The organism is Enterocloster bolteae, from assembly GCF_002234575.2.
Classification (GTDB): domain Bacteria; phylum Bacillota; class Clostridia; order Lachnospirales; family Lachnospiraceae; genus Enterocloster; species Enterocloster bolteae.
This window is the reverse complement of record NZ_CP022464.2, coordinates 1,960,832-2,076,174: the sequence shown is the minus strand read 5'-3', so window position 1 is coordinate 2,076,174 and position 115,343 is coordinate 1,960,832. Positions and strand designations below refer to the sequence as shown.

Below are 115,343 nucleotides of genomic sequence, written 5' to 3'. Positions count from 1 at the left end.
GCCAGAAGTGAGGTGCCAAGAGCCATGCCCATCTTGTTGCCAAGTGATATAAACGCATACTGGAACCCATCGTTCCTCAGTCCCGTTTTCCACTCACCATATTCCACACAGTCCGGGATAATGGCATAGATGGCTGTATTAAACCCGGAAAAGAAAAACTGGGTCAGTGCCGATACCCCGTAAAACAGAATCGGGGATTCCTTTGCCGTAAACATGCCCAGCCCCATCATAGACATGCCGGTCAGGAATGCGAAAATGGAGGCCGCCCTTCCCTTGTTGTTGGTCCAGTGGAACAGCATGGGGAAGCAGGCTGCTCCGATAATGGATGGGATTATAATGCACATGGAATACACGGTAAAGAACGCCTTGCTGCCCTCCACATAGGTAAAATAGTATAGTGCATCCGCGTTCCTCCCGTACAGCGTAAACCCGAACAGCATCTGTCCTGCCAGCGCCAGGATATAGGGACGGTTCCTGGATACGGCCCTGAGCTGTTCCTTCAGAGAAATCTTCTTCCGCTCAGGTATGGCCACCACTTCCCTTGTCTTTGCGAAACAGAACATGTGGCACAATGCAAAGATGCCTCCGTAAATCACGGCTATCAGGAGATATCCCCTTTTATCGCTGCCCGCGCCCAGCGTTTCAATCAACGGCACCGTTATGATATTGATGATTCCAATGGCAATCATGGCTGCCACAGACCGGAAGGTATTAATCTGCGCACGCTCCTCTATGTTCTGGGTCATGGCCCCGCATAGGGTCCCGTACGGGATATTGACGCAGGTATATCCCAAAACCAGAATACAGTATGTAATACCCATGTACACAATCTTGGCCGTACTGTTCCAGCCCGGATGGGCCCAGAAGGTCAGTATCAGAACAACGGCTGTCAGGGGCGCCGCCACAAGAAGCCAGGGCCTGTATCTCCCCCATCTGGAATGGGTCCTGTCGGTCAGGCTTCCGATGATGGGGTCATTAACAGCGTCCCAAAAACGTGAAAACAACATCAGCCCCGCCACGGCTCCCATACTGATTCCAAATACATCGGTATAAAAAATCATCAGGAAATTTCCCACAAACATCCAGCTGAAGTTACAGCCCACATCCCCCATTCCATACGCAATCTTGCTAATCAAAGAGACCTTAACGTCTGTGTCTGCTCTCAAATCCGTTTCTGCGGCCGCAGTCTGTCCAGTCCGTTTCATTTTACTTCTTAAAACCATCTCCGTCATATCCCCACTTCTCCCTGTATCTACTCCTGCACGTTGATAATTACTTTCATGGTGCTTTCCCTGTTCTCATCTATGTACTGGTATGCTTTCAGATAGTCCCCAAATGCAAAGTGCCTGGAGATAAGAGGGGACAGAACCACCTTTTTCTCATTCACAAGGCGGATTGCATCCAGGTAATCCTCGTTCCGGTACATCATACTGGTATTCAGGTCCAGTTCATGGTCATTGAGCACAGCCAGATCAATCTGCCCCAGGCCCGCGAACACCGCAACCAGAATAATTGTGCTTCCCTTGCGGGCATATTTAATCGCCTGCCCCATGGTAATGTTGTTGCCCGCACAGTCATAGATGACTTCCGCTTTATCCGGCCCCAAGCTTTCTGTCATGGCCTCCCCGAAATCCTTATTCCTGGTATTCACACAGAAGTCAACTCCGCACTCCTTTGCTTTTTCAAGGCGCAGACCGCTGACATCCGTAATCATCACCTGCTCAGCTCCTAACCCCTTTGCTGCCTGTGCCACCAGTATCCCGATGGGTCCCGCTCCCAGCACTGCAATCTTTGCTCCCTTAACATCCCTGGCCTGCTTCACGGCGTGGACCGCAACAGCCAGAGGCTCTATCATAGCCCCCTCATCATAGCTCATGTCATCGGGAAGCAGGGTTACCTTTGCGGCATCCACGGCAAAATAGTGGGATGCGACACCCGTAGTCTGGAAACCCATCACCTTCAGATCCTCGCACAGATTATATTTGCCATGGCGGCACGGGTAGCATTGGCCGCACACCACCTGGGGCTGGATTGTCACCTTCTGCCCTGGCTTTAACCCGGTCACTGCCCGGCCAGCCTTCACCACCTCACCTGAAACCTCATGTCCCTGGGTTACAGGATAGCTTGTAAACGGGTGTTCCCCATGATACACATGGATATCAGATCCGCAGATTCCTATTTTCATAATCTTTATAAGCACTTCCCTGTCACTGATTTCCGGTACCGGAACCTCATGAAACTCAATTTTACCTGGCTCTGTCATTACCTGCTGCAACATATACCATCTCTCCTTTTTCTTTTTATATAATCTTTTATAAAATGTTTTATTAAAGTAATTACATTATTGCACCGGTCCTTGCTTTTGTCAATATACCAATTGCATTTTCATCAACTTGATTATTTTTTTGTCATCTTTTTATGCAGTTTGCACAAAATTCCTGGAAGCAATGCAAAAAATGCGGCCCCTGTGCTTGAACAGAAGCCGCATCCTATATCCCTTTTATATTATTGTCCTAAAATACTCATCCATGAATGTCATGGCAATCCCTACCGCAGACGCCTCCTTTTCATAGCGGCAGTTTCTCAGATAAAGGGTATCATTATCAAACTTATTATTAACCATTACCTTCCTGCCAAGCTGTGACATATAAGGCTTCAGATAGCCGCCCACATAGCCGCCCAGCACGATGTCGCAGTCAAAACACATCCTTAGATTGGTAATGACAATGGACAGATCCTCCAGATATGTGTCCCAGACCGCCATGGCATCCCGCTCTTTCTTCTCTACCAGCCGGAAAAACTCCGCCAGGCCCCCATCCTCCCCCGCAAAAGAGGACAATACCCCGGCGGAACAATAAGGATCTGCACATCCGCGCTTACCGCAGTAGCACAGCCTTCCTTCCGGATATATAATCATGTGCCCAAACTCCGCGCTGCGGAAATGGTCTCCCCCGTAAATATCATTGTCCAGGTAGATGGAACCGCCCACCGTGTTGCTGAGAGAGAGGTAAACAGCATTCCTGTCCGTACCCTGAAGCTCCGCGACCGCAGCGCTGTTTGCATCATTTTCAAAATGTACCGGATATGGGATCAGTCTGCTTATGACCTCCAGGTTGATATCGCTGACCTGGAGAATATGGGAACGTATCAGCCGGCTGTTTTCCCTATCCACAATACCCGGCAGTGAAATGCCCACTCCCAGTATTTTCTTTTTGTCCACCCGGCTCTCATCCAGGAACTGCTCCAATTCCGCCGCCAGGTCCTCATAATACTCCGCAGTATTCTCAAACCGCCTGCGAAACCGCCTGCTGTGAACCATATCCCCCTTAAGGTCAATGATCACAACACTTATATGATTGGCCGTGATATCAACCCCTGCAGCGTACCTCACATTTTTCACAACAGACAATGCCTTGGCCTTGCGCCCGCCCGTGGATTCATACTCTCCCACCTCCTCCACGATTCCGGCCTCCTGAAGTTCCTTCACATTCTGGAGTACAGTGGGCATACTGAGTCCCAGTTCAATGGCCAGCTCCGGCTTGGATATCTGCTTTCTGTGGAGGATATGGCTGGCAATCCTTGCCTTGTTCTGACGTTTCTTTTCCAATGCCTTTTCATTTATCTTCATAATAGGACATCCCACTTTCATAAACTCTTTTCTAAAAGTAATCATACATCTAAAAGAAGCATATGACAAGAGGGAAACCCGGAATACTTAACTATAAATTGAAACCATAATCCAGGGCGGCACACTGGCCCGTTATCGGGGCCGCCGCTCAGACCGGAGCTGCTTGCCACGCTAACAATGACACCCTTTTTATTTTTCAGCATATCTTTAAGTATTGCGCGTGTACAATACGTAACGCCTTTAATATTTATGCCGACAACGCGGTCTATCTCGCTGTCGATTTCCTTATCAACAGGCCGTAGCCCTTCATCCCTGGCGCCTGCATTATTTACCAGAATATCTACTAGTTTTCCGAACGTTTCCATCGTACTGGATACCAGTATCTCACTGTCATCCGGGTTTGAAACATCCATACTGTTCTCTGCACCTAAAATCCTGGTGCCAACTCCGTTGACGGAATGTGTAACGCCTAACTGGTTGAACAGCGTCAAGGTACGGCGTACTGTAATGACAGAGACTTGCATATATTCTGCTATTTTGGCAGGAGATGTCAAAATGCCATCCTACCCAAACCCCCCAGGCGGACACCCTTAAGCAAATCTATCGCGATTTAATAACACTTCTGGGAAGTATTCTGATAGACATTCCAGCAAAACGGAATCTGCTCTCCCGGCGGCTCCAGGGTGATGCGGTTGGCATAAAACCGGCTGATTGCACATGTAATCTGTTCCTGGCAATATGTCACGCTTCCCCAAAGCCCGTCCCAATCTTTTTGACGGCAGAATCGAATCATATACAGCAAGGGGCCGTCACTGTCCTCAAAATCCATCAGATTGGCCGGCAAGCTTAAAAAGGGCGCCTGGTAAAATAAGAACGCCTGCCAAATCAACCGCAGCAGCAGCTGGTTGTTAAGCGAGCCATATATTAACTGAATATGCTGAACCATGATATACGGCCTAAGTATGTTGGTTTGTGAACGAAGCCTCTCTAACTCGTCCATCTGTTCCGGTCCGGCATTTTTCAGGCCGTGCCATTGGGCCTGGCTGAACATCGGTCCAAAGGATTTGCACATATCCATTACAGCTTCTTTGCGCAGAGTGAAAAACGTCTGGATATTCTTCTCAAATTCCGCCTCCTGAAACTGTACGGCCACAGCCGCCCCCGCCTTTTTGGTCAGAGTGATATATCCCTCTATTTTCAACTGATAATAAGCGGCTTATACTGTATCCAATGAAACGCCGACCCACTGGCTGACCTCCTCTATCTTCGGCAGCGGGTCTTTATAATGGTAGGTGCCGAATTCAATCTGCGCCGCCAGCAAGCCATATATAACCTGGCGTAACTCCATGACTTTGTCCATCCGTTCCTCCTCAATATAATTCTGTGGTTAATAGGGGCGTGTCTCACCCTTATTATTTATAATAGCATGTACGGATTGGCATTGCTATCAATTCTATGAGAAGAAACATAACCAGATTGTACGCAGGTTTCAGAATTTTCAGCACTAAATCAATCCCAGAGTCCGCACTGCAGCGGCACCCTGAAAAATGGTTTCTTCTCTGCCGCAGATGCTGTCTCTGCCCGTTCAAGAGCCTCCATCACTCTGACCGGTGTCATAGGAATTTCGTACATAGCAAGGCCTGTTGCGTCCAGAACCGCATTCCTTATGGCCGGGGCTCCCCCTAGAATCGTCGGCTCTCCTACTCCTTTAGCGCCAAAGGGTCCTGACTCACTACCTGACTCCACAATAATGGATTCAAGGCTCGGTACATCCAAGGCAGTGGGGATCAGATATTCATGCAGGGACGTTTCCTTTACCAAACCATGTCTCAAAAAGCATTCCTCCATAAGGGCCCATCCAATCGCCTGGGCCGCTCCGCCGTCCATCTGCCCCTCAACCGTATCCGGATTAATGGCTTTGCCCACGTCAGTTGCCTGTACTGACCTGCACACCGTAATCATACCGTTTCTGGTGTCCACCTCCACGAGCACACCGTGCGCTCCATATGCAAATGTTGTCCACCGTGTTGTCTGGTTAAGATTCTCAGGGTCTTTTTCCGTCATAGGCGGATACCAGTTTCCAACCTGCGCCAGAGACACCTGGGATACCCGGGCCCTTGCAGCGGCTGACTTAAGAGTTACCTTTTTATCTGGTTCCTTCTCGGAAAATATCTCGCTGTTTTTTATGGTCAACTCATGGGCGTCCGCCTCTAACATATCCGCCGCAACATCCAGTATCCGTTTCTTCAGGGAACGACAGCCGGCTATGATTGCATTTCCCTGGAACACAGTTGCCCTTGAAGCGGATGTGGGACCCGCCTCCGGTCCACACATGGAATCCGATATCCCTACATTCACATATTCTATGGAAACACCCATTGCCTGGGCCGCAATCTGGCTCATAGCCGTAATCAAGCCCTGGCCCATTTCGTTCTGGGCCAGGTTCACATTGAGGGAGCCATCCAGATTCAACTCCAGGTATACATGGCCCGCGTCTTTTGGAAATGAACTTCCGGTTCCATACATATAGCAGGCAATTCCCCTGCCGCGCTTTTTGTATGGGTCTGAACAGTCGAGAGGCTTGTCCCATTCCAATTCCTGCCTCACCTTTTCAATGCATTCACGTATGCCTGCCGCATCACTCTTACTCATCTGCTGGGAAAATATAGTCTCAGACCCTTCTTTTATTAAATTCTTAAGTCTGAATTCAACCGGGTCCATTCCTATGGTGCGGGCCATATCATCCATTGCACACTCCAGAGCATAATACTGCTGAGGTGCTCCCAGACCTCTGAACGCTCCGCCGTATACATGATTTGTATATATGGATCGGTTTCTCACATCCACGGCCGGTATTACATAAGGGCCTCCCGATAACAGTGCAGATCTGTGAGGAATCACATCCACTGATTTATATGCGCCCTTATCAAAAATAGCTTCAGACCACATCCCGGTCATACATCCATGGGTATCCACACCAATTTTATATTTTATATAGCTGCGATGCCGTTTACTGGTATAGCGGAACATTTCTTCCCGCGTCATTTCATAAACCACTGCCCGCCCTGTACAAAGCGCCAGAATTCCGGCTGCCACGCCGCAATCCACAGATGAACACTCTTTCCCTCCAAAGCCGCCGCCAACCAGAGGGCTGACCACCCTTATCCGGCTCACAGGCAGATGAAGGGCTTCGCACAGGCCTTCCCGCATGCCATGCACATTCTGTACCGGACAATAGAAGGTCAGTCCGCCGTTCACAGCATCCGGCTCTGCAAAAGCAATATCCCGTTCCAGCGCAGTGTGTTCTACCATGGGCGTGCGAAAATCCGCGGTTATCTCAATCACTGTTTTTGAAGCAGCTTCTTCCATACCACCCTTTGCCACCCGGACATCATTTGAGACATTGCCGCAATGATGAGAGCCGTACTCCTTTCTCACCTGTTCAGCCCCCGGCAGCATATTCTTTAAAGGGTCTGTCTCAAAGGGCAGAGCGTCATACTCCACCTTTATCAGGTTCACCGCCCTGTAAGCTGCTTCCTCTGTTTCTGCTGCCACAAAAGCTACCGGATCACAATCGCATATAATTTCATCCTTTGCCAGAACCGGCTTATCTTTAAGAATATATCCATACCCGGAACCGTCCTTCAAGTCACCTGCTGTCAGAACCGCCACCACTCCTGGAACCTTCTTTGCTTCACCCGTATCTATGCTTTTTATCCTGGCGCGGGCACAGTCTATTCTGCGCACTTTGGCCACAAGCACATCCGTCCTTCCGGCAAGCAGGTCCGCCGTAAACTTTGCATAGCCGGTCACCTTGCTTATGCTGTCCGGTCTGATATACCGCTGTCCAATACATGATTCATTCAAAGTCACTTGATTTCCTCCCAACTGTGATTTGCAGTCATAAGCCTTCTTTCTGCTGCCAGCTTAACGGCATTTACAATCTTCTGGTAACCCGTGCAGCGGCAAAGATTTCCTGATATAGCCATCCTGATTTCTTCCTCATCCGGATTCTCCTTTTCTTCCAGCAGCCCGTACACAGTCATAATCATGCCCGGTGTACAATAGCCGCACTGTACCGCTCCTGCGTCTATAAATGCCTGCTGAAGCGGATGAAGATGCCATGGCGTCCCCAAGCCCTCTATGGTCATCACGTTTCTGCCTTCCACCATGCAGGTAAGATAGGCGCAGGAACGGACAGCCCTGTTGTCAATCAGCACCGTGCAAGCGCCGCAATCATCTGTACCGCATGCTTTCTTTGTTCCCGTCAGCAGAAAGCGTTTTCGCAAGGTGTCAACCAGGAGTTCCTTTCCGTCAACCTCAATACACACTGCCCTGCCATTTAAATCAAAGTGAACCACAGGCATAACACGAGTCCCCCCTCTCTGTTTCCGCGAATGCCATATCTAAAGCCTCTGCTATGGCATTACAGGTTGTTTCTTCTTTATATCTTTTAAAATAGCTCTCTCTGAGTCCCGCCTCCCGCGGAAAGAATTTCAGGGCAAGCTGTATTGCCTCGTCCCGCCCCAAACCCTTAATCCTTTCTCCGATGCTGGGAGCCAGGACCGCTGTGGCGTTTAAGGCTCCCAATGATATAACCGCGGACAGGCACCGTCCTTTTTTATCCACGGTAACCACCGCGCCTGCTATAACTTTTGCTATATCCTGTGATTTCCTGCGGGAAAACCTTGCATATCCGCTGCCCTTATCCGGGCCCGGACTGGGAAACCGCATCTCCTTAATAATCTCATTACTCTGTATATCTGTTTTGTATGCTCCTAAATATATGTCCTTTTGTCTGACAATACGCTCCCCCCTGACACTTACCAGTACCAGCTCCGTATCAAGAGCCAGCATCATGGATGCACAGTCAGCCGACGGCGCAGCAGTAGCAATGTTGCCGGCAGGCGTAGCAACCATACGTATGACCGGACTCCCCACACTGCCCGCCGCCCTGGCCAGTCCGCCAATCCTGCCGCACACAGGAGAATCCTGCATCTGACGGTAGGTTACGTTTCCTCCGATATGCACATACTGTCCGTCATCCGTGATTGTATTCATACTCTTTATACCGCGTATGTCAATGATTCCGGTAGGAGTGATTTTACCCGCAGAAATGCTCAGTATGATGTCGGAACCGCCGTTCACCAACACCGTTCCCTCCTGTTCCTCCAACAACGCCGCTGCTTCCTCCAGTTCCCTGGGGTGATAATAATTTGTTTCCATACAGCCATTCCTTTCTTAATGAAAATAAGCAAAAACATCCTGCCGTAACAGAATGTTTTTGCCGCATCCCTGGGCAGCTCTAAAGCTTAGTCCTGCCGTCAAGTATATCCGCTACAGAACCGCTGTCCACTACCCATCCAAGAGACGCCTTGATCTGCATTATTGCCAGCTCATGGTAAGCCTTTCCATTCATGCTTGCGCAGCAGTCCTCAATGGCAATGACCCGGTAGTCACGGTTGTATGCCTCAAAGGCGGTACAGAGTACACAGTTGTTTGTATTTGCGCCGGTAAAGAACAAGGTGTTGATACCCATGACCCTTAAATACATCTCAAGGGGCGTGCCCATGAACGCGCTGTATCTCTGTTTATGGACTATGATGTCTTGTTCTTCAGCGCCAAGCTGTGGCATAATTTCCATGGCAGGTGAATTTTCAGTATTTACAGGCCTTCTCACATGACCGCCTATGCTGATCTTATTTTCCATCTGATAACGCCAGAAAGGGCTTGCCAAGGACATTGTCTCCCCTGTCAAAGGATTGATTTTATGGCCTGTCCTCACAAATATCACCGGAAGCCCCCGGGAGCGGAACTCAGGTATTACTTTAACGAGACCTCCAAGCACCCTCTGGCAGTCATCCTCCGGCACCGGAAGATAGTTGAAATCATAATCAAAATGTGCCCGTGTAACATCCACAACAATAAGAGCCGCCTTAAAATCTTCCATATACTATCTCCTTTATTTCTATTATTCAACCAACAGGTTGGGGAGGAACAAGGATAAACCTGGAAACAGGGTAATAATTATAAGCACTAAAATCGTCAGCATGATAAACGGCATGGATGACCTCACTATCTCTACAAAGGACAGCTTCATCACCTTGGCGCTGACAAACAGGTTCAGGCCAAAAGGAGGAGTGCTCATACCGATTGCCAGATTGGTTACCACCACGTTTCCAAGGAATATAGGGTCTATCCCTGCTTTTAAAGCCAACTGGTAAACCATGGGCATGATAATTACAATCGAGGAGCCAGCGCCCATGAACATACCTGCAATCAGAAACATTATATTTATTACCAGCAATATCATCAGCCTTGACGTACTACCCAGCATCGCTTCCATGAGCTGCGGTATCCTTGCCAGCGTCATCACATACCCTAAAAGCTGGCCGGCTGCCAGCAGTATGTAAATCGTACACACTGTCTTAGCGCAGTCTCCGCAGATATCAATGAGTGTTTTAAAATCCACATCTTTATATATGACCATCTCAACGAAAATGGCATACACAGCCGATATGGCCGCTGCCTCTGTGGGCGTACAGATGCCGGTATACATGGTCCCGATGATGATGACCGGAAGACCCAGCGCCCAGATGGCCTCCTTTACCGCAGTAAAAAACTCCTTAAGGCTGATTCTGGGAAGCCTTGGCACCTTGTGCCTGCGGGCATACACATATACGTATACCATAAATATAGCAGCCATAACGATACCGGAGCTTAAGCCTCCCATGAACAGTTTAAGTACGGATGTATTTGTGTTCATGGCATATACAACAAAAGCAATACCGGGGGGAATCAGCATACCAACAGAACTGACGGTACAGATAAGTCCGGCGCTGAATCCCCGTGGATAGCCGTTATCAATCATCTCCTGGTATATCAAGGCCCCTATAATCAATATTCCTGCTGTGGATGCCCCCGATATGGCACCGATGATAATGCAGCACACAATTGCCGTCATGCCTATGCCGCCGTACATATGCCCCACAATACTCCGGCAGAACTTCAGCAACCTGCTTCCAATCTGCCCTTTCCCCATCACACTAGCTGCCAAAATAAAGAATGGCAGACACAGGGTGGAAAACTTGTTTAATCCTGCGGTAAAGGATGAGACCGCCATGATTGGCTGCATATTCAGCACATTTAACAGATAATATGTACTGGGTATCATCATGGCGATAAAGATAGGTATACCCAGGAACAGGCACACCAGAAGAGCTATAATAAATAATCCCGCTGTCATTGGTACCTCCCCCTTTACATGGTTTCGAGCTTGCTCAGGTCCTGGTCTTTTGTGTCGACTCCAGCTTTTATCTTACCTTCCTTAAAGAGAACAAATATGGTCTTAAAATACTCCAATGCCATGAGTCCGCAGCCCATCATAGTTCCCAGATACATCCACCACATCTGAAACCACGGCATGGTCACGCTGGTACGGGCAGTTGCCTTTATGGAAACCACCTCCAGATATGAAAAGTAAGCAAACGCAGCCAGGAATACCGTCGCAATAACGGCAAGTATCATACGATAGTATGAGTGCAGCTTTTGAGGAAGCATGTTATATATGATATCCACACTGACATGCTCATGTTTTTCAACGCTGATAACGCCGCCGATACAAGCCACCCAGACCATGATGTATTGGCAGAGCTCCTCTGTCCAAGGAAAAGAAAATCCGAAAAAATTCTTTAGTACGATTCCCAGAGTAACCAGAAAAGTAACGAACAAGATTGATAATGCGCAGAACGTTAGCTCAAACTTTTTGAATGCTTTGTCAAACGCCTTATACTTTTCATATGTTTTGTTCATATATTCATATCCCTTCCGTACATGTCCTGCCTGTTAATTCAGCTTTTCTATGTCGGCATTAAACGCGTCAAGAATCTTCTGGCCCGCTTCGCCGTTGCTTTCAATATAAAGGTCAAGGCAAGGCTGGCGGCATGCGTCAGACATGGCCTGCAGTTCTTCATCGGTAAGGGTAATGATTTCACACTGAGCCCCGATTGCGTCCAGAGCAGCCTGCTCTATATCTCCCCTCACTTCCTGATAAGCATCATTTCCGGCAATGTTCACAGCATCCATAACCAACTGCTTACACGGATCGTCCAGCCCCTCGAACCAGGTCTTATTGGCAAAAATCAACTGTGAGGCAAGAATATGGTTTGTAATCTCCATATACTTCTGCACCTCGTAAAACTTCATGTTATAGATTCCTGCTCCTATGCCTGCTTCCTGCCCGTCAATTGCACCGGTTTGCAAAGCAGTAAAGGTCTCCTGATAATCAATGGTAAGAGCAGTACCGCCCAGGGATTCGATAAACTTCATAAGCACAGGCGATGCCATTACACGGAATTTTAATCCGTTAAAATCCTCTGGTGCGCGCAGGGGCACATTGCTGGTAAATGCCTTGAACAGGTCTACCCAGTAGCCCAGACCTACCATGTCGTAATCCTGCATGGTGTCAAGGAGGGCGTCCGCTGCGTCTGTCTCAAACACAGCCCTGGCCTTATCTATATCCGGAGGGAAGAAATACGGTACATCCAGAATGGAAAGCAGGGGATTGAACGCACATACATTTGCAGGTGGCTGTATACACATCTGGATACCGCCGTTCTGCACGGACTCAACAAGGGTATTTGAATCCCCCAGCTGTCCGGCCGGGTATACGTCCACCTGAATCTTCCCGCCGGAAGTCTCCTCAATATACGTTTCGATTGCAAGTGCGCCCTCCTGCCTGGCATCGGTAGCCGCACCTGAATGGGCCAGAATAATTGTCATTTCAGGATACTCGTAATCAGAAGCAGCCTTTGCTGACTCTCCTGATGAAGCATTCTCTGCCTGAGAAGCATTCTCTTGAACAGACATATCCTCTGCTGCCGGGGTTTCCTTTGCAGCTGAGGCTTCCTTTGACGCCGGAGCTCCGCAGGCCCATAGGGAAGAAACCATCGCTGCCGCCAATAAGATACTTAATACCTTCTTCATAACGTTTACCTCCTCGTATTTTTATAATGCTACCACCGCTCGGGAATAACTTTCCTGACTTCCAGATTCTCCGGTTTTCCTGTCGTCAAAGCTTCACGCAGCCAATCAATTGCCCATGCGAACAGTTCATGATACATACCTGCGCAGGAATGAAACTCACCTTCCATAATCCACATCTCCTTGGGGCAGTCCAGCATATGAAAGAACCGCTCTGTCAGCTCAGGCGGACACATCTCGTCAAACTCGCCCGTTGACATAAGGAAAGGAACCTTTAAGCGGTCCACCACCTTCTCCAAAGTCATCTCTGCCACAAACTCATCAAACGCGTCATCGTCATAAATATTACACATATACTTAAAGTTATTGCGAAGTCCCGGCTGGCAGGAATTAAACTGCAGGTCCTTCTCCAGATAGCAGCCCAGCAGGCCCACAACTGCCTTAATCCTGGAATCATTTACAGCAACCGTAGGACCATAGTAGGAACCCATACTGCCGCCGAAAATCCCAATCTGGTCCGGATTGACCTCAGGCCGTCCACAGAGCCAGTCCAGAAACAGGGACGCTGCTTCTGGATAATTGGTAAGAGTCACAGGCAGGCCATGAACACGCGTCTCGCCAAATCCCGGACCGTCCATCACCAGCACGCACATGTTTCTGCGCACAAAGAAATTATCGTTCAGGTTGGGATAATCTTCCTTAATCATATCCATCCCCGGAGTAAACAGTACCGTAGGAAGATTTAAAGCCCCTTTTGGCGCATGGAAAATGCCGTAAATATTCTTACCCTCAAAGGGAAGCACTACCCGCTCTATGGTGTAATCGTATCCAGCTATTGCCTTTTCATAGCATCTCACGCAGGAGGTATGAAGCTCCAGCTTCATGGCATCGTCCTTATGATGGTAAAGCTGTGCCTTACCGTAATAAAGGGCTGCACGATGATAAAACGCGCCGGCAGTAACCATGTTTCCCATTGCGGCCGATTCCTCAGCCAGCTTTTCCTGCTGCTCTGCTACGGCTTTCCAGGCTTTGGGCATAGCCCGCAGGCAGGTCATGCGCCTGTTTGCCCTTTGTATATCAGCATGCTTGAAGCCCTTTTCTTCCAGGCCCATGTTGGCATTAGGCATGAAAGCCTCTATGCCCAGCTGACCTACAAACTTGTTGCTAATCCAGCTTTCGTTTTGTCTGTACTTAGACATTTGTTACCCCTCCTTTATGTATTTAATTTTGTAATCTGGTTCCCCATTACCGCTCTCCATCTATATCATCATAGCCCGCCAGCAGCTCTGCGGCTTCTCTCACATAACTCATCACACGGTTATAGCCCCGCATCAGCTGCGTGCGGAGAACGAAATACCTGTACGAGTCTTTATTGCATCCTGCCAGACGTACACCATCGCCAAGTGACGGAATTGGATACATTGCGCCGGAAAGGTCGAAATCAAAATGGTTCTCACCGTGGAAGGTTATCCGCACAATTTTATGTGACAGTTTCTGCAGCAGGGCATTCACACTATCAGCGTCCTCATCCGGTATCTCATTGCCTTCTATCTGCCTGTAAAGATTCCCCATTCTTCTTTCCAGCAGACACAGACGCTCCCTAAGAGGCATAAAATCAAATCTGTCTCCCAGCAGACTGCCCAGGGATTCAACGGTTTCTTTCATCTCCTCAACCGCCTCCCTGAAATCATAAGGCAGGACAGCAGAACTCAGCAGACGCCATACCACAGCAACATAAATTTTCGTATCCCTTATAAGAATATCCCTGTCAATGATGTCCATGGTATCATGCTCTGTATGCCACCACCACCCAAGACCTCCCGCATGCTTTGGCGTGCCGGTACGGAATGAAAGTATATCCCTGGTCTTTTCAATATCCTGCTCAGAAAACGTACCGAATATGGAGGTAAGCCCCACGCCGTAGAACGACTGGTCAGCAAAATGTCCAATCCGTTTGCCAATGAACTCTATCCCGGTCTGTTTTTTGATTACAGATGCGGCAAGACTCCTGGTCTGAGGCATCACAGGCGCTTCGTCAATGACCACCGCATCCTTTCCACCTGTTGAATCTACATACACATAGCCTGCGCAGTGCTTTTCCAATTCCTCAAAATGATTATCCGCGTACCACGCCGAGCTGAAAAACTTCCCTTGGGAATGGCCTGCCCAGAACACAAGCCTGAGCCCCCGTTTCCATGACTTCTGTTCAGCTGCAAGGAGTCTTGCGCATTCAATCATGGTGGCATTGGCGGCGCCGTTGTCCATAGCGCCATAATCCCATGAATCTATATGGCTTCCAAACAACAGGAAATCCTCCGTACCCTCCGCTTTCAGCTGGGCCTCAAGAAGGGGAACCTTTCTCCAGCCCGTGTCCACCACAGACTGTATCCATATTTTTACAGGTCCCTTTTTCATCTGATCCCGAATAAAGGCGCCGTCCTGCCGGACCACGGACACCACCGGAATGCCTGGAAGCAGCCCTTCCGTTTTCTCTGTGGGACCGCCCCAAAGAGAGGATACCGGCGAATTATGTAAATTGTCATCCTGCACATAAATGACAGCCACAGCCCCTCTTTTTTCCATGTCCCTTACCTGGTCAGCATTAGGCAGTCCATCCTTTATGGCGATTAGGCCGTTTATGTCAGGGCTGTCCGAATCCACCGCACCCCCCTCCAGTCCATGTTCCGGCGCAGATCTTGTAAAGCAGTGTGTCAATGCCCTAAATCCCATTGGCACGGGCGAAACCATCTCTACATGGGCTCTCACCGGTACGCTGATGAATGCGTCATGGAAGGTAAGCTTTGTTTCATAGCCAATTTCCTTCATCACCTTCTCACAATACAGAAGGCTGTCCACTTCCTCCTGGGTTCCGGATATACGCACCCATTTTGCTATGTTGGACGTATAATCCATCAGCTTCTTACCGTCAACACGGTCCACCAGACTGTTTTCAATGTGTTCCAGTTCCATCACATAATCCTTCATGCCATACCTCCTCCATTTGTTTCATTTACAAATTAGACTTATATATATTGACTACCGTGGACCCGATAGCAGTTACAGCGTTAAAAACCGCATTTGTATCAAAGGTCATATCAGACATGTGAAGTCCCGGTTTCAACCCGGCTCCTATTCCTAATACTGTAGTCCTGAGTCCTGAAATTGCAAGTGGATAATTATGGAAATCCTCACCTCCGGGTGTAATGATTACAGGCCCCAGGGCATCCTCCCCCAGAGACTCTCTGATGGCTTCCGAGGCAATTTCTATCAGTTCGTCACACCTGCTTGCTGCCGGCACTCCTCCCAGCCACTCTGCCAAGGCCTTTGCCCCCATTGACTCTGCGCTTGTAACAGCAGCCTTTGTAAGGCTTTCCCTTATTTGCTTCATCACCTCGTTTGTCTGCGCCCGGATATCAAACATGATTTCAGCGTAGTTCGGGATAATGTTAAAGGGATTTGAGCCACTGCTGATTTTTGTAGGTTTTATGGAATGAGGTACCGAAGGATTAAATGGCAGCGCATTCACCGTGCCTATGACAGCAGATGCGGTCAGAATTGCATTGACTCCCTGATGAGGCTTTGCTCCGTGAGCTTCATGACCGTATATCTTCACCCTGATATGTCCGGATGCCCCGTGTAAAACTGCCGGCGAAACCTGACCCATGGGCAGTTCCTCCTGGGGCCTCAGATGTGTGCTTACCAGATATTGAGTGCCCTCCAATACCCTCGATTCTATAACTGCCTCTGCTCCCTGCAGTGTTTCCTCTGCGGGCTGAAACAGCACCTTCAGGCTTCCGGCCTTTAACTGCCCTGTTTCCAGCAACGCCTTGGCCGCCCAGAGAACAGCCGTACAGTTAGCATCATGTCCGCATGAATGGATATATATTGTCTTTCCTTCCTTCTCATAGCAGAGCGCATCCATATCTGCTCTTATGCCGACGACCGGTCCGTCTATTCCGGTATCGCGGATACCCAGCACTGCCGTCTTCGCAAAATCCCCCTTTACGTCAAATCCGGCCTGCTTTAACTGGGTTTTTAAGTAATCAGCGGTGCGTACCTCGCGGAGTGCCGGTTCCGGCATAGAGTGAAGCTCATTAAATGTGCTTAGAATATCTGTATGATGTGCATTTACATATTCGCAGATGCTGCTTTTCATCTTGTCCCCTCCCAATTTCTTTTTACTGGTTGTTTATAAAGAAATAACTAAATACCGTCTCCAATCAGACGCTCAATATTTCCCCCTAATATGTCGGAGATTTTCTCTCTGGGTATCTTCATGGATGATACTGTGTGAACAGGTTCCTCGTCACCCATATCGAACGGGTAGTCCGTTCCCATAAGGAGATGTGAGGAAGTCACCTTTGATTCCACAAATTGCAGTGTCTCGGCATCGTGCAGAATCGTGTCATAGTAAAAGCTCCTGCAGCATTCCTCGTAGCTTTTTTGGACTCCTTCAAATTCCTTTCTCACCTTCCTGGCATGTTCAAATCTGGCAATGGCATATGGTGTATATCCTCCGGAATGAGAAAAGCATATCTTTACACCTGGATATTTGCTGGCCACATCCCCTGTCATTAGGGCAAAGGCCGCAATGGTTGTGTCCAACGGATTTCCCATCAGGTTTCTCAGGTGATATCTTTCCAGCCTTGCCGATTTAATTGTATAATGAGGGTGCAGGAGCACAAAAATCTCATATTCAGCCGCCTTCTTCCAAAATGGTTCCAAATACGCGTCGTCTAATTCCATTCCGGCAATATTAGTGGCTATCTCAATACCAGCACACAGTGGGTCATTGATTACACGGTCAATCTCCCTGATTGTGCCTTCCATATCTGCCATAGGCAGCGTGGCCAGATACCTGAACCTGTTCCTGTGTAAAGACGCATCCTCAGACAGCGCTTTGTTGGATTCCCGGGTCCAATCCTTGCATCGGCAGTCCTCATAGTTTAATGCAAACGGAGGAAGCGAAATAAATCTCATATCTATGCCGGCTTTATCCATATCAGCAATCTGTTCATCAAGATAAATAAGTCCTGGGTTAAACGGTCTAAGCTCCCTGTTTTTTATAAACATTGTTTTTCCAAAGGTATCTTCTTTTACATAAAAAAGATCGCTAAACTTTTCGTTGTCAGCTAAGGAAGCCGGGATATAATGAGCATGCACGTCAATAATCATATGTTTTTCCTCCCATCTTTTATAAAAAGTATACTACCCATTAAATACAATGTCAATACTAATTGTATTTAATTGTACATATTTTGTTTTTATTATGTTTTTTAATTAGCTATTTTTTTACATAGACATTCTTTCATCCTGCGTTAAAGCAGCAACAAAAAAAGGGACCACACAGCAGTCTGCGCAGTCCCCCCTTATTCAGGAAACATAAATTCTATTTAATTATCATTTTCATATATTCTTCCATGAAACCATAGTATCTGTTATTATGATGCTTTTCCAATGCCTTAGCTGCTCTGGAATAGCTCCTGGCCTTAATATATTTAAGTATCTTAAGATGGTCCTGCTTCATAACCTCAAGTCTTTTTTCAGTAAATGCAACTAAATGCCTGGGATGGGACAATTCCGCGTTGAGAGAATGCAGGATGTCGCGTATTCGGGAATTTTCACAATAATGTATAATAAAATTATTAAAATATTCATCCTTAGCCTTGATATCCTGGGCAGAATCCGTCACTGTAATAGATTCCGTCACTCTGATGCATTCATCAATGTCTTCATCAGCGGCCTTCATGACGCATGACTCCAATGCCTTGACCTCAAGCACAATCCTGAGTTCATTCATTTCCAGAACATCCTTGACCGTAAGCTGCTCCACAAACGTCCCCAGGTTCTGCAGGCTGTAAACCAGCTTCTCCTCCTCCAGGCGCCGCAACGCAGCACGCACCGGTGTACGACTCATACCAAGGCAGTCTGCTATATCACTTTCGATGATTCGCTTTCCCGCCTGCAGCTTATGCTGGATTATCATGTCATGAAGGTAATTGTATGCCTTGTCCTCAAGACTTTTATCCTTCCTTCCCATAACTACCAACCTCTCCATCATTTATTTTTGCATCATATCATATTCTCCCATCCAATTCAACCCTAACATTAGGTTTTGTTGTCTGCGGCAGACATTCTTTACAACCAGCAGAGCCGCGCCCTGATCTCTGCCTGATATTCTGTTTCTTAATATACCAAAACAGTCTCTAACAAAGTTTCTTCTGCAAGAAGCTGATTGACCATCTTGACACGTTTTTAAAATAGGGTATAAAATGACTATATTTAGAAAAGCAGGCATTCACAAAGATATTTTCCATTACGTGCACGGATAAATGTAATATCTGTATACCCGGGGGAAGGAATAAAACCAAGTCATGACATTACAGCAGATGAAATATTTCGTAGCGGTAGCTGATTCGGTCTCTATCAGTGAGGCAGCCAAGCGGCTGTTTGCCGCCCAATCCAGTGTTTCGGAGGCAGTGCGGGTAGTGGAAGGGCAATGGGATTAAGGCATTTTTAAGGACGTCCAAAGGGGTTATGCTGACCGGTGACGGCAAGGAACTATTCATCGAATTCAAGGGGAGCTTAAACCGTCTGTACCATCTGGATTTAAAGTATGAGGATAAAAAGGAAAGCAACCATGCCTTCTATGTGGCGGCTCAGCACCATATCTGCGGCATGGATTCCTTCATGTCTATTATACAGTCATTGGATGTTCCTGAATATTACATAGGATTCAGGGAGTACAAGACGTCCGGTGTCTTTGAGCAGGTGGAAAAGGACCTTGCGGATTTGGGTGTCATCTTTTTTTGCGGAACAGCTGAAAGGCCAGATGATGCAGGAACTCAGGGGGCATGGGATCCTCTTTAACCCCATTTCCTACCGCACAGCCCATGCCTATCTCCAGAAGGCCCATCCTCTGGCAAAATGCAGCCAGATACGGATCGAGCGGCCGCGTATTCTATTATGCGGGCACATCAGGGGTTTGTAGTTGGAAGCGGGTACGGGCTGCCGGGGCAAATCTGTCAAAGCTGGTAGCGGTAGGACCCACTCTAATTTTACAGGAATTCGGCAATCTGGGAACTATTTTCATTTCGCTTCCCATCGCGCTGCTGCTGGGCCTGAAAAAGGAAGCCATCGGCGCCTGTTATTCCATTAACAGAGATTCAAACCTTGGGCTGACCACGGATATATACGGACCGGATGCCAAGGAGACAGAGGGTACCTTTGCAGTATACATTGTAGGTTCTGTTATCGGTACCGTGTTTATCAGCCTGCTGGCAGGTGTGGTTGCATCCTGGAATATCTTCCACCCGCTTGCCATGGGTATGGCAAGCGGAGTTGGCAGCGGATCTATGCTGAGCTCAGCGGCAGAGACACTGGGGAAATCTATCCCTCATATGCAGAAGATATCATGGTAATGGGGGGCGCCAGCGACATGCTTACAGGAATCACAGGAATCTATATAGGAACCTTTGTCGGACTTCCTGTAACCCGAAAACTGTATGCGCTGCTGGAACCTAAGATTGGCAGAAAACCCCTATCACCGGTCAAGGATATCATCATCCAGGTCACGTCCAAGGTAACCTTCATAGCTCCTGCCACCGCACTCGGTGCATTTGCAGGAATTTCCCTTGGGAAGGACCTTAAAAACTTTGTCAAAATGGGTTGGAAGATGGTGGTAATTACATTGCTTGTTATGGCAGGAACTTTTATATTCTCTGCCTTTGTAGCTGATTAGGTACTGCGGGCCACCGGAGCAATTTAAGCCGCATGAGTATAAAACCGGAATGTGTTATGTTATGATACCAAGGAGGAAATGATTTAGAATGGTAAAATGTGATATATTAATAAATGGATGCCGGATCCTTAAGCCGGATATGACGGTTTCAGAAGAAATGAGTGTTGCCATCCACGATTCATGGATTAAGAAAGTCGGTCCTGCTGGGGAAATAAAAGAGATTTTCTAGGCATCTGAAACGTTAGATGGTAAAGGCATGCTCCTGATGCAGGGCCTTGTGGACGGGCACACCCATGCGTGTCAGCAGCTTCTGCGGGGAAGGGTTTCCGATGAATATCCTATGGTGTGGACCAGGTTCCTGGTTCCATTTGAAAGCAACTTAAGGCCCGATGATTCCTATATCAACGGACAACTGGCCTGTCTGGATATGATTAAGAACGGAACCACCTCATTTGCCGATTCCGGCGGCATCCATATGGAACGCGTGGCCGACGCGGTACTGGAATCAGTCATGCAAGCAACCATCGCCAAATTCACCATAGATATGGGCAATGCAATTACCGGCGCAATGAAGGAAACAGCAGAGGAAGCAATCATGCACACCAGGGACCTGTACAAGGCATATGACGGCAAAGGGGACGGCAGAATCTCTATCTGGTTTGCCATCCGCCAGGTCATGACCTGTTCATGGGTTCTGATCGCCATGGCAAGGGATGCTGCTGCTGCTGAACTTAACACCGGAATTCATGCCCATCTGTGTGAGCACAAGGATGAAGTCAGCTTCTGCCTTCAAAATTACCATCTGCGCCCGGCCCAGTTTCTGAAGTCTATGGGTGTACTTGACCCCAATCTTCTGACCGCCCACAACGTTATGCTTTCCGATGAGGACATTGCCATGATGGCCAGAAGGGATGTAAAAGTAATCCATTGTCCCAGAGCCAATCTGTCCAATCATGGATTTCCAAAAACACCGCAGATGCTTCAGGCAGGCCTAAATGTGAGCCTTGGCTGTGATGGCACAGCCCCGTCCAACCTGGACCTGTTTGATGAAATGAAGGCGCTGCGCTACAGCATGATAGCATACTGGGGGCTCCCATTCTTTAACCCTATGGTCATGTCCCTGTCCCACGCTTCTTAAAATAGCCATCAGGGGAGTGCCAACGCCATTGGCAAAGGCGATATCCTGGGAACTGTGGAAGAAGGCAGGAAAGCAGATGTCATCCTTTTAAACATCGACCAGCCCCATCTGAGCCCTACCCAGAACCTAATCAACACGATAGTGGAGGCCGCCAATGGACATGATGTAACAGATTCCATTATGAATGGTAAGATTGTCATGTAAAATCGGGAAGTACAGACTCTGGACGAGAAGAAGATACGCAGGGAAGCCCAGATACATATGGAAGAGATAATAAAACGCGCTTATTAAGTTTTCCCCGCCGCCCAAACTGCTACGCTAAAACAAGTATTTGTAGATAACCACTCCTTTTCATGCTATACTAATTTACATATAATGATTGACGCGAAATGAGGTGCCCTGCATGAAAGGCAATATGGAACGGTATCAGGTTGTCTACAGTGTTTTAAAAACACACATTCAGTTTGGAATCTATGGGTTTGGTGATGTTCTGCCTTCCATCGAAAACGCCGCCGCTGATTTCTTTGTCTCCGTTGATACGATGCGCGCGGCTTATCAGCAGCTGCAGCGGGATGGCTTGGTCACCATTTCCACAAATATAGGGACTACGGTAGTCAGGAATTACGGAAAAGAAGAAATTGAACAGAATATTCAGATGTTCTATGCGCAGAGGAAAAACATCCTGATTGATTTAAGTAAATCCCTGCGCCCGCTACTGGGCCATGCCCAATGGATTGGTTTTAAAAACATTCCTGCTGAGATTTACGGCAATCTCCGCCAGCTTGAAGACAGCCATTCACTGCCCCAGACAACCACGTTTGAACATGTTGTCCGGGCCTACACTGCGCTAGGGAACAATCTGCTTTTCCGGCTTGTCTGGCAGATTTTCATGTTCTGTGAAAACCCATTCTTTAATATGCGGGATAATCCATGGCGTACCTTTATAATCAAAGATTTTCTCCCGCGTTCTTGGGATTGCTGTATAAAACAGGACTGGGATTGCCTGCGGGAATTGGTTTATGCTTCTCAGGACAGCCTGTCTCTGGCACTGTGCCGGTTTTATGATGAAAAAATCACGATGCCTCCGCCGGAACAGGAAGTCGCATTTCAGTGGAATTCTTATAATAAGGCATCCCAGATCTGCTATTCGCTGGCTATGGATTTGCTTGTTTCAATCAACAATGGCGTGTACCCTGCTGATACCCTTCTTCCTTCTCTCAACAAATTGTCCCAAGAGAAACAGGTCTCAGTGAGCACAGTCCGCAGGGCGCTTTCCCTGCTAAACGGCGTTGGGGCAACAAAATCCGCCAAACGGATTGGCACAAGAGTCCTCCCTTCACATGAGATTGTAAAAAACTGCGACTTTAAAAACCCTGCCGTCCGCAAACGGCTCCTGGATATGGCGCAGAGCCTGCAGTTTCTCACCTTATCCTGCCGGGACGTGGCCGAAGGCACCATACAGGCCTTGACAGAGGACGGCCTGCAAACATGCAGAAAACGTTTGGCTGCTTTAAAGAATAGTCAGCAGTATGAATTAATCGGCTACGCTACACTGGAGCTTCTTAAATGTTTTGCCCCTTATAAGGCTATTCGTACTGTCTACAAAGAGCTGCTTCAGCTGCTCTTTTGGGGATATTCCCTGAAAGACATATGGAAAACGGATGAGGGCAGAATCCACTACTATCTTTCCTGTTTTGAGGAATTTGACCTTTTCCTGGCCGAAAAAGATGCCGCTGGTTTTTCCATGAAATTAGAGGAGCTAATGGCCGGGGAGTTTCATTTTACAATAGAAATTATGATTTCACAGGGAATTCATGAAGCAAAAAAGCTTTTGGTTATTGGTATATGATGTAAACGTCAGAACGAAATGCTTCTGTACCTACAAAACTGCAGACAATACGTCTGCAAGCACATCCATATCAATGGGCTTACCGACATGTGCATTCATACCGGATTCCAGCGCTGCATGCACATCGTCCGAAAATGTGTTGGCGGACATTGCTATAATCCGAATACTCCCTGCCTGCGGATGCGTGGATTTACGGATGCGCCTGGCAGCCTCATATCCATTCATGACCGGCATCTGGATATCCATGAGAATCGCATCAAAATAACCGGGGTCCTTCTCTTCAAACGCCTTTACCCCCTCCGCTCCGTCGGGAGCGCATTCCACAGCCGCTCCGGATACCTCCAGCAGCTGAGAGGCAATCTCACAGTTTAACTCATTGTCTTCCACCAGAAGAAAACGCCTGCCTGTGAAAATATTTCGGGAGTCCCGTGGGCCAGTCCGGCCGCAAAGCTCGTCATCCGCTTCCTTGGAAAGCGGAAGCTCTACCTCCACGGTAAATACAGAACCTTCCCCCAAACGGCTTTCCACATAAATCTGGCCCCCCATCGCCGCTATGATATTTTTAGAGATAACAAGACCCAGTCCGGTTCCCTCCGCCTGATTTTGATGCCGGCTTCTCTCCCTTTCAAAGGGCAGAAAGAGTTTTGGCAGAAATTCAGGGCTGATGCCTATGCCTGTATCAGCTACTGCAATCCGGTAAACGGCATGGCCTGAATGCTTCTGCGGCAGTTCTTTAACCGTTAACGTAATGGTTCCATTTTCAGGTGTAAACTTACCGGCATTGGAAAGCAGGTTTAACAAGACCTGGTTAAACCTCAGGGAATCACCCAGCAGATATTCATGGCGGATATCCTTTGTTTCTGTCACAAAGACCTGGTTTTTTGCCTGGTACTGCGGGTTTACAATCGCAATATTCCTTTGAATCAGCTCCGTAAGGGAAAATGATTCCGAAGTGAGGACCAGCTTGCCGCTTTCGATTTTTGACATATCCAGTACATCGTTAATCAACTCTAACAAATGTTTCGAAGAAATTCCTATCTTATACAGACAGTCCTTTACCTTTTCGCGGTCCTCAATGTGAATCTCCGCCAGCTTTGTCATTCCAACGATTGCATTCATAGGTGTCCGTATATCATGGGACATGTTGGACAGGAACACGCTTTTCGATGCATTGGCATGTTCGGCTGCGGCAACCGCGGCATTTAAATTTTCCCGTATCTGTCTGTCGTGGGTTACATCTGTAACGGCAAATATGTACTTTAGTTCCCCCAGCAGTTTTACAGGCAGGGCAGCAATTTGAATCCACATTTGTCTGGACAGCAGATCGTTATACACCGGAATTGTTTTTACTGTTTTCTCATCAATCCGCTCTTTTAAGACACTGCATAGCGTCTCATAAAAGCTGCCGGAACACCGGCCACAGTCTTCTCCAAGATTCTGCGGTTTGATGCCCAGTATCTTCTCTGCATTTTCAAATGCATACTCTACATGGCCGGTATGCCCGTCCACTATAAAAATAGCGGTATCAATGTTTTGCGCAATCGCCTCATTGATATTTTGAACGTACCGTTCGTAGTCCCTTCTTTTTTTATTGCGCAGCAGAAAAAACGCAGCAATAACAGCAACTGAAAATACGATTGCCGCGGTTATGATAAAAGCCATTTTCATGGTGTGCATGATAATTGCCGTACCGTCTTTTTCCACCATGCTCAGGGGAATAACCGATACATAATACCAGTTATGCTTCTGCATAAGAGGCATAAAGGTAAGAAACTGTTTCTCTCCCTCAAAGTCAAATACCGCCGTACCGCTGGCCTGGGACCGCAGGGCCGCTGAAAATTTCCGGATGGATTCCTCATCATTTTCCCCATCCTTTAAGACATCCTGAATCGTACTATATATCTGGAGATAGCTGAAACGGACCGGGGCCAGCACAATCGAACCGTTATCATCCAATACATAGCTGTAACCGGCATCATTGTATGTAGAACCGTGGTAAGCATTCTGCAGTAATTCCACAGGATATGCTTCATAGAGACCGCCCACCACTTTGCCGTCTCTATAAATCGGTATTTGAAACATTATCTGACGTCTTCCTAATTCTCCCAGAAATACATCCGTAATTCCCTCGTTCCCCTGCAGCGCTTCGGTGAATAGTTCCTTCTTATCCGCGAAGTTCTTATTCATCCCCCCTGTGTCCTGATAGGTTCCATTCGTATCAATAATCCACATGCGGGCCGCCCCGTGCTTTTCTTTATAATCTTCCAGTAATTCCGGGTAGGCAAACAAATCATCAAAGGCCCCAAGATTTGCGGCAAAGGACTGAAGGGACAGCAGCTCTGAATGTATCTTTTCATCCAGAAACTGTGCTTTGCTGACGGTCAGCTCCGTAATACTCTTGGTCGTCGTATTCCGCACCAGTTTTCGAACAGACTGTACGCTCATCAGGCTTACAGCCGTCATGGCTCCAATCGCCAGTAAGAGACAGAGGCAGCTAATATAAATTAAATACTTATACGTTTTTCTTCCTTCTTTTATTTTCAAGGGTGTTTCTCCTGTTTATCATATGCGGAAATCTGTTCCAGCTGGATTTTATTGTATTCCTCTGTGGCCTCCACAGCTGTCCTTCCATTAAACATTTCAAGACATAATTCCCGCACAACATCCCAACTGCCAAACTTCAAGTGCATATCCTCTGCCGGAATCCTGATTCCTGATACATATGTATCATATGCAGGCCGCATCTTCTCATTGCTCAGCGTAAAATCCGAGCTTTTATAAACGGGCAGAATAATCGTTCCATTTTCCATACTCTCTTTATAATACTCGCTGGACAGATATGACACAAACTCCATGGCCTCGTCCAGATTATCACTGTCCGGATTAACGCAGAGGCGGGAAACTACAGTAATCAGCAATGCCGTTCCTCCCGGAACGGGAATTCCCTGTACATGATAATCGGGCGGGGGATTTGCCTCTTCCACCAAAGGGATATATTCCAGGGGCCCAAAATAAAATGCGGTCATACCGGAAGTGAAATCAGAAATATCCTTCTCTCCCGCGCGCAGTGCATCCGCGGCATCCCCATCCACCCCATCCCCATACCAACCGTTCTCCACAGAGGTTTGAAATGCCTCAAATCCCTCCACCATATAATCCCCAATCTGCTCTTCCCCGGAATTCAGCAATTCAAGGTGTTTTTGGATATCCGGGCCGTCATAGAGTTTATATAATCCGTTGGCGATAGTGGGTACAGCCGTAGCATGCCAGCGGCTAAGGCTGATCGGCGTCCCTCCAAGCGCCTTTATCTCAGTACAGCAAACTTTAAATTCTTCCAGATTGTCCGGCGCTTCCAGTCCATACCGCTCTAACACATCCATATTGACAAATAATGCATATGCCGTCATATTCATTGGAATGCAATATACCGTATCCCCGATGACCGCCTCCTCCCTGGCGCTGTCGTTTAACTTCTGAAACGCTTCCAGAGAAGACAAATCCTGGAAATACCCATTATGCGCAAGGGTCTTTACACTGTCCTCATTGACAATAAAAATATCATCGCCCTTTCCGGTTCTTAACCGTTCCTCAAGATACTCATTATAGCCGTCCGCAGTCGCGATGCCCTCAAATACAACATGAACATCATGGCTTTTATTGTATTTGTCAATTAACCTTCTGTATGATACGGCTCCGCTGGATTTTCCTTCCACAGGAGCAAAAAAGGTCAGCGTCTTTCCCTGAGGCAGATCCCTCTGCGCCTTCGGCTCCACAATATTCACCTCATTCCCGGAACCAGGGAAACGGTGACAGCCGCTCAAGCTCCCAATGCAGAGAACCAGTGCGGAAAAGAAGAGATTATAACTGCGTTTTATCATGTACCAGTTCTCCTTATACCAGCAGCTTATCCAAAGTTTTCATGAGAGCGGACATATCAATGGGCTTTGCCACATGCGCATCCATACCTGCCTTCATAGCCTCCTGTATATCCTCCGCAAAAGCATTGGCTGTCATCGCAATGATAGGCATATGGCGGCCTGTTTTTTGTTCCAGATTTCGAATGGCACGTGCTGCCTCATAACCATTCATCTCCGGCATCTGAATATCCATCAGTACAGCGTCATAGGTGCCGTAAGCCGCGCTCTGGAATTCGTTCAGCACCTGGACGCCGTTTGTTTTCACAACAGTTCTTACACCCTGTAACAATAACAGCTCGCTAAGGACTTCCGCATTAATCTCATTATCTTCTGCCACCAGCAGGCAGCGGCCTGTAAGCCTGTCTGCCCCGGACGGTGTTGAAACTCCCGTTTTATCCCCAGATTCCCCCCTATTGTCTTCCGGGGCAATTCTGTACTCCATCTCCACTCTGAAGGTAGTTCCTGCCCGTTCCCGGCTCTCCACAAGAAGTTCGCCGCCCATAAGCTCTATCAGTCCCTTTGTTATGCTGAGTCCAAGACCGCTTCCCTCGACATGTTCCGTATTCCGGTTCCGCGTAAAGGGCTCGAATAGATGGGACAAAAACGACTCGGGCATACCAATTCCTGTATCACGAATCGTGAAGCAGTACCGGACATATCCCGGTCCCTTGATCGTGGGGAGTTCCTCGGTCAGGAATGTTACCGTCCCGCCATCAGGCGTAAATTTAACCGCATTCCCCAGTATGTTAATTAATATCTGGTTGATACGAAGGGCATCCCCGTAAAAGTATGGATGTATAATATTGGAAGTCCTCACATCAAATTGCAGCCCTGCTTCCTGTGCCTGCTGTCCTATGATAGAATACAGCTGTTCCAGCAAGTCTGAAAGAAATACCTTGTCATTGTTTAACGTAATCTTGGACTGCTCGATTTTACTCATATCCAGAATATCATTGATCAGGCTCAACAGGTGTCGGGAAGAGAGAGTGATTTTGCGAAGGCAATTTTCCACCTTCTCCCGCTCGTCCAGATGCGCCCTGGCCAGTGTCGTCATACCCATAATTGCATTCATCGGCGTCCTGATATCATGGCTCATGGAGGAGAGGAAGTCGCTTTTGGCCCGGTTGGCCTCCTCTGCCAGCGCCAGCGCCTGCTCCAATGTTTCCTTGCTCCGGCGCTCCGCAGTCATCGTCTCTGTCACATCCTGACGCACAATACAGATCATCTTATGGTCCCCGTCCCCCCAGAGTATATTAATCTGCTTATACCGGATCTGATTCTCCTCCAGATAGGGAAGGACAAAATCATATCCTCCTGGTCTTTCCTCCAGGCGGGCAAGCATGTTCTGTAATCCAAAGCATCGTTCAACCTCCTCTTCCCCTCCTTTCGGAGCGTATTTTTTCTTAATATCCGCAAGCCAGCTGTCAATGCTGGCCCGCCTGGGTTCCAGGACCTGAAGCACCGCCTGATGCGTATACAGGGTAATGTGCCGGCTTCCCAGGTGAATGATTCCCAGCATCTCAAATGTATAGGCCACCACATTCAGCAACCCCTGCTGTTCCCTTACAGAATCCGTAATATCAGCTCTGGCCAGGCAGACCCGGCCCAGCCGCAGGTCCGTGGCGGAAACAGTCAGCTTCTTCGTCTGGATTTCTCCCGCCTCACCCAATATAGAATAGGATAGAGAATAGGGATCCTCCTGCTTAAGCCGCTCCAGTATATATTCCGGCTCCAGCATTTTCATTATTCGCGGCCTGTCCTTGGGAACCAGCTGTCTTTCCATCATGTATGCCAGGCGTTCTGAGTGGCGCCCTGATTTTGCACAGAGGTCGTCTTTTGTAAATCTTCCGCTCAAAATCGTACAGAAGTCATGAAACAGGTCCACATCCGCGATTAAATCATATCCTGAAGTAGAGAGCTTCTTCAAATTCCGTTCCGCAATGGTCTGCTCTGTTATATCATAAACGGTCAGGATTCCAGTGATATCTCCCGTGTCAGGTTCTTCCACCAGGTTTACCTTAAATTTCACGTAACGGCCTCTCACATCCTTTGGCAGCCTGATAAAACAGTCCAGCTCCAGTTCCCGTTTGCCAGCCTGAAAAGCAGCCCGGGTAGGCTCGTTGAGAAAACGATTCATATAATCCCGCCGCTCTTTTTCATCCAGAATTAAAGTAGATATGCCTGTGAAAAATGCATCCCTCTCCGTTCCAAAGCATTCCAGAAGGCCAGAGTCCGTATAATCGCTGATTTCCGTAATCTGGCTTCTGGTAATATTACAGTGCCCCACAATCAAGGCATTTGGTCCTGGTGTCCGGTAATGCTGCAGAATCAATTCTCTGTATTGACGGCGAATCTGCTCCTGCTCCTTAAACTCCACAGTCAAGTCGCGGTAGCTGGCATAGAGAATCACCTCGCCCTCCCCGCGCCGGAGCATGGAAGTCATATTCTTAATCCAGATATATTCCCCATCTCCCCTTTTTATCCGGTATGTAAATTCCCGTTGTTCCTCGCCGCTGGCCATAAAGTCGGATAATTCCGCATTCAGCTGTTCTACATCGTCCGGATGTACGGCTGCCATGCCGTCCTCACCGTATGATTTCCACACCTGGTCCATTGACATACCGCTCAGCATGGCATAACCGTCTGAAAAATACTCCGGCGTCTTACGCCCATCTTTTTCAATCCGAACTACTGCCACACCTCCCGGCAGCTTTCTGACCAGTGTCTGAAAGTATTGCTCTATGTGTTCTTTCTCTTTTTGGGCTTTCACTTCCTCGGTGACATCCCGCACATATTTCAGATAAGCCGGAATACCATTCCAAAGAGTTTCCCGGAAACGGGTACTGTAAAAACGGCCGTTTTCATGGTAATCCATGCCGTGGGCAGCACCATCCGGCTTATGACTCTTCAGCGTGCAGAATTCACATGGCTGATTTTTTCCATACAGGGCAGCATAGCATTTCTGCCCTATACAATCCGCCCCCTGACAGAGAAACCCGGCGGATTCACTGGTGTAGATCAATTCATAGGATTCCTTGTCAATGACATAAACACGCTCCGCAGTGTCATTGGCAATACTGCGGAACAGAATGGCGTCTTCAGACATTCCGGTGAAAACAGCATAAAACCGCATCGTGTCTGCTTTCGGTCCAATCCTGCGGCCGCTTATGTGAATCCACACCAGATGCCCGTCCTTATGCCGGATCCGGCAGGAAATATCCATGACCCGTCCGCTTTCGACCGCACTGCGCGCTGCCGATAGCACCCTTCCCCGATCTGCCTCATATATTATGTCAATGGTGTTCCCTTTTACCAGCTCATTATACCCGCTTCTGGTATGCCCGGAAAGGGCAAGCAGGCCATCGGAAACAAAGTCCGGCACCGCCTTTTTTCCTTGAATCTCATAGCTGACTATTCCGCCCGGAATGGAATTAACCAAGTGCTCCATTTTCATCCTGGTGTCTTTCAGCTCTGTTTCCAGATGGACACAGTCATTTGGGTAAATACACAAACCACATGGAACACTGCACAGTGTCCGGTCCGGGCCTTCCGAACGGTTCCGGTACCGCTCCGTCTTCGTCTGAGCCCCGGTCACATCCACAATATACTCAATATGGGCCCGTGTTTCCTCCCAGTCAATCATCTTGCTGCTCACCTGGTAAATCCTCCGGGTAACCGGATCCATATAATTGCACACAGTAAACTCTGAAGAATTCGGTTCCTCATACTGGCAGAAGGGGCATGGACGACAGCGCCCGGCCGCTTCATAGCAGGTTATACCCGGACGGTAATCCTCCTTCAAAAAGAGTTTGCGGGCACGCTCATTGGCATAGAGCAGAACACGGCTTTCTGCCGAACAAACGATGATAGATGCCGGAGCGTTGTTCAATACGGATTCCACTAGTTCTGATGAACTTCCATGAAATGGATTTTGAGACATACACTTATCCTCCTCTCCGGTTCAGTCACCGCTTATTTCCCTGCCTAACCCGGCCCCACAGTTTTAATGATAGATGTAAGCATGGTCCTGATTCACATTTTCCGAACCGTCAATCTTAAACCGGCCCACAAGTTCTTTCAACATTTGCGCCTGCCCGCTGAGTTCTTCGCTTGCTGCTGCTGATTCTTCGGAAGTCGCGGAGTTATTCTGCACCACATAGGAAATCTGATCGATTTCCTGTGTGACCTGTACAATAGACCCCGCCTGATGTTGAGCCGCCTCATCAATTTTATCTACCGTATTCAGAACTTCATTTGTGCTTTCCACGACATTATGCAGGGATTCTGCTGTAATATTAGCGATTTTTCTCCCCTTTTCCACAGCCTGAACCGTACCGTCAATGAGATCCGATGTACGTTTGGCCGCATCCGTTGATTTCCCGGCCAGCCTGCGGACCTCACCTGCAACCACGGCAAAGCCTTTTCCGGATTCCCCGGCGTGCGCAGCTTCCACAGCGGCATTGAGCGCCAGTATATTGGTCTGAAATGCAATCTCTTCAATCGTATTATTAATGGCCCTGATCTGTTCCGTCTTGGCGCCGATTTCCCCCATTGCCAGGAGCATTTCTTCCATCTGCCGGTTACTGACCGCCACCTGTTCCCCGGCTTTGGCAGTCAGGCGGCGCGCGGCTTCCATATTGGCAGCTGTCTCTCGCACCTGGAATGATATCTCGTTTATGGCAGCCGCAAGTTCCTCAATAGAACCGGCCTGATCCGCAGCTCCCTCTGAAAAGGTCTGGGCGCTGTCAGACACCTGGGCAGACCCGCTGAATACCTGATCGGCAGACAGGTTAATTTCATTAAGTGTATTTGACAGACTTTCTCTGATATTTATGAGCGCATTTTTTATAGAAACATAATCGCCCGTATATTCCGCCCGCGGGGCAACCATAAAGTCGCCATTACTCATAGCTCCCAGCTGTTGGCCAATATCCTTGATAACCGCTTTCATACTGCCGCTCATCTCCCGGAACATCTCAGCCAACGTCCCCACCTCATCTTTTGAATAATAGTCAATCTCAATATTCAAAGCTCCCGCTGCAAGTTTTTTTGCTGCATCTGTGAGCTGCGAAATCGGCCGGCTGACAGCTCTGGACAGCACGGTGGTAACTCCCATACACAGGACCACCATAACCACCAGCAGAACGATCAGCATCACCGTGGCATTTTCTAACGCTATTCCTGCATCCTCATTAAACTCCAAAGCTTTATCTAATGCAAAATCCACAATTTCCTGAGAAGTTTCTATTCCTGATTTCATAGCCGTTCTGAAATCAATATCTGCGCTGTTCTTGGCTTCCTCTATTTTTCCACCGGCAACAAGCCGGTTAATTTCCTTCCCCGCCGCCTCAATTTCGTCCAGGCTTTGGTACATATCCAGAATCAACTGCTGGTCACCAAGAAATCGTTTCTCCACAAGGGCAAGATTTGCTTTGGCCCTGCCGCTGGAGGCTAATACGGAATCAAAATAAGAAGGGTCCTCATACAGCACCATGCCACGTATTTCCCGTCCCATATTTTGTATTTCTTTCTGCAGCATAATACTCTGGGTGGATACAGTAAAAGGGCTTTGATAAAGCCTGTTAACAAGTCCTCCAATGTCATGCAGGCTTACAATTGCAATAATCATCATAGCCGCGGATATGGCCACCATAATTCCCAGCCCCAGGATTAATTTTTTCGACAGCTCCAGACTCTTTAACATTTACTTCATCCTCCCCTGAACCATGCCGTGGCTCTTTCATTCTCACCGATTACCCAGGTATATTCTTTGTTCATATGCCAATTAATTGAATCAAGTATAACAAAGATTGACAAATATATCAATCTTTTAAGACAATTCGTTTTGCCGGAAATTATGTGTGCTGAGTCCGCATGTGACCAGCATATCCCGGGGCGGCGCTTCTGCATCCCGGCCTTGGATTTCAGGCTGCATATAACACCCTGCGTTTTCTCTGTTCCTGTTTACTTCGGACGCCCCTGTTCCAGGGCGGCATTACAGGTCTCATCAATTGCTTTCGCAACCTCTTCCGGGCTTTTTGTCCCTTTGAGCAGATCCTGGATATTGAGATAGAAAACATCCCGGACCCCCTGCCAGTTCAGGTTGTCCAGGCGGACAACAGCATAGCCTCTGCCGTCCAGGCTGGGGAAATTGACCGGGAACACCTCCATGCCTCGGTCGCGGTAATCCCACAAATTGGTCAGGTTAGACATGCAAATTCCCATTTTCATCATACAGGCTTCCGCCCATCGCCTGAAGCAGTGTCATAATATGGCTGTCTCCCTGACTATTCAGGGCATACATCATAAAAACATAGGTTGTCTCATCGGTAATAGACTCCTTCAAGCCTGCAAACACCGTATTAAAGTCCTCGGTAGACCAGTGGGCGATGGTGTCCTGTTCCGGAATGAATTCATCCAGGCCCACTTCCTCTATCATCAATGATATCGTCCAGAGGAACAAGCCCCCCTGTTCTGCCCTCCGCCCTCTGGTGTAAACTTAATCGCATTTCCCAGAATATTCATCAAAATTTGTTTGATGCGGATTGGATCGCCTGCAATCCACTTTTGTTTGATTCCTTGTGTATTCACGGTAAAATCAATTTGCTTATGGCGTGCCTGGGTCTCCAGAAGCGTTTCGACTTCAGATAAAAGCCCGTTCAAATCTATATTACGGCATATAGGCTCCAATTGCCCGCTTTCAATTTTGGACATATCCAGGACGTCATTGATGATATCCTTTAAAAAAGTGGTCGAAGCAACTGTTTTTTGCAGGATGACATTACGGACCCTTTTCTGATAAATCCAATAACCCACAGAAAGAAAACAGAGAACAGAAATAATTAATATACTCAGCGGGAGAATCTTCACTTTTTTCTGATTCACAGGTTTATGCTCCTATCCTTAGTAATTTCAAAACATAATAAGCTATCTATTTTTTATTGGCTCTTTCCCCCTATTTGATTATATTCCCGGGCATTTTCTTGTATTTCATATGGTTTCTCCTTCGCTGAATTCATTTTCTCTTCTGTGTAAACTCCCGGAATACTCATAAGAGAAGGTGTGGCCCGCTTGAATCACACCTCCCTGACGGCAGAGTTTACGTCCGGTGATATCCTCCTTCTGCAATACTGAAATATCTGGGATTATACATCTTAAAGGTTACATTTCGGTTTCTTTTTTATCTTTATTAAAAATCATATGAATAGCAAAAAGGACCAGCTGCATCAGCCGGTCTTTTCTTTGTTTATATCCAATGCTTATATCAGATATATTCCCATGCTCTTCAATTATAGTTTATAGTTGCAGCCACCCCCCACTCCATTGTTTCCGTGCAGGTTGCCATCCAAATGAATCAGCAGTGATTCCCCGGAACTTCTGGACAAAATTATTCTTTTATATCAAACGTGTAGTAAATGCTGACACTGCCCGGTTTGACGCATCCCTCCGCCTTTATTTTTTCAGTCAGGACCTCGGTCAGAAGCCGGCCCGTTCTTTTCGGTTCCGATACCTGTTCCGGTTCCAACACGCCTTCCAGATAGGCCACTGAATAGCTTTTATCCGGTTCTATCGCGCTTCCGTCCACCATGGCCGCTTCCGCAATCCGCGCTCCTATTCTGGCATTCCGCTCATAACGTACCTTCATGCCTGCCACGGCATATGGATGAAAATGCTCTGTCTCTTCCGCCTCACGCTCTTTTTCTGAATAAGCGCCGTAATCAAGAATTTCCAGCAGTTTCTCACCTTTGACCTGTGCAGTCCAGCAGTAAACCGGTACCGTATCATTCCTTTGTGCAATCCGCTTCACATCCTGCTCTCCAATTGTTCCTGCATAAAGCTTCGACAGGACACCCTGCACTGGATCAAAGCCTCCTGCTTCCGACACACCCATAAGAGCCACATCCGTTCCAAGCACTTCCCGCATGGTATCAGCCTTCAGCTGCGCAGTTTCCAGAATGTCAAAATTCTCTGCAGCTATTCCAATAGAAACTTCCTCTTTTACTTTTCCTTCCATAGCTTCCCTGCAATGCTGCATGATTTCTTTCTTAGAAATATCACCTCTGATATAAGAGGTCAACTCCGGCTGAAGGACAGGAATCAGACTGCCCAGGACAGGGCGCATCACATAGTTTCCCTGCATGACTGCCCTCCTGATTCCGTCAAACACCTTGTCGGCAGGGATAACCGCGCCTTTCACAGTGGATACCATTCCGATATTGTCCTCAATCAATAAATTCTGTCCTTCATCTGTCGAGATAAACTCCAGAATATCCATGACCGCTTCCCGCTTAGCCATATTCTCAGGCTGCTCCAGATATTTTCCAGCGCCAAAATAATATCCAAGGCTCAGGAGCCAGCCCTGGTTGTCCGCCACCCCATACTGGGGATAAAAGGCAAACTCATCCGTTCCCTCTTCATTTAATGCTTTGATTGTATTGATTTCAGCAGTTGTCATAGCCAGCTGCCGGTTCCGGAGCAGTTCAAGCCTTTCTTCAGAACTCAGCGATAAATCCTCCACGCGGATAATTCCCTCATCCATCATCCGGCTGTATACATCCAGAGTGTCTTCCAGGGGTTCCTGTGAAGACGCCCTGCCTGCCAGAAAGTCCTCATACCATGTCTGCCCCTCCACCGTAGTCATATAGTCCATTGCGAGTCTTACACAGAACACATACATGGGCATATTGGCATGACCCAACGGGAACTCACATCCCCGGATCCCGGAATCATCGATCTGTCTGCACAGCGCCAGATATTCTTCAAAACTTTCCGGCACCTCCCATCCATGCTCCTCAAACAGTGTTTTGTTATAAATATATGCATTAAAACTCAGGGGCCCCGGAACAAAATAAATCTCCCCCCTCTCATTCTGCGGCAGCGCATTTTTTGTATAGTTAGCAGGAAAAGACATGGTCGACAAATCCATCAGGCTCTCCGTGGTGTCCAGAAGAGCGATACGTCCGGCCTTGGCCATCATAATATCGCAGGTATCCCCGCTCTTAATTCTGGCTGTGAATTCACACTCAGCGTAATCTCCTGTATACAGATACTGCACCAGGTCAATATTCGGAAATTTATTCTCCACTGCCTCCTCAAAGTGAGGCAGCGGCTGGATACCGTACAGGGTAACGGTCACTCTGTCATTTTCTGTCCCCGGAGCAGCAAAACCGTCAATTTCTTCATTGTGCTTTTTCCCGCACGATGATAATGTCAGTACAGTCAGAACCAGCGCAGATATACAAAGATAATTTCCAAGCTTCATCTTCAAGGTCCCTCTTCCTTTATTTTATATTAAGACGCGGGTTATCTCCTGCATCAGCGAAACAGCATCAATCGGCTTGGAAAGATGTCTGTCCATTCCGGCCTGTCTGGCCATGGCAATGTCCTCTGCGAATGCATCTGCCGTCATGGCAAAAATCGGGATACTTCCCGCATCCCGGCGATTCATGCCGCGAATCAGCCGTGTCGCTTCATATCCATTCATAACCGGCATCTGAATGTCCATCAGAATCAGGTCATAATATCCATCTTCCATACTGGCATACCGGTCTGCACCTTCCCTTCCATTATACGCCGCATCAACCGCAGCCCCCGTTTGTTCCATCAGTTCTTTTACAATCTCCTGATTAATCAGATTGTCTTCCACCAGAAGAATCCGTTTTCCTGCCAGAATGGGCGTTTCTGCACACTCCGGTCTCCGGACAGCTTCCGTATGAAGCACATACTGCCTGACAATCTGCTCCAGTGTGGACTTAAAGATTGGTTTGCGCACAAAACCGTCCACTCCGGCTTCCGAGGCTTTCGTTTCCATATCAGCCCAGTCATAGGCGGCCAGAAGGATAGTCAGCTGCCTTTCCCCAGCAAGCTCTTTGAGTCTGCCCACAGCCTCACAGGCATCATAAACCGCAAGCCCCCTATCCAGAATGACAAACTGGTAATCCTCCCCTTTCTCACGGGCCGTCCTCATCAGTTCTACTGCTTCCAAACCACTGCCGGCTGTACTGGGTACCAGTCCCAGTACATTCATAAATTCACATACACATTTACATATCTCCGGGTCTGCTTCTACCAGAAGGCACTTTACCGAAGATATCGCTATTCCTTCCGATTCAGAATCCATTTCAGGCTCCGCCCGACAGAAATCCAGCTCCACAGTAAAGATACTTCCCATCCCCGGTTCGCTCTCCACACGGATACTTCCGCCCATGTTAGCGACAATCATCCCTGTAATCGCCATCCCCAGGCCGCTCCCCTCAATATGATCCACCCGTGAATCACGCTCACGTACAAACGCTGTAAAAATATTGTTCTGGAATTCCCGACTCATCCCCATGCCGGTGTCCGATACGGTAAAGGTAAAATGCGCCTGCCCAGGATGTGGTGATAAGCTTTCCTCAACCGTAACCCGGATGCTTCCGCCCTCAGGAGTGAATTTTATCGCATTGGAAATCAGATTCATCAGAACCTGGTTCATCCGGACAGAATCAAGCATCAGATGTTCATGGCGGACTTCCCGGATACAAATCTGGAAATCCTGGTTTTTCTCTTTCACCAGCGGAGTTATCACCACGACAATATTTTCAATCAGCTCCGCTAAGGATGTTCTTTCGGCATGGATTTCCATTTTTCCGCTTTCTATTTTTGCCATGTCTAAAATGTCATTGACAAGTCCAACCAGCAGTTTTCCGGATCTGCGGATCTGACCCAGACAGTTCATGGTTTTATTCGGATCATCCAGATGATTTACCGCTATTTCCGTCATGCCGATGATGGCATTCATTGGCGTACGAATGTCGTGGGACATACTTGTAAAGAAATTTGTTTTTGCTTCATTTGCGCTTTCAGCCGCCTTTCTCGCCTTCTCCTCCGCCCGAAGTATCTGCTTCGCCGCATCAGAATAGAAGATAACAAATCCTATAATAATCAGGGCGCATACACCAGCCATCAAAAAGAATGCATGATAAGAGTACTGTTCCATCTTTCCGCTCACCGCTTCAACAGGAATCATACTCACAAGAATCCAGTTTTCACCTGTAATCGGAGTATGATTGATATAATAATCCTTCCCCTCAAACTCCACGGTCATCAGATTATCCTCTCTGCTGCCGGTCTCAAGTCCCCTGCGGAATTCCTCTGGGGAACCGTTTTTAAAGGTCAGTTTTTCCAGGCTGTTCAGCAGATTATATCCCTTTACCCCTTCACTATTGACAGCAGAAAACACCTCCGTCCCATCTTCGTGTATCACATACAGATTACTCTGCCCCTGAAATGCCTCAATCTGCAGGACACGGAACAGCTTATCTGTGTCATAGCTTACACCGATCGCTTTCATCTCCTTGCCATTGATTTTAAGCTCCTCGATTGGCATAAAAAAAATCAACCGGTTTTCATCTTCATAAATCACATTATCAACAATCTCTCCGATTAACAGATGAGTCAGACCGGCCACCGGCGCTTCCACATCTCCTCTGAATGGAAACATCCTGGAAGGATGGTAACCAGCCAGTTTCTTCTGGACCTGCTCTGCCTGTTCCTCCGAGGCCGGCAGCTTCATCCAGATTCCACCATCCCAGTTTTCACGCTTTACAAATAATTTCATTTAAGCCCTGCTCCCTTCCTCATTCCTTCTATAATTTAATATGGTTCCGATGATTTAAGTAAGGATATTACTCGGCAGCACTCCCACCTGTTCATTCTGCCCCTGGGATTCTCCTTCCTTCTGTCCCTGAACCAGTTCTTCCGACTGAAACAGGGACAGATATCCATTGACCGCCTCCGCTATCTTCTGGTAGTCCTCCTCTTCCATCTCACAATTCCACCAGACAGAATCTTTATACGATCTCAGTTCTGGCCCTGCCATCCGTTCCCCTTCCGTTTCTTGTTTCAGACCAGTCACATCACTGATCAAAAACTTCATCTGATCCACCAGCCCATTGGTCCGCTCCAGCACCGAGACGGTAAGCCTGGTATACCCACTGTCCATAAAGCCCTGTCCCAGCTCAATCTTCCCTCTGAGATTCTCCTCCAGTCTCCCATAGCAGGCTTTCCCCACATAATGCATATCCTGCATTTCAATCCGCCCTTCAAACATTTTTTTCAACTCTTCCGATACCATTGTGCTGTTCCTCCATTTCTACCGTTCCTACTCCTCCCTATAATACCAACAATAAAACCCCCAGCGGTGATAAGGATATCACATGGTGTCTGGGGACTTTATTCTTGCCACTGTCAGAATCCCGGCAGGCAGGAACCCGTTGATTCTGCCGCCGGTCTTAGTCATATTCATTGATTCTCTGGGACATCACAATTCCTGAGTGGAACTGTATTTCAATCTTATCTTCGCTGATTACCATGATGGCCTTAATCAGCCGCCTGACCAGTTCGTCATCAAACTGGCATTTTAGGTAGTTGGTCTTTTGGATGTACTGACCCATACCTTCCACTCTCTGGTCGTAGGCTTCGGCCAGCTGCTTTTCCCGGATCAACTCCGTCCTCTTTTTCTTGAAGGCCCGGATCTGGTCCGCAATCTCCCGGTACGCCCGGTCGAACTCTTCATCAGCGCTCTCCGTTTTGGCGCTGTCCTCGATTAATGCCAGCATCTGTTTCTGCAGCGCATCGATCTTCTCATCATATTCGGTTGGTTCCACGTTATCCGAGTAGCTGCCCAGGATCCGGATGACATTATCCCGGAAGGCATCGATGAACTCCCCTTCATCCTTTACCACAGAGTTGACGGCCTCCATAATCGCTTCGTGGAGCGCTTTTTCTTCCAGACTGGGGGAATGTTTGCACTTTTTGGTTCCGCTCTTCAAGCGGCTGTAACAGCGCCACACCGGCTTCTTGGTTCCGCCGTTCACCCATACCTGCCTGCGGTAAGGCTGTCCGCACTCTTTGCAGTACATGATGTCGGCCAGCACATACTTGGAACTGTATTTTCCTCGGATGGTGGTTCCCTTCTTTTTTGCCGGGCGGTAAACATTCGCTCGCCGGGCCCGCTCCTCCTGTACCTGATAGAACAATTCCCGAGGAATAATCGCCTCATGGTTGCCCTCGATGTAATACTGCGGTACAATTCCTTTATTAACTGCTCTTTTTTTCTCCAGGAAATCCACGGTATAAGTTTTTTGCAGCAGCGCATCTCCCATATATTTTTCATTCATCAGCATCTTGGAAATCACCGTGGCATGCCACACGGTGTTTCCCGTCACAGTCCGGATTCCTTCCTTGGTAAGCGTCTCTGCAATTTTGTTAATGCTGTTTCCTTCCAGATATAGTCGGAAGATCCTGCGGACCAGCTTCGCCTCATCCGGCACAATGATCAGATTTCCTTCTTCATCCTTGGTGTATCCCAGAAATTTATTGTGATTTACATACACCACTCCGTTTTCAAACTGCCGCACATACCCCCAGTGTACATTTTCACTCAAGTTCCGGCTTTCCTCCTGGGCCTGGCTGCTTAGAATGGTGATCAGCATTTCCCCGCCATCCCCCAGGGTATTGATATTCTCCTTCTCGAAATACACGGCAATATTCTTTGCCTTTAATTTTCGGATATGGGTAAGGGAGTCTACCGTGTTCCTGGCAAAGCGGCTGATGGATTTTGTGATGACCATATCAATTTTTCCTGCCATACAGTCATCAATCATTGCTTGAAAGTCATTCCGCTTACGGGTCATGGTAGCGCTCTTCCCGTCATCTGCATAGATTCCTGCAAACACCCATTCCGGGTTGCTGTTGATTTTTTCTGTATAATAATTCACCTGTGCTTCATAGCTGGTCTCCTGCTGTTCCTGCAAGGTACTGACTCGGCAGTAGGCGGCTACCCGCAGCCGCTTATATTGGGCCCTTGTATCACGGCTGTATTCCGGATTGGCTGGAATTACAGAGATATTTTTCTTTACAACGGTTGCTGTTCTGGCCCGTCTCATCCGGTTTCCTCCCTTCTGCTGCTTCCCTGATAGGAAGCTCGATTTTTACACCATTCATTAATTCAAATTCGAACCTTCTGTCCTTGTGAACGGTAATCCGATGTATCGTTGCCTTAAAAAGTTCACTATCAAATTCTTTTTGGAGTAGGTTTTCTTCCAGGGCTGTTTTCAGTTTTTCTGTCTGGTAATTCTGGTCCTGAATTTTGGACACCCGGTACTGTAATCTGGCCCGCTCATAAATCAGCCGTACCATCTCCTCGGATGGATACTCCGGCTTTTCCTCCAATTCCTGCAGCTTTCTGGTCAGTTCTGCTGCCTCACGGCTATATGTCAGGCCCTGCATGATGGTTTTCGGCTCTATTTGGAGCCTCCCATCCTTCACCCCTCTCATCAGTTCCATAAATGCTTGGATGATCTGGCTGTCTACCAGGAATATGTTCCGGCAGCACACCCTGTTTTCATTTATGTAGTGCTTACACTTCCAGACGATTTTTTCTCCCGGCTGTTTACAGTGCTCCACGTACCGGCGGTAGGGCTGCCCGCAGACTCCACAGACCAGACTGCCTGCGAACATAGAGCGATTCCTGAAGCTGTTAGGCTGCATGATGCGCCCCAGTTCCCTGCTCTTTTCTATCCTGCGCTCCTGTACCTTGGTGAACAGTTCTGGTTCTATCATTGTTGGATAAAATTCATCTCCCAGATACTTTCGATTCTCCAGGATTTTTCCAACCGTCCCATGATTCCACACCGGCTTATGGTTTGCATTGAGTGCCCCCTGTTCTGTAAGTTTTCTCGCAAGCTGGTACAGGGAAGCTCCTTCTGAATACTCCTGGAAGATTCGATTTATAATCTCTGCCGTTTCTGGATCAATTACTATTTTTCCTTCCGCCATCCGATACCCCAGCGGCATATGGCGTTGTCTCATACTTAGCTCACCTCCTGTTCATTTTCTTCCAGTTCCAGACCATTCTTCAGACGGAATACCAGCCGGCGTCCGGGCAGCACTGTGATACGTTCCACCAGCAGTAGGAAGAGTTCCTCGTCATACGCTTCCAGGATGGCAGGACGGTTGCGGAAGACGCTTATCAGATATTCGGTCTGGGATATCTCCCATTCAAAGGCTTTCTGCCCCTTCAGCTGCCGCAGCCGCCTCCGGTTCGCTTCCAGCTGTGCCTCAATCTGGTTCTGTCTCTCAATAAAAATGGCAGAGCTTATGCTGCCTTCGGTTAATACCCTGCCCAGCCTGTAGCCCTGCCGTTTTAGTTCCTGAATATTCTGTTCTATCTCCTGCATTTCCCGGTCTTGCTCTGGGTTGCCCTGGATTGCCTTCAGCGCCGCCAGCATGGGGATCAGGATCTCCTCATAATTGCTGGCTAGCCGGTTCCAGAGCCTAAGAAATGCAGCCTGGATGACGTCCTCACGGACTGCCTTCTGGCTGCATTCCTTACTGTCTTTAATATGCTGGTAACAACACCACTGGATTTTTTCATACGGCTTTCCGATGTAGATTTTCTGTCTGCGAAATTTTGTCCCACACTCCCCGCAGAGAATCCGGCTGCTGAATGCATATCGGTTCTGATATACACTGGTATCCTCCACACACTGCTGTTCCCTCCGATACTCATAAATCTGGCGGATAGCCGAAGCCTCCTCTCTGGTAATGATGGGCTCATGGTCATCTGCTATCAGATACTGGGGCAGTTCTCCCCGGTTGTTTTTGCGAATGAATGGGACTCCATCGGTCGTATAGGTTTTCTGAAGCAGCAGATCCCCTTCATAGGCACAGTTCTGAAGAATCCCCTTTACCACACTGTCCTGCCATTCCTTTGCTCCACGAATCGTGGGAATCCCTGCTGTTTCCAGTTCGGCGGCAATGGTGTAGGATCCTTTCCCTCCCAGATATTCATCAAAAATCCAGCGCACAATCTCTGCCTCCTCTTTTTTTATAACCAGCTCTCCGTACTCATTATTCTCATAACCATATGGTGGGCTGCTTATAATGAATGTACCATTTCGGAACCTCCGTACTACCGACCACTTATTATTGGTGGAAATGCTCTCGGATTCTCCCTGGGCGATAGAGCTTAAGATGGTTATCATCTGCTCGCTCTTTTCCATAAGGGTGTTGACTCTCTCCTTCTCAAAGTAAACGCCTATTCCAAGGGCCTTCAGTTCCCGGATAGCTTTGATGCTATCCAATGTGTTTCTGGCAAACCGGGTTACGGATTTTGTCAGGATCAGATCAATTCTTCCCTGCCGGCAGTCCTGCATCATTTGCTGGAAGTCATCCCTCCGGTACAGCTTTGTGCCGGTCCTGGCTTCGTCTGCATAGATACCGGCCAGTACCCAGCCCTCTTTTTCTCCGATCAGCCGGGTGTAATAGTCTACCTGGGCTTCAAAGGAATTCTTCTGGTCTGCCGAGTTCGTACTGACGCGACAGTAGGCGCAGACACGTTTGACTTCCACCACATTGGCGGCGGAACCACTGCTAACAGGCTCAATTTTTGTGATTTTCTTTACAACCTTCTTCGCCATAGGCTTCTCTCCTTTCTTTCATTGCTCTCCTGTTAGCACCACACAATACCACATGTTTTCAGATATATCTAGTGTTTTTACCCATATACTTTCGACAACTCCGGAGAAAATGTTTCCCGGTTCAGGGTATCAATTTTTTTGTATTCCTCATCCGAGATAAAGCTATTTTCCAGCATCAGATTCAGCAATTTCCGGGCTACACTATACCGGACCTCGTTTGTTTCTTTCTTCTGTCCCATGGGCCTGCCTCCTAACGAATGGACAAATTCGGACTGTCATCCGGTACCGCTAATGCCGAGTCCTTTAACACAGAAGTGCAAAGGACTTCAATCTTCCCCTGTTCTGGCGAATAAGCCTCCACATCAAAGTTCTGTAAAAACTCTGCATAGGCAATGATATCCTTTGCATTGCGGCTCAGGCGGTCGGGACCGCTCACCACTAGAATATTCACACATCCCTGTGATACCGCATCGGTCAGTGCCTGGAGTCCGGGCCGGTTCATATCCCGGCAGGAACCGGTGTCCTGGGAATGACCGACCACCTCCCAGCCCATGCGGGAGGCATATTCGGTTAGCTTCTGGTCCTGCCGCTTCAAGCTCCCATACCTGTCTTCCGGCGCATCGATCCGGGTATATACCCATGCTTTTTTCTTTTCGTTCATAAGATCCTCTCCCTCCTGGACTACAACGTTCAATCGAACTTTAAATCTATATATACGGCTCGGCTCTTTCTGCCGTTTTGTTGTTTTCCGTCTAACTAAGGCCGATACTGATTCGCAGCGCATGATCTACCTGCTCCATATCCTCTTCCGTCAACCGGCCTATGTACTCCCGCAAACGGACACGGTCGATGGTCCGGATCTGCTCCAGCAGTACAACAGAATGTTCTTTCAGGCCACAGTGGTTGGGACTGATTGGGACATGAGTCGGTAGCGGATGCTTGTCCTGTCTGCTGGTTACGGCCGCTACGATCACGGTTGGACTAAACCGGTTCCCCATGTCATTCTGGATCATCAGCACCGGCCTTACGCCGCCCTGCTCGCTGCCGGTTACCGGTGTCAGGTCTGCATAGTATAAATCGCCCCTTAAAATATTCACTTTGATTCTCCCCTCTCCTGCCTGATTTTCTGGAAACAAAAAAATCCCCTCACTCGTATTTAGCAAGGGGATGAAACTCTATGTAGTTTTTCCAGTTCTCTTTTAAAGCCGGATTTTACTCAAGGGATATTTTTTCAGCTCCTTTCGATAATCCTCCCACATCTGTTTCCAGTCGATGCTGTCGCGTTTGCAAGAGCTGTGATTGGACGATTCTGCTCTCCCAAATCGAATATACATTGCCACGGTCTTTTTGCGATCATTCCTCATGATTTGCTTCCTCCTCTGATGGTTTATTCTTTCTATACCACAACATATCTGAATTATCCTAAAACAGCTATCGCTATATCCAATAAAAATGGATGGTACTCTTAGCGAATCTGACAAAAGTTCACTGTTCCGATAAACTGTATTTGATGGCGGCGGTTAAGAAACAACCGCCGCCACACAGTATAAAAGCGTACTTGTTCTTCATTTCATTTTTATTTGATACATCATGCTCCTATTCGGCACACCTCCCCGGAGCCTGGCAGTCGATTACAACCGGCCCTGGCAAGGCCGTCATGGGCACAGCTTCTTTTGCTGCCCCAGCCGGGATCTCCGGCTGCCGCCCTCATTGCGTGATCCCTCGGTCAAGAGGGGCTGTGACTGGACGGAAGTATCATCATAGGCTGCCCAGGTCATGGCGGGATGGCCCGGCCACGGGCCATTTCCAGAACAGAAAAAACCGCTCTGCACCTTCGATATGGTCGGATTGACAGAATACTAGAAATCCTGCAGGTGGTCGTGGCGTATCTTTCTATGCCGCTTTCGCTTTCGCGCTGAACAGCTAACGTATCGTAATCGCTGGATATGAAGTTTTCAAGGAACAACGGGGACTGAATAAGCCCCTTCACTCCTATAAAGGAAAAAGTGAAGGGGCCCACAACCTCAGAAAACAAAAAATTTATTCTATTTTTTCACGGAGCTTTCTCAGAAGCCGTTTCTTCCGCTTACTCACTGCCTGCTGGGTAACTCCGAGACGGGCTGCCAGATCGCCTTCCGTAATCCCAGAAAAGAACAAAGCATTAATTAACAGGCGTTCCTCCACATTCAGTTCATCCAGCGCCTGGTACAGTCTGTGGTTATCTTCGGCCCGGATCATCTCCTCCTCAATTCCTGGAGCCGAACGGACCACACGGTATTCCGCGTTCACCCCTTCCTCCTGGAACCGTTCCAGCGACATCTCGATCTGCCGAATGACACGATTCTGATATCGTTCCGCCTCACGGGCTTTATGATAGGCGTAATAAACTTCTCTGCTCACTTCCACACGTTCTCTCTGTACAATAATGGTATAAATCCTTTCTTTCGCCATAGGGCTTGTCCTCCAATTCTTAAAATATGAAATGAAGAACAAATCCGGAGGTGAACGACACCTGGTATTTTGAGCAAAAATGCAAAGAAAATGCTGATTGAGTAAATTATCAGCCTTGGATTCCTGCCTTTTTTTCTTATCTTTTGTCTGTTTTAAATACATTCAATTTTCAAACATTAGACATCTCTACATCTAACAGAAGCAGCGAAAAACCAACATATCAAACTTCCCGTACATCAGCTGTACTCAAGGAGATCTGTTCTTTATGACCATGTCAGTAAAACCTGTTCTTCATGTTTTTATCTACTAAATCCAATGTATGAAAAATGACCAATCATTACAAATAAGGTAAGGAGCTCAAATTAAACTTATTAACTACTATTAAATAAGCCACCTACCTAATTATATTTCCTACTTATTGTCGATTTTTTTATATGTCAAAATCACATTCATTAACATTTAAAAAACCTGTTATTTTACTCTAATCTGTTATTTATAAAACTTGAATAACGGTATAACAATCACTCAGACTGAATATTAACAAATAATGCATCTCTGCAAACTACTATATAGTCTTCATAATAAGATGACGAATTCTATATTTTCATATTACTTTTTAACAAACGGCATAACTTTTCGGAGTTAAATTATTCTGTCTCAATCTACACATATAAATAGAGTAACAGGACATCATAGCTCCTGTAAGCTGACAGAGAAGTCTTTCTATACCAATTGCCGTATTCGCGCTAGACAGCTAACGTAGCGAAATCGTTGAATATAAAGTTTTCAAGGAACAACAGGAACTAAACAAGCCCCTTCACTCCTATAAAGGAAAAAGTGAAGGGGCCCACAACCTCATATAACAAAAATTTAGTTTTATCACGGAGCCTTTTAAGTCTTTTCTTAATGCTTACTCACCATCTAATGGGTAATTGGAGGGTAGTGCACCTTTCGTTATCCCTGTAGAGGATAGTTTTTTAGTTAACAATTGCTCTTTTAAAAATTTGATAAAGTCTGTAGTTATTATACGGATTATTTTATCCTGCATTCCCAAAGCTAAATGCAAATACGTAATTATAATTTTTTATCTTAGAATCATTCCAGATACATTTCCAGCCCAGAAACTTTCTCTGGTTATGGAGTGCCAAAACAGTATTTTGTTAAGCAAGGCGCTTATAAATCATTATACTTAATAATAATCTTTGTTGCGCAATATATAAATGTATAAAATCTCAAAATTATGTATATATCAACTTTTTTACTCATACCAATTTCTTCACAGATAAAAGTAATTTTTGTAGATCAACCTGGTAATTATCAAGAAAAGCAGTATAACCTTCCCTACTGTTATGGGATAATACTCCTTGTCTATTGACCAAACCAGCACTACACTTGATCTCCAAATCATCTAAAACCTTTTATTCTGCACATAAAACAATCATCCTTTTTATGTACTTGTTTCGACCATAAAAATTCGTAGCGTTGTATAAATGACTCCATAAATTTTTTATCTTCCAGTAAATTTTAAAACATCCATTCTTCTAAATTCAGTTAGCATCATACCATCCACAACAATAAAAACTGTCATATCAATAATAATCGGAGTAGCAAATACGCTATATACACCAAATCCGGCAATATAAGGCATGATGATAGTCCGCAGGTATGTAGATAGCTATCTGGCGAAAAATAACCAGAACACTCGCGTAGCTCTGCCAAGAGACTGTATCAGTGGCAGAACCACAGTTCAGACTCCCAACAAAATATATTACAGTAGAAACAGACGGAAATCTCCTACTCCCAGTTCCACTACGGACGGCGTTGTAATAAACATAGAGAGAATTGTCTTCGGTACTAACATAATCGTCAGTTAGCAAATAAACACTAATAAAATTGCTGTGATTGCAGACACTTCCGTAATATCCTTTACCCGGTCGCACTGTTTTGTATTGTAATTGGTTCCGACCGCTGGCTGATATCCCTGAGAAAGTCCTATAAAGGAATAAATGCAAAAGGCACTACCCGGTATGCCACGCCGAGTATAATCTGCCATGTCTCTCCGCCATGCTGCGCCGCAAGATTATAAAGTACGTTTTGCTGTACCAGTATCGTCACCTGCATCAGCATCGCAGAAAAACCTACTCCAATGATTCCCGAGAAAAGCGTTTTTTCAATGCGAATTGCATTAATTCTTATTTTTTCGCTTAAAATACCAAAGAGAAGCCATTGCATACGCGATTTGCGAATCCACTGTTACATATGCAGCTCCATCAATTTTCATGCCATAACGTTTTGAAGTAAAATGAACATCAGAGCTTCCCCAGAATATGATTTATTTGGAAACTATTCGTATAATTTTAAAAATCGGAGTGTTTGCCTTTAAAGGAGCATACTGACGTGAGCATGGGAAACGGATAGTTCAGTGAGGCTGTATTAATAGATTTGATCGTGCTCAGCCAAACTCTCCCGGCCCCATTATGATCAATATTGCCAGATATATAAGTGGTCATTAACAGGATTACCTGGAGTCATCTGCACCACTTTGGTCATTGTCTTCCCTCTTTTCTGAACTTGCTAATCGTGGCTTCGGCGCTACGGGAATGGATCACAAAACAACCGTTCCAAGCAATTTTACGAGGAGTCAAAACATCACTGTTTAGTGTGAGCATAGCTAACGGAGCTTTCTATAATTTTGGATATCTTGATAACAGACACTAACGGTACAGATATACATCCTGTAGTATTCTTATCTTGTTGCCAATCTTCAGCACTGGTCATCACAAATTTATCCATCGCGCGTTCCCACTTATCCTGACGAACATAAGCGCGGATATTTGATACAACCTCTCCTATCTTGTAAAAAAAAAACTCCATCGGTGTCGGGCAGTGCTCCTGAAACGATGGAATTTTCTATTTTTTTACTTCCAACCAACATCCTTTGGATATATCATCCTCGATAATGACGCGGTAATCCGACAGCATGGCCTGACGGGCAAAGGCATCGTAATCTTCAAGAGTATATTGGCGGGGGGAAGTTGTTCTATCTGAAGCAGACATGGACTCATAGATCCTGCGGCGCATGGTTTCCGGCATATACCGCCCGGCACCCACGCCGACAATGGCACATCCACCAGGCTTCAGTACCCGATAAATTTCAGTTATTCCCTGGACGGGAACCGGCCAAAAGCCGATAGAACCACGACACATGATAAAATCCGCCAGGTTATCCCGTAAAGGCAGTTTTTCCACATCAGCGCACAGGGTAGAAATTCGGTTATCCACCCCCAATTCAAACAGGCGGCTCTGTGCGGTCCGAAGCGCTTCGCCGTCAATGTCCACCAAAATCAGGTCCATTGCTGTTACTTTTGCCAGCTCAACCGCCAGATTTCCAGGTCCTGTTCCAATATCTAAAGCCACACCGGCAGACAGATTGTAATCGTCCAGAAATTGCTGGATCAGGAGCGGATACATTGGTTGCATAATATCATAGCTAAACGGAATCATGTTATGCCACCTCCTCTGCTGTGAGAAGCAATACGGTAAGGAAAAATGGTCTGGTGTTCCTGACCATCTGCTTGAAAAGAAACGATTTTGGAACGTACAGAAAAGAATCGCTCAATATTTTCCTCGTTAAGCAAATCCTTTGTCGCACCAAACAGTTTTTTCTGTCCCAGTCCCAGCATTAGAGTCTGATCCGATATATTAAGGGCATGATTTGGAAAATGCGTGTTGATCAGGCAAGCGGTGTTCATTTCACGCGAAGCACGCTCAATGGCATCCAGAATGCGAAGTTGGTTTTTCATGTCCAGATTCGATTCCGGCTCATCTAACACCAAAAGCTGAGGTCTGGAAATTAGCGCTCTGGCGATCATCACCATCTGAAGCTCTCCTCCCGAGAGCTGATTGCAGTATCGGTCAATAAGTTTCTGACACCCTAGCAAGTTCAGAAGCTCCTCTGCCTGATCGTACTGCGATTGATCAGGAACCTTAAAAAAGTTTTGGCTCGCGTTCAGGCCCATTACCACCATGTCGAGCACACGGTAAGAAAACACGCTCCGCTTCGCCTGCGGTACATAGCTGATCACTTGCCAAAGTTCCTTTTCTTTATAAGTCCGCAGGGGTTGGCCCGCAATAAAGGTTTCCCCCTGCTGCCAATGGAGAAAGTCCATAATGCATTTGAGCAACGTGGTTTTTCCAACTCCGTTTGGGCCCAGAACCGTCATGACCTTATGTTCTTCCAGCTCGAAGGAGATACCGGACAATATAGACCGGCTGTTGTAGGAAAAGCAACCGTTTTTTACCTCTAAAATCATGTGGAACCTCCTGAAGTCTTTCGTAGCATCCACGCAAAAAAAGGCGCTCCAATGATCGCGGTTAGAATGGAAAGCGGGATCTCCGCCGCGGTGGCAGTACGGGCAATAGTATCAATCAATAGCAGGTAGAGCGCACCAAGAAGCGCGCTGGCTGGCAATAATGCACGATGGTCATTGCCAACAAGCATCCGTCCAACATGAGGAATAACCAAACCGATCCATCCGATCACACCGCACAGAGAAACCGTCACACCGGTCATCAGTGTGGAAAGCACGATAACAACAGAGCGCAGACGATGAACGTTGACCCCCAACGAACGAGCCTCTTCTTCATCCAAAGACAGAAGATTCATTTTCCAGCGCAGCGTCAGAAGGACTGCAATGCAGGGCAGGATGATCACGCACGAAACGATGATATCTTTATAAGAAGAACTGGCCAGACTTCCCATCAACCAAACTGTAATGGCTGGCAATTTTTCCTGGGGATCCGAAACATATTTAATAAGGGAAACCAGTGCGTCAAACAATGCCTGAATAATAACACCCGAGAGTACCAGAGTAAACAACTCCGTCCGACCATTTACTTTTGAAACCAGAAAAACCATAAGTACAGCCAGCAGTCCAAACGTTAAAGCGGAGCCCTGAATAATGAGGGTGCTGGTAGACAGGAGAATACCTAAAGAAGCTCCAAAACCCGCGCCGGAGGAGACCCCCAGAATGTCCGGGCTAACCAGCGGATTCCCGAAAATAGCCTGATATGTAGCTCCCGCCACAGAAAGCCCCGCGCCAACAATCATCCCCATCAACAGACGTGGAAGGCGTGAGCCCAAAATAACACTAACCCCAAAAGGATTCTCCGCCTTCAACGCCTCCAATGCCTGTCCATCCCGAAAGAGGGCTACTCCCATAATTCGGAAGGCTTCCAAAGGAGGCACCGAATAGCGCCCCACACATAACAAAATCAGAAACACGCCGGTCAATGCCATCGCCAACAGCAATACCATAGCACATTGTTTCGCTCGACTCAGTTGCGCACTTCTCATCACACGCCCTCCTGTAAAGCGGCATCCAGCAGTTCCAGGAACTTGTCACCAAAGGGGCAGACCTGACTGGTCCATCCAAGGCGACTGGAGACTGCGACATGAGGAAGTTCCACATAACCGGTGGGGCTGTCGACCCAATCCAATTCTCGGAAAAAGCCATCACCGATAACCAAATCATAGCGCCCAGAACGAATTCTTTCTTCAAGCTGCGCTTCGCTGATATGAGCCTGATCTCCAGAACGCATCAGCTGCTGGTCTGCGTCAAACAGGGTGCAAACGTCCACGGAAGTAAATTCTCTATCCAGTTCTAGGGATTCCCGCACACTGTTTGCCATGAGCTGTTCACCGATGACCAATGCACAAAGCCCTTCATATTTTTCAACAGTCTTCTCCTCTGCTTCCTGAACTGGAACCTCGGATAGGAGATTTTCTAACTGAATCAGGAACCGTTGCAAGGGTTTCCGGCCAGAGAAACTTCCCGCCAGCCAGGACATTGCATACTTGCTCTCCAAGTATCGGCAGACGGGCAAGGCTGAAACCGTAAGAGCAATGTTGCAGGCCGCGCTTACACTGCCGCTAATCTCCTCCAAAGTGCTACCCATAGCCCATACAGAGCAAACAGTGAATCCTGCATCTTCCAAAACCTTGCGAAGGACATCCACATTCCGCTGATGGGTCAGGTCCAAAGGAGTGGCTCCAATGAGATTTACCGAGCGAGGAAGCACGTCTGTCCGGTGTTCAGGCAAAAAGGTTTTAGCCAACCTCAAAAGCGCCATTGAAACGCCGCGATCGTAAAAATCCGTCCCTTTGGTAGGAAAACTCATTGCTTTCTTGCCTGTTCTGTTTTCAACCAATTTGGCAAGAGCACGATAATCCGTTCCTAGCACGGCAGGAGAAGGACTACCTAGCAGTGCAAAAAACTTGCTGTCCAACCATTCATCTGCAGAAAGAAGTTTATTTAAAAAGATGCTATCATCTCCGAATACTGCCTCGGCGTCATCTAAATTAGATGTAAACACCCGGCTGCGCTGGTCAAACCATCGAGGTTCATCATAACCAGTGTAAGTGCCTGTGCATCCACCCGCATCATGAATAGCTAAAATACCACCCAATTCAAACAGAGTGCTACATACGCCAGAAAAATCCGGAGACAGCGTGGGTAAAATCGAATAAAAACCTCGCATAGAGAACCTCCTAACAATTGTTTATGAAAACAAATGGCTTTACACCACAAGTCCCTTGGTGTAGAGCAAAGCCCGGGCAGAAATATCACTGTTCAAAGCATCCTCCACGCCCTGGAGGAGAGCAGTAAACGCTTCAAAACCGTAGTGTTGGTCATCAGCGTCCAACGTAAACAATTTTGAAGACGGGCACACATAGGAGGCGGAAAAACCAATTGTAACATCTGCTTCTTCCGGGACAGCTTCCGCCATAGACATACTCGGATGATAGCTGGTATATACTGGCACATCGGGAAAACTCCGCTTCAACTGAGCGATCGATTCCCATTCATATTCCATAATAGCATCACTGAGCAGGAAACTGATCTCCACTCCACATAGAGCCAGTGCCATGGCGATTTCAAAGGGAGAGCCGTTAACTCCAATTCCAACGCCTACCCGCAAGCCTTTCAAACGCCTCCGCCACTGAGAGATACTATCCATGCAACTCTCGTAGCAGGACTGCCAGGAAATTTTTCGTTCCAGGAAGGTCTCCAGCCCTTCATAGCCACGGCGGATTCCTTCCGGATGGTAGCGGATGAACTCTTTATGCCAGGGAATACCCAGATGACGCTCCATCTCCTGGCAGGCGACCCGACCAAAGGGCTTGATGAGCAAATTGTGACTGCTGTGTCGCATTTCCATAAACTGCTCAAAAGTCTGGCAAGAGCTGAGCTGAAGCACCTTTTCGAACCCCACCTCATTCATCAGGGAGAAAAACTCACTGTTCGGATTAATAGGCGAAAAGTGTCCAACCACATTGAGCGTGTCTTTCGGAACACGCGTATTCTTCTCCTTACAGAGAAAATCATAAAGACTGCGCTGTATATTCAGAGCTGGTGGCATACTGCTATTGGCTGTGATGGGATTCATGTGGCAATCCACAAAGGGCAACCCATACCGTTCAGTTAGACGGAGACACAGATTTTTGTAATCAGAGGCCAATAAATCATCGATACAGGAGGCACAGATAAAGAATGCAGGAGGACGCTTCGGTAGACAACTCAGAATGTCTTCTACAACAGCAGGAATGCGGTCCATATGGCTACCCAAGACCAAATCTTCCTCGGTAATATCCATGTAACGAATGCGGCTGCGCAATCCCAGCTGTACGCTGGAAACGGAGCCATGTCGGCCACAACCATGCGGTGCCACGAACAACAATACACTTTCCGGTACCAGCATCGCGGTTCGGACAATTCCCCATCCTCCCGCACTGGGTGCGCTGTAATGAAGGCAGGGTCCACTGACCACTTTGCCTTTAGTGCCCAATTCCGGCGCGGCAGGGTCAAGATTCGCGATTGTCAGGTGATATAGTTCTTTTTTCATACAGCACCTTCCTTCTGTTCCTCTACAGGTACCATAATGCGTTTGGCGATGTCGATGATGGTTTGAGAAACAGGAAGTTCAGAATCCATCTGGACCACGGTCATGTTTTGCTCCTCGGCTCTCTGAATGTCTGAATCTCTCGGGACAACACCAATAATCTCTGTTCCAATCCGCTGCACAAAATCCTCAACGATGGCAACCTCATCGGGGACATTTCGACAGTTAAGAACAATTCCGCGGAGCTTAGCATAACCGCGTTCCTGGAAGTTGTCCAAGGCCTTCTTGATATTGGCGGCAGCATATAGCGCCATTTTCTCGCCAGAGGTCACAATCACCACCTCATCAGCATATCCCTGTCGAATGGGAACTGCAAACCCACCGCATACCACATCGCCAAGCACATCGAAGAACACATATTCCGGGGCATAAACCTGAAATGCATTAAAATCGTCCAGAGTATCAAAGGTCTTGATAATGCCGCGACCAGCACAACCACTTCCAGGCGTGGGGCCACCGGCTTCCACGCAGACGATCCCCCGATACCCCTTGACAGAAATCGCATCAAGACTGGGGCAAAGTCCGCCGTATGCCTGCAGCACGTCCATTACCGAGGTAAGTTCCTGACCTGCTCTCAAATTTAAAGTGGAGTCCGCTTTGGGATCGCAGCCTATCTGCATGACCCGTTTGTCCATTCCTGCAATCGCCGCGGCAATGGATGAGGTTAGGGTGGACTTCCCAATACCGCCTTTTCCGTAAAACGCAATCTTTCTCATAAATTCACACTTCCCCGCATAAAGTTTAAGTAAGTTTTATTTAATTCTGAGTATCACCCAAAATCTCAACCACCATCTCATCTGTCAGCGTGAATCCGTACATCTCCTGATAAAAGTCACGCAGTTCGGTCTCCATATCCATATCGGCAAAAAGCTCAGGATGCTGGATTTTGGCCATCCATTTGATCGTCAGAGGGGTTTCAACTCCAGGGGGATCCCAGCGGTATCCACCGATAGGAATTTTATAGACCTCGCCTTCCTTGACAGCCCGAACAAGGGACCAGTCCTGACCTTCCAGCTTGTTTTCCAACAAGTCGGAGGGCTGCAGATCGGTGAAGTTACCGATATATATGATCTCAGGGTTCCACAAATAGATCTGCTCCATATCAACATTCAGCTCTTCGCCAGACAGGTCTGCCGCAGGATTGATGGCACCGCTGTTGTCCCATAAGTAGTAGCCGAATCCCTGACCAGCAACCTTCAGATTGTCGGAAAGCTGTAGGATGCTTCTGAATTCAGAAGTGTTCAGAGTGGCAACTCTATCACTTACCTCCGCCACCTGAGCATAGAAATAATCGATCAACTCTTCTCCGCGTTCTTCCTGCTGATACAGAGAGGAAATAATGCGAATCCAAGTTTCCAAATCGTCCATAGTGCCATATTGGAGTGCAATGACCTTCAGACCTGCGTTTTCCATCTTTTCGATCTCTTCGGTCATATAGTTCCACTGAAAAACCACATCGGGTTCCAGCTTCAGTAACTCCTCTATATTGACTACGAAGCTTGTGTCCACCCAACTTGTGTCAACCTTAGCCATAGTAGGATACATATGCCGCAGCGTACTATCTTCGTAGGCAATCACGGAAGAAGGATTACAACCGACCATGTAATCATTATTCCCCATTACAGCGTAGAAGATATAAGGGAATGGCATGATTGTTGTAGCCAGCCTCTGGGGTGGTTCATCAAATTCAATGGTGCGTCCCAGCTGATCAGTGATCACAATTTTATCACTCTCTTGCACGGATCTATCCTCTTTATCAATTGTCTGAGTGAACAAATCCTCTGCTATCGAAGTTTCCATCTGTCCTCCACCGGAGCAGGCACACAGAGATAATCCCAGTACACACGCCAATAACAGAGATAATACTCTTGTTTTCATCTACAGTCCTCCTTCTGTCAATCAAATAGTTAGTTTAAGCTAACCATTCTGTTAAAAAAGTCTCTCGCTTGGAATACGAAATATAACCCCCATAAGTTAGTCTATACTAACTTTTTTGACTTTACCACTTCCATCCAAAAATGTCAATACCTAATTTCGTTTTTGACCAAATATCTAATATATCAGCGCACGAATGAATTCTACAAAACAATCCTGGAACCGTCCAAAAAACTCGGGATAGCAACATTTAAGAACGTGGCATCTCTATAAGGGAAATTATCATGTTGTCAGATTATATAAAAATTGCTTACTTTTATTGATTTCAGCAACGCAAAATATACAAACCAGAGCAGCAATAAAAACTCCTTACTTATACTGGCGAGTAGTTTTGCTTATATGTGGTTGGCAACAATTGTATGATTCTTTGAAGTTTATTTATTTACTATGTTAGCTCTGTCATTGACAAACACAGCGCTCATTCTCTGTGCTCTCAAGTCTCTTATGTCTGATATATGGATATTTCCATCAATCATGTTGGCAATTGCTTTTTTATTTACCGATTGTTTCATAGCCCAAAGGTACGAAGACGTGGTAGCAGAAAATACCGTACTACGAGAAGGTCCTCACAAAAATGCGATTTTCCAAACATTATATTAGGTTGCCAAGAACAGCACAATTCTCTTTTTTGTATCCAAGTTTCTGTGCTCTTGCACAATAACGCAGAAACCATCAATGGACTTCATCATGTCGATGCAGACACAGACAATGTAGATCTTTCCAGACCGTAGATATCTCCTAACACGGCAGCATCCTCAGTAACTTGATTGTATGTGTAAGGAGAATGGGATCTGTATTATTCGTGAGCCAGATTATAATACCATTTACAATAACCTCGATCATATGTGAATTGTCAAAGTTCAATGGAGTCTGCTACTGAAATGCTGCAGCCGATTCCAGAACTGCATCCGAAACTATATCAAGGCTACATCCTGTTTAGGCAGAGGAGTCTCATGATGACCATAATTAGGTTCCAGAATATCAGTGGATTCTTTACAGCATTTGCTAACCCAATTGTAAAAAGTACTTAGCGCAATGCCTTTTTTATGACACCAGTCAGTGCGACATTCATTAATAAGTTTTATCTGTTCCTGCATAAGAACACGTTTGTTATGAGTAGTTGTCATAACCTATACTCCAAAATGAGTCAAACAAGTTGAGCGCTAAACTTGTTGACTGTTTTTTGAATTATTATGGGTATGCTATCTCCAGACTTCAACTGCAATTGAAAGGTCTTTTACAATGTTCCAAAGAGTAAAGTGTATTTATTTTTCTGAGGATATCTGGCAACGGTATAAACTCTTCTAAATGATATTTTCGCATCAATCACCGTAGTAGCTTTTGCACATAATCAAACAACGGACCATCGCAAAAAAGGATGATCCGTTGTTTTTATCATTTTTTCGAATGAAACACAGAAAAATCTCCCAAAGCCAAGACAGGACTCAATTGTGTACAATCCTCCAAATCGACACAAACGCTCATGTATTCCATGTGTTTTGCATCCAATGGATTGCCGCTGTTTTCTGCAATCTTGGCGGCATAGTCCAAGTCATCGGCCAATACAAACATATAGGCATATGCGGCCCCATTTTCTTGATTAAAAAAATAAATCTCCAAATGCTCTTTTTCATTTTTTAGTGTTTTATTTCCTTCCTCCTGATGTTCTTGAAGAAAAGCAATCCACTCCTGGGCTCTTTCTTCCTTGCCATCTTTGATTCTCATACGCCATAACACAATATCCATGGAAACACCTCTTTCTGTATTGGTTTTAACTCTTTGTTTGATATGTTTTCTTCCCTCTCAGAATGAAAAACAATATTTACAGCGCTCTTCCATAACCCTCGGAGCATGTATGAGCACAGTTTTTCACTGCTACTAGCCACTTTCAATGCGTCAGACAAAATAGCCAGATGTACAATGTGATATTCGTACAGCCCCATATTCTTTAATAGCAACCGCATCTTCTCTACTCGCTCCTCCTACAAAGGTTGCATCAAATTTCTTGGTATTATGACAATGTCTCTGTTTCCATAAAATGTTTCACTGAGTAACCCGATAAACATACAATACGGGGCAATAAACCAGTTGCCAAACATAAAGAAGCAGGGACCAAGGATAGTATTATAGGTCAGAAGGACAAATCTTTTATTTTCCCTGCTAACCATCCGCATGTAAACCGGAGTACTGAGGAACATGAGAATTCTAACGGACAGCACCCTGTTTAGAAAACCATTCACTATGCAGATGGTATCCACAACGAACTAAATACTAATAAGCATCGTGTTCAAAAACAGTCACCCCGTCCCCTTTACGCTAATATTGGAATTCTTCCGTCAGTTTTGCTTTCTCCACCAAATTGTTATAGGTTGGAGAAGTTTTGAGCAGTTCAAGATGAGTACCGGACGCCTCCACTCTGCCGCAGTCGATCACCACGATTTTATCTGCATTTTCAACGGATTTGAGACGGTGGGAAATAATGACAACGGTCTTATCCAGAATGAGGCGGTTCAAGCTGTCCTGGATCTTTTTTTCGTTTTCCACATCCAAAGAGGCTGCAATTTCATCCAGAATGATAATAGGTGAATCTTTCAAAAAGGCTCTGGCGATGGATAGCCGTTGGCGTTCTCCTCCGGAGAGTGTTGCTCCGTTTTCTCCAATCATCGTTTTGTACCCTTCCGGAAGCCTCCGAATAAATTCTTCGCAGTTGGCCAATCGTGCCGCCTGAATGACCTCCTCGTCTGTGGCCGTCTTTTTCCCAATGCGGATATTTTCCAGAACAGATGCATTAAACAACGTTACATCCTGGAAGACGATGGCTATCTTTTCAAACAAGGATTTTGTAGAGATTTCTTTGATATCCAGCCCGCCGATCCGGATGCTTCCGCTGTCATAATCATAAAGTCTTGACATCAGACGCAGGATACTGGTTTTCCCGCAGCCAGACACCCCCACTAAGGCAGTCACTTCGTTTTGCTTCGCGGCGAAACTGATATTCTTGAGCACTTCTGTATCCTTATCGTAAGAAAAAGACACCTGATCAAATTCAATATCATAACTTGAGATTGTCTGATCCTTGCCCTGCTGTATCTTTGTCTCCCGAATCTCCCGGATACGTTTGCACATGGAATCCAGATAATACAGCTCTGCCACATTCATGCTGACCGCTTCTACGCTCTCCCTCACCTTAATGGAGGCCAGTACATATCCCAGAAAGTACAGGATATTGATCTCTCCTGTATGCAGCATTTGGACGCCTATGAGGATTACAAGAACAAAGGCAAATTGCAGAATGACATTCGAGCACAACATAGGAATACCCGCTGAAATCTCTGCACGAAGATGGATTTTCTCACTTTCTTCCATCTTTTGATAAAGAGTCTGCCGGATCTTCTGAGTCAAGCCAAAGCTCTTGATTTCCTGCTGATTTTCAATGGCCTCCTGAAAACTCTCAGAGTTGTCCCGGAGCTTTTGATAATGTTTGAATGACTCCCGAATCTGAAGGTTTTTCGACAATAAAAGAAGCCCGAATCCAAGCAGAATCGGCAGAATGATAGCAAGCCCCAATTTAACATTGCCAAGGAGCAGCAGAACCGAAAGCAACGGAAAAAAGAACAGGAATCCCACTGCCTTTGCCATAGCGTGACTCATAGCATGCTCAATAGCTGCCACATCCGCCATGATGGTTTGCGCCAGATCCGAAAGGTCATGCCTGGAAAAGTAAGATAAGGGCAACTTGGTCAGAATATCTGCAATCTCCGTGCGAAGATTCGCGCTCTCCTGGTAAGTGGTGTTATACAGTGCATCATATTCAATTCGGAGCAGAATCCACATCACAGCCAGAACCAGGATAGATCCCCACAAATACAGCCCTGTTTCCTTGACATTGTTCAACAGCAACTCATCCACCAGGAGAAGCAGCAGCATTGCGGGGAAAAAGTTAATCACATAGGCAAAGAAGGAGGCCGCGCTGGCCTTTTGCAAATCTTTGGCCCCCTTGTCGGTCAGGGCAAAATGCTTTTTAAACAGTTCTCTCATCTTACAACCCTCCATTCATTTGCCTGTTCATAGAGCGTTTGATATTCTCTGTACTTGGTATCGGTCGCCATCAACGCCGCGTCCGTTCCTCGCTCTACTATTTTCCCGTCCTCCAAAACCAGAATTTCATCCACATTTCGAATGCTGGACAGCCGATGTGCAATCATCATGACAGTCTTTCCCTTCATTAAGTGAGCAAACGCCTTTTGCAGCTCATGCTCATTCTCCGGATCGATTGCCGCGCTGGCCTCGTCAAGGATCACGATCTTCGCATTCTTTAGCATTGCCCGTGCGATTGCAATCCGCTGCTTCTCACCGCCCGACAGGTATACGCCTTTGGAGCCAATCACCGTATTTTCCCGATCTTTGAACTTATCCAGAATGCTGTCACAACCTGCCTGATACAGCGCTTCCATGACCTCCGTTCTTTGAGCGTCTGGGTTCGCCAGACGGACATTCTCGTAAATACTGATGCGAAACAAACGGACATTCTGGAACACAAAGGCGATATTGCGGATTAAGGCGTCCTCTGTATAGGCTTCGATGGACTCTCCCCCAATCTTGACCGCTCCTCCATCCACTTTGTAAAAACCAGAAATCAATTTGGCAATCGTGGACTTTCCTCCTCCAGAAGATCCCACCAGAGCATAACTCCTTCCTTCTTTCAGAGTGAAGCTAACATCCTCCAGCACCATCTGGTCTGTATACCCAAAGCATACCCGTTCAAATTCAATGTCATAGTTTTTGAATGTGCTCTTGTTTCCAAATATAAGCCGATCCTTTTGCATATCTGAAAACACCTGCTCCAGTTTCTCAACCGCCGAAGTTCCCATGAATGCATACATACCTACATACATCACTTTCATAAAGGCGGTAAACAGGACTCCGCCCAGGAATAACGTCATAATGAGCTCCACCGCCAACACAGCCGGGTCTTGAATTCGATTCAGCGTTAAGGCTGCCACTGAAACGAGTATGGCAATAAAGCCGAATAGAATCAGCTGGAATAACACATATGGCCTTCGGCAGCTCATGGAATAGTTCAAGGCATGCCGTGCATAATCCGTGATTGCCCGATGCAGCGTCTTGAAAGATGTAGCGTCTATGCCAAAAATCTTGAGTACCTGTATCCCGCGTATGTACTCCACGGTCTCGCTGCTCATTGTCTCCAGCGCCTTTTGGTAGATTTCCATAAACTTCTTTTCCCCGGTCATCAGGACAAGGAGTACGCCACTCAGTAGGAACAGAACCAATAGAACGATGCCTACCCGCAGACTGATCAAAAAGCCCACCACAAGCGCCAAAAACGGTGTCAGAATTGCTCCGGCATTGTCAGGAATCAAATGGGCTACAATAGAATGCGTTTGGGCGGCGTTGTCATCAATGAGTTTACGTGTCTTTCCCGATGAGTTCAGATCAAAGTAGCGGAAGCTGGCATTGGTCAGGCCGTCAATCCCACGCTTGCGCAAGTTGGTCTCCAGCCGGAAGCCCAACATATGCGTCAAAAGCACGGCCGCAAAATACAAGAGCGAACCGCCAATCAACAGCCCTGCAATCAGGAACGCATTATATTGAGCATGCCCCATATCTTCGTCTACCACCAATCGTTTCAAAAACTCATAGAGGTAGTAATAAGCGCCTACATTGAGCAATGTGGATACCACCGTCAGGCCGATTGCAAAATAGGCCAAAGGTCGCTGCTTTGGTACATAATATAGCAGTTTTTTGTATACCCCAAACATAGATACTCTCCTCCTAATATATAAGTGTATGGTTTCAGTACCCAACAGCCAGTTGGGACTTAATCCTCTCATTGTTTAAGCTGTATAATGATTAGGCATCGGTCTGACAGAGTTCTCCTTGGACCATTAGCGTCCGTTAGAAAGCCAGTCAGCCAGCCTGTCATTGCAGCCGTTCGATTTATGCAGGTTGAACTACCACACCACGTTCGTTTGATACCCCAGGAGATTGAATCGGCAATGAGGAATGCTGGAATCCATGCAAATTCACTTTTGGAGGTACGTAGAATGTACAACGCAGTAGGGATTGATGTCTCAAAAGGCAAGAGCACCATCGCAGTTCTGCAACCCGGCGGCACTGTAATCCGCAAACCTTTCGATGTTTCCCATACATCCCAGAACCTCAATGAACTTGCAGATTACCTTGGTTCATTAGAGGGCCCATCCAAAATCGTTATGGAATGTACGGGCAGATACCATGAGCCCATGCTTAAGGTTCTGTACGAAGCCGGATTATTCGTTTCCGTTGTGAATCCTCACCTAATCAAAAACTTCGGCAACAACTCCCTGCGCAAGGTCAAATCTGACCCGGCAGATGCCCGCAAGATTGCACGCTATACTCTTGACAACTGGGCAGAACTGCGCCAATATTCAGATATGGACGATACACGTACTCAGTTAAAAACTTTAAACTCTCAATTCAGCTTTTTTATGAAGCAGAAGGTTGCCGCAAAAGCAAACCTGATTGCCCTGTTGGATAATACTTATCCCGGTGTTAACAAACTCTTTGACAGCCCGACACGTGAGGACGGAAGCGAAAAATGGGTTGATTATGCTTATTCTTTCTGGCATGTGGACTGTGTCCGCAAGATTGGCTTAAAAACCTTTACGGAGCGCTACAAGGCTTTCTGCAAGAAGCACCACTACATCTTCCAACAGGACAAGCCCGAAAAACTGTTCAATGCCTCAAAGGAATTGGTTGCCGTCTTTCCAAAGGAGAAGACCTATAAGCTGTTGATCCAGCAAAGCATCCAGCAGTTAAACCTTGCTTCCGGACATGTGGAGCGTCTCCGTCAGGAAATGAACGCGTTGGCATCCACCCTTCCTGAATACAACACCGTGATGGGCATCTATGGCGTTGGGAAGACTTATGGCCCGCTGCTCATTGCTGAGATTGGCAACGTGTCCAGATTTACCCACAGGGAGGCATTGACCGCCTTTGCAGGCGTTGACCCCGGCGTGGATGAGTCCGGCCAGCACAAGTCCAAGAGCAACAGGGCTTCCAAAGTTGGATCTGCCAGACTGCGCAAGACCTTATTTCAGATCATGACGACCCTGCTCCAGAATGCCCCTGTGGACGATCCGGTCTATCGTTTCCTTGATAAAAAGCGGGCACAGGGAAAGCCTTACTATGTCTACATGACCGCCGGAGCGAATAAGTTTCTCCGCATTTATTATGGCAAGGTCAAAGAGTGCCTGCGGAACTTGGAGCAGGCAGAGTAACACCCGTCTCTATATCACCCCTTTCAAAGCCGGCAGTTCTGGCGGCTTAAAAGTTATACCCTAAAATATCAAATCGGCTTTTTGAAATTTTCTTCAAAAAACACTTGACTTTTTATTAGCAGGCTTTCTAGATATATGCTGAAATCAATGTTAGCCAAGACTAACTCACATATAATATTATCTCATTTATTTTTAAAGAAAAAAAGAACTAGATGCAAGATTCAATCATTGACAATCAAATAGAGAACTACCCACGTTCTACGATAGTTCTCTATTTGAACATTTGCTTATTACTTCAACATAGATTGAATGAACCAAATTGTTTTGTTGTAATTTGCCACATCGTCTTCCATGTGGGCAACCACATCAAATTGATTCTCCTTGTCGGCCTGCTCACGAATGAAAAAAGCCTGAGTTCTGAGAGATTCCATATCTTTCAGAACCGTCTGCATCGCACTCTTGACATCCAGCTCGACACTTTCCAACTCTGGAATTGTGGCAACTGATAAGTAACCCTTCATACTTGCCAAAGGGGCTTCTCCGTTCATTTTTAAAAGTTCTGCGATAGCATCGAGTACATCTGCAAGGGCATCATACAAGGTTTCCAGATATTCATGTGCCGCTTTAAACTGGCTCCCCACTACATTCCAATGAAGATTGTGTAATTTGATGTATGAGACACCAATGTTTGCAAGATATGCATTTACCTGAGTTGCGAGTTCTTTTTTCAAAATAACAGCCTCCTTTGATTTGAAATACAAGGTTAGTCTAACTTCCCTTATAAAGTTAGTATATACTAACCAAAAGAAAATGTCAATTTATTATTCATTTTCCTATTCACGCTATTTATCCTATTATCCATATTGGTACAAGTGCTATTCACCTTTTATTCGACAAAATATTTTTTATAGAAGGGGCCACAGTAGGAATGGCCAGGAAAGGTGAACGTCCCCAAGCCAAAATAGGGCATTACCTTGATTCATACCGCTAGCCATCACTTTCCCCATCCCGCCTTTCGGTTTTCTAATGCTGTTAAAAAATTGTTTGATAAACCTTATGGAGCAACCTCTTGTCTTTTACCTTGTTAGCAAAAACTAACTTCTTGTATATAGGGACTCTATCAAAAAATTCACTGATTTTTCAGGAATGCATCAGAGGCATGGCGAGAAGTCAAGGCCACTAACATAGTCCAACATCATAAACTTAAGATTTAATGAAATCATTCCAATATATTATTATCGCCTTCTATAATGGTTACCAATCGACTATTTCCTAAAATGCTCATATTTCTCCCTGATAAAAAATATGGGCATTTTATAATCTGTTCTTTTTGGTTGCTTTTAGATCTGTTGTACTATATCCGTTTCATGATAATACGACCAATGCCACCGAAGGATTCAGCCGTCAGCTACGGAAAATGCTGTATCTTGAAACTTTGCTCCATTAGCTTTCTCTGTAAATTTTTAAGGAATAACACTTTTATGGTTTTCTCCGTTAAGGTATGAAAAATTAACAATTTTAATTTCTACTTGAAAAGCTTTTCTCATGTTTTGTTCTGTTACTATATGTTCTACAGCAACAAATTTGCAAGTTCGATTTTAACTAAGCATTAAGGCTTTATTCGCTATTTTCAGTGCGTGAGCTGGAAAATGTGTATTTACAATTGCTTCCATTCTCTTTTTTGAAAGTATTTGAATCGTTTCTAACACAATCAACTAATTTTAAAGTCTCAATTTGAACCGGTTCATCTAATACCAGCATTTCAGAGGCGCTACACAATTCCCGAGCAATTTAAAACCATTTACAATTCTCCTCCACTCATGTAACTACAACATGCTCATCATACAATTTAAAAGTGTCGTTTATCCCACACCGATTGGGCCTAAAATAGTCAATACTTCCCCTTTATCTAAAGACCTACTCCCCGCTCCTTATTTTCTCGATAAAGTTGATGAGATTACTAGTGTACTGACACGATGTCTTCGTCTAAAACTCCGCAGGATATTTTTATGATAGTGCAGGTCAAAAATAGGCAAGGAGGTTTGTCTGAATGTCATCGTGTAAATACACTAATATAAATTAAATTTTATATTGAAATTTCGATTATCCGTAAGCGTCAAATAGGTTCTTTCCAAAGTTAGTTGAATGTATAACAACAAAGCGATATAATGGGTTCAAAGGATGGTGTTTGCCATGGAACAAGAACTGATAAATTTATTAGATTCCACTCTAAAATGTCTGGATTGTAAAATAAAGTCAAATGTGGTCATTATAGAGGTCTGAGTAGTAAAGTTCATACCGTATGTCCATATTTTGGGAGCAACTCAGCAAGGATACATTCTACATATCAGCGGGAAATTCAGGACATTCCATTACATGATAAACAGACGATATTATTGCTTAATGTTAGAAAAATGTTCTGTGACAATCCCAATTGCAGCCATAAAACTTTTTCAGAAAGATTTGGTTTTATTTCTCCTAATGAAAAAAAGACAACACGTTTGATTGACCGAATATTAATGACTTCTGTCAAGTTAAGTTCAGTGAGTGCATCTGCATTATTGAAAGCAGATGCCATTCAGGTAAGCAAGAGCAGTATTTGTGATCTGCTCAAAAAAATGCCAGTACATGTGGATAAATCTTCTGTAATTAATATATGTGTGGATGATTTTGCATTTCGGAAACGGTACAGCTATGGAACTGTCATGGTGAATCTGGATACACATAGGATAATTGACATTATTGACTCCCGAGAAACAAAAAAAGTAGAGGAATGGTTAAAATCCTATCCCAATTTAAAAGTAATTTCCAGAGATGGGGCACAGACATATTCCTCTGCCGCCAGCAACGCCCATCCTGATGCAGTACAGGTCAGTGACAGATTTCATCTGCTTAAAAATTTATCGGATGCAGTTGAAAAATACATGCACCGCCTGTTCCCGTCAAGGCTGATTATACCGGCAATAACTGCCAATCCCCAGATGCAGGCACTGTATGATACCAGAAACCGGGCTGAACGAATAGTATTTGCCCACAGAAAGAGAAATGAAGGCTACACAATAAATGACATAGCCCTCCTTTTACATTCGGCAACAACCACTGTAAGGGAATACCTTGCAATTCCCGAGAATGAAATTCCAGAAATACAAGAAAATGCTCGTGAAAGACAATACATTCAGGGACTTGAAAATAAACAGCTTGCAATCAATGAGGTAAGGCAGCTTTATGCTGGTGGACATTCCATTGATGAAATTTCACGTTTAACCGGGCACACGACTGTGACAATAAAAAAATACTTAAAAGACGACTGTCCTGTAGGCAACGGACATTATGATTCGAGAAGGCCAGGAAAACTTGCCCCTTATGAATCGGATGTAATAAAAATGCGTGCACAAGGCATCACATATCAAAAGATTCATGAGTATATCTGCCAGAAAGGATACGATGGAACTGTTGATTCCCTGCGAGTGTTTATGCAAAAAGAAAGAACACATCAAAAACGAATATCCGCTGCGGAGGCAGACGCCGTTGAGTATGTTCCACGCAAATGTCTGTGCCAGCTGATATATCGAAAATTAGAAAAGGCAAATGGCATAACGGAGGAACAATATGAAGCCGCAGTTAAGAAGTATCCCATTCTCGGACAGCTATATGATTTATTAAGGGAATTTCATCGAATTATGTTTTCCGGAAAATATGATGAGCTGGATTTGTGGATAGAAACAGCCCAATCCCTGAACGTTGACGAGATAGATACTTATGTCAATGGTTTAAAATCCGATATTGACGCAGTAAAAAATGCAATAAAATACAAGTTTAACAACGGTTTGGCAGAGGGAAGCGTCAATAAAATCAAATTAATTAAACGTATTATGTATGGCAGGAACAACTTTCGCTTATTAAAAGCAAAGGTTCTTTTAAATGAGTATTATTATCAAATCAACTAACTTTGGAAAGAACCTATTTGACGCTTACATTTAATGAAAAAGCACTTGTTTTACCACAAAATTATCACGATTGAATGGGCCTTGATTTGATGATAATAGATAAGGGAGATTCCACAATAAAAAATTGTGTATCTCCCTTGCTTCATTCATATTTCCATCTTATTTATAAAGCTCTTTTGCATCTGCTTTTGGTTTCATAGACCAAAATATTACATTCATTACAATGACAATCAGTAACACAACTGCCATAGCCATCCAAAAGCCGATATTCAGACCAAGCCATTCGGTAGTTCCGAAAAAGGTCATCCAAAGTTCTTTCCAGTTCATCATTGCACCCCCTTAGAGCAGTTCGCCGAAATGACGAACATAGGCTTTTTTCAAACTTGTTGCCAGAATCATATACAGCAGAATACATGGAATCAGATAAGCGAAGTATGTTGCAGGCAATGCAACAAATCCCAGCATAGTTCCAAACACAGTAAACGGAATGATGGTCAGAACCGTAATTCCTGTCATTGTGAGCAAAGTCACCGGAGCAGACGCACGACTCTGAATGAAGGGTAGCTTCGGAGTACGGATCATGTGAATGACCAACGTCTGGCTCCACATAGATTCCACGAACCATCCGGCTTGGAACATTCCGATATACTGCTTCTGAAGCGTTGCCAGTTCTGCACCGCTGAAATGGGCGGGCAAATCATTGAACAACACGCCGTTGGATACGAACAACGGGCAAAATACAAAGTACATGAAAATATAGGTTGTAAAATCGAAGATGGAGCTGGTTGGCCCAATCCAGATCATAAAACTTCCAACACTGGAAGCATCCCATTTACGTGGTTTGGCGATGAACTCCTCATCCACATTGTCCCATGGAATTGCCGTGCAGGACAAGTCATAAATCAGGTTCAGGAAAATCAGGTGCACGCTCATCATCGGCAGGAACGGCAGCAGCGCAGAAGCCGCCAGTACCGAGAACATATTGCCGAAGTTGGATGATGCGGTCATTTTAATGTATTTGATCATGTTGGCATAAGTTTTACGTCCCTCAATGATGCCCTGTTCCAAAACCATCAGGTCTTTTTCTAGCAGAATGATATCGGCAGATTCCTTTGCAACATCCACGGCAGTATCCACCGAAATGCCAATGTCGGCAGTTTTCATAGCTGCGGCATCGTTGATACCGTCACCCATGAAACCGACCGTATGACCGTTTTCACGAAGAACAGAAACCACACGGGCTTTCTGATCGGGGGTCAGCTTTGCAAATACATCTGTAAACTCTGCCGCTCTTGCAAGCTCTGTATCGCTCATGTGTTCCAAATCAGCGCCAAGAAGCATATTGCGAACCTTCATCCCCACCTGCTTGCAGATGGTACGAGTCACTTTGTCATTATCACCAGTCAAAATTTTGGTGGTAACACCGTGGTCTTTCAAAGCCTTAATTGCATCCGCAGTAGATTCTTTTGGAGGATCCAGGAATGCCAGATATCCAATCAGCACCATGTCACATTCATCTTTGACACCAAATGCGCCAACGGGAGATGGATTACTTTTCTGTGCAATCGCCAAAACGCGAAATCCCTTGTCGTTCAGATCATCCACTGTCTCCAAAATCCGGCAACGGACGTCATCAGTCAGAGGCTTCACTCCTCCATCGCACTCTGCAAATGCGCAAATAGAGAGCATTTCTTCCACAGCGCCTTTTGTTACCATTTGGGTTTTGCCGTTTTTATCCTGTACCACAGTAGTAAGACGGCGACGTGTGAAGTCAAAAGGAATCTCATCCACCTTTACATAGTTTTCGGACAGGTCAATAAGACGCGAATCTGCGGCTTCTTCCTCCTCCGTCTTATGGATAATTGCCAAATCCATCAGGTTTTTATAGCCAGTCTGGAAGTAACTATTGAGATAAGCGTGACGCAGTACTCGCGTATCGTCCTCGCCATTTACATTCAGGTGGTATTCCAGCACAACCTTATCCTGGGTCAGCGTGCCAGTCTTGTCGGTGCAGAGAATATCAATAGCACCGAAGTTCTGAATAGAATTGAGGTTTTTAACGATTGTCTGCTTTTTGCTCATGGAAACAGCACCTTTCGCAAGACAGGTTGTTACAATCATTGGCAGCATTTCCGGTGTCAAACCGACAGCAATAGAAATGCCGAATAAGAAGGCCTCCAACCAGTCGCCCTTGGTGATGCCGTTGACGAAGAACACCAGCGGAACCATGACGAGCATAAAACGGATCAGCACCCAAGAAACGGCGTTGACACCCTTGGTAAAGCTTGTTTCAACCGCTTCTCCGGCAACTGCGGACGCCATGGATCCAAACAGAGTATGATCGCCAACACAAACAACAACAGCTGTTGCGCTGCCTGAAATTACATTACTCCCCATAAAAGCAATGTTTGTGTAATCGGTCACACTCTCTTTCTGTGCGCTCACATTGGGTTTTTTTTCAATGGGTTCACTCTCACCAGTAAGACTTGCCTGACTGACAAACAAATCCTTCGCATCCAAAATACGCACATCCGCCGGAATCATGTCTCCAGCAGACAGATGTACAATATCTCCAACCACCAAATCATCCATAGGGATTTCTATTTTTTCCTGGTTCCTACGAGTAACGGTGCAAGTGGTCGTAATCATGGCTAACAACTTTTCTGCTGCATTTCCACTTCTGGATTCCTGGACAAACCGAAGCGTACCCGAAATGAATACCATCGTTAAAATGATAACTACCGTCAGACAGTCAAAATCATCCGGCACACTGCCAAACAGAGAAAAATAAGGTAGAATCATATCTGTAATGGTTGATACCAGTGCCAGGCAAAACAGAATGGCTGTAAAAGGGTTGATAAACGCACTGACCAGCCGTTTTGCCAAGGACTTCTTTTTTTCATGTGTTACTTTATTGGTGCCATATTTAGTACGACTTACGGGTACTGCTCCTGCATCTAATCCCCGAAGTGTGGTATGAAGGTTTTTCAAAACCTCTTTAATGGGATTGGTTGCCGCAAATTGCATGCGGCGGTTCTGTTCGTCACGGATAACTGTCTTTTCGACAGTCTGACGAACAGCCATACGGTTTTCTTTCTTGTTCATTGGTCTTACCTCCTTGAATTTTCATAGGGGCAAGGAAGATTATATGAGGGACACGGAATCTCCGTACACCCATACAATATTCTCTGCCTTCGTGGACTGCTTTCAGAGTCCATGTCTTTCACCTCACATTCTTTAAAACTATCTATGTGAAACCGCAATGCGGATCACGGTCTGCGATATCGGTTACTTTTTTCGATATACCAGACATCAAAGCCCGCAACGATTAGCCATGCAATCATTGCACATACAAACCAGTGATTTGGAAATCCTGACCAAAGCCCCTTCATCAGAAAGATAATACCATTAAGTGCAATGACTTCCCCGATGTTACGGCAAAGCGGGATAATTTTTATTTTATCTTTCTCTTCCTGCGGCATATTTTTCCACTCAGATAAGTGAATATGTCCTTTTCCGCAGGCAAACACAAAGCCTGCAATAGTAAAGAGGATGCCGAAAAAGATGCATGTAAAGTCCATATTTTCTCACTCCTTCCAATGTTTAACTTCATTTTTTAGTTTATTCAGCCTCAGAAGCCTGATGAGCAGTATAATCACTGTAACAGCAAGGATAAACCAAATAACAGCAGTTACCTGATACCAAATCTGAAACATCAAAATTCTCAGTTTAGAGAACATCCCGCTTAAACAGCCACATATTATTGTGAACACGGAGTAAAGTGCCAAGAAAATTGCCAGTTTGTAATCTTTGATTTTCGTCTTCACTCACAACACCTCCCAGCCAGCACTTACAACTTCCGGGATTGCCAATGCCTGCCCAACGATTCCCTCTAAAACATTGTTTTTAGGTTTTCCAACAGAACAGTATTTCGCAATGATCTCAACCTTATCACCAACAACATCGCCGCTTTCCAGATTATTCAGGAACAGAGTTTTGCATGAATTGCTGTTAATAAGCAACAGACGAATTTCCTGCTCTGCAGCTTCCTGACAAATGACCGAAATACGATATTGTTTTTCAAATTCATCACCAGCTGTGATTGGGTTCATCTTTCTTGCAAGAGGACGCAGAATCGAGTTTGAGGCAATCAAAATACCAGCGGCAGTGATTGCCATTGCATACATCCCTGTACTTGCAAGAATGCCAATTGCAGCTGTACACCATAGCGTTGCCGCAGTATTCATTCCACGCACTGTTCCGCTGTCCTTAAAAATCACACCGCTGCATAAAAAACCAACACCAGATATAATACTACTCCCAACACGAAATACCTGATCCGAGCCATAGAGCATTGGAAACAAGGTAAAGAAGCTGGTTCCCATGCAAATCAACACATTGATACGAATACCCGCCGGATGGCCGGTTAGCTGCCGTTCCAATCCAATCAGAAAGCCAAGCACCAAGGAGAGGGAGATTCTTAAAATAAAATCGGTGTAAAACATGTAAATCACCTCCCATCGACCACGAACAGTATATAAAAACCGCAAGGAAAAGCACATGGCTAAAACCTTGCGATTTCCTTGTGATTTGGCAAGATTTCAAAAGATAATACGTTAATAATAGTTCATAGATCGCTATGTTCTACTTTGTACTGCCAACAGGTACAGTGCTTGCTGGATTTACATGAACCATGCAGTGTTTTACTTCTGGAAAGGAATTTTCTACTGAGTAATGAACCTGCTCAGCAATATGATGCGCTTCTTTTAACCGTAAGTTTTCATCTACAGCGATCTCAATATCCACATATATTTTCATACCAAACAGGCGGGTGTGTAGTAGGTCAATACGCCTTATTCCAGGGATTGTGGCAATGAGACTTCGTATTTTATCTTCAGTAGCCTCATTACAGGAATGATCTACCATTTTATTGATGGCATCATAGAAAATATCCATGGACACCTTCACAATCACCACACAAATGATAACGCTGGCAATTGAATCTAAAATAGGATAGCCAAGCCTTGCCCCCAAAATCCCCGCAAACGAACCAATAGAAGATAGAGCATCTGAACGGTGGTGCCACGCATCTGCCATCAGAGAGCCGGAATTAATCTTCTTTGCCACCGATCTGGTAAACCAATACATCCACTCCTTTACAATAATGGATACTACGGCGGCCATAAGAGCCAATATTCCCGGAACTGTCAAATCATCCCCTGTGCTGCCGGCAATAATCTTTTTCACCCCAACAATTCCGATTCCAATTCCAGTTACCAGAAGCATACCCGAGAGGATAATGGATGATACGCATTCAATACGCTCATGTCCGTAAGGATGCTCTGTATCGGATTCCTTGCTCGATATTTTTGATCCAACGATAACCACAATAGTGCTAAGCACATCGGACGCTGAATGAACTGCATCGGAAATCATGGCGTCAGATCTTGCGATGATTCCGGCAATCAATTTAAATAAAGACAAAAGGAGATTGACAATGATACTGATACTGGAAACGTACATTGCAGCCTTTTGTGCGGTATTATGGGGATTCGATTTTTTCTCCACTTTAATCCTCCCTTCTACTACAATATAAATTGGTTAATATACTTAACAACCAGTTAGGTTGTTAGCCATCTTATTGCTTAAGCTGTATAATGATGGGGCAATCGGTATATCGGCTTCCTTTCTTGGACTTACACGTCCGTTTTTGAGACTGATAACCAGCTCCTCATTCGCAGCGTTCGTTTTATGCAGGTTGAACCACTTTCAGTGCGTTCGTGTCACACCACAGTAGATTGAATAAGCAATGAGTAAAGTTGGTATTGATCTTTTGCATTATAAATCTTAAGGAGTGACAAATTTATGAACATGAACGCAGTAGGTATTGATGTTTCCAAAGGTAAAAGTATGGTTGCCATCCTTCGTCCTTTAAATATAATTCTTTTTGAAATCATGGAAAAGCGGTCCAATACCACTCTCAAAATCTCTTGGGGCTTTATTCTCTTTATACATGTTTGAGAAGTATACCGGCTGAAGCTGCGGAACAATACCTTGCAACAGGCACAGGCTTAATAATACAACAAGCACAAGGTGACTCCCATGGCTAAAACCTTGCAATTTCCTTGCGATTTGGCAAGAATTCAGGCGGGCTGAAACCGAAAGTGGTCTCAGTCCGCCTATTTTATAGTTGATCATTAAACTTGTACCCGATGCCCCAGATAGTCAAAATGTACTTCGGAGCATCTGGGTCAGGCTCAATCTTCTTGCGCAGTTTTCGGATAAATGCCATGATGTTGCTGTCATCCAGCAGATAATCATCTTCCCAGACTGCACGATAAATCTGCTCTTTAGTAAAGACCTCGCCCCGATTCTGGGCAAGAAAATACAGAATGTCAAACTCTTTTGGAGTCAGGCTGATTTCTGAACCTTTCTGCAGAACCTTTCTGCTTTTCGGATGAATTTCCAATTCTCCAATTATAATCCCATCCGACAGAGCACTGGCAGATAGCTCTGTTTCTTCTGATGCTCCCAAAATCAAAGAAGATACCTCTCCGCTGATCATATCCCGGATGCCAGACAGAAAATCTTCCACACAGTCACTTTTCGGTGGCTCTTTAATTAGCTTTTCCAGCAACCAAATTTCAAGGGTGGAATCCATAGGAATATAACTGATATTCTTTTTCACAATGAATTCCTCCTTTCAAATCAACTCATAGTACTTCTTATAGAAATATTTGGCTACCGTAGTCAACAGCATATAGGCAAGCGCTACGAACAGCAAAAATGCAAAATACCAAAGCGGCAGCCTCGTCATGCCGAACAGAGATGCACCACTGGTAAAGGTCATGGCTGTAAAGGCAACAATTCCGGCCAGCGTTATGCAAATCACAGGTGTGGATGTCCTGCTCTGCATAAAAGGAACTTTAGGTGTTCGCAGAAAATGCAGGATCAGCACCTGTGTCCACATGGATTCCAAAAACCACCCCGTCTGGAACAGGGACACATACTGAAGCTGCAAAGAAGGATCGGTAATATTTAGATAGGTTGCTCCTCCACATAGCATGGGACACAGGAAATAATACAGGAACAGGAAGGTCGCAATATCAAACAGAGAGCTGAGTGGCCCGAATGACATCATAAACCGTCCCAAAGTTTTGCCCGACCAATCTCTCGGAGATAGGGTTTCTTCCTCGTCCACATTGTCCCACGGCAGAACAATACACAAAATATCGTACAGCAAATTCAGAAGCAGAATCTGGATGGATGTCATGGGCAAAAACGGCAAAAATGCGCTGGCGCATATGATGGAGAAAATATTACCAAAATTGGAGCTGGCGGTGATCTTGATGTATTTGAGCATATTAGTAAAGGTCTTACGCCCTTCCAAAACACCTTGTTCCAGAACATTGAGATCCTTTTGCAACAAAACCACATCGGCTGCATCTTTGGCTGAGTCCACTGCCGTATCCACTGAGATTCCCACATTGGCCTCGTTCAGTGCCGGGATATCATTGACGCCATCACCAAGGAAACCCACCGAGTGACCGTTTTCCTGCAGAGCGGAAACCAGACGCACCTTTTGGCCCGGAGTAAGTTCCGCAAAAACATAGATTTCCTCAACTGCTTTTCTAAGCTCACTATCTGTCATTTCGTCCAGTTTTGCACCAGTCAGCACAGCCTCGGCAGAGATGCCCACCCGATGGCAAACAGACACCGCAATGGCCGCCTGATCTCCCGTCAGAATCTTTGGGGTCACTTTTAACCTCTTGAGGGCTGCCACGGATTCTTTTGCGGTTTGCTTGGGCGCATCAAAAAAGGACAGATAGCCCACCAGAGTCATATTAAATTCGTCAGCGGGTGTGATTTCTCTTTGATGGCCTACATTTTTCCGTGCGATAGCAATGACCTTCATCCCCTCCTGGAGCATATCATCTACCACAGAAGATACGCTCTGCATATCATCCTTTTCAATCGGCAGGATTTCACCCCGATATTCCACATGACTGCAACGGGAAACGATATGCCCAATGTCACCTTTCATAATGAGCTGACACTCGCCATCTATATCTCGTACAAGGGTGCTGATAAACTTGCGGGCATAGTCAAAGGGAATTTCGTCCGCTTTTTGATACTGGGTCAAAAGGGCGGAATAATGTGTTTCACGGCCAGGCATAGTCTTACAGGCAAGAATTGCGTTGTCAATCGTGTTGCGAACGCCGGAATGATAGGCGCTGTTCAGATAAGCCAGATCGAGAACTTCCGTATTTTCATTGCCTAGAATATCCATGTAATATTCAAGCAGGATACTTTCATTGGTTAGCGTGCCAGTCTTGTCCATGCAAAGTACATCCATACTTCCAAAGCCCTGCATGGCATTGATATCTTTGATAATCGTTTGCTTTTTACTCATGGCAAGACTGCCCTTGGCAAGGCAGGCTGTAATGACCATGGGCAGCATTTCCGGCATCAGTCCAACGGCCACTGACAGGGCAAAGGCAAAGGACTCCAGCCATTTTCCACCTGTGATACCGAGAATCACAAACACAATCGGCACCAGCACTGCCATGAAGCGGAGCATGACCCAGGCAATGGAATTGGCACCCTTTTGAAAGGAATTTTTGTCATCAGGATCGGGCTTTGTAAAGCTGCCATACAGCGTGTCTTTGCCAACGGCCAGCACAATTCCTTCGCCTCTGCCGCTGATAACAGTTGTTGCCATAAAAGCGAGGTTTTCAAGCTGAGTCAGCGTCTCCTGCTCGCCGTAGCTGAGTTTGCGGCAGCTCTTTTCAAGGATGGCGCTCTCGCCAGTGATGGCAGCCTGGGAGATAAAAAGATCCGTGTTCTTCGTCAATCTGATATCTGCTGGAACACGATCACCTGCGGAGAATAAAACAAGATCCCCGACCACTAATTCTTCGGTGGGAATCTCCATTAACTCCCCATCGCGCCTCACCGTGACGCTTTCATGAATCAGTCGATCAAGCTGAGCTGCGGCGCTCTTTGCCCGCAGCTCCTGAATCAGACGAATTACACCACTAATTAGAATCATGGAAAAGATGATAATAGCGGTAGTAGCGTTTCTTGCAAAATTGGATACTACAAAAACATCTGTAATGAGAGAAACAATACCCAGAACAAAAAGAATCACATGAAACGGGTTAATAAATGCCCGTTGCAATCGTTTCATCATCGTATCATTTTTTCGCTCATTGAAGCTGTTCTTTCCATACTTCTCCCGCATCGACTCAATTTGCTCAATGGTCAGACCATCCGGAGATGTGCCAATGTCTCGATAGATTTCTAATGGATCACAGTAAGCGTATTTTTTGATACGACTGTCAAATAGCGTTGCTTTTGACACGAAACAGTCCCTCCTTTATAAGTACAAGTAAGAATACTTTAACATAGTGTTATGAAAATGCTATGTTTATATTCTTGCTTTTTTCTTGCAATTTACTTTGATACGGCATTTTTCAGCTCTATCAAATTTATCTCGTCAGGGTGAGTCAAAGTCTTATCAACCATACTCGTAGGTTTTGCCGTAAGAAATCTTGCAATCGCCATATGTTACTGTTGTCCACCATAAAGATTGTTTGGCATATTTTTAAGTTTACGTTCCAAACCTAGTACTACAGCGAACTCCCTGAGTGACGTGCTCCCCCTTTTTTGGTATACTCAACTACCATCAGCTAAAGCCGGTGGGTTGATTCGGTCTAAAAACCGCCATTAGGCAACCGAAAGTCACAATGGGGCTAAAGCCCTTTCTTTTAGACTAAAGTCCACTAAAGTTCTACTGAGGTAGTCATTCTTCCCCTATCGAAAAATTGTCGTACCCATCTTCTCTTCCCAGCTTTTCTATATTCTTCTATCATTCTTTGTTTGACTTCTCCTACTGTGCCACAAAAATATCTTCTCCCCCACATATACTGTCCCCAATATCTCTTTCTTAATTGTGGGAACTCCTCTTATAATATCCTTTATTTTTCCCTTTCAGATTCTGCATAATCTCACTTGGTGACAAATTTGTTGGGCATAACAATAGCATATAGACATGATCCGGCTGAATACTTCCCTGTAATATTTTTATTCCTTGGCTGTCTGCCTTAACAGTTCTCGCAGCATAAAGGCTGCATCTCCTTTTAATGCTTCGTATCTGTATTTCGTTTTCCACGCAAAGTGATATTTTATATCATATACTGCATGACTTCCGTTTCTATAATTCGCCAGTTCTACGCATCTCCCCGTACGTTAATTATATTACTGCCTCTACTTGAAGGAATTACTGATGAAACTCTACCGCCTAAAAGCGATGGTTTTTACCTTAGGCTTGGAAAAATAAAACTTTGCAGATGTCAATGTATCTGACAAGGTTTCAGGACAATAACAAGTTTTGCAGATATATGGAGATTGCATTGAAAGGTTGCATCTGCCATTGTAATGAATGTTGTGTTCTGGTCTATGAAATCCAGATCAGATGCAAAAGAACCGAAAACAAATAGGAACTACTTTCTCAGAAGCGAGGCATATGAAATTGAAAATTCTTGTCATGGTTTATTTGTGTTGTCCCAGGGACATAATAAAATCAGGAAATGATATGAGGGTTTTAGATATGTATTACGCAAGTGGTAACTATGAGGCTTTTGCCCGGCCCCGCAAGCCCGAAGGAGTTGAATCCAAATCTGCCTATATCATTGGAACCGGCCTGGCGGCATTGACAGCCGCATGTTATCTGGTTCGGGACGGCTAGATGAGCGGTGACCGCATTCATGTGTTTGAAAAGGATTCGATACCGGGTGGAGCGTGTGACGGTTATGAATACCCTGGCCTGGGCTATGTCATGCGGGGTGAGCGGGAGATGGACAACCACTTTGAAGTGATGTGGGATCTTTTCCGGTCGATTCCGTCCATCTAAACAGATGGCGGAAGTGTATTGGATGAGTATTATTGGCTGAACAAAAAAGATCTCAACTATGCCCTCATGTGGGCCACAGCGAATTGAGGCTAGGATGCCCATACGGACGGCAAGTTCGGCCTGTCCGACAAGGGAGCCTTAGAGATCATTCACCTGTTTTTTGCCTCGGATGAAAAACTGTATGACAAGCGCATCACCAACTTTTTTTGGCAAGGAGGTTCTGGACTCCAACTTCTGGCGGATGGTCATACGGAATTCGTTGATTTAACGGAAAACGATCTGGTCTTTATCACCAACGGCGGCTGCGTGGAAAATTCCAGTCTGAGTTCTCAAAATCCCCTGCATCGTTCCATACGGAAATTAAGCCAAGCGGCGGCTAGGATATGTGGCGGAAGATAGCGGCGCAAGCCCCGCTTTCGGCGTCCTAATAAATTCTGTTCTAATCCGAAGCAGAGCAACTGGATGAGCGGCATCGTCACCGGCAAGGACTCTAACTGGCTGATGAGTTGTACGTTCAACCGCCAGTCCCAGTTCCGCAATCAGCCAAAGGGACAGCTGGTGGGATGGATCTACGGCCTTTTCAGCGACAAGCCCGGCAATTTTGTAAAAAAGAAAAGATCGGATTGCACCGGTAAGGGGCCGTATATTACCGCAGTATGTAAGACAACGGATTTTCTCAATGCAGTAGATATAATAGTGATATCATCGCATACCAACTCCTTGTCCACTTTCGCGAAAGATATATTTTTTATATCCTCGTAGCACTGTTATCGAAAATATAGAAAAGATGGGTTATTGTGGCAATCCTACCCTTGGTGGTATCATGTATGCCTGCCCTTTCTATGGGAACTTCATGTTTGACCAAAGTTGAGCAATTGAAAAATCATCCTTTATGGAGATGCAATAATGTCATTTGACTATAAAAAAGAGTATAAATAGTTTTATATGCCGCAAAACAAATCATCTATCGTAACGGTTCCGAAATAAACTACATCGCCGTGCGGTACAAAGGTAATACCAACGATGAAACGGTGAGTATGTATCATCTCTCAGGTTGCTGTGTGGTATTGTATTTACTATCAAAATGAGCTATAATGCGAGCATAAAATTGATAGATATTTTGATTATGTTGCCCCCATGAAGGATTTTGTTGGCAGAACGGCTTTACCGGAATTGACTATGCAAAGGGTAATTTTGCATTTATTTTTTGTCATTTGTTTGCCTGATTTCGTAACAAAGGTGGATTTTGATTGGGCGATTGAAGAAAAAGCCAAGAAGAAAAAACAAGATTTTACAAAGATTAAGTTTTTTACCTATGATAAGGGTGAGTGTGTGTAGTGTATGCACCTCGGTTCTTATGATGATGAATCCGAAACCATTTCCGCTATGATTGAATATGCCGAGAAACAGGATTAAACTATTGACATTACGGATACTCTATCACCAAGAGATTTATTTGTGCAATCCTCGCAAGATGGCAACCAGGAACCTAAAAACCGCGGTGTGCTATCCGATAAAAAGAGTTTAATAACTTCCAATTCGGTAAGGCAAACAAGTCGGGATTTGAGGGGAATAGGCATATGCTGATGAAATATCGTATAACGCAATGAAGGAGAAAGAATTATGTGTACAGCAGCAACTTATAAAACCAGAGATTTCTATTTTGGACGGACACTTGATTATGAAATTTCCTATGGTGAGACTGTTACAGTCACACCAAGAAATTTCAAGTTGATGTTTCGAAGTATGGGAACAATGGATCATCATTTTGCTTTTATGGGAATGGCTCATATAACAGAGAATTATCCACTGTATTACGATGCTGTAAACGAAAAGGGTCTGTGTATTGCCGGTCTAAATTTTGTGGGAAATGCTCATTACCGTGAAAAAGAAAAAGGTAAGGACAACATTGCCCAATGGGAATTTATTCCTTGGATCATGGGTCAGTGTGCAACTGTGAATGACGCGAGAGAACTGCTTGGCAGGATCAACTTCTTGGCCGAACCGTTTAGTCCACATTTTCCTATGGCACAGCTCCATTGGATCATTTCGGATAAAAACAGCTCCATTACGGTAGAAAGTGTGAAGGACGGTATATTTGTTTATGATAATCCCGTAGGTGTTCTCACAAATAATCCGCCTTTTCCGTTTCAAATGTTCAATTTGAACAACTATATGAGATTGTCCATCGACACCCCTAAAAATTGCTTTTCCGAACAGATTAGGCTAAATGCATACAGTAGGGGCATGGGCGCTATCGGGCTCCCCGGAGACTTATCATCTATGTCAAGATTTGTACGTGTGGCTTTTACAAAAATGAATTCACTGTCCGAGAATGACGAAAAATCAAGCGTAAGCCAATTTTTCCATATATTAGGCTCCGTTGAGCAGCAAAGAGGATGTTGCCGTTTGGCGGACGGGAAATATGAAATTTCCATTTACACTTCTTGCTGTAATGCTGACAGGGGTATTTACTACTATAAGACTTATGATAATTACAGTATTGTTGGTGTAGATATGAATCGGGAGGATCTTAACGGTGAAGCACTCATCAGTTATAAACTAATGACGGACAAAGCGTTGGAAATTCAAAATTGACAGATTCCAGTTTGTTGGGAAAAGAGCAAAGCCAGTCAACGGTCAAGCTGAACGGCGCATTGGCATTGACGTTACGAGCCTGATGTTTTCGTTGCAGCTGTTCCCAGTATTCCAGTACCTTTGCTTTTGTAATTTCCTCGCCTTACAATAATTGAAGAAAGCCAAGCCCACAAACAAGCGGTAGGCAAAAGTTAAGCGCCACTTTCTTTTCAATCCTTCGTTCTGATTTGATTCCATAAAATCAGAACATGAGAATCAGCAATTATCTGAGAATCATGCGACTCAGACAGATATGGGCGGAAGGAACATTTGCTATTCTAAAACAAGAACACAAACTGAATAAGATACACAAAAGGGGTCTCCAAAAATCGCTGGAAGAATGCCTCCTATTGGCAACAGCATTAAACCTTAAAAGACTGATAAAAACGGTATAAGTAACCTGGATTGTCAGTCTTTCTATTTTGTTCCGTGAGGAGAAGGTATGCAAAAATACTTCGTGAAATGAATTTCTATTGCCCAGGCAATTTTAAAAGATGAACTCATTGTCATTTTAAATGAAGATACTTCCAGTGTTGACCCTATAGAATTAAGATAATTATAAAACAAAAGGAGAGGGCAACAATAATCCAATAGTATCGCCGCCCTCTCCTTTTGTTTTATTAAATTTTTCATCCACATTGTTGATTCATGTTCTTTAGCAAATCTGATTTCTCCGCAATCTGCTTAAGACATTTCATTTCCTTGTTTGATAGCCTACTATGCCCCTATTTAGCCTGTCTTTAGCTCTAATAAAATGTTTCTTCACATAGGACGATTATCTGAAAACTTCGAACACTTAGAATACCGCTATATACCAAACGATACAGCCAGCCGTCTAATCAATTTATGATTGAACAGCTGGCTGATACAATATTATTTATAGAGACACGGAGCCACTTCCGCTGAATCCATATTGGTGCTGTCATACCACAGTGCACCAGTATCAACATCCTCTACCGGTTCTCCTTTGGCTGCCTTGGCTGCCAGGGTAACCGCCTGATATCCAATCTGTACCGGATTCTGCGTAATGGAACCTGCTAAGACACCACTCTTGATAGCATCAAGCTGAATGGCGCCTGAGTCGAATCCAACGCCGATTACCTTATCTTTACCCAGTACCTGAAGACTTTCATTGGCCGTCACCAGGTTCTTGGCTGTAAATTCGTTGGACGCATAAATGGCAATCAGATCATTTTTATTCAGCAGGGTATTGGCCACAGTCACACAAGCCGCGTCATCCACAGTTGCCGGAATGCCTACATCGATAATCACCTTTGCTTCGTCAACTGCCTTATTATACTTATCATGGCCTACTACCATGCATTTATCTTCGCCAACCAAGGTACGCATTCTGTCTATGAAACCGCCTGTCCGTTCTCCTATAGACTGGGATGTCGCATCTTGGGAGACAACGCCGATTCTGACCTCTTCTGCCGGATCTGTGACCTTATCCTTAATCATTTCATACAATTTCTCCGCGGCCAGGCCACCTGCCGCATAGTTATCCGTAGCTGCATTAGCTACAATGGCGCCTGCCGGGGCATCCGGAACCCCAGAGTCAAACCCTACAATCGGAATATTTGCTGCCTGAGCATTGGAAATTGCATCCAGGGCCGCCTGTGTATCCAAAGCCGCCAGGCAGATGGCGCTTGGAGCCTTGTTGACCGCATTATTTAACTGCTCAATCTGCTCAGCGACTGCACTCTCACTGGCTGGCCCTACAAAATTGGTGGACTTAAGCCCCAAATCCTCTGCGGCCTGCTCTGATCCCATCTTTACCGCTTTCCAAAAATCATGCTGGAAGCCTTTTGCCACAATCTCAACCGTGACATCGCTGTAGTCCACAGCAGCATCTGCCTTGGCTGTCTCCGTATCCCCTGCTGTTGTGTCTTTTACCTCTGTCTCCGGAGCGGCCGCTGCTGCGGCTGTGGTGGCAGGCGCGCTGGCTCCGCTGGAGCAGCCCATTACCATTGTGGAAACCATTGCTGCGCAGATGACTGTACTTAATAATCTTATCTTCATAAATAAACCTCCCTTTATTATCCCGCTTTGCGGGTTATTAGTGCGTATCAATTCTTCCCCTGTTTCCTTCTATTCAAAACATCTACAAATACGGCTATGATCAACACAAATCCGGTAATCAGCAGCTGATAATGTGGCTGTACTCCCACAAAGGGAAGGCCTGTCTTCAAAACGGACATAATAAAAACACCGATTAAAGTCCCCGATATGGAACCCACGCCACCTGCCAGGGATGTTCCGCCGATTACAACTCCGGCGATTGCATCCAGTTCAAATCCATTTCCGGTTCCAGGCATGAGTGTGGAGTATACAGCTGCATAAGACACACCTGCCAGCCCGGCAAACAGACCGCTTATGACATAAGCCAAAGTCTCCCACTTTACCACATTTACACCGGAAAGCCGGGTCGCCTCCTTATTACTCCCAAGAGACAGTATATAGCGTCCCGGACGCGCCTTGTTGAGAAGGATTGCCATCAGGATTGCAAGTATAATCAGCAGTATGAATCCCGTGGGGATACCTGCCTGCGGAAGCCCTGCCCCTTTTAATTTAAAAATACCTCTGAATGAGCCGCCCGGCGCCGAAGCCTGCGGAAAGGTCACGGTTGCCGTATTTGTCACAATCGAACCCAGGCCTCTGGTAATCATCATAGTTCCCAGTGTGGCAATAAAGGCCGGAAGCCTCATGACAGATACCATAAGTCCATTGGCAAGTCCGAACAGGCCTCCCATCAATATGGCCAGGATAACGCACAGCGGCATAGGCAGTCCCAGTTTTGTATACAGCGTTCCTGAAATCAAGGAACAGCAGATACAGACCGTACCAATGGATAAGTCGATTCCTCCGGTGATAATTACAAATGTTACACCTATGGCCATAAAACCAATATAATAGGACGAATCAAAAATGCTGACCAGTGTGCTGTATTTTGCAAAATTGTCCCCGAAAATCCAGAAGAACATGAATAATACAATCAGCGCAATGACTGCCACCAATTTCTGAGTACCGATGGCTTTGAACAATCCATTCGGCTCCTTTTTTACCTGATTCCCATTATTTGACATGTCTTTAACCTCCCATTTAATCTCTCAGTGTAGCGGCATGCATGATTTTTTCCTGGGTAGCTTCTTCTATGCTGATTTCTCCTGTTTTACGGCCCTCACACATAATCAGGATACGGTCGCTCATTCGCAGCACTTCCGTCAGTTCAGAGGATATCATGATAATGGACTTCCCCTGCTTTACAAGATTATTCATCAATGTATAAATCTCGCTTTTTGCTCCTACATCGATTCCCCTTGTGGGTTCGTCAAATATCAGGATGTCGCAGTTCCTGGTAAGCCATTTTGCAATGACCACTTTCTGTTGGTTACCTCCCGACAGGTTGCGCACCTGCTGTTCCACGGATGGTGTCTTTGTCTTTAATGCCTCCACATATTGTTCCGCGGTTTCTTTTTCCGCATTCTTATCAATAAACAGGCCTTTGCAGAATGCTTTCAGGGAAGCCATTGTCGTATTCTCGGCTACCGTTTTCTCAATGATCACACCATAGCGCTTGCGGTCCTCCGACAGATATCCAATCCCGGCGTCAACCGCGTCCTGTGGGTTCTTGATATCCACCCGTTTTCCATTCACATAAATATCACCGCTGTCTCTCCTGTCAGCACCAAAGATAGCCCTGGCTGTCTCCGTCCTTCCGGCTCCCATGAGTCCTGAAAAACCCAGGATTTCTCCTTTGCGAAGTTCAAAGCTTACATCTTTTACTGTTTTCCCAACATTCAGGTGTTCAACCTTCAGCACCACCGGGGCAGACGGCTTTACATTGCTGAAACTCTTAGGCTCCTCATACACCGTGCGTCCCACCATCATCTGGATGATGTCGTCTTTCGTGGAATCCCTGGTTATGAGCGTACCCACATATTCCCCGTCCCTCATGACCGTTACCCTGTCAGTAATCTGGTTAATCTCATCCATGCGGTGGGAAATGTATACAATTCCGATATCCTTGGCCCTCAGATCACGTATGATTTTGAACAGCTCGCTGATTTCTGAATCTGTCAGCGCGGCAGTCGGTTCATCAAATACGATTATCTTGGCATCTGTAGAGATTGCCTTTGCTATCTCACACATCTGCTGGCGCCCCACCGTCAGCCTCCCCATTGTTTCCCTTGGGTCAATCCTGATATTCAGTAATCCGAACAGCTTTTCTGCCTCTTCCACCATCCTGCGGTCATTAATCAGCTTTCCGTTCATTTTTTCTTTGCCGATAAAGATATTCTGGGCCACCGTTAAGTGGTTCATCATGTTCAATTCCTGATGCACGATCACAATGCCGGCGTCCTGCGCTTCCCTGGGACTTTTAAATTCCACCTGGCGCCCCTCATACACAATGGTACCGCTGTCCTTGCTGTAGATTCCTGTCAATATCTTCATGAGGGTGGATTTTCCGGCGCCATTCTCACCCATCAGTGCATGGACCTCGCCCTTTTTAAGTTCCAGACAGGCATTTTTTAACGCATGTACCCCGACAAAGGACTTATCAATGTCTTTCATGGTCAGAATTACTTCTCCCACATCATCACCTTCCATTTCTTTACTAATTGCACTGTTTTGGCGGACCCCATTTACAGGCCCTGGTCGGTAACTACCCCTTTTTGCAGCATGATATTGGCATAAAGCGCTTTCTCGCTGGTGGCGATAATTGCATAAGCTTTCTTTGCCTCCTCGTAGAACGCGAACCGCTCTATATGGCCAATGGCACTTCTGCCCCTGCTGTCACACGCTTCCACCAATGTCATGTATTGATCCCAGATGGGTGTTTCAACCGTATCCCCGTCCGTTACCGACATCAGGCAGACAGGGTGTTCTACGTAGGTGTCCAGTGGAAAAAGCGAGAGGATTGCTTCCAGTATCTCCGGCACGCCGTGGCCTTCCATATGTATGACATGGGCATCCCTGCCCATGGACTCTGCCGGGAAATTCCCATCGGCAATCACAATCCGGTCGCTGTGACCCATTTCACATAATATCTTTAACAGTTCAGGAGATAATATATGGGGTATTCCTCTTAGCATCTGTTTTCCTCCTGTTTACTGTATTTTTTATAACCGGGGTGCCTGCCAGTTACCCCATATCCTTTCCTCATTGAGATAAGGCGGTCAATATTTTCCCTGGATATTTCCTGTGCACCTCCCAGCATTCTGGCGTTAAGGCTGATTTTTGCAAAGAGTTCCAGTGTTTCCATGCGGTAATAAGCGGTAATCACATCAGCCCCCACGGTCAAAGCCCCATGATTCTGAAGGAGCATTGCGTCATGTTCCCCCAGATAAGGCGCTATGTTATCCGGTACTTCGTAAGTGGAGGGGGTTCCGTAAGGCGTTACCGGAATCGAACCCAGAGCAATTACCGTCTCAATCATAGAGTACTCGTCCAACGGCACATTGGCTACCGCGTATCCGGTGGCTACAGGCGGGTGGGCGTGAAGCACGGAATTTACATCCTCACGCTCTTTATAGCAGCGGAGATGCATCTTAATCTCTGAAGAGGGCCTGTATCCGGGAAGGCCTTCCAACACCTCGCCTTTCCCATTGATACGAACCAGCTTTTCCGGTGTGATGAAGCTTTTGCTCATTCCGGTGGGAGTGGCAAGAAATGTTCCGTCATCCAGCCTGGCGGACACGTTGCCGTCATTGGCTGCCACCCAGCCAAGCTGCCACATTTTATGGCACACATCGCAAATCTGTTCCCTTAGTTCCATATAGCTTAATTCCATAATACCTCCTATTTTCCAGGTTGCCCCGGTCTTTGGTCATTCCAGCATTTTTTTATATTGTCCGTATACCTGCTCCCATTGATCTGTATCTTTCGGCTCATAGATACTTACCTTGGCTGAAGCCCCTACGACACTTCTCACCTGATCCAGATCCCTAAGTTCTCCTGTCGCAAGCAGCTGCATAGCCGCGTTACCCAGTACGGTAGCCTCCACCGGTCCGGCAATTACCGGACAATGACACGCATTGGCCGTCATCTGGCAGAGAAGTCCGCTCTGTGTTCCACCACCCACCATATGGATAGCCGGGTACTCTCTTCCGGTACACATCTTAATTTCTTCCAATGTCATGCGGTACTTAAGTGCCAAGCTCTCATCAATGCATCTCACAAGCTCCGCCTCATTCTCTGGTACCTTCTGCCCGCTTTTACGGCAGTAACTCCGGATTCTTTCAGGAATATTTCCAGCCGGAACAAACTCTGGTGCATCCGGGTCAATCAGGGCTTTAAACGGCTTTGCATCTGCCGCCATTTGCTCCAGATGTCCGAAACTGTATTCCTTTCCCTCACGAATCCACTGTCTCCTGCTTTCCTGGATCAGCCACAACCCGATAATATTCTTGAGGAAGGAAATCTTTCCCTGGCACCCGCCTTCATTTGTGATATTCAGCCGTTCTGACACCCCGTTGATAACAGGTTCGTCCAGTTCTGTGCCAAACAGCGACCATGTTCCGCAGCTGATGAAGATGAAATCCTTATCCCTGGCAGGAACAGCCGCAAGGGCACTCTGCGTATCGTGTCCTGCCACAGCAATCACTTCCATAGGCTCAATTCCTAGCTCCTGGCAAATCCCGTTTTTTATGAAACCAAGTCTCGTTCCACATGGAACGATACCGCCCAGAATCCGTTCTGGGATACCTAGGCTCTCCAACACTTCCTTTGACCACATTTTAGTACGGGCATCCAGCATCTGCGTGGTGGACGCGATGGAGTACTCACTGACCTGCGCCCCACATAGATAATAATTAAATAAGTCCGGCATCAACAGAAGTCTGGAAGTTCCCTCCAGAAGTCCGGGTCGCTTTTCCAGCAGAGCCAAAAGCTGGAATACCGTGTTAATCTCCATAAATTGACTGCCCGTAATCTGATAAAAGCGGTCCTTATCCATCTTTCCAAAACTCTTTTCAAGCATCCCTGCGGTCCGCGCATCCCGGTAGTGCACCGGATTTTCTAAAAGATTTCCCTCCTTGTCAATCAGGCCGAAATCCACGCCCCAGGTATCCACGCCAATGCTGTCAATCTTTCCATACTTCTTTGCTTTCATCAGTCCCTGCTTCACTTCATAAAACAGCCGCAGGAAATCCCAGTACATGGTTCCGTTTAATATAACCGGATCATTGGGGAAACGATGGATTTCCTGTATAGATAACCGGTTCCCATCAAAGTTTCCCAGCATTACCCTTCCACTGGAAGCACCGAAATCCACTGCCAGTACATTTTTATGGCTCATAGACACACCGCCTTACTTATATAAAGGCCCATAAGCCGCACAGGCACGGAAATCCTGTCCCTCTTTGTCCATTCCAAATGCGTTCCAGGCTGCAGGACGGAATATTTTTTCCTCGGGCACATTGTGCATGCTGACAGGAATCCTTAAGATTGAGCAGAGTGTAATAAGGTCCGCCCCAATATGTCCATAGCTGATTGCACCGTGGTTAGCTCCCCAGTTATTCATCACGTCATACGCGGAGGCAAATGCTCCCCGGCCTGTCACCCTGGGCGCAAACCAGGTGCACGGCCATGTGTAGTCCGTTCTTTTCCATAAGATGTCGGTTACATCGTCCGGCAATTTCACGGTCCAGCCTTCTGCAATCTGCAGCATAGGCCCCAGTCCCTTTACCAGGTTTAAGCGGATCATCGTACATGGCATCTGGGCTTCTGTAACATATCTGGAAGAATAGCCGCCGCCTCTGAAATACCCAAAATCAGCCTCATTCCATGTGGTTGCTTCCAACATTGCCTTCTGATCGTCCGCCGTCACCTCATACCATGGCTTCATGACCGGCTGTCCGTCTTCATCCAGGGCTTTACCCGTGGCATCCAAACAGGCCGCTCCGGAATTGATCAGATGCAGGAAACCGCCTGCTTCCTTTGCGACCCCTTCCAAATCATATCCGGACGCCTTCTTAACAGCCTCCGGGCTCCAGTACGTACGCACATCCGCGAAAATCTGTGCCCTGTTGGTGAGCAGCTTCATAAACAGCATACCCAGCCCATTTAATGTGTCATTTTCAGTAGCCAGTATGTATGGCTCCCTTGCGCCGTTCCAGTCAAAGGAGGAATTCAGCATGGACTCAGCGAAGTCACCATTGGGATAAAAATCTGTCCACTGTCTCTGTCCCTGGAAGCCTGCGGCAATGGCATTGTGTCCGATCCGCTCTTCCTCCCGCCCCTCTGGCAGATTGGGATTCCCATTCATCAAATCCTTGATGATGCACATCATCTTAACTACGAATTCCCAATCCCTATCCTTCTGTTCCCGGGTCTTCTGAACTTCGGGAGGGTTCTTGTCAAAGCCTTCCTTACAGTTTGCCTTTGTCCATGCAAGGGCCTTTTCAAACTCTTTTTTATCGTATATTTCCTCACTCATACGGCGGATCAGTTCCACTTCGTCTACGGATTCCACCCGCATCCCGAGATATTCCTCAATAAATGCCGGGTCTATGATGGAACCTCCAATTCCCATGCAGATAGAACCTATCTGGAGATATGACTTTCCCCTCATGGTAGCGGCAGCCACTGCGGCGCGTCCAAAACGGAGAAGTTTTTCTTTTACATCCTCAGGTATACTTGTATCATCAGCATCCTGAACATCATGTCCATAGATACCAAAAGCCGGAAGCCCCTTCTGCGCATGGGTAGCCAGTACAGAGGCGAGATATACGGCACCGGGTCTCTCCGTTCCGTTAAATCCCCACACGCCCTTGATTGTATGCGGATCCATGTCCATGGTCTCTGCACCGTAACACCAGCATGGGGTCACAGTCAGTGTAATATCCACTCCGGCTCTGCGGAATTTATCCGCGCAGGCCGCGCTTTCCCCCACCCGTCCAATGGTGGAATCCGCAATCACTACGTTTACCGGTTCTCCATTACTGTAAAAAAGATTTTCCCTAAACAGGGCCGCCGCACTTTTGGCCATGTTCATGGTTTGTTCTTCCAGAGATTCCCTTACTTTCATATATCCCTGTCTTCCGTCTATTGTGGGTCTAATGCCGATAACCGGATAAGACCCAACCAATCTGCTTGCTGCCATAGTGTTTTCCTCCTTTTTAATTTTAGATTGTTATTATTCTAATTTCTTTGCGCTTTTTTACATAATTGTATTATACTATTGATATTCCCCTATTTGCTGTGATATAATGGCAAAAAATATAATAATATTCATTTTTTTAAGCATTTTATCCATCTATTTACTTTACCGTTCTGTATTTATAGTTATTTTTACATTTTCAGGAGGGCGCAGTATGCACTATTTGGACTATAATGAAAAAAAGCAACATGGGACTATGGATTTTCCTATCGAATATTACCATGTAGATGAGCATCATCCCCGTTATAACATGCCATTCCACTGTCATAAAGAGTTGGAAATCATCCGGATTTTGGAGGGAATCCTCTTTTTAAAGTTAGATGATGAAGAATTTGAAGCTAAAGCTGGGGATATTATTTTTATTAATGAGGGGGTTATTCATGGCGGTTTACCTCATAATTGCATTTATGAATGTATTGTGTTCGATATCCAGCGTCTCCTCATGCACACAGATACCTGTCGGTTTTATATCCGCCTTATTACAAAGCATCAGATTATCGTACAGAATCATTTTACAAAAAACAACCATTCCTTACATCGAATTATCAACCATCTTTTCATATCCATGCAGCATAGTGAGCCTGGAAGCGAACTGATAACCATGGGCACTTTATTTGAACTCTTCGGAATCATCTACCAGAAAAAGCTTTATCAGGATAAGATTGATGCTACAAAATCTTCCAGAAAGATGATGCAGCTCAAACCTGTGTTGGAATACATAGATAGTAATTACGGGCAGACCATTACACTGAATGAATTGTCCAGAATTGCCGGAATGTCTCCCAAGTATTTCTGCAGCTATTTTCATTCTATCATTCACAGAACCCCCATTGATTACTTGAACTACTATCGTATTGAGCGCGCCTGTAGCGAATTAAGTACCTCTGATTTAACTTTGACAGAAGTAGCCTATAGATGTGGTTTTAGCGATGTATGTTATTTTATCAAAACATTTAAACGGTATAAAGGAATTACGCCACACCGGTATTGCATGAATATTGGATAGCCCCCAAATTGTCCGAAAACTTCTTTTTAAGCATAAGTTAAGCCTCTTTTCCTCCTTGTGTCATTGCAAGCATAATAAACGCATATTTTAAAAGAAAAGAGGCTTCTGTTCCTAACTACTTTAGAAGAACAATGGGCACAGGCAGGCCAGAATAAACATGGGGATATCTAATGCAATGAGGGGAATCACGCAGGTATCCCATATATAGTCGTGCTGTCCATCGACATTCAGTCCAGACGTGGGTGCCAGAGTAATGTCGGACACGTGGAAACTAGTGTCGCCAATGGTGGCTGCTGCTGCAACCAGAAGGGTAGTTGCGCCCAAGCCAAAGCCCCGCTCGGAACACAGAGGTACATATAGCACAGCCAAAACCGGTACCGTACCGAAAGAAGTTCCGGTACCCATAACGATAACCAGGCCCACCGGTAGCATCACAAAAGCCCCAGGAGTCCTCTAATGGAGCCATAGGCTCCAGTGCACTGGCAATTCTTCATTTTTCATATATTCTAAATCTAAAAAATGAAAAGATAAACACAAACATTTTGTACTTATCAATACTCCTAGACTTTGATCGTTCACGCACATCATCATGGCAATGAGGCTCAATATTTGCATTATTTCTTACACTTTGATTTTCCAAAGGTGCCCTCTTCTGCCCCGCCTTTGTTCATTTCCTTCTTTTTACATTTCATCATGCTCCGTTCCATGATGGAAGGAGCCTTGACCACAATAAAAGTATTATAGCATGATCAAGACTCCCTTTTTCTAGATTATAGCCAGAGAATCAATGATTTTGCCATGCTGTCGCCGTTTGTTCTAAATACGATTGCATTTTGAATTACAAAAAATCCTTAAACAGCATTAGTAAAGACGATGGAATCAATTCCCTCGTTATGGCTGATTTTGCCCATGTCAGCCGCATTCATATCGAGCCTGGTGTGATTCTCAGCCTCTCTCCTTGTAGCGATTTACTGACCACCATATGTATATCATTGAATGCATAGCCATAGAAAAAACATATATACTAAAAAACATCTTCTGAAATTCAGTGAATACACTCTATTACGTAATGAAAACATCCTTTTTCAAACAAATATGTTGCTACTACAGACACAATTCTTACCGAATGATTTAGCTAATCGTGAAAGCTGTAGGCCATATAGCCCATCTAATAATTGAGCAGCATTTAATCTTAATTAACCTATCTTGCCACCGATGTTATATGCTCTAAGTAACTCCTTACTCATGATTATTTCTCATGGTTAGTGGAGAGACACTTAGAGCATTTTCACGCGAGGAAGACAACACCTTGCTTACAACAAAAATAACACCCCCGTACGAAAGATTGAACCACTCTGATTAACTGAAGGTAGAATCCAACTCCATCAGCACTCAGAAGCGTATTTCGCAATATACCTGTTCCAAATTATAGCAAAATGCCGATGGGCGTCCTCTACCCCACACAGAATCGTATCAATGAGATCGCGATTCTGAACCTTGTTTCCTATGGCTCCAGACGCCTGCCGAACATCATTGGTAAGCTTCTGTGCCGAAACCGGAATGCATCCGATTTATCGACACGAAAACCCGTTTTCTGAAGCAGCGCGACCAGTCCTATCCGTAACCGGCTTACCGTTGCTAAAACGCAGGAGCCGCTCATGCTGGGGCATGACCTGTTCGGGCCGGAACGATACTCTCCCCATACTCACCACAGGGTCGCAGTGAACCTCCTAGCCTCTAACAGCCCGATTGGATGCCCCAGAGAGCTTTACCGCTTCTTCCTCTCGGACGAGTAGATATCCCCGGCTGACGGGCTTATCCACTGTAAACATTGCAGCGGGAACCACTAAACCGTTGTTCCCTGCTTCGGGAAATCCGGCTATTTCATTCCCCACTGTGTATGCTCCTGTCAGGTGGAGTCAGAATGGCGGAGCAAGGAGGCCGAGGACCAGTGAAACCGTAGGGAAAGCATTAGGGGAATAAAGGCGCAAGGGCTTCATGACCGCTATCTGTATGACTACACTGTTGCCAATGACAATGGGCAGAATCCACTGATAAAGAAAGCCCGCGCCTATGTGGATAACTGAACAAAAGCATGCCGGGATAACACCTTGTTTCTCCTGTTCGTGGATGTGGGGATGGGAAATTTTTTTCTCTAGTTGTATCGCCAACGCTCTGCTTGACCAGGATATTTCGGTGCTGATGATAAACTTCCCCTCTATCCCAAACCGGCTGGATGGTATGTTTTCCGGAGACAGCGCGGATTTTATCGTTAGTCAGGGAATGTATGACCTGTTACCCCTTGACGCTCTGGGAGCGAGAATACCGAGTACGCAATAAATCTGATGTCCCATGTGAGCGACTGTAGTTACCGCAATCGGAAACCAATGATTAAACAAACCTGAAACTGGACGCGATCAATACCCCATCCGCTCTGTTCCATGCACGAATCTATGCCCCCATCCTGGAACGGTGTGCCCTGATTCTCTCTGAAGGAAAAACTTCTGGAAGAAAAATGCCTCTGAAACAGCTGCATTCCTCCAGGCCGGCGCAGGACAAAAGGACGCGCCTGCTCTGGTAAAGAAAATCGGTAAAACTACTTATTGTCCGAATACATTTCAGTAAAACCAGCAAGGCAACCATAAACAACAAGATAAAACGTATGCTCAAAAATGAGGTTAAGCAGATGTCAAAATGCGGAGCCGGAAACCATCTCTCAGGTTCCCGGCTCCGCACCGTTTCAGTATTGGAGAAAATCAGCCGGTGTCATAATCATCGGATTTTTCACGCCAGATTCCAAAAAATCTTTATCGCCGGTCAGTAAAACATCGGCCTTTGCTTCTATGGCTGCCCGAAGAATTGGACGATCATTCCTATCACGGATCTGTATCTCTGAACTATCTTTCTCTGTTGGAATCGGAACCAGTTCCAAAGTCAGGAGTGCAACGGAAAGAAATTTATCCAGTGACGCAAGCCGATTCGGAAATTTCTTGTTAAATATCCGCTTCATTTCGTCCACGTTCTGCTCACAGATCAGCCCGTGATTGGGATAGGACGCCGCTTTTACATACGCCTGAAAGGGGATGCCGTTTGCGCTTAAAGCGGCAGAAATCAGAACATTGGTATCAATCAAAACCCTCATGCGTTCTCGTCCTCATTTCTCAATTCTTCCACAAACGCCATGACATCATCATCGGAGGTTAAGCCAGAGCGTTCTGCTTCTCCGGCCATCTCCTTTTGAAGCACCTGCATAGCGTAGACAGCAGAATTAACTATGCGGACGGTGTTTCCCTCAACGATAAACGTAATGCGATCACCGCTTGCCACGCCGAGTACTTCCCGAATATCTTTGGGAATTGTGACCTGCCCCTTTGCCATGACTTTTGCATTGTCTACAAACGTATTTGCTAACATGATTTTACACCACCTTTCTGAAACATGGAAAGTAGGGTTTTCCCTACTCTTATTATATGCAGAAGACTCAAAAAAATCAAGTGAAAATGCTGGAAGTAGCGTAGATTGAAAGGCTGCCATTTTTGAATTTTTATGAACTTGATTAAAATGCCCTTGACAACTTATCTCGGTGGTCTGTGCCCGAGAAAGAAGTATATGCCCCTTTAAGCAACAAGAAAAAATCCTCTGACATGATAGTGGAACCCTCAGACCGGCATAGGGAAAAAGATTGGGATGATACCTATTATGTTGTTCGGATGCATTTCAGTGAAACCAGAAAGGTACAACGGCAAATATTTCCCGATAATTTCCCAGCTTAAGCCAGACTCCCTTTTACCTCAATTTCATTCACATCACTTATTTTAATGAAGCAAACCCATTCTCTAAGTATGCGATAATATCATCAATATGCTCTATGCCGATGGACAGGCGGATTGTATTAGGCTTAATGCCCTATTCCATCAATTCTTCCGGAAAGAGTTGCACCTTTATCGAGAAGAAGAATGGCACAGGATATAGGTGACAAAGGCCGCCAAGGCTGTCGCTTCCACAAACGAGACACCATGATAGCTAAGACGGGGTGGACCCCCTCCCGTCAGATACCTCCCCTGTGTAGTCCCTTGTAAACTGTACTTTATCTTTATAGAGATATTTATTGTTTTTGTTTTCTCTTTTAGTCCCTCTCATCACCTTTACTTCCGATGTTTTATCTGTGCAGTTTTGAACGGATATTCCTACACTTAAAAGTGTAAACATAACTGGAAATACAATCGGAACTCCTATATTTACAACTGCCTGGGCCGCATAGCAGCTAACGGCATATACAATTGACATAACTGAATCCTCCCTTTTTGAAGCCTTTACCATTTCGATTATAGAAGACACTAATAAAAAAAGATAGGAAAATAGCCCGACTATCCCAATAGTGATTAGATATTGCAAATACTCATTATGTGCACTATCAAATATTTCATAATAACGCTCAATCATTTCTCTATAATAGCTTTGTGTAACAATTCCAAATGTGTCGGGACCGGAGCCAAACAGCTTTCGGAGAGGTGAGTATTTCATGTAACATTCAATACCAATCCTCCAGATGTATCCCCTATGTGTTCCCCATTCATCATTAATCAATAAATAATCCTTTAATATCCCATACTGTTGCCCATTCCCCATTCGTGTCGCATCGAACGTCATATATATGAGTACAGCTATCGCCAGGATTAACACTGTCCCCCAAATTCGTCTGCATATACATATTCCGCACTCGTCTTTGTATTTCTTCCGCACAAATCTCTCTAATATATATATGAAAGCGGTGCATCCCCACAGTGCTGCCACTACGAAAATAAGCCAATCACTCCCGACTATCAGGCGGAATAAACCACCTATCGGCAGCACATGCGATGCATACCTTTTATCAATCTCGCCAATTGCCATAAATTCTGTACTGATCATAGATATTAAAAGCATATATTGTTTTAATCCATACATATCACGAAACGCGTATAATGGAAGAAAAAGCACTATGACTCCTATTGTCAAATATGCATTATCACTATTCCCCGTAACCAGTGCAAATAATGATAGAATAACCGTAAAGACATACCATGATTTTCTGGCCATATTTCTCTCTCTTACAAATAACGTAGTACTCATTCCAAATATAAGTGCTACATAAGAAGCGTATGTATTTATATTACCAACTGTGGATATAAAAGAAGTGTAATGGCTTGCATGAATATCTTTTTTAAATCCAAATGGATCGATGAGGAAATATTGCATAATTCCAATTGAACAAACAACCATTCCCGTGACAAGAAAAGCCTCCAGATACCATCTCTTAAATTTCAAACAATGTCCAAGCGTAAAGAAACTGATACCACATATCAAATACAAAAAAGTCCCCATAAGGCGACCTTCTGTACCCCAAAACGCCTCGAAACGGTAGTCAGACCAAATACAAGATAACACAATAGAAAACAAAAAACCAATCATCGCCCAATCCGATTTTCTGAGCTTTGGCGTCATTACAATCGTTCCTTTGTTAAGCCGAAGAATGATGAGAGTCAATAACAGCATGACTGCCGCCATGCAAATAACCGTGCCACAATAAAAATAATATTTTGTATCTAATATATCAAAATAGTAATCATGAAATACCAGAGGTAGTATCGAAATAATTATTACTGTAGTTATACAGGCAATCACCTCATTTGCCAGTTTCCATCGTTTCATTAAATCCTTCATCTACACACCCTCCTAGTATTCGAGCTCTAACTCGCACCTTCTACACGTTTCATAGTCCCAATTCTTTCACCTAAACCAGGGATGCAACTGCATTACAGAGTAGCCCCGTGATATACCATGATTTTCTTTTTATATTCCCTCTGTCTACCGCACCTGTCATTATGTATGCCAATATATCATGCCACCTTCACCTTATAATTCTATAGCAGCCCTATTTCTCTCTTTCTCATTCTTTCTTCTCTTATTCCGTATAATGTTCAGTGATGTAGTTCTTCCGCAAAATCTACATGTAAATACAATCTTACTTGTGAAAGTATCTCTTCCCGTTCCCTCTATCGTTGCCAGATTCTTTCCACAATATTGGCACTTAATATCCATTCCATCTCCTTTTAATTACGTTACAAATTCTACGGTCTTACGAAGGCTTCCGACATATCTTACTATACCATGCCATAGATGCAATATTTAAAGTCACTGCTGTGACTCTAAATATTGCTCTATTATTTGACCAATGAATCTACTGAAAAATTAAAATTCGTTTCGTTCTTACCAGCTCACGCAAAGTAACTTGTTACCGATATGCACTGCGTTCCGCTTCTCCACTTACAATAATCTATGACATGGTATGCTACCAACACCTATCCTTGATTTCCCTGAATTACCTCCCTCTTCAATATGGAACCCGCGCGGAATACGGGAACCCTACGCGGTTTAATCTCGACTACTTCTCCGGTTCTTGGATTTCTTCTCTGACGTCCTTTCCGTTCTGCAACCGCAAAAGTTCCACCCCACATCAAGCACACATCCCCTGTTTTTAATTTCTCAGAGATAGAATCAATGATTCCATTTAGTGCATTCGCACTTTGACAGATGGCCAAGCCTGATTTCTCAGAAATTTTTTCAACCAGTTCTCCCTATTCATTTTGCTGCTCCTTTTTCACTATTTTTTGTTATCATATCATCCATTTTTTCTTTCGCTAAGCTTTTTAGCTGTTCCCTGCCAGGCACAAATAATGCATGTGGGTATAGTTTATCTGAAAATTCCATGCCCCTATCCATTTGAAACAGGATTTTCACTTCTGCATTAAACGCAAATGCCATTTCTGCCATTTCCAAATAAACGAAACCAGGCAGATGGTCTGTCACAATTATGATGTCAAATCCTCCAGGAACGAATGACATCACTCGCAGAAGAGTTTCACGATTTTTTGCCAACATCATGCTAATCTTGTAATCTGATTCAGCGTCAAGACAAATCAAAAAATCTCTGAATTCCCACAAAACATCATTCCTGCTTCCAAGCACCCCTATATTAATTTCTGCCTCTCCTGTAGATTTCCACCGCATAAACCATACCTCTTATGTAAAGATTTTCAATCACTGCATGCACTCCTTCCTGACCAGTTAGTCTTCCAACCTACACACCTCTGTTTTTGCAACATATTCTTTTGGCTTGGAGCCGTCACTTCTGATTACCACTCCATAAGAAGCCGGATCATAACATTTGATTATTTTAGTCTTTATGATCGTTTGAGGTGTCTGGATCTTGCACAGACGCATCTGAAGCAGGCTTATATTGTATCGTACAAGTCAGACCGAATGCCTTATTTGCCAATTTAGATGCTATGGGAATTCTTGCATCTGAGTCTTTTGATACTTTCCCTATTGCGATAAGTCCAATGATTAACAAAAGAAAAGAGAGAATGCCGCTGATAAGACCAACGATTCCAGAGAAAGCAATTCCTAAGATAGGTATAGCATATAGCCCTGAAAAAATATTCGTTACGCATGATATGATACTTTCCACAAGAGCAAGAAAAAATGCCTGCATGACCTGCTTTGTAAGCCATTCATCCTTTTGAATCACAATAACAAAACCAAGCAACATACCGCATAATAAAGTTTGTCCTAAAATTGCTAATACAAATGCCAACACTGCATAAAAAGAAATACAAATATTAAATCTGTCTTTTCTCATTAAAAATCCCTTTCCTTGCTCAAAGCGATATATTTTGACGAATCATCCATAGTTCTGTATCCTATTTATGAAAACCAAACAATACAGTCCCATCCTATTTTTACATATAACTATAAATAGCCATTATTCATCATGGTGTCTCTACTGTTTCCTGTTCTTTTCTGGTCTTCCCATTAGAACCTCCGTTCTTATTCTTTTCATTTCGCATATACTCATATTCACGCAGCATTCTCATCAGCTCTAATGCGCTGCGGAATGAAACGCCGTTTCCACCACTGCATTTTCCTTTTATGCGTCCCTGCATACTGGAAAACTGACGCTGATGAATTTCAATAATCAATGTTTCACACGCGCTTATACCTAAAGCCATAAAGCTAGCCATATTTTGAATCTTTGTACAGTATTTCATTGGAATATGCTCTTTGTCCAGTTCCCGCTTCTCATATGCTCTTTTCATATGAGCGGTCAAAAACCTTGGTTCTGTTGTCGCCATAGGCCGTTGAAATTTCGCGCATAATGTGTCTATTTTCAGTCCCAAATCCAGTATGCCGGTAAATGCCACGGGCTCCTTTAAATAAAAATTTACAATGTCCCCACTTAATTCACCCTGTTTATTTTTAATACAAATGAGAAATATACCCATACGGTCCGTGTTTGCCAGTGTATAAAAATCGCTTTCTTCCATATCGATCACCTCATCCCTCATCATATTCCTTTCATCGGTCATGGCTTCATATTCTTCATCGCATAACAGCATAGGATAATTCTGCCCCGTAATGCCATCACAGCACTACAGGGCAGAATTGAATATCACTTAAGGTGTTTCCCGAGTCCAGGCTCCGTTTTCATCAACCTGGTATCCATCTGGTGTCATCTCATTTATGTACAGAGACCCCAATGGACGGCCATTCTGATTCGTATATTCCCATCGTTTCGATCCCTCATTAAACGTCCAGGTCTTCTGCTGGCTATCAGCGGTCAGATAATACCATATTCCGTCAATCTTCTGCCACCCCATCAGCATAACTCCGGTAAACGGACTCAAATAATACCATCTGCCATCATCATCATCATAGTGCCATCCCTTTGTCATTCGGCCAAACCAGCCATCGTGTACATTGGACAGGAAATACCAGTTATCTGTATCCTGGTCCAAAAACCAGCCACTGTCCATAATACCCTCACGGTCAAAATGATAGGTGGCAATCTGGCTGCTTCCATTATGTGTGTATCGTATATTGGCCCAGCTGTCTTTGATACGTGTTCCACTGTTCAATACAAAGGCCCACTTATGGTTAGTCTGATCAACATTATTCCATATGCCCTCGGTGCCATCTAAATACGTACGGTAACTGTTTTCTGTGCCATCACTGCCCGGTCCATGTCCTCCGCCGGAAAAACCTTTTGAACCGCCGGAGCCCCCGGAACCGCCGGAACCGCCAGAACCACCAGAACCGCTAGAACCGCCAGAACCGCCAGAACCGCCAGAACCGCTAGAACCGCCAGAACCACCAGAACCGCTAGAACCGCCAGAACCGCCAGAACCGCCAGCACCGCTAGAACCGCCAGAACCGCCAGAACCGCCACTGCTAATACTGTCTACCAGTGCTTTCAGTGTATCAAAGGCACTTTCCAGGTCGTCAACCGAAGGTCTGGGCAGGCGGTTCAGCACTTCAACAGCCTCATCCACAGCCTCAGTAAGGGCATCTCTGTCTTCTGCGCTTACAGACCCATTATTCTTCAGGGCATTAGCGATATTAATCTCCTCCTGCAGCCTTTCTTTTGCTTCCTGCCATTGGGTATCATCTTCCGGTTCATAGACAGCATACAGTTTCAAATCTCTTGTCACTGGATCTGAAGTATCATACATCCCTCCTCCAGACTGGCGTTTCGACAGGCCTGTGAACTCATACGCTATGCCTGTAACGGAATCCGTATAGCCTTCGTGAATATCTAAATCCATATAGTCTTCCGTATCATCCAAGGACCTGCCATCCCTTACCTTAAATGTGTGAACCTGTCCCCTTCCGGTATCCATGATGATCACTTCATACGCTTTATAATAACTAAATACCAGAGTATCACCGATATTAGCTTCAAAGGCAAAGCTTCCAGTAAAGTCTTCATTTTCATTCGGGTCAGGTGTCATCAGGACTTCTTCACAGGTCGTATCACCATCATCCTCTCCAAAATTAATTTTCCATAACCTGTATTCCAGATTTCCCAAAAGACTGGTGTCTAATTTTCCAAACACTTTAATTGCTGGAGTCAGATTTGCATCCTCCACCAGTGGTTTATTGGTTCCATCCACCTTTCGCGTAAGTCCGATATCCAGACTCCATGGTGTCTTAACGCTCTCCCCGTCATCCACTTCCTGCCTCACAGCTTCCGAAGCAGATGCCACCGGTGCATGTCGGTCAAACTTAACTGTATAAGCTATCCGCTGCCCGTTTGAAAGCGCTGTGCTATCCTCATCGTTATCCACCAGTTCTTCCTTTAATTCCTGAAGCGCTTCCTCTGACTTGTCCAGGGCAAATATCCCGTTTTTGGGTGAATAATCCACTGTTGCGTTGGATGCAGTCGCTACCGGAGACGGTTCATACATGGCCTGGAGGATTACATCTCCCGCTGTCATTTCCACGGTCTGATTTTTTCTGGTCAGGTATGACATATGCAGATTACCAATCTGTACTTCCCATTGTTTAAATGCCTGTCCAGCAGGATTCATATCCTCCGCAGATATCCTGATCTGGTCCCCTGCCTTTACCAGGACTTCATCTGCATGCTCTTCCACATCCAGCGCTTCCCCGTTTCTTGTCACCGACTCCACGTAACCTCCGTTCAGCAAACGGAAGGTATAAACACGGTTCTGCTGCGAAGTGCCTGTTACCATTACCTGGCTTCCGTTTATCATACGGTCTGAAGGCGCATCGCCGTTATCTGCCTGTTTGGCCACGATGATATAGGATACATTGGGTTCAAGTCCTGCAAGTTCCGCTGTCCGCGGACTGCCGGACGGGCTTACCCATCCGTCTTCGTTCCCATCCTGACTGACCACATTTCCATCCATATCAAGAACCGCATACACAGTATTTTCTCCTGCCGGGCGGATAACAATCTTCCTTAGTCCCTCTGTCGTATCATCCGCGGTGGAATAATTCCCTCCAATAGCAGGTACCATGACACGGGCTGGCTGACTTATTAAGGATGGATCCACTGAATCTGTCAGTATGTCTCCAACAACAGGAGCTGCGCTTTCCGCCATCTCATATACGTAGTAGCTGTCACAGGGCGGCAGTTGTTCAAAGCAGCTGCTGCCAAGCTGTTCCCCTGTCATCACTGCCAAAAGCCGTCCGTCACTGTCCGTCAGGGCATATTTACGCGCCTCATTTGCTCCGCTTATCTCAATCTTACCCATACCGTCATTTCCTATCGTTCCAGTTCCATCTGGAATGCACAGGATTCCATCATCTCCTCCCACAGGTGTAAAGCGTGCCCTGTAAGTCTGATCCGCCAGAATCGTCATATTCGGGTCTGTAACCTGATTCCCGTTTTCATCAAACCAGCCAGCAAACATATAGTTACTGTCCGGTGTGGTCTGGGGCAGGGAAATCTGAGACCACTGAGTCCCTTTCGGCACATGCATGGAATTGGTTCCTGAAATAGAGCCGCGGCTTCCGCTTTCAAATCTTATATCACACCATTGTCCCGGATCTTCCACAAAATCCGCGTAAAGTTTAAGGTCTCCGGTCAGTTCAATATCTCCGGTCAACACGGTTCCTACTTTACCTGTACCGGAAGCATTGGCTTTATACCAGCCGTTAAACATATAGTGCTGTTCGGGAGATGGCGTGATTCCCTCTGTGATTGTATCAATGGAGTGGGTACCAAGCCGTAAGGAACGCGGGCTGCTGTCTCCTGACAGGCTTCCATGTTCGCTGTTGTAATAGTTTATCCTGGCCCAATGTGCTGTATCATTCAAATCTTCATTATAGGTAATCGTAACAGTGCCGCCTGTAAAGTCTGTTTTAAAACTCAGCGTGGCTGCTGTCTGGTCCATACTGATATCGGTAAATGTTCCATTCCATCCAATGTTAGGCGGATACGTATACCCGGCTTTTCGCTCTACATTTACCGTCACTGTTTCATTAGGAGACACCTCCCTTGTTTCCGGCTCAGCCAGCACATTGTTATGGTTGTCTATCCGGTTAATGGTTACATGGGTTACATAGGAAGGGTCAATCTCGTAAGTATATACCACGGTTACCGGCTGATTGGGCATCTTTCCGGTAAAGTTCTTTTGGGCATCAAATGTGCATCCTGCTGTCTGCGCCGAATATATCCCTCTTCCCGACAAATCATCTATATCCCCGCTGCCTGTTTTTATCTGAGCGCCGGTAAGGGTATAAGCCGTAATCTGTGCCGGTGCGGCAGAAACCTGCGACTCCGCGGAATAGAGATAGCTTTCCGGGGTACGGATCGCACGGCCACTCCCATCTGCATATTCTACACGCAGGGCAAATTTCTTTGAACTGTCAGGCTCATATCTGTATGCCACAGTCAAGTCATCATTGGGCATATTTCCGCGGACAGACCGGGTAGACTCATTAATGGTCGCGGCCTCCCCCAGCGTTCCATGGCCTGAGGCGTCATCAAAACGGCGCGTTTTGTTGTTCTTAATAATCACAGAAGATACCTTATAGCCCGGTATATCCCGTTTGTAGGTAGCGGATACTGCTGTATTGGCCGTCACCCGGGTTGTCCAGCTTCCGTCATCAAAAAACTTATATATCTGGCTGTCATCCGCTTCGGGCCATGCATTCGGGTCTTCTCCATTCATGTTTCCATTTCTGTCCTCATTCAGGTCCCGGTAATGCATGACTGTAAAATCAAACTGACTGGACGCATCACCATTCCAGCGTGCCTCATATGCCGTGGTTGAATTGTAAGGAAACGCAAAGGGCAGATACAGTATCTTATTACCATCTGCATTATACCAGCCGTCAAAGGTATATCCCGGCCAACTCAAATCCGCGTCAAATGCAGGCAGCACCGGCCTGTCACCAGAACCCAGATTTTCCACGGCAATTCCATTGAAATCACTTGCTTCAGCCAGTGGATGACCAGCTCGTCCGGTAGCATACGTAATCCGGTTTCCATCTCTGGGAACATTCATATAGTTTGAATGTGATAAATCCGGGCCCTCCTTGGGATCAAACCGAATGACTGCCGGATCCCCGTAATTCAATGCATACGCCGGCGCCGGAGGCGCGGCCATGGTGATCACCATGGCCGCGGCCAAGACACGGGCCAGATATGCCTTAATCTTATTTGTCCTTTTCATAAAACCTCCTGCTATTGTAAAGCTCCATCAGCGCCTACCTGATAACCGTCCGGTGTCTTCTCGTTGCTGTACATGGAGCCAAGCGGCCTTTCCTGATTCTGCATAAACACCCATTTCCCGGTGCTGCGGTCATATGAGTATGTCTGTGCCGTATTCTGAGGTGTAAAGAAATACCATTTTCCTTCAATTTCCTTCCATCCCATTACCATCTGGCCTGTAATCAAATCCAGGTAATACCAATGCTTATCTACCTCATCATAATGCCATCCTGTCTTCATCTTTCCCAGCCAGCCGTCTTTTTTCGCATTACAGTAATACCAGTTCATATGCTCGTCCCTGAACCAGCCATAATCCATGAGTCCGCTGGCATTAAAGTGATACCAGCCATTTCGATTCACATCACCGTTGGCATAATCAAGTTTGGCCCATATGCTGGTGAGACGGATTCCTCCGTTGAGTACAAAAGCCCATTTATCACTCTCTGGGTCAACCAGCTCCCAGTTTCCATTGGTGCCTACCACATAACTCTTACTGGTTTCCGCAACATAAGGCGCCGGAGTTGTGACTGGCCCGCCTGTGCCGGCAGACCTGGAGCTGCCACCGCCTCCTTTCGATCCACCTTTGCTTCCTCCTGAACCGCCATGGCTTCCGCTGCCCCATCCATCTCCGCCGGATGTACCTCCGCTGTTTCCTCCATTCTGAAGTTTATCGTAATGGTCATACCGGTCTTCCAGAATCTTATCGAAGGGTTTACATGTTTCCTCCAAACGGTTCAAGGCCTCCAAAAGTTCATCAAGAGTTGCCCGGGGGCCCGTTCTATCGAATACATCCATAGCTTCTTCTATGGCTTCCCTTATCTTTTCTGTCTCCTTCAGCGTCAGGAAGTAATCGTCTGATTTTTCGATTGCAGCTTTGATTGCATCCTCCAGCTGTTTCCTGGCATCATTCACTTCACCGCTGTTATCATCGTAAAACGCATATACATACGTCTTCCTCTTGATTTCCTTGTCCGGGTCAAATTCCTTTAGCCGGTCTTCCCGGTAACTCCAGCCAATATAATTAAATTCAACCCCCTCATTATCAATAAATGAATCGATTGGTGTCTCCACTTGGCTGTATTCAAAGGAATAGTCTCCACTATTCGGTGTCTCACCCCGGCGCACTTTAAAATAATAGCGGTACTTTGGTTCTTCTTTATTATTGATAAAATAAATCCTGTATGCCCTGGAATAGATGAGCACATATCTCATACCAGCCTGAGCCGTAAATGTAAACAAACCGCCGGTCTCTTCCGGATCATCAGACATAGTAACCGAATCAATGATCAGCTCCCCATCATCATCCTCGGAAATAGCAAACAGCTGATAGTCCATCATGTCTACATCTTCTTTATCCAGTTGCACATATGTATTAAATGTTGCTTCTGATGGCGAAGCTACCCCTACTCTCCGCCCGTTCACATACCGTTCAATATCTACATTCAATCCCCAGGCTCCATGGTACGCTTCTTCATGGTCACTGTCATAATAAGACGAACGTTTAATTGCATTGGATTCAGTCGCCTTTACCACATTCTTTTTATATACTACTTTATAGGTCACATCTGCATGGTTCACATCCATAAGGGTCCGGTCTGCGTCTGTGGTAAGCTCCTCCTCCAGGTTTTCAATTTCATTGGGGTCCAGAGCCATCTCATGCTTATTACCTCCCCGTACTTCATCCGTCACCGTTGCATTGCTGGGTGTCGCTGACGCACGCTCATAATAAGCTGTCATAACCACGTTGGAATCCGGCATCGTAAATGTCACATCCTGACGGCGTATGGTTTCTGTCATTCCCGGAACTGCCCCGATTGTCACCTTCCAGTACAGGAAATTCTGTCCATTTCCATCGGTTTCTTCCGCGTGAAGCACCACTTCATCGCCTTTATGGACCTCATCATATCTGGGGATATCTAATTCTACTCCATCAACAGAGTGGACCTGGCCATTAATCGCCTCCACTATATAGTTGGGAATATCCAGTTCGCCGCCCGGATCTGTGCTGATGTGAGTCCCGTCTTCCAATTTGCTTTCCGCAGTGATGCCGGATGACCCATGAGGCCTTGCCACTACCACATACTCCTCATTGTAATCCAGTCCGGAGAAGGTCAGGCTTGCCGGTTGGCTGCCGCCGGCCGACTGCCAGCCCCCATCTCCCGTCTCAGGAGTTATGACCACATGTCCGTCCTTATCTAAAATAGCATAATCGGAATCCGTATCCGCCGGCTTAATCACGAAAACAGTCTTCCCTTCATGTTCCTCATCGTAAAGGACCTGGTAATTGGTCTCCACTACCGGGACCAGAACCTCAGTCGCACTGCTTATGATTCCAGTCACACCGTCTATGGGCCTCCCAGTCTGTGCCTGTGTCGTACCTGTTGCTTCATATATTAAATACCGCGTACCAGGATACAGGTCTTCAAAATATACCCGTCCTGATATATTCCCGCGTACCACATCTATTATATTGCCTTCCATGTCCGTGATGATATACTGATAGCCCTGGGTTGTCCCATAGACTGTAATCCTGCCTTTTCCCTGCGTATCAATACCTGCTGATGCATCCCGCGCCGCCACATCTGTACCAAAGACTGCCGGGTCCGGATAGAACCGTATGGTATAGGTATTTCCATTCACAAGTCTGCTGTCATCTTCCACAGACACTCCGCCATCATACCAACCATCAACCAGATAATTGATTTCCGGTGTATAGGCCGGCCGATTTCCCGCGGTATCGGCCCAGGTACGGTCATATTGGATATGGAGATTTACGTTTTCCCCCGCATCTATGGTTCCATGCTCTCCCGCCGCAAAGTGAATATCAACCCATTGGTCAGGATCTTCCGCAAAGTATGCAGTCACGGCAGCCGAACCTGTAAACCTGCTATCGGCTGAAAGCAGCTCCTCACCACTATCCTTGATTCCGTTTCCATTCTGGTCGATAAACCAGCCTTCAAAGCGGTAATAGGTGTCTGCAACCGCTTCAGGAACCAGTCTCTTTTCCAGTATGTCATTCCATGTATAGCTTCCCGCGGTGCCTTCTACGGTTCCGTCATTTATCAGTACGGAAACCCTATAAGCTCCTCCGGATAAAATAACAACATCCGATGACATACCATTCCCTGGTCTTAAGACGCCATGTTCTCCTGCCTTGTATATCAGATTCGCCCACTTTGATGGGTCTCTGTCATAACGATAGGTGACAGCCAAACGGTCATTTGGCATAGTTCCAGTAAAATTATGGCTGCTGTCAAAGGTTCCTGCTGATGCAGGTTCCGAGCGTTCATCCTGAAACACATAACCATACATATTTTTAAATTCAGCGGTCACAGGCGTATCCGCTGTTACATTTTGGATGTCCGGTCCTGTAATGTTTCTCAGCCTTTCATCCTGCGTGCCATTATCCAAATAATGAATCTTATACTCATAGCCCTCTTCCGTGGCTTCATACAGGTACGTTATCTCTACCGGCTGGTTCGGCATGGTTCCCGTAAATCTTCCATCGCTGTCAAAACCGCCCTGGACAGCGCTTACCAGATGCCCGTCCGTATCATCTGCAGTACTTCCCGCCGTAATGCTGCCTGACAGGTACCGGAAGCCATAAACATCCGCCGGAACCGCCGCGATCGCATCTTCCGGGAAAACATCTTGTATGTCAGCTGTATGGACAACTGTACCATTTTCTGTCACGTATTTAACTGTAAATGCGGATTTCGCATTTGGATTGCTGCGGTCTACCTGATAACCATATTTCACGGCCGCATCCTGCCCCGGCATCTTCCCCGAGAAGTCACCGGTACCTCCATTAAAGTTTCCGAATGGAACGGGGCCGTGCCCATCACCGTAATTGTAGATGGCCGGGTTCGTGGAGGAATCCGCCAAACTCCAGGTATAGCCATGGATGTTCTTCTTCCCCGAATGAACCTCTGCCTCCACGCTGTAGGCATCCTCGGTCGTGGTCGACTGGAACACGATGGAACCGTCCGCATTGACATAGTCAACCGTATAATCAAACTTCACATTACTGTCCGGTGAGAAAATTGCATAATAAGTAACCGGATCCTCCGGGAATTCTGATGGCAATCCGCTTATGAGATCTGGATTCACCCTGTCATTGACCGTACTCCACCCCACAAACTGGTAGCCGTAACGGCTGATATTAGGCAGCAGCGCATTGACGCTTCCTCCAACAGAACCGGTCAGAGCCTGAGGCTCCGGCGTCCCTCCATTGGCTTCAAATACAATGGAACCGCTGTTTCTGGTATATTCATATGTAATAACAACATCCTGGCCCGGCATGGTTCCCGTTACCTTGCCAAAATCTGCAACACCGGCATCTGCCTGGGCGCTCAGAGTGCCGCCTGTCCCCTGGTCAATGGTTACGCCTGTAAGGCCGTATCCAGTAATGGCGGCGGGCGCATTCACCTCAACCGCATCTCCTCCCGCATATGACAGGGGGATGCTTGCCGGCGCACCATTCACAGTTCCGCCTGTGGCAGAATCCCGATATATAAAGGACACCGTATATCCATTCCGCTTTAATACTGCATTCCGCCCATTGCCAAGGATTTCCGTTCCCGCGCTTACATACACACCGGAATTCCCCGCCTCCTGGTCTGCTTTAAAATTATCCGCAAAGGGGCAGGAGCCTGCAGCCCCCGGATAACTACTTGACGGCACAGCTATCTTTACTTCCTGACTAGGCTGGGATGATATCCCTCCCGGTGATGCCAGAGGAAGCTGCTCTGCTGTAACGCCTATCTGGGACGTGTCTAAATCGCTCATAACTGTTATATATTTATCCTGAGCCAGATATACGTTTGCCTTCTTCCCGGACGGAGTTGTGTTGTCCGATATCTGATTCCGGTTTCTGATTTCAAATGCACCTGACCCATTGTAATAAACAGCTCCCTTTCCAGCGGACACATTTCCGGAAACCGTTCCAAAATTCATGGACAGTCCCGCGCTTCCCGTTACATTTACCGCACTTCCCTGGCTGGACTCACTGCCGCTGCAGTTAGTGATTACAGCGCCGCTGTTAATCTCCAGCTTTCCGGATGAAGCGGATATCAAGGAATCCTGACTTTCCGCATGGTTTCCGTCCAGGACAATGTCAGTAAACTTTAAAGTGGGGCCTGATACGTTAAACAGCGGACCCGTATACCCGGATGCGCGCGTCAGGGTTTTAATATAATCACCATCCTCATTCATAGGATGCCCCTCATGGTCATAATCCGTACTGGCAATGGTAATATCCTTTTGGCTGTTTCCCGTCACATCAATAGCGGACGAAATCTCCGGATAATCCATTACATAAATATACCCCTTGTTATTTCCGATTTTATTAAGCGCATATTCAATGGTTTTAAAAGGACTGCTGTAGGTTCCTTCTGCGCTGGTAGAGTCCTGGCCGTACTGGTCTGATACATAATAGGAGGTGTCTCTGATGGCAAATGCAACCCTCCTGTGAACCGTCTCATACGGATGAAGCTGAAACTCCCATGAATAGGCCATTCCCGAATCAGTGCCGCTTACCACATCATTGGAGCTCTCATTAAAGACATTGCTTCCCCAGGAATTGTAATGACCAATCCATCTGGTATCAGGAGGTGTCACCCCAAGGCTGCTGTCGTTTGTGATGCAGTCAAAGGTGGTTTTGACATGCTGGTTGACCATATGAAAACCTCGGTCATTTTTATATACCGTTGCATAGTCATCTTCCTGGGTTCCTCCAATCATGACATCGGTTCCCGTTCCCATTTTGATAGTCCTGCCAGTTGAGCCGCCCTGACCATTTTTATCATAGACATAGTAATCAACAAACACATACTTATTATCCGGACTCGGGGATACTGCAATCTTCACCTCTATGCCATAGGTATCCAAAGACTGTACCCCGCCGTTTGTATTGCCTCCTATCAGCTGTTTGGAATTAGTCCCGACCTGAAACCAGGTTGCATACCCTCCGTTACTGTAAGTTGTTTTAATACCAGCCTGAGCATAATTATGCTGCCCTGCCTGCAGGCCCCTAAGGTCGAAACGCCAGGAATTTCCTCCCCCTCCCTGGCCGGTCACAGAACCATTCTTCCAGGTATATGCAGTTGCCTCGCTGGCCCCATCTCCCAGATCTTCATTCTGAAGCTCCGTGGATGCATAGGACAGAATGTTGGGCTGTCCCATAACAAGCCCCGCTATCATGCATATGGCCAGCAACATGGCCGTCAGGCGTTTATAGAATGTATATATGCCGCTGTTCATTTGTTTCATCTCCTTTGTACATTTTTCATCTCCTTTTAAAAATTCAGCCGCTCTTCCTCCGGCAGACCGTCAATGTCGGGCTCCATGCCCGCAGCCGCAATGAGTCCTCCGGCAAAGTGATCCTCCTTGTTCCCCCTATCATAATGGTAAAATCCGGTTCCTTCCTCTCCTTTTCTCCACCTTGGCTTATCTTCATCCCCGCACCAAGCCACCAAACGATTTCGAATAATAAGCAGGTAACCGCCCTCCTTATCCTTTACAATCTTCTTTTTGCCTTCAATCACTTTCCCCCTGGTGTCCACAACCTGATAATAGGTATCCGCACCATCTTCTACTTTTACAACCCCGTATCCGTATTCCTCATCCGCTTCCAGACGAAGACCATTGATATAATACATGCCCTCTTTTTTCTGAAGCCGATTTCGGTTACCGAACGCCTTTCCGTTGGAGGCAAACCCAAAATGAAACACCCCATCTTCCAGTTCCACCGCGATATCCTTCCCAATCTGCATGGAACCATCGTTAAGTTCATCTGGAGAAAACAGGTACAAATCTGATTTTTCAATACCATATATAGTTCCTTCAATAAAATCCTCTGAGCTCCAGTCATCCACTTCATAACGGGCTACAAACTCAGACTTTCCATCGAAGAGGACAAAACCTGTCTGCATCCTGCCAATCCCGTCAAAAGCATAGGAACGTCCATTGATTTTACGAATACGGTTCCGATATACCTCACCTCTTTCATCTGTATGCCACCAACTGCATTCCTGGTCATAGTAATCTTCCGTATCCAGATTCTCCGATGGATACATCCAAAACCAACTGTCTTTCAGAAGCGCCCCACCGTCATAGCCGGAATAATACCGGGCTGAAACATCGCTGCTGGGATTACTCTTATCTGCATTGCTGATACTGGCCACCTTACTCCACCAGGGAATCATGATGCCATTTTCATCAAAACCATACTTGGCTCCATTGATGGTCTTTTGTCTAAGACGGTCTCCATTGCTCTTAACCTTCTTTGAATGGCTGTCAAAAAAAATCCACATCTTGTCATAATCCGTGTAGTTTCTTCCTGCAACCTCACTGTCCAGGTCGGAACCCCCGATTCCTTCATCGATTTCCCCATAATCCAGCCATTCCCCGGTCAGGAGTCTTCCATCCTCTTTTGCATAATAAACCCCTTCTACAAAAGGGGTGTCTGAATCCTCAATGGGATTCCCTTCCTCGTCAAACCATCCAGATAACATCTTCCCATTTTCGTCAAATATGTAGATACTACCTCCAATGTTCCTTTTAAAGCTGCTGTTCTTACGCCGGTAACCTTTCCCATCTGCACCGAAATAGTACCAGCCCTCTTCAACCCCATCTATGGTAACACTTCCTGCATCTGCATATATCCATGTGTCCTGTACCATTTTCCCTTCTTCATCCACATAGTAAATAGAATCCTTATCCCTGAACACACAATGCTTCAATATGGTTCCGTCCTCCGACAGATAATACCAATAATCCTTTGACTTTTTCCATGTCAGGGTTACCAGCTGGTCGTTCTGGTCATAATATCGCCACTCCTCATTTATCTTGGTCCAGCCTTCTGCCGCCTGTACACTTCCCATCCCCAAAGCAGCTGAAAATCCCACAGACAACGTTAAAGCCATGATTGCTGTCATGCTTTTTCTCATTTCATTCTTTCCTTTCTGCTATTGTATCTATATATAAACTGCTGAGGCCCCCACCACCAGCAGGTAATCTTTCAATTCACAAAACTTCAGATACATTGGCCAGCCCCATCCTTCCATTGCAATCCAATTACGGCACTAAATAAACGTTTATCTTCTGTCTGCCGAACCTCACTGCTTCCTCATGGGTATTGAAATAAATATCTATCACATTTCCCTTCACTAACTTTCCAGTATCTTCCACCACATAGACAATATCATTAATTTCCACTTTGCTCTCCATAGGAAGCACCTCGGGATCTGCCGCAATTGTATGCCCTGCCTTCGGGATTTTCTCTGCCTTAGTCAATCCGCCTTTTAATCCACAGCATTTTTCACAGCCGCAGTAACCAGTCACTTCAAAAATCCCTAAGGGCTCTCCCAAATGTTCCTCTCTAGATTTAATTTTAAAAACCGGCAGTATCTGTCTGCCAAACGCAATGGCGTCTGCATGATTGGAGAAATACAGGCATAATGCTTCCCTGGCTCCAGGCGACACCTTATCTTCCACCCGATATATGTCCGATCCGATTCTAAGCACGTCACCAATCTCAAACCCATTAAGGTCAGCCGCCACGGTCGTTCCTTGTGTCGGAAGTCGTCCAGACCAAGTGACATAGGTGTCCGATCTTCCGATACAGTACTGACAGCCACAGTAGGCCGCCACATCCAATTCCCCTATATATGCTTCCCGGGCTTCATTTTCATCTATTACTGCAAACAATGCATTTCCATTCCAGTTTCCTCGCTGCAAATCATCTGCCAACTGCAGTGCATCTGCGGCTTCTGCACCGTCCTTGGGTACATCTACAGGTGCTGCCGTTCTCTGTTACTTTCTCGGAACCTCCCAGCGCCTCTGTGCTCTCCAAAACCACAGTCAACGGCGGTACCTGAATATAATCTTGAACAGATGCCCCTTCCGAAGCAAAAAAATAAGTTCCTATTCCCACAACAATTGTCAGACCTGCCACTGTCAGATACCGTATCATTTTTCTTCGAATCCGCCGCCGTTTTTTCGCCCTGCGAAACTCAGTCATCTGCTGACGCTTTGGCGAAACTCTCCTATGGCTGAGTCCTCCATTTTCTACAGGAAAGTCCTGTGCATGGGGTCCTCCTCCATTTTCGCCTCCGGCACCAGTTTCCATCGGCGTAGCCCCGCACTCTTGTCCCATGTAATATCGCAATGCTTCCATCCCCCATCAATCCAAACTCGGTTCCAAGCGTGACCCCCGCCGTAGACCGGTTCACAGTCCATACCTGCCATTCTGCATAACATCAGATATGCAGAGACGTACCCCCAACACACGGAACGCCCTTCCATTACAGCCTCGTAAACCGTTTTCCTCTTTAGTTCCGTGTCATATTCCACCTTGCTATAGACCCACTCGTAAAAAAATGAGGCTTTCTCTCTTTCAGCCATGCCGGCTCCTTCCGCTACAATATCGTAAAGCCTGTCCTCTGTCTGCCTATGCTGTATCGCAGCCTGGTGAGGATCGTCACACTGCACATAAACAACAGCCCTGTCCCCCTTCTCTCCCACTGCCAGCCGGATTTCCTGTTTTCCGAGATATATGTAACGGTAAAAATAACGGCCAAATGACAAAGCATCCTCCACTGTACCAAAAACAACTCCTGAATCCTTCCATTCTGACAGTTCCTCGCTGTTTTCAATCAGTTCTAACATTTTATCTCCGCAGACCTCATAATCGGGAATTCTGCCGGTCATTTCCTCAGCATATCTGCCTCTTTTTTCAAACTCTATGTCCTTCATCTGAGTCTGAGCCTGAGCATTCATTCCGCAGGCCGGCAGACTCCATATAACGGCTAAACAAAGAAAAAGAATCAGTAAACATGGCCCATAAACTCTTTTCATAAATAATTCTCCCTTTACAACAAATTTTCTCTTTTGTTGTAAATCTGCTTCAAAATTCAGTGGAAAGAAGGCGAAAACCTAGTAGAAAAAGTTTTTTAGAATCTAAAACTCATAGATGCAAACAATACAAATAGGCCAACCCCAAAAAAATCAGTTGGCCATTTTATTATGTCTAAAAACATAATATTACAATATTTATTAAGAATTTCTGTAGACTTCTTTCGAAATATGTAGTAAAATAATTGTGATTGTATGAATGTTTTTACAACAAAAGAGAAAATTTGTTGTAAAAGTCAAACAATACTTCGAGTTTTTCTAATTGTCTCATATGGTTGCGTCCGCTTTCCATTGTATAAATCCTTGTTGTATTAATATTGCTATGCCCTAATATATCCGCAAGTCTAACCAGGTTTTTTTCCTGTTCATAATAGAGCCTGGCAAACAAATGACGAAAATTATGCGGAAATACCTTATCCCATAATACATCGGCTCCTTCACACAGTTTTTTCATGTTTCGCCATATATTGCTTCTGTCAAGTGCCTTCCCGCTTCTTGTCACAAAGATCATCCCACTGTCAATATGACTTTTCTTTGCGTAGTCCAGCAACATATAACACAAACGGGAAGTCAAGAAAACAGTCCTTATTCTCCCTTTGCATTCAACTTCTGCCCTTCCCTGTTTTACGGCCTCTATAGTAATATAGGGAACTTCAGAAACTCGTATTCCTGTAGCGCATATAGTCTGAAGAAGCATTGCCATTCTTTCATCACCCTTCTTGTAAGCGCATTTCACCAAACGCTTATATTCATCTCTATCTATTTCCCTGCTTTCCGGACAAAATACTCTGCGGCTTACCTTCAAAAATTTTGTCCGGCAATCCTGCCATGCATTATGCGTCAAAAATCCATTGACTGCTGCCAGTGCACTGTTGACCGTCACCGGAGCCATTCTCTCTCTCAGTATTCCTTTCCACATAATTACATCTCTTTTCTCTACACTCTTCCCATTCATGTATTGCATAAATAGCAATAAATAATGCTTGTATTGTTTAATAGTTCCACTGCTTTTCTCACATCCATAAAGCCATTCGCAATATCTGTTAACAGATTCCTGCGTAACAATTCGTTTTACCAGCCTTCCATTTCTTTTCATCAAATTCTGCTCCTTACATTATATGGTTTTTATAATTATTTATAGTGCCCTGATTATAGACGATTATCCTTATTGCTAAACAAAAAATGACTGTTCCTTTTAAGCACCCTGTAAGAAGTAAACATTTTTAAAAATAATAAAAGTTTGTTTTCTTCATAGCTATAGTATTAATCTTTAATCAATATAAAAGTTGCCACAAAATCACCAAAATAGTTCATTGAGTTATACCTAGCTCTATACACAAAAAAATCAGAA

At 45.8% G+C, this 115,343-nt stretch carries 94 protein-coding genes and 5 pseudogenes (1 of these 99 cut by a window edge); 18 read left to right on the top strand and 81 right to left on the bottom strand.

Annotated elements, in window-relative coordinates:
* The 18 genes from CGC65_RS09775 to CGC65_RS09695 all read right to left on the bottom strand — a co-directional run.
* On the bottom strand, positions 1-1,232 hold the 5' portion of the coding sequence (locus CGC65_RS09775; RefSeq protein ID WP_002565973.1) for an MFS transporter. Its footprint begins 193 nt before the window's first position; the window shows 1,232 of its 1,425 coding nt (coding positions 1-1,232); the start codon lies at positions 1,230-1,232; the stop codon falls past the left edge of the window.
* Positions 1,233-1,252: 20 nt separating this feature from the next.
* Positions 1,253-2,278, bottom strand: coding sequence for a zinc-dependent alcohol dehydrogenase (locus CGC65_RS09770; RefSeq protein ID WP_002565974.1), 1,026 nt, complete (start codon positions 2,276-2,278; stop codon positions 1,253-1,255).
* A 222-nt stretch (positions 2,279-2,500) separates the two neighbouring features.
* Positions 2,501-3,628, bottom strand: a complete 1,128-nt coding sequence (locus tag CGC65_RS09765; protein ID WP_038282616.1) for an ROK family transcriptional regulator — start codon at positions 3,626-3,628, stop codon at positions 2,501-2,503.
* 41 nt (positions 3,629-3,669) lie between these two features.
* The gene (locus CGC65_RS09760; RefSeq protein WP_235622195.1) at positions 3,670-4,041 is read right to left on the bottom strand and encodes an SDR family oxidoreductase; all 372 of its coding nucleotides are present in this window, start codon (positions 4,039-4,041) and stop codon (positions 3,670-3,672) included.
* A gap of 197 nt (positions 4,042-4,238) precedes the next feature.
* Positions 4,239-4,781 (bottom strand): hypothetical protein, encoded by a 543-nt coding sequence (locus CGC65_RS09755; protein ID WP_002565977.1) that lies wholly within the window; start codon positions 4,779-4,781, stop codon positions 4,239-4,241.
* A 63-nt stretch (positions 4,782-4,844) separates the two neighbouring features.
* Positions 4,845-4,988 carry a helix-turn-helix domain-containing protein gene (locus tag CGC65_RS30965; protein ID WP_002565978.1) on the bottom strand — a complete coding sequence of 48 codons (144 nt, stop codon included), beginning with the start codon at positions 4,986-4,988 and terminating at the stop codon, positions 4,845-4,847.
* Between the two features lie 149 nt (positions 4,989-5,137).
* Positions 5,138-7,501 (bottom strand): xanthine dehydrogenase family protein molybdopterin-binding subunit, encoded by a 2,364-nt coding sequence (locus tag CGC65_RS09750; protein ID WP_002565979.1) that lies wholly within the window; start codon positions 7,499-7,501, stop codon positions 5,138-5,140.
* Complete coding sequence (locus tag CGC65_RS09745; RefSeq protein WP_002565980.1) at positions 7,498-7,995, bottom strand: (2Fe-2S)-binding protein; 498 nt, start codon at positions 7,993-7,995, stop codon at positions 7,498-7,500. The genes CGC65_RS09750 and CGC65_RS09745 overlap by 4 nt, the downstream gene beginning before the upstream one ends.
* Positions 7,976-8,854 (bottom strand): FAD binding domain-containing protein, encoded by an 879-nt coding sequence (locus CGC65_RS09740; protein ID WP_002565981.1) that lies wholly within the window; start codon positions 8,852-8,854, stop codon positions 7,976-7,978. Before CGC65_RS09740 ends, CGC65_RS09745 begins: the two co-directional genes overlap by 20 nt.
* A gap of 79 nt (positions 8,855-8,933) precedes the next feature.
* On the bottom strand, positions 8,934-9,578 hold the full coding sequence (locus CGC65_RS09735; RefSeq protein WP_002565982.1) for a cysteine hydrolase family protein: 645 nt from the start codon (positions 9,576-9,578) through the stop codon (positions 8,934-8,936).
* 21 nt (positions 9,579-9,599) lie between these two features.
* Positions 9,600-10,874, bottom strand: coding sequence for a TRAP transporter large permease (locus CGC65_RS09730; RefSeq protein WP_002565983.1), 1,275 nt, complete (start codon positions 10,872-10,874; stop codon positions 9,600-9,602).
* A 14-nt stretch (positions 10,875-10,888) separates the two neighbouring features.
* The gene (locus CGC65_RS09725; RefSeq protein WP_002565984.1) at positions 10,889-11,440 is read right to left on the bottom strand and encodes a TRAP transporter small permease; all 552 of its coding nucleotides are present in this window, start codon (positions 11,438-11,440) and stop codon (positions 10,889-10,891) included.
* 33 nt (positions 11,441-11,473) lie between these two features.
* Positions 11,474-12,613 (bottom strand): TRAP transporter substrate-binding protein, encoded by a 1,140-nt coding sequence (locus CGC65_RS09720; protein ID WP_002565985.1) that lies wholly within the window; start codon positions 12,611-12,613, stop codon positions 11,474-11,476.
* A 29-nt stretch (positions 12,614-12,642) separates the two neighbouring features.
* The gene (locus tag CGC65_RS09715; RefSeq protein ID WP_002565986.1) at positions 12,643-13,809 is read right to left on the bottom strand and encodes an alpha/beta hydrolase family protein; all 1,167 of its coding nucleotides are present in this window, start codon (positions 13,807-13,809) and stop codon (positions 12,643-12,645) included.
* A 46-nt stretch (positions 13,810-13,855) separates the two neighbouring features.
* Positions 13,856-15,595: a M28 family metallopeptidase gene (locus CGC65_RS09710; RefSeq protein ID WP_002565987.1), complete on the bottom strand. Its 1,740-nt coding sequence runs from the start codon at positions 15,593-15,595 to the stop codon at positions 13,856-13,858.
* Between the two features lie 25 nt (positions 15,596-15,620).
* Complete coding sequence (locus CGC65_RS09705; RefSeq protein WP_002565988.1) at positions 15,621-16,766, bottom strand: amidohydrolase; 1,146 nt, start codon at positions 16,764-16,766, stop codon at positions 15,621-15,623.
* Between the two features lie 47 nt (positions 16,767-16,813).
* Complete coding sequence (locus CGC65_RS09700) at positions 16,814-17,785, bottom strand: amidohydrolase family protein (protein ID WP_002565989.1); 972 nt, start codon at positions 17,783-17,785, stop codon at positions 16,814-16,816.
* Positions 17,786-17,999: 214 nt separating this feature from the next.
* A complete protein-coding gene (locus tag CGC65_RS09695) occupies positions 18,000-18,650 on the bottom strand; it encodes a GntR family transcriptional regulator (protein ID WP_002565990.1) in 651 nt (216 codons plus the stop codon).
* A gap of 334 nt (positions 18,651-18,984) precedes the next feature.
* On the opposite strand from CGC65_RS09695, the gene CGC65_RS31755 reads away from it, so the two are divergent.
* The 7 genes and pseudogenes from CGC65_RS31755 (at position 18,985) to CGC65_RS09670 (ending at position 23,338) form a co-directional block, all read left to right on the top strand.
* Complete coding sequence (locus CGC65_RS31755) at positions 18,985-19,119, top strand: LysR family transcriptional regulator (RefSeq protein ID WP_007036462.1); 135 nt, start codon at positions 18,985-18,987, stop codon at positions 19,117-19,119.
* A gap of 28 nt (positions 19,120-19,147) precedes the next feature.
* Entirely contained in the window at positions 19,148-19,480 is a 333-nt protein-coding gene (locus CGC65_RS31750; RefSeq protein ID WP_002565991.1) for a hypothetical protein, read from the top strand.
* Positions 19,465-20,351 (top strand): annotated as a pseudogene (locus tag CGC65_RS32720) (DUF3100 domain-containing protein). Before CGC65_RS31750 ends, CGC65_RS32720 begins: the two are co-directional and overlap by 16 nt.
* Before the next feature lie 88 nt (positions 20,352-20,439).
* Positions 20,440-20,580, top strand: coding sequence for a hypothetical protein (locus CGC65_RS31275; protein ID WP_002565994.1), 141 nt, complete (start codon positions 20,440-20,442; stop codon positions 20,578-20,580).
* A gap of 27 nt (positions 20,581-20,607) precedes the next feature.
* Positions 20,608-21,489 carry an amidohydrolase family protein gene (locus CGC65_RS09675; protein ID WP_007036465.1) on the top strand — a complete coding sequence of 294 codons (882 nt, stop codon included), beginning with the start codon at positions 20,608-20,610 and terminating at the stop codon, positions 21,487-21,489.
* A gap of 54 nt (positions 21,490-21,543) precedes the next feature.
* Positions 21,544-21,693 (top strand): hypothetical protein, encoded by a 150-nt coding sequence (locus CGC65_RS30950; protein WP_007036466.1) that lies wholly within the window; start codon positions 21,544-21,546, stop codon positions 21,691-21,693.
* 199 nt (positions 21,694-21,892) lie between these two features.
* Positions 21,893-23,338 carry a GntR family transcriptional regulator gene (locus tag CGC65_RS09670; RefSeq protein ID WP_002565996.1) on the top strand — a complete coding sequence of 482 codons (1,446 nt, stop codon included), beginning with the start codon at positions 21,893-21,895 and terminating at the stop codon, positions 23,336-23,338.
* A 30-nt stretch (positions 23,339-23,368) separates the two neighbouring features.
* On the opposite strand, the gene CGC65_RS09665 is transcribed toward CGC65_RS09670, so the two are convergent.
* From CGC65_RS09665 to CGC65_RS09510, 30 genes are all read right to left on the bottom strand, one after another.
* Complete coding sequence (locus CGC65_RS09665) at positions 23,369-25,882, bottom strand: hybrid sensor histidine kinase/response regulator (protein WP_002565997.1); 2,514 nt, start codon at positions 25,880-25,882, stop codon at positions 23,369-23,371.
* Entirely contained in the window at positions 25,879-27,216 is a 1,338-nt protein-coding gene (locus tag CGC65_RS09660; protein WP_002565998.1) for an ABC transporter substrate-binding protein, read from the bottom strand. Before CGC65_RS09660 ends, CGC65_RS09665 begins: the two co-directional genes overlap by 4 nt.
* Positions 27,217-27,229: 13 nt before the next feature.
* The gene (locus tag CGC65_RS09655; RefSeq protein WP_002565999.1) at positions 27,230-31,195 is read right to left on the bottom strand and encodes an ATP-binding protein; all 3,966 of its coding nucleotides are present in this window, start codon (positions 31,193-31,195) and stop codon (positions 27,230-27,232) included.
* A gap of 63 nt (positions 31,196-31,258) precedes the next feature.
* The gene (locus CGC65_RS09650) at positions 31,259-32,959 is read right to left on the bottom strand and encodes a methyl-accepting chemotaxis protein (protein WP_007036468.1); all 1,701 of its coding nucleotides are present in this window, start codon (positions 32,957-32,959) and stop codon (positions 31,259-31,261) included.
* Positions 32,960-33,219: 260 nt separating this feature from the next.
* The gene (locus CGC65_RS09645) at positions 33,220-33,489 is read right to left on the bottom strand and encodes a hypothetical protein (protein ID WP_002566001.1); all 270 of its coding nucleotides are present in this window, start codon (positions 33,487-33,489) and stop codon (positions 33,220-33,222) included.
* The gene (locus tag CGC65_RS09640) at positions 33,461-33,694 is read right to left on the bottom strand and encodes a hypothetical protein (RefSeq protein ID WP_002566002.1); all 234 of its coding nucleotides are present in this window, start codon (positions 33,692-33,694) and stop codon (positions 33,461-33,463) included. Before CGC65_RS09640 ends, CGC65_RS09645 begins: the two co-directional genes overlap by 29 nt.
* Positions 33,694-34,140 (bottom strand): sensor histidine kinase, encoded by a 447-nt coding sequence (locus tag CGC65_RS09635; protein ID WP_002566003.1) that lies wholly within the window; start codon positions 34,138-34,140, stop codon positions 33,694-33,696. The genes CGC65_RS09640 and CGC65_RS09635 overlap by 1 nt, the downstream gene beginning before the upstream one ends.
* A 502-nt stretch (positions 34,141-34,642) precedes the next feature.
* Positions 34,643-36,517, bottom strand: a complete 1,875-nt coding sequence (locus tag CGC65_RS09630; RefSeq protein ID WP_002566004.1) for an ABC transporter substrate-binding protein — start codon at positions 36,515-36,517, stop codon at positions 34,643-34,645.
* A gap of 24 nt (positions 36,518-36,541) precedes the next feature.
* Complete coding sequence (locus CGC65_RS09625) at positions 36,542-38,854, bottom strand: hybrid sensor histidine kinase/response regulator (protein WP_007036472.1); 2,313 nt, start codon at positions 38,852-38,854, stop codon at positions 36,542-36,544.
* 54 nt (positions 38,855-38,908) lie between these two features.
* Complete coding sequence (locus CGC65_RS09620) at positions 38,909-39,370, bottom strand: hypothetical protein (protein WP_002565644.1); 462 nt, start codon at positions 39,368-39,370, stop codon at positions 38,909-38,911.
* Positions 39,371-39,527: 157 nt separating this feature from the next.
* Positions 39,528-41,183 carry a recombinase family protein gene (locus CGC65_RS09615; protein ID WP_038282606.1) on the bottom strand — a complete coding sequence of 552 codons (1,656 nt, stop codon included), beginning with the start codon at positions 41,181-41,183 and terminating at the stop codon, positions 39,528-39,530.
* A complete protein-coding gene (locus tag CGC65_RS09610; protein WP_002565646.1) occupies positions 41,107-42,108 on the bottom strand; it encodes a recombinase family protein in 1,002 nt (333 codons plus the stop codon). The genes CGC65_RS09615 and CGC65_RS09610 overlap by 77 nt, the downstream gene beginning before the upstream one ends.
* Before the next feature lie 2 nt (positions 42,109-42,110).
* Entirely contained in the window at positions 42,111-43,718 is a 1,608-nt protein-coding gene (locus CGC65_RS09605; protein WP_002565647.1) for a recombinase family protein, read from the bottom strand.
* Positions 43,719-43,795: 77 nt separating this feature from the next.
* The gene (locus tag CGC65_RS31265) at positions 43,796-43,957 is read right to left on the bottom strand and encodes an SHOCT domain-containing protein (RefSeq protein ID WP_002565648.1); all 162 of its coding nucleotides are present in this window, start codon (positions 43,955-43,957) and stop codon (positions 43,796-43,798) included.
* A gap of 11 nt (positions 43,958-43,968) precedes the next feature.
* Positions 43,969-44,379: a recombinase family protein gene (locus CGC65_RS09600; protein WP_038279994.1), complete on the bottom strand. Its 411-nt coding sequence runs from the start codon at positions 44,377-44,379 to the stop codon at positions 43,969-43,971.
* A gap of 91 nt (positions 44,380-44,470) precedes the next feature.
* Positions 44,471-44,815: a type II toxin-antitoxin system PemK/MazF family toxin gene (locus CGC65_RS09595; RefSeq protein ID WP_002565650.1), complete on the bottom strand. Its 345-nt coding sequence runs from the start codon at positions 44,813-44,815 to the stop codon at positions 44,471-44,473.
* A 102-nt stretch (positions 44,816-44,917) separates the two neighbouring features.
* Positions 44,918-45,082 carry a hypothetical protein gene (locus CGC65_RS31260; RefSeq protein ID WP_002565651.1) on the bottom strand — a complete coding sequence of 55 codons (165 nt, stop codon included), beginning with the start codon at positions 45,080-45,082 and terminating at the stop codon, positions 44,918-44,920.
* 676 nt (positions 45,083-45,758) lie between these two features.
* Positions 45,759-46,169, bottom strand: coding sequence for a sigma-70 family RNA polymerase sigma factor (locus CGC65_RS09590; RefSeq protein WP_002565652.1), 411 nt, complete (start codon positions 46,167-46,169; stop codon positions 45,759-45,761).
* A 1,992-nt stretch (positions 46,170-48,161) separates the two neighbouring features.
* Positions 48,162-48,401, bottom strand: a complete 240-nt coding sequence (locus tag CGC65_RS09580) for a hypothetical protein (protein ID WP_007036483.1) — start codon at positions 48,399-48,401, stop codon at positions 48,162-48,164.
* 678 nt (positions 48,402-49,079) lie between these two features.
* The gene (locus CGC65_RS09570; protein WP_002565655.1) at positions 49,080-49,673 is read right to left on the bottom strand and encodes a class I SAM-dependent methyltransferase; all 594 of its coding nucleotides are present in this window, start codon (positions 49,671-49,673) and stop codon (positions 49,080-49,082) included.
* Positions 49,670-50,482: an ABC transporter ATP-binding protein gene (locus CGC65_RS09565; RefSeq protein WP_002565656.1), complete on the bottom strand. Its 813-nt coding sequence runs from the start codon at positions 50,480-50,482 to the stop codon at positions 49,670-49,672. The genes CGC65_RS09570 and CGC65_RS09565 overlap by 4 nt, the downstream gene beginning before the upstream one ends.
* A complete protein-coding gene (locus tag CGC65_RS09560) occupies positions 50,479-51,525 on the bottom strand; it encodes a FecCD family ABC transporter permease (RefSeq protein WP_002565657.1) in 1,047 nt (348 codons plus the stop codon). The genes CGC65_RS09565 and CGC65_RS09560 overlap by 4 nt, the downstream gene beginning before the upstream one ends.
* Entirely contained in the window at positions 51,525-52,709 is a 1,185-nt protein-coding gene (locus CGC65_RS09555; RefSeq protein WP_002565658.1) for a nitrogenase component 1, read from the bottom strand. Before CGC65_RS09555 ends, CGC65_RS09560 begins: the two co-directional genes overlap by 1 nt.
* Before the next feature lie 39 nt (positions 52,710-52,748).
* Positions 52,749-54,074 (bottom strand): nitrogenase component 1, encoded by a 1,326-nt coding sequence (locus tag CGC65_RS09550; protein ID WP_002565659.1) that lies wholly within the window; start codon positions 54,072-54,074, stop codon positions 52,749-52,751.
* Positions 54,071-54,847 (bottom strand): nucleotide-binding protein, encoded by a 777-nt coding sequence (locus tag CGC65_RS09545; RefSeq protein WP_002565660.1) that lies wholly within the window; start codon positions 54,845-54,847, stop codon positions 54,071-54,073. Before CGC65_RS09545 ends, CGC65_RS09550 begins: the two co-directional genes overlap by 4 nt.
* Before the next feature lie 40 nt (positions 54,848-54,887).
* Positions 54,888-56,009 (bottom strand): ABC transporter substrate-binding protein, encoded by a 1,122-nt coding sequence (locus CGC65_RS09540; RefSeq protein WP_002565661.1) that lies wholly within the window; start codon positions 56,007-56,009, stop codon positions 54,888-54,890.
* 1,452 nt (positions 56,010-57,461) lie between these two features.
* Positions 57,462-57,812, bottom strand: coding sequence for a DUF6176 family protein (locus tag CGC65_RS09530; protein ID WP_002565662.1), 351 nt, complete (start codon positions 57,810-57,812; stop codon positions 57,462-57,464).
* A gap of 236 nt (positions 57,813-58,048) precedes the next feature.
* Positions 58,049-58,324 (bottom strand): MptD family putative ECF transporter S component, encoded by a 276-nt coding sequence (locus CGC65_RS32475; RefSeq protein WP_320945420.1) that lies wholly within the window; start codon positions 58,322-58,324, stop codon positions 58,049-58,051.
* 58 nt (positions 58,325-58,382) lie between these two features.
* A complete protein-coding gene (locus tag CGC65_RS09515; RefSeq protein ID WP_002565664.1) occupies positions 58,383-60,104 on the bottom strand; it encodes an ABC transporter ATP-binding protein in 1,722 nt (573 codons plus the stop codon).
* Positions 60,101-61,846 carry an ABC transporter ATP-binding protein gene (locus CGC65_RS09510; protein WP_002565665.1) on the bottom strand — a complete coding sequence of 582 codons (1,746 nt, stop codon included), beginning with the start codon at positions 61,844-61,846 and terminating at the stop codon, positions 60,101-60,103. The genes CGC65_RS09515 and CGC65_RS09510 overlap by 4 nt, the downstream gene beginning before the upstream one ends.
* 285 nt (positions 61,847-62,131) lie before the next feature.
* On the opposite strand from CGC65_RS09510, the gene CGC65_RS09505 reads away from it, so the two are divergent.
* A complete protein-coding gene (locus tag CGC65_RS09505; RefSeq protein WP_002565666.1) occupies positions 62,132-63,346 on the top strand; it encodes an IS110 family RNA-guided transposase in 1,215 nt (404 codons plus the stop codon).
* Positions 63,347-63,636: 290 nt separating this feature from the next.
* On the opposite strand, the gene CGC65_RS09500 is transcribed toward CGC65_RS09505, so the two are convergent.
* Positions 63,637-64,077 carry a Dps family protein gene (locus CGC65_RS09500; RefSeq protein WP_002565667.1) on the bottom strand — a complete coding sequence of 147 codons (441 nt, stop codon included), beginning with the start codon at positions 64,075-64,077 and terminating at the stop codon, positions 63,637-63,639.
* A gap of 1,548 nt (positions 64,078-65,625) precedes the next feature.
* Between CGC65_RS09500 and CGC65_RS09495 the strand changes: the two genes are divergently transcribed.
* Entirely contained in the window at positions 65,626-67,293 is a 1,668-nt protein-coding gene (locus CGC65_RS09495) for an ISL3 family transposase (protein ID WP_105105474.1), read from the top strand.
* A 159-nt stretch (positions 67,294-67,452) separates the two neighbouring features.
* On the opposite strand, the gene CGC65_RS09490 is transcribed toward CGC65_RS09495, so the two are convergent.
* The 6 genes from CGC65_RS09490 to CGC65_RS09465 form a co-directional block, all read right to left on the bottom strand.
* Positions 67,453-67,623 (bottom strand): hypothetical protein, encoded by a 171-nt coding sequence (locus CGC65_RS09490; protein ID WP_002565669.1) that lies wholly within the window; start codon positions 67,621-67,623, stop codon positions 67,453-67,455.
* A gap of 9 nt (positions 67,624-67,632) precedes the next feature.
* Entirely contained in the window at positions 67,633-70,398 is a 2,766-nt protein-coding gene (mgtA, locus tag CGC65_RS09485) for a magnesium-translocating P-type ATPase (protein WP_002578474.1), read from the bottom strand.
* A gap of 164 nt (positions 70,399-70,562) precedes the next feature.
* Positions 70,563-70,874: a DUF3784 domain-containing protein gene (locus tag CGC65_RS09480; protein ID WP_002565671.1), complete on the bottom strand. Its 312-nt coding sequence runs from the start codon at positions 70,872-70,874 to the stop codon at positions 70,563-70,565.
* Positions 70,875-70,880: 6 nt separating this feature from the next.
* On the bottom strand, positions 70,881-71,120 hold the full coding sequence (locus CGC65_RS09475) for a hypothetical protein (protein ID WP_002565672.1): 240 nt from the start codon (positions 71,118-71,120) through the stop codon (positions 70,881-70,883).
* Positions 71,121-71,798, bottom strand: coding sequence for an MgtC/SapB family protein (locus CGC65_RS09470; RefSeq protein WP_002565673.1), 678 nt, complete (start codon positions 71,796-71,798; stop codon positions 71,121-71,123).
* Between the two features lie 139 nt (positions 71,799-71,937).
* Positions 71,938-72,861 (bottom strand): cation diffusion facilitator family transporter, encoded by a 924-nt coding sequence (locus tag CGC65_RS09465; RefSeq protein WP_002565674.1) that lies wholly within the window; start codon positions 72,859-72,861, stop codon positions 71,938-71,940.
* Between the two features lie 297 nt (positions 72,862-73,158).
* Here CGC65_RS09465 and CGC65_RS31255 point away from each other — a divergent pair, with 297 nt between their 5' ends.
* A complete protein-coding gene (locus CGC65_RS31255; protein WP_002565675.1) occupies positions 73,159-73,314 on the top strand; it encodes a hypothetical protein in 156 nt (51 codons plus the stop codon).
* 163 nt (positions 73,315-73,477) lie between these two features.
* On the opposite strand, the gene CGC65_RS09460 is transcribed toward CGC65_RS31255, so the two are convergent.
* The 4 genes and pseudogenes from CGC65_RS09460 to CGC65_RS32715 form a co-directional block, all read right to left on the bottom strand.
* On the bottom strand, positions 73,478-73,981 hold the full coding sequence (locus CGC65_RS09460; RefSeq protein ID WP_002565676.1) for a winged helix-turn-helix domain-containing protein: 504 nt from the start codon (positions 73,979-73,981) through the stop codon (positions 73,478-73,480).
* A 15-nt stretch (positions 73,982-73,996) separates the two neighbouring features.
* Complete coding sequence (gene mgtA / locus CGC65_RS09455; RefSeq protein WP_002565677.1) at positions 73,997-76,657, bottom strand: magnesium-translocating P-type ATPase; 2,661 nt, start codon at positions 76,655-76,657, stop codon at positions 73,997-73,999.
* Between the two features lie 421 nt (positions 76,658-77,078).
* A pseudogene (gene tnpA, locus CGC65_RS09450) lies at positions 77,079-77,440 on the bottom strand (IS200/IS605 family transposase).
* Positions 77,380-77,523, bottom strand: coding sequence for a transposase (locus CGC65_RS32715; RefSeq protein ID WP_416387635.1), 144 nt, complete (start codon positions 77,521-77,523; stop codon positions 77,380-77,382). The pseudogene tnpA and the gene CGC65_RS32715 overlap by 61 nt, the downstream one beginning before the upstream one ends.
* A 382-nt stretch (positions 77,524-77,905) precedes the next feature.
* On the opposite strand from CGC65_RS32715, the pseudogene CGC65_RS32710 reads away from it, so the two are divergent.
* The 5 genes and pseudogenes from CGC65_RS32710 to CGC65_RS32465 all read left to right on the top strand — a co-directional run.
* Positions 77,906-78,446 (top strand): annotated as a pseudogene (locus tag CGC65_RS32710) (oleate hydratase); the annotation flags it as partial.
* Positions 78,447-78,670: 224 nt separating this feature from the next.
* The gene (locus CGC65_RS32275) at positions 78,671-78,970 is read left to right on the top strand and encodes an oleate hydratase (RefSeq protein WP_002565679.1); all 300 of its coding nucleotides are present in this window, start codon (positions 78,671-78,673) and stop codon (positions 78,968-78,970) included.
* A gap of 375 nt (positions 78,971-79,345) precedes the next feature.
* Positions 79,346-79,546: a hypothetical protein gene (locus tag CGC65_RS32800; RefSeq protein WP_007036498.1), complete on the top strand. Its 201-nt coding sequence runs from the start codon at positions 79,346-79,348 to the stop codon at positions 79,544-79,546.
* A 285-nt stretch (positions 79,547-79,831) separates the two neighbouring features.
* Complete coding sequence (gene bsh / locus CGC65_RS09425) at positions 79,832-80,806, top strand: choloylglycine hydrolase (protein WP_002565680.1); 975 nt, start codon at positions 79,832-79,834, stop codon at positions 80,804-80,806.
* A 248-nt stretch (positions 80,807-81,054) separates the two neighbouring features.
* Positions 81,055-81,240 carry a transposase gene (locus CGC65_RS32465; protein ID WP_007036501.1) on the top strand — a complete coding sequence of 62 codons (186 nt, stop codon included), beginning with the start codon at positions 81,055-81,057 and terminating at the stop codon, positions 81,238-81,240.
* Positions 81,241-81,718: 478 nt separating this feature from the next.
* Here CGC65_RS32465 and CGC65_RS09415 read toward each other — a convergent pair whose 3' ends face one another.
* From CGC65_RS09415 to CGC65_RS09385, 7 genes are read right to left on the bottom strand one after another with little or no spacing between them, the layout of a single operon-like run.
* Positions 81,719-82,867, bottom strand: a complete 1,149-nt coding sequence (locus CGC65_RS09415; protein WP_002565681.1) for an ABC transporter substrate-binding protein — start codon at positions 82,865-82,867, stop codon at positions 81,719-81,721.
* Between the two features lie 47 nt (positions 82,868-82,914).
* Positions 82,915-83,931: an ABC transporter permease gene (locus tag CGC65_RS09410; protein WP_002565682.1), complete on the bottom strand. Its 1,017-nt coding sequence runs from the start codon at positions 83,929-83,931 to the stop codon at positions 82,915-82,917.
* A 16-nt stretch (positions 83,932-83,947) separates the two neighbouring features.
* Positions 83,948-85,441, bottom strand: coding sequence for a sugar ABC transporter ATP-binding protein (locus tag CGC65_RS09405; protein ID WP_002565683.1), 1,494 nt, complete (start codon positions 85,439-85,441; stop codon positions 83,948-83,950).
* Positions 85,442-85,491: 50 nt separating this feature from the next.
* Positions 85,492-85,941 carry an RbsD/FucU family protein gene (locus tag CGC65_RS09400; protein WP_002565684.1) on the bottom strand — a complete coding sequence of 150 codons (450 nt, stop codon included), beginning with the start codon at positions 85,939-85,941 and terminating at the stop codon, positions 85,492-85,494.
* A complete protein-coding gene (locus tag CGC65_RS09395; protein WP_002565685.1) occupies positions 85,935-86,639 on the bottom strand; it encodes a class II aldolase/adducin family protein in 705 nt (234 codons plus the stop codon). Before CGC65_RS09395 ends, CGC65_RS09400 begins: the two co-directional genes overlap by 7 nt.
* Before the next feature lie 36 nt (positions 86,640-86,675).
* The gene (locus tag CGC65_RS09390; protein ID WP_002565686.1) at positions 86,676-88,145 is read right to left on the bottom strand and encodes a rhamnulokinase; all 1,470 of its coding nucleotides are present in this window, start codon (positions 88,143-88,145) and stop codon (positions 86,676-86,678) included.
* A 12-nt stretch (positions 88,146-88,157) separates the two neighbouring features.
* Positions 88,158-89,951, bottom strand: a complete 1,794-nt coding sequence (locus tag CGC65_RS09385; protein WP_002565687.1) for an L-fucose isomerase — start codon at positions 89,949-89,951, stop codon at positions 88,158-88,160.
* A 211-nt stretch (positions 89,952-90,162) separates the two neighbouring features.
* Between CGC65_RS09385 and CGC65_RS09380 the strand changes: the two genes are divergently transcribed.
* Positions 90,163-91,014 carry an AraC family transcriptional regulator gene (locus CGC65_RS09380; protein ID WP_002565688.1) on the top strand — a complete coding sequence of 284 codons (852 nt, stop codon included), beginning with the start codon at positions 90,163-90,165 and terminating at the stop codon, positions 91,012-91,014.
* 120 nt (positions 91,015-91,134) lie between these two features.
* Here the strand turns inward: CGC65_RS09380 and CGC65_RS09375 are convergent, their stop codons facing one another.
* Positions 91,135-91,446, bottom strand: a complete 312-nt coding sequence (locus tag CGC65_RS09375) for a Na+/H+ antiporter NhaC family protein (RefSeq protein ID WP_007036504.1) — start codon at positions 91,444-91,446, stop codon at positions 91,135-91,137.
* Between the two features lie 1,184 nt (positions 91,447-92,630).
* Between CGC65_RS09375 and CGC65_RS32705 the strand changes: the two genes are divergently transcribed.
* Together CGC65_RS32705 and CGC65_RS31730 are read left to right on the top strand one after the other, a co-directional pair.
* Positions 92,631-92,810: a DUF5720 family protein gene (locus tag CGC65_RS32705; RefSeq protein WP_416351119.1), complete on the top strand. Its 180-nt coding sequence runs from the start codon at positions 92,631-92,633 to the stop codon at positions 92,808-92,810.
* 763 nt (positions 92,811-93,573) lie between these two features.
* A pseudogene (locus tag CGC65_RS31730) lies at positions 93,574-93,703 on the top strand (transposon-encoded TnpW family protein); the annotation flags it as partial.
* Positions 93,704-93,754: 51 nt separating this feature from the next.
* Here CGC65_RS31730 and CGC65_RS09360 read toward each other — a convergent pair.
* The 14 genes and pseudogenes from CGC65_RS09360 to CGC65_RS09295 form a co-directional block, all read right to left on the bottom strand.
* Positions 93,755-94,156, bottom strand: coding sequence for a putative toxin-antitoxin system toxin component, PIN family (locus CGC65_RS09360; RefSeq protein WP_002565691.1), 402 nt, complete (start codon positions 94,154-94,156; stop codon positions 93,755-93,757).
* Positions 94,153-94,428 carry an AbrB/MazE/SpoVT family DNA-binding domain-containing protein gene (locus CGC65_RS09355; protein WP_002565692.1) on the bottom strand — a complete coding sequence of 92 codons (276 nt, stop codon included), beginning with the start codon at positions 94,426-94,428 and terminating at the stop codon, positions 94,153-94,155. Before CGC65_RS09355 ends, CGC65_RS09360 begins: the two co-directional genes overlap by 4 nt.
* Before the next feature lie 396 nt (positions 94,429-94,824).
* Positions 94,825-94,950, bottom strand: a pseudogene (locus CGC65_RS32450) (PLP-dependent transferase); the annotation flags it as partial.
* An 87-nt stretch (positions 94,951-95,037) separates the two neighbouring features.
* The gene (locus CGC65_RS09350) at positions 95,038-96,717 is read right to left on the bottom strand and encodes an O-antigen ligase family protein (RefSeq protein WP_002565693.1); all 1,680 of its coding nucleotides are present in this window, start codon (positions 96,715-96,717) and stop codon (positions 95,038-95,040) included.
* A 638-nt stretch (positions 96,718-97,355) separates the two neighbouring features.
* Entirely contained in the window at positions 97,356-97,625 is a 270-nt protein-coding gene (locus CGC65_RS32445; RefSeq protein WP_207749870.1) for an HU family DNA-binding protein, read from the bottom strand.
* 10 nt (positions 97,626-97,635) lie between these two features.
* The gene (locus CGC65_RS09340) at positions 97,636-98,064 is read right to left on the bottom strand and encodes a hypothetical protein (protein WP_002565695.1); all 429 of its coding nucleotides are present in this window, start codon (positions 98,062-98,064) and stop codon (positions 97,636-97,638) included.
* 166 nt (positions 98,065-98,230) lie between these two features.
* Entirely contained in the window at positions 98,231-98,695 is a 465-nt protein-coding gene (locus CGC65_RS09335; RefSeq protein WP_002565696.1) for a hypothetical protein, read from the bottom strand.
* 130 nt (positions 98,696-98,825) lie between these two features.
* On the bottom strand, positions 98,826-99,380 hold the full coding sequence (locus CGC65_RS09330) for a hypothetical protein (RefSeq protein WP_048928833.1): 555 nt from the start codon (positions 99,378-99,380) through the stop codon (positions 98,826-98,828).
* 129 nt (positions 99,381-99,509) lie between these two features.
* A complete protein-coding gene (locus CGC65_RS09325) occupies positions 99,510-104,039 on the bottom strand; it encodes an InlB B-repeat-containing protein (protein ID WP_002565698.1) in 4,530 nt (1,509 codons plus the stop codon).
* Between the two features lie 11 nt (positions 104,040-104,050).
* The gene (locus CGC65_RS09320) at positions 104,051-110,338 is read right to left on the bottom strand and encodes an InlB B-repeat-containing protein (RefSeq protein ID WP_002565699.1); all 6,288 of its coding nucleotides are present in this window, start codon (positions 110,336-110,338) and stop codon (positions 104,051-104,053) included.
* Positions 110,339-110,373: 35 nt separating this feature from the next.
* Complete coding sequence (locus CGC65_RS09315) at positions 110,374-112,026, bottom strand: hypothetical protein (RefSeq protein ID WP_002565700.1); 1,653 nt, start codon at positions 112,024-112,026, stop codon at positions 110,374-110,376.
* Between the two features lie 127 nt (positions 112,027-112,153).
* Positions 112,154-112,828 carry a 3D domain-containing protein gene (locus tag CGC65_RS09310; RefSeq protein ID WP_007036517.1) on the bottom strand — a complete coding sequence of 225 codons (675 nt, stop codon included), beginning with the start codon at positions 112,826-112,828 and terminating at the stop codon, positions 112,154-112,156.
* A 318-nt stretch (positions 112,829-113,146) separates the two neighbouring features.
* Positions 113,147-113,935, bottom strand: a complete 789-nt coding sequence (locus CGC65_RS09300; protein ID WP_002565702.1) for a transglutaminase domain-containing protein — start codon at positions 113,933-113,935, stop codon at positions 113,147-113,149.
* Positions 113,936-114,197: 262 nt separating this feature from the next.
* The gene (locus tag CGC65_RS09295) at positions 114,198-115,088 is read right to left on the bottom strand and encodes a tyrosine-type recombinase/integrase (RefSeq protein WP_002565703.1); all 891 of its coding nucleotides are present in this window, start codon (positions 115,086-115,088) and stop codon (positions 114,198-114,200) included.
* Positions 115,089-115,343: the final 255 nt, after the last annotated feature.

What these genes read in the sequence shown, in the direction of transcription:
- CGC65_RS09710 (WP_002565987.1), bottom strand. Translation starts at nt 15,595, where the DNA reads ATGAAGGATTATGTGATGGAACTGGAACACATTGAAAACAGTCTGGTG.
- CGC65_RS09630 (WP_002566004.1), bottom strand. Translation starts at nt 36,517, where the DNA reads ATGAAGCTTGGAAATTATCTTTGTATATCTGCGCTGGTTCTGACTGTA.
- CGC65_RS09545 (WP_002565660.1), bottom strand. Translation starts at nt 54,847, where the DNA reads ATGAGAAAGATTGCGTTTTACGGAAAAGGCGGTATTGGGAAGTCCACC.
- CGC65_RS09600 (WP_038279994.1), bottom strand. Translation starts at nt 44,379, where the DNA reads ATGAACGAAAAGAAAAAAGCATGGGTATATACCCGGATCGATGCGCCG.
- CGC65_RS09510 (WP_002565665.1), bottom strand. Translation starts at nt 61,846, where the DNA reads ATGTTTGGGGTATACAAAAAACTGCTATATTATGTACCAAAGCAGCGA.
- CGC65_RS32275 (WP_002565679.1), top strand. Translation starts at nt 78,671, where the DNA reads ATGAGCGGCATCGTCACCGGCAAGGACTCTAACTGGCTGATGAGTTGT.
- CGC65_RS09770 (WP_002565974.1), bottom strand. Translation starts at nt 2,278, where the DNA reads ATGTTGCAGCAGGTAATGACAGAGCCAGGTAAAATTGAGTTTCATGAG.
- CGC65_RS09735 (WP_002565982.1), bottom strand. Translation starts at nt 9,578, where the DNA reads ATGGAAGATTTTAAGGCGGCTCTTATTGTTGTGGATGTTACACGGGCA.
- CGC65_RS09375 (WP_007036504.1), bottom strand. Translation starts at nt 91,446, where the DNA reads ATGCTACCGGTGGGCCTGGTTATCGTTATGGGTACCGGAACTTCTTTC.
- CGC65_RS09480 (WP_002565671.1), bottom strand. Translation starts at nt 70,874, where the DNA reads ATGGACTTTACATGCATCTTTTTCGGCATCCTCTTTACTATTGCAGGC.
- CGC65_RS09350 (WP_002565693.1), bottom strand. Translation starts at nt 96,717, where the DNA reads ATGAAGGATTTAATGAAACGATGGAAACTGGCAAATGAGGTGATTGCC.
- CGC65_RS09400 (WP_002565684.1), bottom strand. Translation starts at nt 85,941, where the DNA reads ATGCTAAGAGGAATACCCCATATATTATCTCCTGAACTGTTAAAGATA.
- CGC65_RS31255 (WP_002565675.1), top strand. Translation starts at nt 73,159, where the DNA reads ATGAACATGAACGCAGTAGGTATTGATGTTTCCAAAGGTAAAAGTATG.
- CGC65_RS31750 (WP_002565991.1), top strand. Translation starts at nt 19,148, where the DNA reads ATGCTGACCGGTGACGGCAAGGAACTATTCATCGAATTCAAGGGGAGC.
- CGC65_RS09565 (WP_002565656.1), bottom strand. Translation starts at nt 50,482, where the DNA reads ATGATTTTAGAGGTAAAAAACGGTTGCTTTTCCTACAACAGCCGGTCT.
- CGC65_RS09360 (WP_002565691.1), bottom strand. Translation starts at nt 94,156, where the DNA reads ATGAGGGTTTTGATTGATACCAATGTTCTGATTTCTGCCGCTTTAAGC.
- CGC65_RS09580 (WP_007036483.1), bottom strand. Translation starts at nt 48,401, where the DNA reads ATGCAATGGCTTCTCTTTGGTATTTTAAGCGAAAAAATAAGAATTAAT.
- CGC65_RS09570 (WP_002565655.1), bottom strand. Translation starts at nt 49,673, where the DNA reads ATGATTCCGTTTAGCTATGATATTATGCAACCAATGTATCCGCTCCTG.
- CGC65_RS09395 (WP_002565685.1), bottom strand. Translation starts at nt 86,639, where the DNA reads ATGGAATTAAGCTATATGGAACTAAGGGAACAGATTTGCGATGTGTGC.
- CGC65_RS09670 (WP_002565996.1), top strand. Translation starts at nt 21,893, where the DNA reads ATGAAAGGCAATATGGAACGGTATCAGGTTGTCTACAGTGTTTTAAAA.
- CGC65_RS09490 (WP_002565669.1), bottom strand. Translation starts at nt 67,623, where the DNA reads ATGATGAACTGGAAAGAACTTTGGATGACCTTTTTCGGAACTACCGAA.
- CGC65_RS09655 (WP_002565999.1), bottom strand. Translation starts at nt 31,195, where the DNA reads ATGTCTCAAAATCCATTTCATGGAAGTTCATCAGAACTAGTGGAATCC.
- CGC65_RS09650 (WP_007036468.1), bottom strand. Translation starts at nt 32,959, where the DNA reads ATGTTAAAGAGTCTGGAGCTGTCGAAAAAATTAATCCTGGGGCTGGGA.
- CGC65_RS09605 (WP_002565647.1), bottom strand. Translation starts at nt 43,718, where the DNA reads ATGGCGAAGAAGGTTGTAAAGAAAATCACAAAAATTGAGCCTGTTAGC.
- CGC65_RS09660 (WP_002565998.1), bottom strand. Translation starts at nt 27,216, where the DNA reads ATGATAAAACGCAGTTATAATCTCTTCTTTTCCGCACTGGTTCTCTGC.
- CGC65_RS09700 (WP_002565989.1), bottom strand. Translation starts at nt 17,785, where the DNA reads ATGATTATTGACGTGCATGCTCATTATATCCCGGCTTCCTTAGCTGAC.
- CGC65_RS31260 (WP_002565651.1), bottom strand. Translation starts at nt 45,082, where the DNA reads ATGAGGAATGATCGCAAAAAGACCGTGGCAATGTATATTCGATTTGGG.
- CGC65_RS09745 (WP_002565980.1), bottom strand. Translation starts at nt 7,995, where the DNA reads ATGCCTGTGGTTCACTTTGATTTAAATGGCAGGGCAGTGTGTATTGAG.
- CGC65_RS09315 (WP_002565700.1), bottom strand. Translation starts at nt 112,026, where the DNA reads ATGAGAAAAAGCATGACAGCAATCATGGCTTTAACGTTGTCTGTGGGA.
- CGC65_RS09695 (WP_002565990.1), bottom strand. Translation starts at nt 18,650, where the DNA reads ATGGGAAGGAAGGATAAAAGTCTTGAGGACAAGGCATACAATTACCTT.
- CGC65_RS09715 (WP_002565986.1), bottom strand. Translation starts at nt 13,809, where the DNA reads ATGTCTAAGTACAGACAAAACGAAAGCTGGATTAGCAACAAGTTTGTA.
- CGC65_RS09515 (WP_002565664.1), bottom strand. Translation starts at nt 60,104, where the DNA reads ATGAGAGAACTGTTTAAAAAGCATTTTGCCCTGACCGACAAGGGGGCC.
- CGC65_RS09505 (WP_002565666.1), top strand. Translation starts at nt 62,132, where the DNA reads ATGTACAACGCAGTAGGGATTGATGTCTCAAAAGGCAAGAGCACCATC.
- CGC65_RS09590 (WP_002565652.1), bottom strand. Translation starts at nt 46,169, where the DNA reads ATGGCGAAAGAAAGGATTTATACCATTATTGTACAGAGAGAACGTGTG.
- CGC65_RS09355 (WP_002565692.1), bottom strand. Translation starts at nt 94,428, where the DNA reads ATGTTAGCAAATACGTTTGTAGACAATGCAAAAGTCATGGCAAAGGGG.
- CGC65_RS09320 (WP_002565699.1), bottom strand. Translation starts at nt 110,338, where the DNA reads ATGAACAGCGGCATATATACATTCTATAAACGCCTGACGGCCATGTTG.
- CGC65_RS09330 (WP_048928833.1), bottom strand. Translation starts at nt 99,380, where the DNA reads ATGGAAGAAAGCGATTTTTATACACTGGCAAACACGGACCGTATGGGT.
- CGC65_RS09725 (WP_002565984.1), bottom strand. Translation starts at nt 11,440, where the DNA reads ATGAACAAAACATATGAAAAGTATAAGGCGTTTGACAAAGCATTCAAA.
- CGC65_RS09530 (WP_002565662.1), bottom strand. Translation starts at nt 57,812, where the DNA reads ATGGATATTGTGTTATGGCGTATGAGAATCAAAGATGGCAAGGAAGAA.
- CGC65_RS09740 (WP_002565981.1), bottom strand. Translation starts at nt 8,854, where the DNA reads ATGGAAACAAATTATTATCACCCCAGGGAACTGGAGGAAGCAGCGGCG.
- CGC65_RS09620 (WP_002565644.1), bottom strand. Translation starts at nt 39,370, where the DNA reads ATGGTATCGGAAGAGTTGAAAAAAATGTTTGAAGGGCGGATTGAAATG.
- CGC65_RS09390 (WP_002565686.1), bottom strand. Translation starts at nt 88,145, where the DNA reads ATGAGCCATAAAAATGTACTGGCAGTGGATTTCGGTGCTTCCAGTGGA.
- CGC65_RS09380 (WP_002565688.1), top strand. Translation starts at nt 90,163, where the DNA reads ATGCACTATTTGGACTATAATGAAAAAAAGCAACATGGGACTATGGAT.
- CGC65_RS09295 (WP_002565703.1), bottom strand. Translation starts at nt 115,088, where the DNA reads ATGAAAAGAAATGGAAGGCTGGTAAAACGAATTGTTACGCAGGAATCT.
- CGC65_RS31755 (WP_007036462.1), top strand. Translation starts at nt 18,985, where the DNA reads ATGACATTACAGCAGATGAAATATTTCGTAGCGGTAGCTGATTCGGTC.
- CGC65_RS09340 (WP_002565695.1), bottom strand. Translation starts at nt 98,064, where the DNA reads ATGCGGTGGAAATCTACAGGAGAGGCAGAAATTAATATAGGGGTGCTT.
- CGC65_RS09385 (WP_002565687.1), bottom strand. Translation starts at nt 89,951, where the DNA reads ATGGCAGCAAGCAGATTGGTTGGGTCTTATCCGGTTATCGGCATTAGA.
- CGC65_RS09560 (WP_002565657.1), bottom strand. Translation starts at nt 51,525, where the DNA reads ATGAGAAGTGCGCAACTGAGTCGAGCGAAACAATGTGCTATGGTATTG.
- CGC65_RS09415 (WP_002565681.1), bottom strand. Translation starts at nt 82,867, where the DNA reads ATGAAGATAAGATTATTAAGTACAGTCATCTGCGCAGCAATGGTTTCC.
- CGC65_RS09325 (WP_002565698.1), bottom strand. Translation starts at nt 104,039, where the DNA reads ATGAAAAGGACAAATAAGATTAAGGCATATCTGGCCCGTGTCTTGGCC.
- CGC65_RS09720 (WP_002565985.1), bottom strand. Translation starts at nt 12,613, where the DNA reads ATGAAGAAGGTATTAAGTATCTTATTGGCGGCAGCGATGGTTTCTTCC.
- CGC65_RS31275 (WP_002565994.1), top strand. Translation starts at nt 20,440, where the DNA reads ATGGTAAAATGTGATATATTAATAAATGGATGCCGGATCCTTAAGCCG.
- CGC65_RS09555 (WP_002565658.1), bottom strand. Translation starts at nt 52,709, where the DNA reads ATGCGAGGTTTTTATTCGATTTTACCCACGCTGTCTCCGGATTTTTCT.
- mgtA (WP_002578474.1), bottom strand. Translation starts at nt 70,398, where the DNA reads ATGAACAAGAAAGAAAACCGTATGGCTGTTCGTCAGACTGTCGAAAAG.
- CGC65_RS09610 (WP_002565646.1), bottom strand. Translation starts at nt 42,108, where the DNA reads ATGAGACAACGCCATATGCCGCTGGGGTATCGGATGGCGGAAGGAAAA.
- CGC65_RS09675 (WP_007036465.1), top strand. Translation starts at nt 20,608, where the DNA reads ATGCTCCTGATGCAGGGCCTTGTGGACGGGCACACCCATGCGTGTCAG.
- CGC65_RS09410 (WP_002565682.1), bottom strand. Translation starts at nt 83,931, where the DNA reads ATGTCAAATAATGGGAATCAGGTAAAAAAGGAGCCGAATGGATTGTTC.
- CGC65_RS09550 (WP_002565659.1), bottom strand. Translation starts at nt 54,074, where the DNA reads ATGAAAAAAGAACTATATCACCTGACAATCGCGAATCTTGACCCTGCC.
- CGC65_RS09615 (WP_038282606.1), bottom strand. Translation starts at nt 41,183, where the DNA reads ATGAGACGGGCCAGAACAGCAACCGTTGTAAAGAAAAATATCTCTGTA.
- CGC65_RS09640 (WP_002566002.1), bottom strand. Translation starts at nt 33,694, where the DNA reads ATGATAGAGGAAGTGGGCCTGGATGAATTCATTCCGGAACAGGACACC.
- CGC65_RS32465 (WP_007036501.1), top strand. Translation starts at nt 81,055, where the DNA reads ATGAGAATCAGCAATTATCTGAGAATCATGCGACTCAGACAGATATGG.
- CGC65_RS09300 (WP_002565702.1), bottom strand. Translation starts at nt 113,935, where the DNA reads ATGAAAAGAGTTTATGGGCCATGTTTACTGATTCTTTTTCTTTGTTTA.
- CGC65_RS31265 (WP_002565648.1), bottom strand. Translation starts at nt 43,957, where the DNA reads ATGGGACAGAAGAAAGAAACAAACGAGGTCCGGTATAGTGTAGCCCGG.
- CGC65_RS09645 (WP_002566001.1), bottom strand. Translation starts at nt 33,489, where the DNA reads ATGATGAAAATGGGAATTTGCATGTCTAACCTGACCAATTTGTGGGAT.
- CGC65_RS09765 (WP_038282616.1), bottom strand. Translation starts at nt 3,628, where the DNA reads ATGAAGATAAATGAAAAGGCATTGGAAAAGAAACGTCAGAACAAGGCA.
- CGC65_RS09625 (WP_007036472.1), bottom strand. Translation starts at nt 38,854, where the DNA reads ATGAAATTATTTGTAAAGCGTGAAAACTGGGATGGTGGAATCTGGATG.
- bsh (WP_002565680.1), top strand. Translation starts at nt 79,832, where the DNA reads ATGTGTACAGCAGCAACTTATAAAACCAGAGATTTCTATTTTGGACGG.
- CGC65_RS09760 (WP_235622195.1), bottom strand. Translation starts at nt 4,041, where the DNA reads ATGGATGTTTCAAACCCGGATGACAGTGAGATACTGGTATCCAGTACG.
- CGC65_RS09540 (WP_002565661.1), bottom strand. Translation starts at nt 56,009, where the DNA reads ATGAAAACAAGAGTATTATCTCTGTTATTGGCGTGTGTACTGGGATTA.
- CGC65_RS09730 (WP_002565983.1), bottom strand. Translation starts at nt 10,874, where the DNA reads ATGACAGCGGGATTATTTATTATAGCTCTTCTGGTGTGCCTGTTCCTG.
- CGC65_RS09335 (WP_002565696.1), bottom strand. Translation starts at nt 98,695, where the DNA reads ATGAGAAAAGACAGATTTAATATTTGTATTTCTTTTTATGCAGTGTTG.
- CGC65_RS32800 (WP_007036498.1), top strand. Translation starts at nt 79,346, where the DNA reads ATGAAGGATTTTGTTGGCAGAACGGCTTTACCGGAATTGACTATGCAA.
- CGC65_RS30965 (WP_002565978.1), bottom strand. Translation starts at nt 4,988, where the DNA reads ATGGACAAAGTCATGGAGTTACGCCAGGTTATATATGGCTTGCTGGCG.
- CGC65_RS09470 (WP_002565673.1), bottom strand. Translation starts at nt 71,798, where the DNA reads ATGTTTTACACCGATTTTATTTTAAGAATCTCCCTCTCCTTGGTGCTT.
- CGC65_RS09705 (WP_002565988.1), bottom strand. Translation starts at nt 16,766, where the DNA reads ATGAAAAGCAGCATCTGCGAATATGTAAATGCACATCATACAGATATT.